105 protein-coding genes, 1 tRNA gene and 1 pseudogene (2 of these 107 cut by a window edge) are annotated in these 115,343 nt (G+C 59.6%); 73 read left to right on the plus strand and 34 right to left on the minus strand.

Annotated features, from left to right (window positions below; genetic code table 11):
- Both pdxA and rsmA read left to right on the plus strand, forming a co-directional pair.
- Positions 1-442 carry the end of a 4-hydroxythreonine-4-phosphate dehydrogenase PdxA gene (pdxA, locus tag K0F85_RS06430; RefSeq protein ID WP_219115123.1) on the plus strand. 608 nt of this gene lie to the left of the window's left edge, so only the last 442 of its 1,050 coding nucleotides appear in the window; the start codon falls outside the window, past its left edge; its stop codon occupies positions 440-442.
- A 51-nt stretch (positions 443-493) separates the two neighbouring features.
- Positions 494-1,273 (plus strand): 16S rRNA (adenine(1518)-N(6)/adenine(1519)-N(6))-dimethyltransferase RsmA, encoded by a 780-nt coding sequence (gene rsmA / locus K0F85_RS06435; protein WP_219115124.1) that lies wholly within the window; start codon positions 494-496, stop codon positions 1,271-1,273.
- 92 nt (positions 1,274-1,365) lie between these two features.
- Here rsmA and K0F85_RS06440 read toward each other — a convergent pair whose 3' ends face one another.
- Positions 1,366-2,283, minus strand: a complete 918-nt coding sequence (locus tag K0F85_RS06440) for a LysR family transcriptional regulator (RefSeq protein ID WP_034778821.1) — start codon at positions 2,281-2,283, stop codon at positions 1,366-1,368.
- Between the two features lie 226 nt (positions 2,284-2,509).
- On the opposite strand from K0F85_RS06440, the gene K0F85_RS06445 reads away from it, so the two are divergent.
- The 7 genes from K0F85_RS06445 to K0F85_RS06475 are packed head-to-tail and all read left to right on the plus strand — an operon-like array spanning position 2,510 to position 9,465.
- Positions 2,510-3,625 carry a porin gene (locus tag K0F85_RS06445; protein WP_257572577.1) on the plus strand — a complete coding sequence of 372 codons (1,116 nt, stop codon included), beginning with the start codon at positions 2,510-2,512 and terminating at the stop codon, positions 3,623-3,625.
- A 57-nt stretch (positions 3,626-3,682) separates the two neighbouring features.
- Positions 3,683-4,705, plus strand: a complete 1,023-nt coding sequence (locus K0F85_RS06450) for an ABC transporter substrate-binding protein (protein ID WP_257572578.1) — start codon at positions 3,683-3,685, stop codon at positions 4,703-4,705.
- Positions 4,706-4,726: 21 nt separating this feature from the next.
- Positions 4,727-5,566, plus strand: a complete 840-nt coding sequence (locus K0F85_RS06455) for an ABC transporter permease (RefSeq protein WP_099389214.1) — start codon at positions 4,727-4,729, stop codon at positions 5,564-5,566.
- Complete coding sequence (locus K0F85_RS06460; RefSeq protein WP_035822719.1) at positions 5,563-6,342, plus strand: ABC transporter permease; 780 nt, start codon at positions 5,563-5,565, stop codon at positions 6,340-6,342. The genes K0F85_RS06455 and K0F85_RS06460 overlap by 4 nt, the downstream gene beginning before the upstream one ends.
- A 13-nt stretch (positions 6,343-6,355) precedes the next feature.
- A complete protein-coding gene (locus tag K0F85_RS06465) occupies positions 6,356-7,387 on the plus strand; it encodes an ABC transporter ATP-binding protein (RefSeq protein ID WP_219115126.1) in 1,032 nt (343 codons plus the stop codon).
- A 52-nt stretch (positions 7,388-7,439) separates the two neighbouring features.
- Entirely contained in the window at positions 7,440-8,384 is a 945-nt protein-coding gene (locus tag K0F85_RS06470) for a nucleoside hydrolase (protein WP_257572579.1), read from the plus strand.
- 25 nt (positions 8,385-8,409) lie between these two features.
- Positions 8,410-9,465 (plus strand): adenosine deaminase, encoded by a 1,056-nt coding sequence (locus K0F85_RS06475; RefSeq protein WP_219115128.1) that lies wholly within the window; start codon positions 8,410-8,412, stop codon positions 9,463-9,465.
- Between the two features lies 1 nt (position 9,466).
- Here the strand turns inward: K0F85_RS06475 and K0F85_RS06480 are convergent, their stop codons facing one another.
- Positions 9,467-10,849, minus strand: coding sequence for a short-chain fatty acyl-CoA regulator family protein (locus K0F85_RS06480; RefSeq protein ID WP_219115129.1), 1,383 nt, complete (start codon positions 10,847-10,849; stop codon positions 9,467-9,469).
- 157 nt (positions 10,850-11,006) lie between these two features.
- Here K0F85_RS06480 and K0F85_RS06485 point away from each other — a divergent pair, with 157 nt between their 5' ends.
- From K0F85_RS06485 to mmsB, 5 genes are read left to right on the plus strand one after another with little or no spacing between them, the layout of a single operon-like run.
- Entirely contained in the window at positions 11,007-12,527 is a 1,521-nt protein-coding gene (locus K0F85_RS06485; protein WP_219115130.1) for a CoA-acylating methylmalonate-semialdehyde dehydrogenase, read from the plus strand.
- 9 nt (positions 12,528-12,536) lie between these two features.
- The gene (locus tag K0F85_RS06490) at positions 12,537-13,697 is read left to right on the plus strand and encodes an acyl-CoA dehydrogenase family protein (protein WP_219115131.1); all 1,161 of its coding nucleotides are present in this window, start codon (positions 12,537-12,539) and stop codon (positions 13,695-13,697) included.
- Complete coding sequence (locus K0F85_RS06495) at positions 13,694-14,479, plus strand: enoyl-CoA hydratase (protein ID WP_219115133.1); 786 nt, start codon at positions 13,694-13,696, stop codon at positions 14,477-14,479. The genes K0F85_RS06490 and K0F85_RS06495 overlap by 4 nt, the downstream gene beginning before the upstream one ends.
- A complete protein-coding gene (locus K0F85_RS06500) occupies positions 14,472-15,587 on the plus strand; it encodes an enoyl-CoA hydratase/isomerase family protein (protein WP_219115134.1) in 1,116 nt (371 codons plus the stop codon). The genes K0F85_RS06495 and K0F85_RS06500 overlap by 8 nt, the downstream gene beginning before the upstream one ends.
- A gap of 23 nt (positions 15,588-15,610) precedes the next feature.
- Positions 15,611-16,513, plus strand: a complete 903-nt coding sequence (mmsB, locus tag K0F85_RS06505) for a 3-hydroxyisobutyrate dehydrogenase (protein WP_219115136.1) — start codon at positions 15,611-15,613, stop codon at positions 16,511-16,513.
- 187 nt (positions 16,514-16,700) lie between these two features.
- On the opposite strand, the gene K0F85_RS06510 is transcribed toward mmsB, so the two are convergent.
- The gene (locus K0F85_RS06510) at positions 16,701-17,291 is read right to left on the minus strand and encodes a hypothetical protein (RefSeq protein WP_219115137.1); all 591 of its coding nucleotides are present in this window, start codon (positions 17,289-17,291) and stop codon (positions 16,701-16,703) included.
- Between the two features lie 35 nt (positions 17,292-17,326).
- Complete coding sequence (locus K0F85_RS06515; RefSeq protein ID WP_219115139.1) at positions 17,327-17,926, minus strand: hypothetical protein; 600 nt, start codon at positions 17,924-17,926, stop codon at positions 17,327-17,329.
- 245 nt (positions 17,927-18,171) lie between these two features.
- On the opposite strand from K0F85_RS06515, the gene K0F85_RS06520 reads away from it, so the two are divergent.
- Together K0F85_RS06520 and hrcA are read left to right on the plus strand one after the other, a co-directional pair.
- Positions 18,172-18,897, plus strand: a complete 726-nt coding sequence (locus K0F85_RS06520) for an HAD family hydrolase (protein ID WP_219115141.1) — start codon at positions 18,172-18,174, stop codon at positions 18,895-18,897.
- A gap of 124 nt (positions 18,898-19,021) precedes the next feature.
- Positions 19,022-20,038: a heat-inducible transcriptional repressor HrcA gene (gene hrcA, locus K0F85_RS06525; protein WP_219115143.1), complete on the plus strand. Its 1,017-nt coding sequence runs from the start codon at positions 19,022-19,024 to the stop codon at positions 20,036-20,038.
- Between the two features lie 48 nt (positions 20,039-20,086).
- Here hrcA and fur read toward each other — a convergent pair whose 3' ends face one another.
- Positions 20,087-20,518 (minus strand): ferric iron uptake transcriptional regulator, encoded by a 432-nt coding sequence (fur, locus tag K0F85_RS06530; protein WP_099761922.1) that lies wholly within the window; start codon positions 20,516-20,518, stop codon positions 20,087-20,089.
- A 64-nt stretch (positions 20,519-20,582) separates the two neighbouring features.
- Here fur and K0F85_RS06535 point away from each other — a divergent pair, with 64 nt between their 5' ends.
- Genes K0F85_RS06535 through K0F85_RS06545 form a run of 3 tightly spaced genes read left to right on the plus strand, consistent with a single transcriptional unit; the run spans position 20,583 to position 22,508 of the window.
- On the plus strand, positions 20,583-21,344 hold the full coding sequence (locus K0F85_RS06535) for an outer membrane protein assembly factor BamE (RefSeq protein WP_374198642.1): 762 nt from the start codon (positions 20,583-20,585) through the stop codon (positions 21,342-21,344).
- 19 nt (positions 21,345-21,363) lie between these two features.
- Complete coding sequence (gene dapB, locus K0F85_RS06540; protein ID WP_219115145.1) at positions 21,364-22,173, plus strand: 4-hydroxy-tetrahydrodipicolinate reductase; 810 nt, start codon at positions 21,364-21,366, stop codon at positions 22,171-22,173.
- Positions 22,174-22,181: 8 nt separating this feature from the next.
- Complete coding sequence (locus K0F85_RS06545; RefSeq protein ID WP_219115147.1) at positions 22,182-22,508, plus strand: barstar family protein; 327 nt, start codon at positions 22,182-22,184, stop codon at positions 22,506-22,508.
- A 41-nt stretch (positions 22,509-22,549) separates the two neighbouring features.
- Here K0F85_RS06545 and K0F85_RS06550 read toward each other — a convergent pair whose 3' ends face one another.
- Together K0F85_RS06550 and K0F85_RS06555 are read right to left on the minus strand one after the other, a co-directional pair.
- The gene (locus K0F85_RS06550) at positions 22,550-23,800 is read right to left on the minus strand and encodes a CaiB/BaiF CoA-transferase family protein (protein WP_257572580.1); all 1,251 of its coding nucleotides are present in this window, start codon (positions 23,798-23,800) and stop codon (positions 22,550-22,552) included.
- Positions 23,801-23,808: 8 nt separating this feature from the next.
- Positions 23,809-24,987 (minus strand): acyl-CoA dehydrogenase, encoded by a 1,179-nt coding sequence (locus K0F85_RS06555; protein ID WP_035822683.1) that lies wholly within the window; start codon positions 24,985-24,987, stop codon positions 23,809-23,811.
- Positions 24,988-25,148: 161 nt separating this feature from the next.
- On the opposite strand from K0F85_RS06555, the gene K0F85_RS06560 reads away from it, so the two are divergent.
- The gene (locus K0F85_RS06560; RefSeq protein WP_219115151.1) at positions 25,149-26,054 is read left to right on the plus strand and encodes a LysR substrate-binding domain-containing protein; all 906 of its coding nucleotides are present in this window, start codon (positions 25,149-25,151) and stop codon (positions 26,052-26,054) included.
- Between the two features lie 171 nt (positions 26,055-26,225).
- On the opposite strand, the gene K0F85_RS06565 is transcribed toward K0F85_RS06560, so the two are convergent.
- Positions 26,226-26,591 carry a VOC family protein gene (locus tag K0F85_RS06565; protein ID WP_219115153.1) on the minus strand — a complete coding sequence of 122 codons (366 nt, stop codon included), beginning with the start codon at positions 26,589-26,591 and terminating at the stop codon, positions 26,226-26,228.
- A gap of 76 nt (positions 26,592-26,667) precedes the next feature.
- Positions 26,668-27,456, minus strand: coding sequence for a helix-turn-helix domain-containing protein (locus tag K0F85_RS06570; RefSeq protein ID WP_257572581.1), 789 nt, complete (start codon positions 27,454-27,456; stop codon positions 26,668-26,670).
- Between the two features lie 132 nt (positions 27,457-27,588).
- Here K0F85_RS06570 and leuS point away from each other — a divergent pair, with 132 nt between their 5' ends.
- The 27 genes from leuS (at position 27,589) to K0F85_RS06705 (ending at position 63,462) form a co-directional block, all read left to right on the plus strand.
- Complete coding sequence (gene leuS / locus K0F85_RS06575; RefSeq protein WP_219115158.1) at positions 27,589-30,228, plus strand: leucine--tRNA ligase; 2,640 nt, start codon at positions 27,589-27,591, stop codon at positions 30,226-30,228.
- Positions 30,229-30,230: 2 nt separating this feature from the next.
- Positions 30,231-30,821 (plus strand): LPS assembly lipoprotein LptE, encoded by a 591-nt coding sequence (lptE, locus tag K0F85_RS06580; RefSeq protein ID WP_219115159.1) that lies wholly within the window; start codon positions 30,231-30,233, stop codon positions 30,819-30,821.
- 10 nt (positions 30,822-30,831) lie between these two features.
- Complete coding sequence (holA, locus tag K0F85_RS06585; protein ID WP_219115160.1) at positions 30,832-31,848, plus strand: DNA polymerase III subunit delta; 1,017 nt, start codon at positions 30,832-30,834, stop codon at positions 31,846-31,848.
- Positions 31,849-31,871: 23 nt separating this feature from the next.
- On the plus strand, positions 31,872-33,143 hold the full coding sequence (locus K0F85_RS06590) for a glutamate-5-semialdehyde dehydrogenase (RefSeq protein WP_219115161.1): 1,272 nt from the start codon (positions 31,872-31,874) through the stop codon (positions 33,141-33,143).
- A 71-nt stretch (positions 33,144-33,214) separates the two neighbouring features.
- Positions 33,215-33,652 carry a CopD family protein gene (locus K0F85_RS06595; protein ID WP_219115163.1) on the plus strand — a complete coding sequence of 146 codons (438 nt, stop codon included), beginning with the start codon at positions 33,215-33,217 and terminating at the stop codon, positions 33,650-33,652.
- A gap of 10 nt (positions 33,653-33,662) precedes the next feature.
- On the plus strand, positions 33,663-34,280 hold the full coding sequence (locus tag K0F85_RS06600; RefSeq protein WP_219115164.1) for a 2-hydroxychromene-2-carboxylate isomerase: 618 nt from the start codon (positions 33,663-33,665) through the stop codon (positions 34,278-34,280).
- A gap of 105 nt (positions 34,281-34,385) precedes the next feature.
- Positions 34,386-35,591: a class I SAM-dependent RNA methyltransferase gene (locus K0F85_RS06605; RefSeq protein ID WP_371933489.1), complete on the plus strand. Its 1,206-nt coding sequence runs from the start codon at positions 34,386-34,388 to the stop codon at positions 35,589-35,591.
- Positions 35,592-35,665: 74 nt separating this feature from the next.
- Entirely contained in the window at positions 35,666-36,946 is a 1,281-nt protein-coding gene (locus tag K0F85_RS06610; protein ID WP_219115165.1) for a multidrug effflux MFS transporter, read from the plus strand.
- A gap of 202 nt (positions 36,947-37,148) precedes the next feature.
- The gene (locus tag K0F85_RS06615) at positions 37,149-39,302 is read left to right on the plus strand and encodes an HDOD domain-containing protein (RefSeq protein ID WP_257572582.1); all 2,154 of its coding nucleotides are present in this window, start codon (positions 37,149-37,151) and stop codon (positions 39,300-39,302) included.
- Between the two features lie 5 nt (positions 39,303-39,307).
- Positions 39,308-41,512 carry an EAL domain-containing protein gene (locus tag K0F85_RS06620; protein WP_219115169.1) on the plus strand — a complete coding sequence of 735 codons (2,205 nt, stop codon included), beginning with the start codon at positions 39,308-39,310 and terminating at the stop codon, positions 41,510-41,512.
- A gap of 83 nt (positions 41,513-41,595) precedes the next feature.
- Complete coding sequence (locus K0F85_RS06625; RefSeq protein WP_374198654.1) at positions 41,596-43,119, plus strand: SEL1-like repeat protein; 1,524 nt, start codon at positions 41,596-41,598, stop codon at positions 43,117-43,119.
- Positions 43,120-43,299: 180 nt separating this feature from the next.
- The gene (locus K0F85_RS06630; RefSeq protein WP_219115171.1) at positions 43,300-44,004 is read left to right on the plus strand and encodes a DUF4197 domain-containing protein; all 705 of its coding nucleotides are present in this window, start codon (positions 43,300-43,302) and stop codon (positions 44,002-44,004) included.
- A 424-nt stretch (positions 44,005-44,428) separates the two neighbouring features.
- Positions 44,429-47,299, plus strand: coding sequence for a YjbH domain-containing protein (locus tag K0F85_RS06635; protein ID WP_219115172.1), 2,871 nt, complete (start codon positions 44,429-44,431; stop codon positions 47,297-47,299).
- 314 nt (positions 47,300-47,613) lie between these two features.
- A complete protein-coding gene (locus K0F85_RS06640; RefSeq protein ID WP_219115173.1) occupies positions 47,614-49,233 on the plus strand; it encodes an SLBB domain-containing protein in 1,620 nt (539 codons plus the stop codon).
- Positions 49,234-49,314: 81 nt separating this feature from the next.
- Entirely contained in the window at positions 49,315-50,535 is a 1,221-nt protein-coding gene (locus K0F85_RS06645) for a Wzz/FepE/Etk N-terminal domain-containing protein (protein ID WP_219115174.1), read from the plus strand.
- A gap of 59 nt (positions 50,536-50,594) precedes the next feature.
- Positions 50,595-51,713: a GDP-mannose 4,6-dehydratase gene (gene gmd / locus K0F85_RS06650; protein ID WP_219115175.1), complete on the plus strand. Its 1,119-nt coding sequence runs from the start codon at positions 50,595-50,597 to the stop codon at positions 51,711-51,713.
- A 15-nt stretch (positions 51,714-51,728) separates the two neighbouring features.
- Positions 51,729-52,682: a GDP-L-fucose synthase gene (locus K0F85_RS06655; protein WP_219115177.1), complete on the plus strand. Its 954-nt coding sequence runs from the start codon at positions 51,729-51,731 to the stop codon at positions 52,680-52,682.
- A 96-nt stretch (positions 52,683-52,778) separates the two neighbouring features.
- A complete protein-coding gene (rfbF, locus tag K0F85_RS06660; protein ID WP_219115179.1) occupies positions 52,779-53,546 on the plus strand; it encodes a glucose-1-phosphate cytidylyltransferase in 768 nt (255 codons plus the stop codon).
- 8 nt (positions 53,547-53,554) lie between these two features.
- A complete protein-coding gene (gene rfbG, locus K0F85_RS06665) occupies positions 53,555-54,622 on the plus strand; it encodes a CDP-glucose 4,6-dehydratase (RefSeq protein ID WP_219115600.1) in 1,068 nt (355 codons plus the stop codon).
- Between the two features lie 24 nt (positions 54,623-54,646).
- Positions 54,647-55,960, plus strand: coding sequence for a lipopolysaccharide biosynthesis protein RfbH (rfbH, locus tag K0F85_RS06670; RefSeq protein ID WP_219115180.1), 1,314 nt, complete (start codon positions 54,647-54,649; stop codon positions 55,958-55,960).
- Positions 55,961-55,962: 2 nt separating this feature from the next.
- The gene (locus K0F85_RS06675) at positions 55,963-56,835 is read left to right on the plus strand and encodes an NAD(P)-dependent oxidoreductase (RefSeq protein ID WP_219115182.1); all 873 of its coding nucleotides are present in this window, start codon (positions 55,963-55,965) and stop codon (positions 56,833-56,835) included.
- The gene (locus K0F85_RS06680; protein WP_219115183.1) at positions 56,832-57,857 is read left to right on the plus strand and encodes a GDP-mannose 4,6-dehydratase; all 1,026 of its coding nucleotides are present in this window, start codon (positions 56,832-56,834) and stop codon (positions 57,855-57,857) included. The genes K0F85_RS06675 and K0F85_RS06680 overlap by 4 nt, the downstream gene beginning before the upstream one ends.
- Complete coding sequence (locus tag K0F85_RS06685) at positions 57,850-59,184, plus strand: lipopolysaccharide biosynthesis protein (protein WP_219115185.1); 1,335 nt, start codon at positions 57,850-57,852, stop codon at positions 59,182-59,184. Before K0F85_RS06680 ends, K0F85_RS06685 begins: the two co-directional genes overlap by 8 nt.
- 93 nt (positions 59,185-59,277) lie before the next feature.
- The gene (locus K0F85_RS06690) at positions 59,278-60,252 is read left to right on the plus strand and encodes a glycosyltransferase family 2 protein (protein ID WP_219115187.1); all 975 of its coding nucleotides are present in this window, start codon (positions 59,278-59,280) and stop codon (positions 60,250-60,252) included.
- Positions 60,253-60,338: 86 nt separating this feature from the next.
- Positions 60,339-61,193: a glycosyltransferase gene (locus tag K0F85_RS06695; protein WP_219115189.1), complete on the plus strand. Its 855-nt coding sequence runs from the start codon at positions 60,339-60,341 to the stop codon at positions 61,191-61,193.
- 59 nt (positions 61,194-61,252) lie between these two features.
- Positions 61,253-62,506, plus strand: coding sequence for a hypothetical protein (locus tag K0F85_RS06700; protein WP_219115190.1), 1,254 nt, complete (start codon positions 61,253-61,255; stop codon positions 62,504-62,506).
- Positions 62,507-62,511: 5 nt separating this feature from the next.
- Positions 62,512-63,462 carry a glycosyltransferase gene (locus K0F85_RS06705; RefSeq protein WP_219115192.1) on the plus strand — a complete coding sequence of 317 codons (951 nt, stop codon included), beginning with the start codon at positions 62,512-62,514 and terminating at the stop codon, positions 63,460-63,462.
- Between the two features lie 145 nt (positions 63,463-63,607).
- Here the strand turns inward: K0F85_RS06705 and K0F85_RS28620 are convergent, their stop codons facing one another.
- Complete coding sequence (locus K0F85_RS28620) at positions 63,608-63,766, minus strand: helix-turn-helix domain-containing protein (RefSeq protein ID WP_257572617.1); 159 nt, start codon at positions 63,764-63,766, stop codon at positions 63,608-63,610.
- Positions 63,767-63,859: 93 nt separating this feature from the next.
- On the opposite strand from K0F85_RS28620, the gene K0F85_RS06715 reads away from it, so the two are divergent.
- The gene (locus K0F85_RS06715) at positions 63,860-64,855 is read left to right on the plus strand and encodes an IS481 family transposase (RefSeq protein ID WP_219115193.1); all 996 of its coding nucleotides are present in this window, start codon (positions 63,860-63,862) and stop codon (positions 64,853-64,855) included.
- A 79-nt stretch (positions 64,856-64,934) separates the two neighbouring features.
- Here K0F85_RS06715 and rfbD read toward each other — a convergent pair.
- From rfbD to K0F85_RS06755, 8 genes and pseudogenes are all read right to left on the minus strand, one after another.
- Positions 64,935-65,815: pseudogene (rfbD, locus tag K0F85_RS06720) on the minus strand (dTDP-4-dehydrorhamnose reductase).
- 40 nt (positions 65,816-65,855) lie between these two features.
- Positions 65,856-66,401, minus strand: a complete 546-nt coding sequence (rfbC, locus tag K0F85_RS06725; protein WP_219115196.1) for a dTDP-4-dehydrorhamnose 3,5-epimerase — start codon at positions 66,399-66,401, stop codon at positions 65,856-65,858.
- A 23-nt stretch (positions 66,402-66,424) separates the two neighbouring features.
- Positions 66,425-67,318, minus strand: a complete 894-nt coding sequence (gene rfbA / locus K0F85_RS06730; RefSeq protein WP_219115601.1) for a glucose-1-phosphate thymidylyltransferase RfbA — start codon at positions 67,316-67,318, stop codon at positions 66,425-66,427.
- On the minus strand, positions 67,318-68,397 hold the full coding sequence (gene rfbB / locus K0F85_RS06735) for a dTDP-glucose 4,6-dehydratase (RefSeq protein WP_219115198.1): 1,080 nt from the start codon (positions 68,395-68,397) through the stop codon (positions 67,318-67,320). The genes rfbA and rfbB overlap by 1 nt, the downstream gene beginning before the upstream one ends.
- A gap of 51 nt (positions 68,398-68,448) precedes the next feature.
- Complete coding sequence (wbaP, locus tag K0F85_RS06740) at positions 68,449-69,912, minus strand: undecaprenyl-phosphate galactose phosphotransferase WbaP (RefSeq protein WP_219115200.1); 1,464 nt, start codon at positions 69,910-69,912, stop codon at positions 68,449-68,451.
- Between the two features lie 77 nt (positions 69,913-69,989).
- A complete protein-coding gene (locus K0F85_RS06745; RefSeq protein ID WP_219115201.1) occupies positions 69,990-71,408 on the minus strand; it encodes a mannose-1-phosphate guanylyltransferase/mannose-6-phosphate isomerase in 1,419 nt (472 codons plus the stop codon).
- Between the two features lie 280 nt (positions 71,409-71,688).
- On the minus strand, positions 71,689-72,039 hold the full coding sequence (locus K0F85_RS06750; protein ID WP_219115203.1) for a diacylglycerol kinase: 351 nt from the start codon (positions 72,037-72,039) through the stop codon (positions 71,689-71,691).
- A 297-nt stretch (positions 72,040-72,336) separates the two neighbouring features.
- Positions 72,337-72,726 (minus strand): hypothetical protein, encoded by a 390-nt coding sequence (locus tag K0F85_RS06755; protein WP_219115205.1) that lies wholly within the window; start codon positions 72,724-72,726, stop codon positions 72,337-72,339.
- 177 nt (positions 72,727-72,903) lie between these two features.
- Here K0F85_RS06755 and K0F85_RS06760 point away from each other — a divergent pair.
- The 3 genes from K0F85_RS06760 (at position 72,904) to galE (ending at position 74,923) form a co-directional block, all read left to right on the plus strand.
- Positions 72,904-72,977: transfer RNA gene (locus tag K0F85_RS06760), tRNA-Gly, on the plus strand.
- 92 nt (positions 72,978-73,069) lie between these two features.
- The gene (gene trmB / locus K0F85_RS06765; RefSeq protein WP_219115602.1) at positions 73,070-73,750 is read left to right on the plus strand and encodes a tRNA (guanosine(46)-N7)-methyltransferase TrmB; all 681 of its coding nucleotides are present in this window, start codon (positions 73,070-73,072) and stop codon (positions 73,748-73,750) included.
- A gap of 153 nt (positions 73,751-73,903) precedes the next feature.
- Positions 73,904-74,923, plus strand: a complete 1,020-nt coding sequence (gene galE / locus K0F85_RS06770; RefSeq protein ID WP_219115207.1) for a UDP-glucose 4-epimerase GalE — start codon at positions 73,904-73,906, stop codon at positions 74,921-74,923.
- A 142-nt stretch (positions 74,924-75,065) separates the two neighbouring features.
- Here galE and K0F85_RS06775 read toward each other — a convergent pair whose 3' ends face one another.
- The 7 genes from K0F85_RS06775 to K0F85_RS06805 all read right to left on the minus strand — a co-directional run bounded on the left by K0F85_RS06775 (position 75,066) and on the right by K0F85_RS06805 (position 82,789).
- Entirely contained in the window at positions 75,066-76,352 is a 1,287-nt protein-coding gene (locus K0F85_RS06775) for a Glu/Leu/Phe/Val dehydrogenase (RefSeq protein ID WP_219115208.1), read from the minus strand.
- 147 nt (positions 76,353-76,499) lie between these two features.
- On the minus strand, positions 76,500-77,480 hold the full coding sequence (locus K0F85_RS06780; RefSeq protein WP_219115210.1) for a LysR family transcriptional regulator: 981 nt from the start codon (positions 77,478-77,480) through the stop codon (positions 76,500-76,502).
- A 44-nt stretch (positions 77,481-77,524) separates the two neighbouring features.
- Complete coding sequence (locus K0F85_RS06785) at positions 77,525-78,007, minus strand: hypothetical protein (protein ID WP_219115216.1); 483 nt, start codon at positions 78,005-78,007, stop codon at positions 77,525-77,527.
- A complete protein-coding gene (gene recQ / locus K0F85_RS06790; protein WP_219115218.1) occupies positions 78,007-79,830 on the minus strand; it encodes a DNA helicase RecQ in 1,824 nt (607 codons plus the stop codon). The genes K0F85_RS06785 and recQ overlap by 1 nt, the downstream gene beginning before the upstream one ends.
- Before the next feature lie 6 nt (positions 79,831-79,836).
- Entirely contained in the window at positions 79,837-80,682 is an 846-nt protein-coding gene (locus K0F85_RS06795) for an undecaprenyl-diphosphate phosphatase (protein WP_219115220.1), read from the minus strand.
- Between the two features lie 155 nt (positions 80,683-80,837).
- Positions 80,838-81,986, minus strand: coding sequence for an MFS transporter (locus K0F85_RS06800; RefSeq protein WP_219115222.1), 1,149 nt, complete (start codon positions 81,984-81,986; stop codon positions 80,838-80,840).
- A gap of 32 nt (positions 81,987-82,018) precedes the next feature.
- On the minus strand, positions 82,019-82,789 hold the full coding sequence (locus K0F85_RS06805) for a DeoR/GlpR family DNA-binding transcription regulator (RefSeq protein ID WP_219115224.1): 771 nt from the start codon (positions 82,787-82,789) through the stop codon (positions 82,019-82,021).
- A 142-nt stretch (positions 82,790-82,931) separates the two neighbouring features.
- On the opposite strand from K0F85_RS06805, the gene K0F85_RS06810 reads away from it, so the two are divergent.
- Positions 82,932-83,180: a hypothetical protein gene (locus K0F85_RS06810; RefSeq protein WP_219115226.1), complete on the plus strand. Its 249-nt coding sequence runs from the start codon at positions 82,932-82,934 to the stop codon at positions 83,178-83,180.
- Positions 83,181-83,194: 14 nt separating this feature from the next.
- Here K0F85_RS06810 and K0F85_RS06815 read toward each other — a convergent pair whose 3' ends face one another.
- Together K0F85_RS06815 and K0F85_RS06820 are read right to left on the minus strand one after the other, a co-directional pair.
- Complete coding sequence (locus K0F85_RS06815) at positions 83,195-83,467, minus strand: YkgJ family cysteine cluster protein (RefSeq protein ID WP_219115228.1); 273 nt, start codon at positions 83,465-83,467, stop codon at positions 83,195-83,197.
- 71 nt (positions 83,468-83,538) lie between these two features.
- Positions 83,539-84,408 carry a head GIN domain-containing protein gene (locus K0F85_RS06820; protein ID WP_219115229.1) on the minus strand — a complete coding sequence of 290 codons (870 nt, stop codon included), beginning with the start codon at positions 84,406-84,408 and terminating at the stop codon, positions 83,539-83,541.
- A 324-nt stretch (positions 84,409-84,732) separates the two neighbouring features.
- On the opposite strand from K0F85_RS06820, the gene K0F85_RS06825 reads away from it, so the two are divergent.
- The 4 genes from K0F85_RS06825 (at position 84,733) to K0F85_RS06840 (ending at position 88,023) form a co-directional block, all read left to right on the plus strand.
- Positions 84,733-85,383 (plus strand): TetR/AcrR family transcriptional regulator, encoded by a 651-nt coding sequence (locus K0F85_RS06825; protein ID WP_219115231.1) that lies wholly within the window; start codon positions 84,733-84,735, stop codon positions 85,381-85,383.
- Between the two features lie 170 nt (positions 85,384-85,553).
- Positions 85,554-86,204 carry a protein-L-isoaspartate O-methyltransferase gene (locus K0F85_RS06830; protein ID WP_219115232.1) on the plus strand — a complete coding sequence of 217 codons (651 nt, stop codon included), beginning with the start codon at positions 85,554-85,556 and terminating at the stop codon, positions 86,202-86,204.
- Positions 86,205-86,217: 13 nt separating this feature from the next.
- The gene (locus K0F85_RS06835; protein WP_219115234.1) at positions 86,218-86,541 is read left to right on the plus strand and encodes a rhodanese-like domain-containing protein; all 324 of its coding nucleotides are present in this window, start codon (positions 86,218-86,220) and stop codon (positions 86,539-86,541) included.
- A gap of 141 nt (positions 86,542-86,682) precedes the next feature.
- Positions 86,683-88,023, plus strand: coding sequence for a TolC family outer membrane protein (locus K0F85_RS06840; protein WP_219115235.1), 1,341 nt, complete (start codon positions 86,683-86,685; stop codon positions 88,021-88,023).
- 70 nt (positions 88,024-88,093) lie between these two features.
- Here K0F85_RS06840 and K0F85_RS06845 read toward each other — a convergent pair whose 3' ends face one another.
- On the minus strand, positions 88,094-88,561 hold the full coding sequence (locus K0F85_RS06845; protein ID WP_257572583.1) for a DMT family transporter: 468 nt from the start codon (positions 88,559-88,561) through the stop codon (positions 88,094-88,096).
- Positions 88,562-88,652: 91 nt separating this feature from the next.
- On the opposite strand from K0F85_RS06845, the gene K0F85_RS06850 reads away from it, so the two are divergent.
- Positions 88,653-89,558: a LysR family transcriptional regulator gene (locus K0F85_RS06850; protein ID WP_219115239.1), complete on the plus strand. Its 906-nt coding sequence runs from the start codon at positions 88,653-88,655 to the stop codon at positions 89,556-89,558.
- A 4-nt stretch (positions 89,559-89,562) separates the two neighbouring features.
- Here K0F85_RS06850 and gloA read toward each other — a convergent pair whose 3' ends face one another.
- The 4 genes from gloA to K0F85_RS06870 all read right to left on the minus strand — a co-directional run bounded on the left by gloA (position 89,563) and on the right by K0F85_RS06870 (position 92,242).
- A complete protein-coding gene (gene gloA / locus K0F85_RS06855; RefSeq protein WP_219115241.1) occupies positions 89,563-89,970 on the minus strand; it encodes a lactoylglutathione lyase in 408 nt (135 codons plus the stop codon).
- A gap of 114 nt (positions 89,971-90,084) precedes the next feature.
- Positions 90,085-90,507: an OsmC family protein gene (locus tag K0F85_RS06860; protein WP_219115242.1), complete on the minus strand. Its 423-nt coding sequence runs from the start codon at positions 90,505-90,507 to the stop codon at positions 90,085-90,087.
- 118 nt (positions 90,508-90,625) lie between these two features.
- Positions 90,626-91,936 (minus strand): sorbosone dehydrogenase family protein, encoded by a 1,311-nt coding sequence (locus tag K0F85_RS06865; RefSeq protein ID WP_219115244.1) that lies wholly within the window; start codon positions 91,934-91,936, stop codon positions 90,626-90,628.
- 39 nt (positions 91,937-91,975) lie between these two features.
- On the minus strand, positions 91,976-92,242 hold the full coding sequence (locus K0F85_RS06870; protein WP_219115245.1) for a hypothetical protein: 267 nt from the start codon (positions 92,240-92,242) through the stop codon (positions 91,976-91,978).
- Positions 92,243-92,504: 262 nt separating this feature from the next.
- On the opposite strand from K0F85_RS06870, the gene K0F85_RS06875 reads away from it, so the two are divergent.
- The 7 genes from K0F85_RS06875 to can all read left to right on the plus strand — a co-directional run bounded on the left by K0F85_RS06875 (position 92,505) and on the right by can (position 101,443).
- Positions 92,505-93,476, plus strand: a complete 972-nt coding sequence (locus K0F85_RS06875) for an NAD kinase (RefSeq protein WP_257572584.1) — start codon at positions 92,505-92,507, stop codon at positions 93,474-93,476.
- Between the two features lie 47 nt (positions 93,477-93,523).
- Positions 93,524-95,191: a DNA repair protein RecN gene (gene recN, locus K0F85_RS06880; RefSeq protein ID WP_219115246.1), complete on the plus strand. Its 1,668-nt coding sequence runs from the start codon at positions 93,524-93,526 to the stop codon at positions 95,189-95,191.
- Positions 95,192-95,329: 138 nt separating this feature from the next.
- Complete coding sequence (gene hemH, locus K0F85_RS06885) at positions 95,330-96,439, plus strand: ferrochelatase (protein WP_219115248.1); 1,110 nt, start codon at positions 95,330-95,332, stop codon at positions 96,437-96,439.
- A gap of 344 nt (positions 96,440-96,783) precedes the next feature.
- A complete protein-coding gene (grpE, locus tag K0F85_RS06890) occupies positions 96,784-97,305 on the plus strand; it encodes a nucleotide exchange factor GrpE (RefSeq protein WP_219115250.1) in 522 nt (173 codons plus the stop codon).
- Positions 97,306-97,395: 90 nt separating this feature from the next.
- Positions 97,396-99,339 (plus strand): molecular chaperone DnaK, encoded by a 1,944-nt coding sequence (dnaK, locus tag K0F85_RS06895; protein WP_034745982.1) that lies wholly within the window; start codon positions 97,396-97,398, stop codon positions 99,337-99,339.
- Positions 99,340-99,499: 160 nt separating this feature from the next.
- Positions 99,500-100,633, plus strand: a complete 1,134-nt coding sequence (gene dnaJ / locus K0F85_RS06900; protein ID WP_219115251.1) for a molecular chaperone DnaJ — start codon at positions 99,500-99,502, stop codon at positions 100,631-100,633.
- 138 nt (positions 100,634-100,771) lie between these two features.
- Positions 100,772-101,443: a carbonate dehydratase gene (can, locus tag K0F85_RS06905; RefSeq protein WP_077408716.1), complete on the plus strand. Its 672-nt coding sequence runs from the start codon at positions 100,772-100,774 to the stop codon at positions 101,441-101,443.
- Positions 101,444-101,608: 165 nt separating this feature from the next.
- Here the strand turns inward: can and K0F85_RS06910 are convergent, their stop codons facing one another.
- Positions 101,609-102,502 (minus strand): HTH-type transcriptional regulator ArgP, encoded by an 894-nt coding sequence (locus K0F85_RS06910; RefSeq protein WP_219115253.1) that lies wholly within the window; start codon positions 102,500-102,502, stop codon positions 101,609-101,611.
- A gap of 138 nt (positions 102,503-102,640) precedes the next feature.
- On the opposite strand from K0F85_RS06910, the gene K0F85_RS06915 reads away from it, so the two are divergent.
- The 5 genes from K0F85_RS06915 to K0F85_RS06935 all read left to right on the plus strand — a co-directional run bounded on the left by K0F85_RS06915 (position 102,641) and on the right by K0F85_RS06935 (position 109,046).
- Entirely contained in the window at positions 102,641-105,070 is a 2,430-nt protein-coding gene (locus tag K0F85_RS06915) for a penicillin-binding protein 1A (protein ID WP_219115255.1), read from the plus strand.
- 4 nt (positions 105,071-105,074) lie between these two features.
- Positions 105,075-105,698, plus strand: coding sequence for a trimeric intracellular cation channel family protein (locus tag K0F85_RS06920; protein ID WP_070254674.1), 624 nt, complete (start codon positions 105,075-105,077; stop codon positions 105,696-105,698).
- Between the two features lie 96 nt (positions 105,699-105,794).
- The gene (locus K0F85_RS06925; protein WP_219115262.1) at positions 105,795-107,684 is read left to right on the plus strand and encodes a beta-propeller domain-containing protein; all 1,890 of its coding nucleotides are present in this window, start codon (positions 105,795-105,797) and stop codon (positions 107,682-107,684) included.
- A 49-nt stretch (positions 107,685-107,733) separates the two neighbouring features.
- Positions 107,734-108,300 (plus strand): sigma-70 family RNA polymerase sigma factor, encoded by a 567-nt coding sequence (locus tag K0F85_RS06930; RefSeq protein WP_257572585.1) that lies wholly within the window; start codon positions 107,734-107,736, stop codon positions 108,298-108,300.
- Positions 108,297-109,046, plus strand: a complete 750-nt coding sequence (locus K0F85_RS06935; RefSeq protein ID WP_219115263.1) for a hypothetical protein — start codon at positions 108,297-108,299, stop codon at positions 109,044-109,046. The genes K0F85_RS06930 and K0F85_RS06935 overlap by 4 nt, the downstream gene beginning before the upstream one ends.
- A 4-nt stretch (positions 109,047-109,050) precedes the next feature.
- On the opposite strand, the gene K0F85_RS06940 is transcribed toward K0F85_RS06935, so the two are convergent.
- Positions 109,051-110,196: an MFS transporter gene (locus tag K0F85_RS06940; RefSeq protein ID WP_219115265.1), complete on the minus strand. Its 1,146-nt coding sequence runs from the start codon at positions 110,194-110,196 to the stop codon at positions 109,051-109,053.
- A 273-nt stretch (positions 110,197-110,469) separates the two neighbouring features.
- On the opposite strand from K0F85_RS06940, the gene K0F85_RS06945 reads away from it, so the two are divergent.
- The 4 genes from K0F85_RS06945 to K0F85_RS06960 form a co-directional block, all read left to right on the plus strand.
- A complete protein-coding gene (locus tag K0F85_RS06945) occupies positions 110,470-111,237 on the plus strand; it encodes a gamma-glutamyl-gamma-aminobutyrate hydrolase family protein (protein WP_219115272.1) in 768 nt (255 codons plus the stop codon).
- Positions 111,238-111,314: 77 nt separating this feature from the next.
- Positions 111,315-112,685, plus strand: a complete 1,371-nt coding sequence (locus K0F85_RS06950; RefSeq protein ID WP_219115273.1) for a glutamine synthetase family protein — start codon at positions 111,315-111,317, stop codon at positions 112,683-112,685.
- Positions 112,686-112,697: 12 nt separating this feature from the next.
- Complete coding sequence (locus tag K0F85_RS06955) at positions 112,698-114,158, plus strand: aspartate aminotransferase family protein (protein WP_219115275.1); 1,461 nt, start codon at positions 112,698-112,700, stop codon at positions 114,156-114,158.
- Between the two features lie 136 nt (positions 114,159-114,294).
- Positions 114,295-115,343: the 5' portion of an ABC transporter ATP-binding protein gene (locus K0F85_RS06960; protein WP_219115278.1), read on the plus strand. The gene runs 100 nt beyond the window's last position; 1,049 of the gene's 1,149 nt are visible here — the first part of the coding sequence; it begins with the start codon at positions 114,295-114,297; its stop codon lies off the right edge, out of view.

Raw genomic sequence — 115,343 nt, forward strand, 5'->3', positions numbered from 1 at the left:
TCTCCAGCGAGATTTGCAACAGAAATTCGGCATCGCCGCGCCGCGCATCCTCGTGACTGGCCTGAACCCGCACGCGGGCGAGGGCGGCTACCTGGGACGCGAGGAAATCGATGTCATCGCCCCGGCGATTGCGGCGGCGCAAGCGCGCGGCATCGATGCGCGCGGCCCGTACCCAGCCGACACCTTGTTCCAGCACAAGTATCTGGCCGATGCCGACTGCGTGCTGGCGATGTACCACGACCAGGGCTTGCCCGTGCTGAAATACGCGACCTTCGGGCGCGGCATCAATATCACCCTGGGCTTGCCGCTGATCCGCACCTCGGTCGACCACGGCACGGCGCTGGACCTGGCCGCGCAAGGGCTGGGCCTGGCCGATTGCCACAGCATGGAGCAGGCGCTGCAAACGGCGCTCGGCATGCTGCGCGCCAGCACGCGCGCCTGATACCCACCGGTTTTACCCCGCTACACCGCCCCTAGAATAGAAAAACAGAATATGAAACACGTTGCCCGCAAACGCTTTGGCCAGAACTTCCTGCATGACCGCTTCGTCCTGGACGACATCACGGCCGCCATCGCGCCGCAGGCGGACGATGCCATGGTCGAGATCGGCCCCGGCCTGGGCGCCATGACGGAGCAGTTGCTGCGCCACCTGAAGCAGATGCATGTGGTTGAACTGGATCGCGACCTGATCGTGCGCCTGGAAAAGACCTTCAACCCTGCCAAGCTGACGATACACTCGGGCGACGCGCTGAAATTCGATTTTGCGCAAATTCCCGTGCCGGCCGGCCAGAAGCTGCGCATCGTGGGCAACTTGCCGTACAACATTTCCAGCCCGCTGCTGTTCCACCTGGCAGACTTCGCGCCGTTGGTGAAAGACCAGCATTTCATGCTGCAAAAGGAAGTCGTCGAGCGCATGGTGGCCGAACCGGGCAGCAAGGCGTATGGCCGCCTGTCCGTGATGCTGCAATGGCGCTATACCATGTCGCTGCTGTTCATCGTGCCGCCGACGGCCTTCGATCCGCCGCCGAAAGTGGAATCGGCCATCGTGCGCATGATCCCCGTGGCCGAGCGCCTGGCGTGCGACCAGGCGACCCTGGAAGCGGTGGTCATGAAAGCCTTCTCGCAGCGCCGCAAGGTGATCCGCAACTGCCTGGCAGGGATGTTTACGGAAGAGCAGATCAAGGCGGCCGGCATCGACCCGACCAAGCGGCCGGAAACCGTGGGGCTGGAGCAATACGTGGCGCTGGCGAATCTGCTCAAAGCACCGCAGTAATCGCAAGGGCTGGGGGCAGACCCTCTCCACCAGCAGCGTCTGAGCAGGCGTCGACGCGAACGGGGGGCTGACCCCCGCATTGCTGGTTTGACTTAAAACCACTGGTCGACCTGCTGCAGATCCTGCCTCAGGGCGGAAAAGCAGTCGTCCACATGGTGGTTGCGGCTGATTTCATTGCGCCGCATCAGGGCGATCTTGCGCTTGCAGGTGGGCTGGCGCAGGGGCGCCACGTGCAGGTCTTCGTCGTTGAGGAAAGTCGTGTACAGGCTGGGCATGATGCCCACGGCGATGCCGGCGCGCACCACGCCATACAGCGACTCGCTGTGTATCATCTGGTACAGGCTCGACGGGCTCAAGCCATGCTGGCGCAGTGCGCTGGAAGCAAATTCCCAGATGCTGCCCTTGGTAAACACGACGATTTCCTGCCCCGCCAGCTGCTCCCAGCGCACTTCCTTGAGCGGCGCCAGCGCATGGCGTCCCGCCGTCACCAGCACCAACTCGTCCTCGAACAGTCCCACGCTTTCCAGCGACACGGAACCGGGCACCTCGATACCCACGCAAAAGTCCAGCTGGCCCGAATGCAGGGCGTGCAGCAAGCCATCGTTGGGCATGTCCGACAGGACGATTTCCACTTCATCGCCATGCTGCTCGCAGTAGCGCGCCACCACCACGGCCGTCATCGCCATGGCCGAGGGGATGGCGCCGATGCGGATGCGGTGCCTGCCGCTGCCGATGGCGCGCTGGATATCGGCAAAGGTATTGCTCGCCGTATTCAATAAATGCGTGGCGTAATCGAGCGCCAGCTTGCCTTCGCGTGTCAGTTCTAGCTGGTGGGTTGTGCGGTTAAACAACTTTTTTCCCAGCTGATTTTCCAGCAGCTTGATCGATGCGCTGAGGGCCGGCTGAGTCACGCACAATTCCTGTGCAGCCTTGCTGAAGCTGTTTACCCGGGCCAGGGTGGCAAACGCTTGTAAATGTCGTAAGGAAATCTTCTTGCTGAGTTCATGCATGGGCTTTGCTTATTAGAAAAAGTAATGGATTTATAAAAATAAACAAATTTTCTTATCCCGCAATTTACCATATTCTGGACTGGTCTTTACTTGCATTGAAGGCAACAATCTTCAAGAGAAGAGCCTGGAATGCGGTGCTGCTACTCGCGGCGGCGCGCCAGGCAAGGGACACATCAATAAAATAATTCCAAAAAAACTCAGGGTTTACTCTTTTAGGGCGGCGGCGATGAATAAATGGATGACTGGAACGATGATGGTGGGTGGCTTGCTGGCGGCGCAGGGCGCGGCGCAGGCGCAAAGCAGCGTGCAAGTGTATGGCTTGCTGTCGGCCGGTTTCGGCTATGTGTCGGATGAGGGTAACGGCAGCCGCACGCATGCGTTGAGCGGCACGAACCAGAATCCGCGCATCGGTTTTCGCGGCCAGGAAGACCTGGGCAACGGCACCAAGGCGATCTTCGTGCTGGAAAACGGTTTTAACGTGATGACGGGCACGGCCTCGCAAAGCGGCCGTCTGTTCGGCCGCCAGTCGTATGTGGGTTTATCCAGCAACGACAAGGGCACCCTGACCCTGGGGCGCCAGTATGAAGCCGTCAAGGACCTGCTGGGCCCGGTGGTCATCGCCAGTAACGGCGTGCACATCGGCGACAACGACAATGGCTATAACAACTTGCGCGTGCAAAACGCCGTCAAGTATGTCAGCCCGAGCATCAGCAATCTGTCGTTCACGGGCTTGTATGGCTTCAGCGAAAATCCGCAAGACGCCAACCGCAACCGCGTCTACAGCATGGGTGCAGGCTATAAAGTCGATGCCTTCAGCTGGGCCGTCGCCTATACCAAGATGGACCACCCGAATAGCCCCGATGCGCCGAATGGCGCCATCGGCAACGACTATGGCAGCTCCCTGTTGCTCTTCAACAAGAGCGCCGTCAGCGGCGCCGGCGTGAACAGCCAGGCCATCGCCGGCACGGGAGGCTTTTATAATGTGGGCAAGACCAAGTTTGGCGCGCTGTACACCAACGTGCGCTACCACTACTTGGATCAAAGCAGTCTGACCTTGCAAAACGTGGATCTGAACGTGAACCACAAGCTGACGGAAGCGTTGAACCTGGGCGCCTCGTATTTCTTTACCACCGGCAAATATGACGTGATCAACAAGACGCCGAAATGGCATCAGGTCAACTTCCAGGCCGATTACTTCCTGTCCAAGCGCACCGACGTCGCCATCACCTGGAGCTACCAGAAAGCGGCCGGTGATGCGACGTTCGCCCGCGTGTTCGGTTTTGGTGCCTCGGGCGGCAAGACGCAAAGCGTCCTGATCGTCGGCATGCGACATTATTTCTGAGTCTGATTCATCTTTACAGGCGCTGTTTTGCAGCGCCGTTCCCTGAAAGGAAGCATCTTGAAAAAGCACCTCATGTTGGCGTTGAGCCTAGGCTTGCTGGCTAACGCCGCCCACGCGGAAAAACGCGAGCTGGTCATTTCGGCCTATCCGATTGCCCAGCCCTTGTTCATGAAGTATGTGTATGAGCCGTTCAAGGCCAAATGCGGATGCGATATCAAGGTGGAAACGGGGAATAACGCGGACCGCATCGCCAAGCTGGTGGTGCACAGCAAGAACCCGGTGATCGACCTGGTGCTGCTGTCCGATTCCGGCATGCTGGAAGCGGCGCAAAAGGGCGTCATCCAGCCCATGGATTACTCCAAGCTGAGCAATTACAAAGCCCTGTATGACGTGGCGAAAAACCCCATCGGCGGCAACTACGCCGTCGGCTACACCCTGTACTCGGTGGGCCTGGTATACCGCAGCGACAAGATCGCCCCGCTGACGTCGTGGAAAGACCTGTGGCGCCCTGAACTGAAGGGCCGCGTCGCCTTCCCCGACGTGAGCACCACGCAGGGCCCCTTGATGCTGCGCATGGCCGATGCGGCCTGGGGCGGCAAGACGGATGACTACGCCGCCGGCTTTGCCAAGATCGTCGGCATGAAGGGCAACGTCGTCACGTTCTCGAAGAACAGCGCGCAGCTGGCAGCCCTGTTCGCGCAAGATGAAATCTGGGCCGCGCCCGTGGCGCGTTTCACCTGGTCGCAAATGCTCAAGACGGGTCTGCCCCTGAAATGGAGCATCCCGGCCGAAGGCCAGGCGGCCGGCATGAACGTGATGGGCATCGTTGCAGGTTCGAAGAATGCTGACCTGGCGTATCAGTTGATGGATTTCTGGCTGTCCAAGGAAGTGCAGACGCAGCTGGCGACCAATCTGGTCGACTCGCCCGTCAACAAGGACGTGCGCCTGTCGGTCGCCGCCGCGCAATTCAATACCTATGGTGCCGACCAGATCAGCTCGCTGAAATTCGTCAAGCCGGAAACCATCATCAAGCAGCGCAGCAACTGGATGACGCAGTGGAACAAGGCCATGAGCAAATAGCGGTGACGAGGAGAGAACACCATGTTTGCTGATCCAAAAAAGCGCCTGGGACTGCTGCTGGTCCTGCCGGCGCTGATCTTTATCGTCGTCTGCTTCCTGCTGCCCGTGCTGGCCTTGCTGGTCGACGCCTTCCGCGTCGGCGACGGCATGCAGTGGGGCTTTGACCGCTTCATTGAATTCTTCTCGCAGGAATTCAACCGCACCATCTTCTGGCGCACCCTGCGTATCGCCGCGCTGGTGACGCTGGCGTCGATCATCCTCGGCTACCCGGCCGCGCAAGCCGTGGCGCGCGTGTCGCCGAAGTGGCGCGGCCTGGTGGTGGGCATGATGATCTTGCCGCTGATGGTCTCGCCGATTGCGCGCACCTATGCCTGGATCGTGCTGCTGGGTCGCAATGGCGCCGTCAACGCGGCGCTGGTCAACATGGGCTTGACGGAAGAGCCGCTGCGTTTGCTGTTCAGCGAGTTCGCCGTGTTTGTGGGCCTGCTGCAATTGCTGCTGCCGCTGATGCTGATGTCGCTGGCGGGGGCGCTGGAAAACCTGCCGCGCGACGTGGAACCGGCTGCCGCCACCCTGGGCGCCAACCCCTGGCAAGTGTTTTGCAAGGTCACCCTGCCGCTGACGCAGGAAGGCCTGGTGGTCGGCGGCACGCTCGTATTTACGGGCTGCGTGACGGCCTATGTCACGCCGGCCCTGTTGGGCGGCACCAAGGTGCTGATGCTGGAAACCCTGCTGTACCAGAAGGTCAGCGTGGAGAGCGATTTCGGCGCAGCGAATGTGATCGCCGTCATCCTCGTCTGCATGACTCTGCTGGTCAATGCCGGCCTTAAACGTATTTCCTCGAGCCGGAGTTCCGTATGAAAGAAAGCTTGTTCTCGCGCGCCGTCCTGTGGCTGGTGTTTTTGTTCCTGCTTGGGCCTTTTGCCATCGTCGTGCTGGCCGGCTTTAGCGGCGGTGAAACGCTGGCCTTCCCGCCCGAATCGTACTCGCTGCGCTGGATACTCGAAGTGTGGTCTGCGCCCGAGTTCCGCCGCGCCTTCCAGACCAGCCTGGAGATCGGCCTGATCGCCACCGTCATCGCGCTGTTGCTGGGCATTCCCGTCGCCTATGCATTTTCGCGCATGCCGCCGCCTGGCATCGGCGCCATCCGCCAGATCCTGACGTCGCCGCTGATCATCCCCGCCATCCTGGTGGGTTTGGGCTTGCTGCATCACCTGGTCCTGACCATCAACGCGCCCGTCTACGTGGGCCTGTTGATCGGCCATATCGCGCTCTTGATCCCGTATTCGGTGCGCGTGGTGTACGCCAGCCTGGTGAACCTGCGCGTGGATATCGAGGATGCCGCCATCACCCTGGGCGCGTCGCGCCTGCGCGCGTTCTTCATGATCGTGCTGCCGAATATCCGCAACGCCGTGATCGCCGCTTTCTTCCTGGCCTTCGTCACCTCGTTCAACCAGGTGCCCGTCTCGCTGTTCCTGACGGGCCCTGGCATCAGCACCTTGCCGATCGAGATGCTGGGACATATGGAAAACAGTTTCGATCCATCGATCGCTGCCCTGTCGACCTTGCTGGTCTTGTTCACCATGGCCTTCGTGATGGTGACCGAGAAGGTGCTGGGCATTTCTAAATACATGTAAGAGGCAACACACCATGAGTTATCTGGAACTGCACAAGCTGAATCTCGGCTACGCCAAGAATACGACGTCCGTGAAAGACCTGGACTTGCACGTCGAGCAGGGTGAACTGATTTCCCTGCTTGGCCCCAGCGGCTGCGGCAAGACCACCACCATGCGCGCCATCGCCGGCCTGATGCCGCTGCAGTCGGGCCGCATCGTTTTGGATGGCCGCGAAATCGGCAAGCTGGCGCCGAACAAGCGCAATATCGGCATGGTGTTCCAGTCGTACGCGCTGTTCCCGCACTTGAATGTGTACGACAACATCGCCTTCGGCCTGCGCCTGCGCAAGGTCGCGCCGGCCCTGCTGAAAACGAAGGTGGAAGCCGTGATCGCCGCCGTCGGGCTGACGGGTTTCGAGACGCGTTTGCCGGCACAGATGTCGGGTGGCCAGCAACAGCGCGTGGCGCTGGCGCGCGCCATCGTCGTCGAGCCGGCCCTGCTGCTGCTCGATGAACCGCTGTCGAACCTGGACGCCAAGCTGCGCGTGCAGATGCGCGCCGAGCTGCGCCGCATCCAGCGCGAACTGGGCATCACCATGCTGTACGTGACGCATGACCAGGAGGAGGCGCTGGCTTTGTCCGACCGCATCGTCGTCATGAACAGCGGCCGCATCGAGCAACTGGCCGCGCCGGAAGCCGTCTTCAATACGCCGTCAACGCGTTTTGTGGCCAACTTCATGGGCTTTGAAAATCTGTTCGACTACCGCGACGGCGCCTTGCACCACGCGGGCGCCAGCTTGCCGTACACGGCGCCGGTGGCTTCCGGCACGACGGTGCTGGGCTGGCGTCCGGACAAGGTGCGTGTCTGCGCGCAGGATGACGCAGCAGGCCAATACCCGGGCAGCGTGCTGGCACGGGGCTTCCTGGGTGACACCGTCGAGTACCTGCTGCAAACGCCGCTGGGCCAGGTCAAGGGCATCTGCGCGGCCGGTGGCGCCGCCTGGCGCGAAGGCACGGCCGTGTCCTTCGTGCTGCCATCCGACAGCGCCCTGTGTTTGGCTGCTTAGTGGCTGCTTAATGGCTGCTTAGTGGCTGCCTGACTTTCTATTGGAGAGCATCATGACCCTGGCCTTGAAAAAAATCTGGCTCGATACCGATCCCGGCTTCGACGACTGGCTGACGATGCTGCTCTTGGGCAGCAATCCCGATATCGAGTGGCTGGGCGTGAGCGTGGTGGCGGGCAACGCGCCCGTCGATATCACCTACGACAATGCCTTGCGCATCAAGGCGCATGATGGCTTGAAGGTGCCGATCTACCGCGGCTGCGACGCGCCGCTGGCGGGCGTCATCGAGACGGCGCAGCGCATCCTCGGCGACAGTGGCATGCCGACCACGGGCGAGGTACTGCCGCCAGGCGCCGCCGTTGACGCGGCCGGCCACGCCGTCGATGCACTGATCGCCGCCGTGCGCGCCCATCCCGGCCAGATCACCATCATGGCGATTGCGCCGATGACGAATCTGGCCACGGCCTTGGCTCGTGCGCCCGATATCGCCGAAAAAATCGTCGAGATCATCCTGATGGGCGGCTCGACCGACCAGGGCAACCACACGGCGGCGGCCGAATTCAATATCTACGCCGACCCGGAAGCGGCCGCCCAGGTCTTCAAGTCCGGCATCCCGCTGCGCATGTTCGGCTTGAACCTGTGCCGCCAGCTGCTTGTGACGAACGTCGAAGTGCAGCAGTTGCGCGCCATCGGCACGCCGCGCGCGCAGCGGCTGGCCGGCTACCTGGAAGCGTACGTGCGCATCCGCAGTGCCGACGGTTCCGTGCCCATGCCCATGTATGACCCGGTGGTGGCGCTGTACCTGGAAGCGCCGCAGCTGTTCCAGTTTCAGCCGGCCCACGTGGCCATCGAATTGACGGGCGAACTGACGCGCGGCATGACGGTGTGCGAGTTCCGCGTGCCGCGTCGCGCGCCGATCAACACTCAGGTGGCGATGCTGGCCGATGGCCCGGCCGCCATCGAGCGCCTGATGCGCCGCCTGGCCGGCATTCTCGTCTGACCCACTACACTACGAAACGAGTTTCATGTCAAATTCACCGCTGAGCATCGAACAGTTTTTACGCGCCATGCCGAAAGTGGAGCTGCATTGCCACTTGTTTGGCACGGTGCGCCAGGCTACTTTCCGGGCGCTGGCCGCCAAGACGGGCAATGTCGTCACTGCCGAAGAAATCGACGCGTTCTATACGCGCGGCGACAAGCCTGTCGGCGTGCTGCGCGTGCTGCGCGCGCTCGACGCGCACCTGATCGTCACGCCCACGGACCTGTATTGCCTGACGTATGAATACCTGGAAGACGTGCATGGCCATGGCGTGCGCTATGCGGAGTTCTTCTGGAACCCGACTGGCACGGTGCGCGTGTCTGGCATCCGCTATGACTCCGCGCAGGACGCCATCGTGGCCGCCATCCGCGACGCGCAGCGCGATTTCGGCGTGATCGGCCGCTTGATCCCCAGCATCGACCGCGAAGCGAGTCCCGCCGAAGCCGTGCAGATGGTGGAATGGATGAAGGCCTACCGCGCGCCGGAAGTCATCGGCATCGGCATCGACTACCGCGAAAACGACCGTCCGCCGGAACTGTTCATCGAAGCCTACCGCGCCGCGCGCGAGGCAGGCTTCAAATGCACGGCGCATGCGGGAGAATTCGGCATGCCGTGGATGAATGTGGCGACGGCGATAGACGTCTTGCAGGTCGACCGCGTCGATCATGGCTACACCATCGTCGACAATCCGGAACTGGCGCAGCGCTGCGTGGAGCGGGGCCTGGTGTTTACCGTGGTGCCGACCAATTCCTACTATCTGCGCACCCTGGCGCCCGAACGCTGGGCGCTCGACCACCCGATCCGCGCCATGGCCAAGCTGGGATTGAAACTGCATCCGAACACGGACGACCCGACCCTGCACCACGTGACGCCGACGGGCGCCTGGATGATGATGCGCGAATTCGGTTTCGGCTTCGATGACATGCGCGGCTTCATGTTGAATGGTCTCGATGCGGCCTGGATAGCCGAGTCCACGCGGCGCGACTGGCGCGCGCAATTTACGCGCACATTCGACGCGCTGCGCGCAAGAGTCGTCGAGTAAATCAGGCGGACGCTGGTGGCGGCGCCAGCAGCGAAGGAAATGCCCGCTGCGGGCAAGCCTGGCGCTCGCACACCTTGCAGCCCGTGCCGATCGGCGTGGCGCTGGAGGGATCGTGCAAATCGAGTCCCTTCGAATAAATCAGCCGGTGCGCCTGCGAAATATCGCAGCCCAGCGCCACGGCAAAGGTCTTGCCGGGCGCCCGGAAACCCGGCGAGGCCGTGCTGACCTGGCGCGCGATCCACAGATACGTGCAGCCGTCCGGCATGCTGGCCACTTGCGTGAGCACCTGGCCCGGATGGCTGAAGGCGTCGTAGACGATCCACAGCGGACACGTGCCGCCCACCCTTGAAAAGTGAAAGTCCGTGGCCGACTGGCGCTTCGACACATTGCCGGCCCGGTCCACGCGTACAAAGAAAAACGGCAAACCCGCCGCCTCGGGGCGCTGCATGGTGCTCAGGCGGTGGCACACGGCTTCGAACCCCACGCCGAACTGGTGCGCCAGGCGTTCGATATCGTAGGCGCGCGTTTCCGCCGCCTGCAAGAAGCGCTGATACGGCATCAACAGGGCGCCGGCAAAATAATTGGAAAATGCCAGGCGCGCGCCCGTTTGCGCGGCCGCGCCGGAGAGTCCCGCCGCCAGCACCAGGGCGTCGATCAGGTCGCTGTGTTCGAGCAGGCTGATTTGCGCCGCCATCTGGAAGGCGCGCTGGCCGCCTGTCAGGGTGTCGGGCAGCCACAGTATCTGTTGCTGGGCATCGTAGCGGTGTTTGCGCACCATGCCCGCGTCGCCATCGGACAAGCGCACCTGGATGCCGTGGCGCTCAAGCAGGCGCCCCTGCAAGGCTTCGAGCGTGCGCAGTTGCGGGTCAAGTTCGCCCGCCACCAGCTCTGCTGCTCTATCCAGCTCATCGATGTAGTTTTGCCGCCGGTTCAGGTATTCGCGCACTTCCTCGTCCGTGGAAGGGGCCGCCGAACTGGCGCCGCGACTGCCGTCATCGAGGCGCGCGGCCAGGGTATCGGCCCGCTCAGCCATCACCCGGTAGCGCCGCTGCAGCAGCAGGATCGAGCGGGCCAGTTCCGGCATGTTTGCCACCAGCATTTTGAGTTCGGCCATCGAGGTGGGCGGCGCGTCGGGCAATTCGCCGAACACGTCGCGCACGTCGGCTACCAGGCTGGCGCTGTCGTGTTCGGAAAAGATTTGCGGGTCCACCCCCAGCACCGTGCCGATGCGCAACAGAATCGGTACCGTCAGCGGGCGCTGGTTGCGCTCCATCTGGTTCAGGTAGCTGGGCGAAATGCCCAGGGACTTGGCCAGCGCCACCTGCGTCATGCGCCGTTCTTCGCGCAGGCGTTGCAGGCGCACGCCCATGAAAACCTTTGCCATCGCGTTTCCTCTTCCCGGTTTGTGGAATCTGCAAATTTACAATATTTGCAGATTAACAGAATCGTCTTTGCATTATCTCGCATTTTTACGCCTTGTTTGCGGCGGCTATTGTGCGAATAATGCAAACAGACCTATACCCCCAACGAGGAGACACCGAGTGACCACGCAAAACGCCGCTGCCATTAATATTCCGACTGTTCCACTGCTGATCAACGGTGAATGGGTCGAATCCCAGACCACCGTCTGGCGCGACGTCGTCAACCCTGCCACGCAGGAAGTACTGGCCCGTGTGCCGTTCGCCACGCCGGACGAAGTCAACGCGGCCATCGCCTCGGCCCAGCGCGCCTTCAAGACCTGGCGCAAGACGCCGATCGGCGCCCGCGCGCGTATTTTCTTGAAACTGCAGCAGTTGATCCGCGAAAACATGGCCGACCTGGCCGCGACCTTGACCATGGAACAGGGCAAGACCCTGCTCGACGCGGAAGGGGACGTCTTCCGCGGCCTGGAAGTGGTGGAACATGCTGCCAATATCGGCACCCTGCAAATGGGCGAATACGCGCAAAACGTGGCCGGTGGCGTCGATACCTACAGCGTGATGCAGCCCTTGGGCGTGTGCGCCGGCATTACCCCGTTCAACTTCCCCGCCATGATCCCCCTGTGGATGTTCCCGATGGCGATTGCCTGCGGCAATACCTTTGTGCTGAAACCATCGGAGCAAGATCCGCTGGTGACGGAAAAACTCGTGCGCCTGGCCTTGCAGGCGGGCATCCCGGCTGGCGTGCTGAACGTCATCCACGGCGGCGAAGACGTGGTCAACGCCCTGTGCGACCACCCGGACATCAAGGCGATCTCGTTCGTGGGATCGAGCAAAGTGGGCACGCATGTGTACCAGCGCGCCAGCCTGAACGGCAAGCGCGCGCAATGCATGATGGGCGCCAAGAACCACGCCGTCGTCTTGCCGGACGCGAATAAGGAACAGACCCTGAACCAGTTGCTGGGCGCCGGCTTCGGCGCGGCCGGCCAGCGCTGCATGGCGGCGTCCGTCGCCGTGCTGGTAGGCGCAGCGCGCGAATGGCTGCCGGAACTGTCCGCCAAGGCGCAAACCTTGACGGTGGGCGCGGGCAAGGACAATCCGGACCTGGGCCCCGTCATCTCGTGTGCGGCGAAAGAGCGCGTCTTCAGCCTGGTTGCCAAGGGCATCGAGCAGGGCGCCGTCCTGACCCTCGATGGCCGCGACGTGAAGGTCGATGGCTATCCGAATGGCAACTTCGTCGGCCCTACCATCCTTTCTGGCGTGAAACCGGGCATGGTCGTGTATGACCAGGAAATCTTTGGCCCCGTCCTGATCGTCGTCGAAGTCGATACCCTGGACGAAGCCATCGCCCTGGTCAACGCGAATCCGAACGGCAACGGCACGGCGCTGTTCACGCAAAGCGGCGCCGCCGCGCGTTATTTCCAGGAAGAAATCGACGTGGGCCAGGTGGGCATCAACGTGCCCATCCCCGTGCCCGTTCCCCTGTTCAGCTTTACGGGTTCGCGCGGCTCCAAGCTGGGCGACCTGGGCCCGTTCGGCAAGCAAGTCGTGCTGTTCTACACGCAGACGCAGACGATTACCCAGCGCTGGTTCACGGATGCGGCCTCGGTGGGCAAGGTCAATACCACCATCAGCCTCAAGTAAGGAGTTGCCATGGACTTTGAACTGAGCGACGAGCAGCGCGAGTTCCAGCAGGCGGCGCGCGCGTTTGCCGAAGGCGAACTGGCGCCGCATGCGGCGCATTGGGATGCGGAATCGATCTTTCCGGTGGAAACCATCGCCAAGGCGGGCGAGATGGGCTTTTGCGGCTTGTACACGCCGCAGCGCTGGGGCGGCCTGGGCCTGTCGCGCCAGGATGCTGCCATCGTCTTCGAGGAGCTGGCGGGCGGTTGCACCTCGACCACGGCCTATATCACGATACACAACATGGCCACCTGGATGCTGTCGCGCTGGGGCCAGGAAGCCCTGTGCGATGAGTGGGTACCGGCCCTGGCTGCCGGCCAGAAGCTGGCCAGCTATTGCCTGACGGAACCGCAGTCGGGTTCCGACGCGGCATCGCTGCGCACGAAAGCCGTCAGGGATGGCGACTTTTACGTGCTGGACGGCACGAAAGCGTTTATCTCGGGCGCGGGCCAGACGGACATGCTGATCGTCATGGCCCGCACGGGCGGCGAGGGCGCTGCCGGAATTTCCGCGTTTGCCGTGCCGGCGAATTTGCCCGGCATCGTATATGGCAAGAAAGAAGAAAAGATGGGCTGGAATAGCCAGCCCACGCGCATCATCAGCTTCGACCAGGTGAAAGTGCCTGTTGGTAATTTGCTGGGTGCGGAAGGCGAAGGTTTTGCCATCGCCATGAAGGGCATCGATGGCGGGCGCATCAATATCGCCGTGTGCTCGGTGGGCACGGCGCAGGCAGCCCTCACCCGCGCGCAAGCGTACATGAAGGAGCGCACGCAGTTCGGCCGCGAGCTGGCGCAATTCCAGGCTTTACAATTCAAGCTGGCCGACATGCTGACGGAGCTGGTGGCGGCGCGCCAGATGGTGCGCCTGGCAGCGTGGAAACTGGATCAGGAAAGCCCGGATGCCACGGCGTATTGCGCCATGGCCAAACGTTTCGCCACGGATGTGGGCTTCAATGTGGCCAACGATGCGCTGCAGCTGCATGGTGGCTACGGCTACATCCGCGAGTATCCGCTCGAGCGCCACGTGCGCGACACGCGGGTGCACCAGATACTGGAAGGGACGAATGAAATCATGCGCCTGATCGTCGCGCGAGCGATTTTGAAAGATGGCGCCACGGAGAATTTGCGATGACAAAAGTGTATACCAATTTGCTGCTGGAACGCCGTGGCCATACGGCCCTGGTGACCCTCGACAACCCGCCGGCCCACACGTGGACCCTGGCCAGCCTGAACGCGCTGACACAGCTGGTGGCCGACCTGAATGTGGACCCGGACGTGTACGCGCTGGTGATCACGGGCGGCGGCGCCAAGTTCTTTTCGGCCGGTGCCGATCTGAAAGTATTTGCCGACGGCAACAAGGACACGGCGTTCGCCATGGCTGCCGCCTTCGGCGAGGCCTTCGAAGCGTTGTCTGCGTTTCGCGGTGTCAGTATCGCCGCCATCAATGGCTATGCCATGGGCGGCGGGCTCGAATGCGCGCTGGCCTGCGATATCCGCATTGCCGAGGAACACGCGCAGATGGCCTTGCCGGAAGCGTCCGTCGGCTTGCTGCCGTGCGCGGGCGGCACGCAGCACTTGCCGTGGCTGGTAGGCGAAGGCTGGGCCAAGCGCATGATTTTATGCGGCGAGCGCGTCGATGCAGCCAAGGCCCTGGCCATCGGCCTGGTCGAGGAAGTCGTGCCAACCGGCAAGGCTGCCGCCACGGCGTTGGCGCTGGCCGCCAAGGTGGCGCGCCAGAGCCCTGGCAGCGTGACGGCGTGCAAGACCTTGATCCAGGGCGCGCGCAGCCATCCTCTCGTCAATTCCTTGCCCGATGAGCGCACCCTGTTCCTCGGCTTGTTCGATACGCAAGACCAGAAAGAGGGCGTGCAAGCGTTCCTGGAAAAACGTCCGGCGGAGTGGAAGAATGGTTGAGACAGTCAATATAGAAGAACGCGACTGTCCCGGCGGCATGAAGCTGGGCGTCATCACCCTTGACGCGCCGAAGTCCTTGCACGCCTTGACCCTGGAAATGATACGCGCCATCGATGGCGCCCTCGTGCGCTGGGCCAGTGACGCGGCCTTCGCCTGCGTGGTACTGCAATCGTCGACCGACAAGGCTTTTTGTGCCGGCGGCGATGTGCGCAGCCTGCGTTCGGCCGTCGCCGAGCAGCCAGGTGTCGTGCCCAACCCGCAGGCGCTGGCTTTCTTTGCCGAGGAATACCGGCTCGACCATCGCATTCATACGTATGTGAAACCGCTGCTGGTATGGGGCGGCGGCATCGTCATGGGTGGCGGTCTGGGCTTGATGGCGGGCGCCAGCCATCGGGTCGTGACGGAAAGCACGCGCATCGCCATGCCGGAAATCACGATTGGCCTGTTCCCGGACGTGGGTGGCAGCTGGTTCCTGGGCCGCATGCCGGGGCGCAGCGGTCTGTTTCTGGGCTTGACGGGTGCGCCCTTGAATGCGGCCGATGCCCTGTTCGCGGGCCTCGGTGACTATTTCCTGCGCCAGGAAGAGCGCGCCATGCTGCTTGATGCATTGTCGCTGGCGCAATGGCAAGCCAGCCCGCTGGCCAACCACGAGCAACTGGACCGCCTGTTGCTCGGCTTCTCGGCGCCCACGTCCATGCTGCCCGTGTCCGAAGTGCGCGCCAACTTCGACGCCATCGCCGCGCTGACGCAAGCGCCCACCTTGCCCGAAGTGGTGGCCGCTATTGCCGCGTATGACGGCGACTCGGCCTGGCTGCAAAAGGCGGCCCATGTTCTGGACAAGGGCGCGCCCAGCTCGGCCGCGCTGGTATGGGCCATGCGCGAACGCACGCGACATCTGAGCCTGGCGCAAGTGTTCCAGCTGGAACTCATCGTCGCCGTGCAATGTTGCGCCCATGGGGATTTCAGCGAAGGCGTGCGCGCCTTGCTGATCGACAAGGACAACGCGCCGCGCTGGCAACCAGCCAGCCTGGCAGACGTCAGCGCAGCGTATCTGGACGAGTATTTTGCCGCGCCGTGGACACAGCATCCACTGGCCGATTTACATTAAAAGAACAACAGGAGATTTTTACCATGCAACATATCGCTTTTATCGGCCTGGGCAACATGGGCGCGCCGATGGCCCGCAACCTGGTGGCCGCCGGCTTCCACGTCTCCGTGTTCGACCTGGCGCCGGCGGCAGTGGCATCGCTGGTCGAGGCGGGCGCCACGGCAGCTGCGTCCGCCAGCGCGGCCGTGCAGACGGCAGATGCCGTCATCACCATGTTGCCTGCCAACAAGCATGTGCAGGAACTGTACCTGGCCGCAGGCGGCGTGCTCGATTCGGCCAAGCCCGGTGCCCTGTTCATCGATTGCAGCACGATTGCCGCCGATGTGGCGCGGCAAGTGGCACAGGCGGCGAGTGAGCGCGGCTTTGCCATGATCGATGCGCCCGTCTCGGGCGGCACGGCGGGCGCGGCGGCCGGCACCCTGACCTTCATCGTCGGTGGTAGCGTAGCGGCCTTGCAGCAGGCGCGTCCCCTGTTGGAGAAAATGGGCAAGAACATTTTCCATGCGGGCGAGGCCGGTGCAGGGCAGGTGGCGAAGATTTGCAACAACATGCTGCTGGGCATCTTGATGGCCGGTACGGCCGAGGCGCTGAACCTGGGCGTGGCGCATGGCCTGGACCCGAAAGTGTTGTCCGACATCATGGCCAAGAGTTCGGGCCGCAACTGGACCCTGGAAGTGTACAACCCGTGGCCCGGTGTCATGGAGGGCACGCCCGCCTCGCGCAACTACAGCGGCGGCTTCGGCACGGCGCTGATGCTGAAAGACCTGGGCCTGGCGCAGCAGTCGGCCTTGTCGGCGAACGCGCCCACGCCCTTGGGCGGTCTGGTGCGTCAGATGTACCAGATGCATGCGCAAGCCGGTTATGCGCAGCAGGATTTCTCCAGCATCGTGCAGATGCTGCAGCCGGGCTTGAACAAGACTGCGTGAGGATTTTTGGGCAAAAAAAAGCCCGCTGGTAAAAGCGGGCTAAATCCAATTCTTGGAAGAGTTGGAGGAGACAGATGCATTATGCTGCATCGCCACATATAACTCCAATTTATCTTTGAAATATCAACTATAGATTTCTGTGATATCTATCCCTGGCAGCCGCCGTGCGGCTGCCAGGACGACTTGCTTAGCTAGCAGGGGCTGGATTGCAAGCGATCTGCACGGTGGTGATGTTGGCGCTGCCCATGGTACCTGTGCCTGTGCCAGGCTGTACGACGCACAGCAGGCCCTTCGGCTGGCTGGAGACGCTGACGTTGTAGGTGGCGCCATCGGCGACAGCGCCGGCCATGACGAAGGTCTTGGCATCCTTGGCCACCGTGGTGGTTGCACTGCCGTTAATCAGCACCAAGCCTTCTACCGACAGGCCGGAAATCGTGCCGCCCACAGTATACGTGTTTTGCGAACAAGAAACGGCTGCGCTGATGTTGATGTAATGACCTGCCGAACCGGAACCACCGCTGATGCCGCAAGTCATGTGGGCAGGCTGGCTTTGCACGGTAATGTTGTAGTCGGTGCCATAGTCGATGCGCTTTTTAAAGGTAAACGTGGTCTGGCCCGCTTCAACCGGCAGGTTCTCCCCGCCATTGGCCAGGACCAGGCCATTGTTGTTCAAGTTGCTGACGGTGCCGCTGACATCATACGAGGCCTTGCCGCCGCAAGCGGCCAGTCCCAGGGTCAGCAGCAGCGCGGTGAGTGGGCGCAGGCAGGATAACTTCATGTATTTCTCCAAAAATAGGTGACGGATCGCAAGGATTACTGCGGCGTGCAGTCAAGTGTGGCCGCGCTCGTGGCGGCAGAGCCCATCGTGCCGACCGTATCGCTGCCGTCGGCACTGGCTGAACCCTGAAAGCGGCACTTCAGGCCCGTTGGCTGAGTCAGTACGGAAATACTGTATGGGCTGCCGTCAGGTACCGCATCGAACTTGTAGGAGGTGGTGCCAGCCAGTGGGCTGGTCCCGTTAGGGCCCATCACCAGGTACAAGCCGCCAGCGGTCAGGCCCGTGATCGTGCCGCTCAGCGGGTAGGTATTGGTTGTGCAGACAACATATGCTGTGCTCACGGAATAGCTCGTTGCCTTGCCGCTGCCGTTGGTAATACTGCATACGGCGCCCTTGGGCTGTTGCGCGATAGTGATGTTGTAGCGGTCATCGGTTTTGATCAGCTTGGTGAAAACAAAGCTGCTCTGGCCCGCAGGAACCGTCAAGTTTTCCCCATCATTCAAGAGAATCAGGCCGTCTTTTGCCAGGCCGGTGACTGTGCCTTGCAGATACAGGTTGCCGCCGCTGCCGCCGCAGGCTGCCAGTGTGACGGCGCAAGCCGCCGCCAGCATCGAGCGCAGGTACAAATTTTTCATACATTCTCCAAAACGAATTAGGTGGGGTAGCGCAACGCGGACGCTGGCGCCGCATTGGAATGGCGCCTATTTTAGTCTATCTGGCAAGCTGAATGATCTTGCCTTGTATCACCCTGTAACAATTTTTCGCCGGGAAGCGCGGGCCCGGCCCCATTTCACCGGGGCGCAGCCATGCCGGCTGCGGCGTTCGGTGCGACAATAGCGCTACCCTGCGCACCGTGACGCAGCATCCCATTGTGAGCCCCATGTCCCTTGCTACTGTAAAACCCGCCGTGCCGCCCAAGGCCATCCTGTTTGACCTCGACGATACCTTGTGGCCCATCGCGCCCGTGATTGCCGCCGCAGAAACCCTGCTGCACGACTGGCTGGCCACGCATGCACCCAAGGTGGCGCAGCAGTTTTCCATCGAGGTGCTGCGCCAGCACCGCCTGGCCATGCTCAAGGAACAACCGCATTTCCATGGCAATTTGATCGAGTTGCGCCGCGCGGGCCTGCTGGTCGCCTTCGAAGCCGCTGGCGAGGATGCCGCCCTGGTCGACGGTGCCATCGCGCAGTTTCTGGCCGCGCGCCATCGCGTCCAGCCGTATGACGACGTCTTGCCGGGCCTGGCCTGGATGGGGCAGCGCATGCTGGTCGGCTCCATCTCGAATGGCAATGCGGACCTTGACATTATCGGCCTGGCCCAGCATTTCAAGGTATCGATAGCCGCCAGCGAGTTTGGCGTGGCCAAGCCGGACGCCAGCATCTTTCTGGCTGCTTGCGCCGCGCTGGGCGTGGCCCCGCATGAGGCCGTGTATGTGGGGGACGACCTGTATTTCGACGTGACGGGAGCACAAGGGGCGGGCATGCGTGCCGTCTGGATGAACCGCCAGGGCAGCGACGCGCATCTGGCCGCCGGCGTGCAGCCCGACGCCATCTGCGCCAACTTTGACGAGTTGCTGCTATGGCTGCAGCAGCAACTGGAAGATTGATCGCCGCCTGGCGGGCGAACGTGCATAATAGGAACTATCGGACGTCGTGGCGCGCGTCTGGCTGAGCTTCGCGTTACTTGGATTGCTACTTTATTAATAGAAAATTTGTCTAACTAATTACACCATGCAACTCGATACACGTGCCCAAACACTGCTGAAAGCCCTGGTCGAGCGATATATCGCCGACGGCCTGCCGGTCGGTTCGCGCGCCTTGTCGAAAATTTCCGGTCTGGACCTGTCGCCGGCCACGATCCGCAACATCATGGCCGACCTGGAAGAACTCGGTTATGTGTCCAGTCCGCACACCTCGGCCGGACGCATACCCACTCCGCGCGGCTACCGCATCTTTGTCGATACCTTGCTGACCGTCCGGCATCTGGACGAGCACCTGGTGGAATCGCGCATGCGCCTGCAGACGCAGCAACCGCAAAAAACCATCGCCAACGCGGCGCAGATGCTGTCGTCGCTGTCGCAGTTTGCCGGCGTCGTGCTCAGTCCGCGCCGCGAATCCGTGTTCCAGCAAATTGAATTCCTGCGCCTGTCGGAAAAACGCATCCTGCTCGTCATCGTCGCCCCCAGCGGCGACGTGCAGAACCGTTTATTGCTGACGGAGGCTGATTACACGCCGGCGCAACTGGTGCAATCGGCCAATTACATCAACCAGAATTATGGCGGCCTGTCATTCGACGCCGTGCGCGTGCGCCTGCTGGGTGAATTGCGCCAGTTGCGCGATGACATGGGCAGCCTGATGCAGGCGGCCGTGGAAGCGGGCAGCGAAGCGATGGCCGACCATAGCGATGACATGATCATTTCCGGCGAGCGCAACTTGCTCAGCGTGAGCGATCTGTCATCGAATATGCATTCCCTGCGCCAGATGTTCGACATGTTCGAGCAAAAAACCGGCTTGATGCAGTTGCTCGACGTGTCGAGCAAGGCGACGGGCGTGCAGATCTTCATCGGCGGCGAGTCGAAGCTGGTGCCGATGGATGAAATGAGCGTGGTGACGGCGCCGTATGAAGTCAACGGCAAGATCGTGGGAACGTTGGGAGTGATCGGACCGACGCGCATGGCTTACGAGCGCGTCATCCCTATCGTCGATATTACGGCTAAATTATTGTCAAGCGCGCTCAGCCATCATTGATGCTGCGCAATGTTGCGCCAGCCGCCCCTTGGGAGCGGCCGGCAAGCGTCAGGCTGTTTTATGCGGGCAGGCCGTCTTGATGCAGTTGCCGTAGATGGCCAAGGCGTGTTCGGCGATCTTGAAGCCGCGCTCTTCAGCCACTTTTTGCTGGCGGATTTCGATTTCTTCGTCGAAGAATTCTTCGACCCGGCCACAGTCGAGGCACACCAGGTGATCGTGGTGGGAACCTTCGTTGAGCTCGAAAATCGCCTTTCCGGTTTCAAAATGGTTGCGGTTGAGCAAGCCTGCCTGTTCGAATTGCGTCAGGACGCGGTAGACAGTTGCCAAGCCGACATCCATATTGTCGGCCAGCAGAATCTTGTAGACGTCTTCTGCTGTCAGGTGGCGTACCGGGCTACTCTGGAAGATATCGAGTATCTTCAGCCGTGGCAGGGTGGCTTTCAGGCCGCTTGCCTTGAGATCACTAGGATTGTTACTCATGTTTGTTGCTCGTATGTGGGTCAGGTGCTTTATCATATAGCGTTTTGTCGGGGAGTGCCAAAATATGCTTTTTTTTGGCGGGCCGGTCACTCCTGGCGTTTTGTTCATCCAATTGAGGTCATTTATGCGCGTAACACCGGCTGTATTGCCATCTCTCTGGCACCGTATTTCCTTTCGAGCACCAGTCGTGGCAGGCCTGGTCTGTGTCGCGCTGGCCATGTCCGGCTGCGCCAGCCGTGGCATCCTTGGCGAAAAGCCGGCGGCAAGCCAAAAAGAAGGCAAGGAACTGGTTCCCGAACAGGGCGCACAAACGACCACCATTACACCGCTGCAAAAATTCATGTGGTTTTTCTCGCCGTATCGTCCTGACATTCAACAAGGCAACTTCGTCTCCGAAGAGATGCTGGCCCAGTTGAAAGTGGGCATGACGCGCGACCAGGTGCGTTTCGTCCTCGGCACCTCCCTGCTGACCGATATCTTCCATGCCGACCGCTGGGATTACCCATTCCGCCTGGCGCGGGGCAGTGGTGAAACCACCAGCAGCCGCGTGGTCGTGTACTTCGGCAAGGATGGCAAAGTTGAACGTTTCGAAGGCGGCAACTTGCCAACGGAGAAAGAATACATCGACCGTATCGCCGGTCCGTCGCGGTTCGCCAAGGTCGCCAAGGCTGACCTGCCCGTCGCCGCCGTGCCGTCGCCCGTGGCACCGAGCGCCGTGCCGGTAGCGATCGATGCCGCGCCAGCCATTCCTGTGAGCAAGCCTGAAGTTGCACCTGCACCTGCACCTGCCGCCGAGCCTGCACCCACTGCCGCGCCCACTAAATAAGTTGTTGTAAGAGAATAAAATGACTGAACTGAAAATTGCCATCGCTGGCGCCAGCGGCCGCATGGGCCATATCTTGATCGAAGCGGTCAGCAATGCGCCCGACGCCGTGCTGGCCGGTGCGCTCGACCGTGTGGGTTCGCCGTCCGTTGGTCAGGACGCCGCCGCTTTTCTTGGCAAACCTGCCGGCGTGCTGATCGAGTCCGATCTGGTCACCGGCCTGGCCGGTGCCGATTACCTGATCGACTTCACGCGCCCCGAAGGCACTTTGCAGCACCTGGCGTATTGCGCCGAGCACGGCATCAAGATGATCATCGGCACCACCGGTTTCGATGACGCGGGCAAGGCCGCGATTGCCGCAGCCGCCGAAAAGACGGCCATCATGTTCGCGCCGAACATGAGCGTGGGCGTGAATGTCACCATGAAACTGCTGGAACTGGCCGCGAAAAGCCTGTCCGAAGGCTACGATATTGAAATCATCGAAGCCCATCACCGCCACAAGGTCGATGCGCCATCGGGCACCGCCCTGCAAATGGGTGAAGTGGTGGCCGGCGCCCTGGGCCGTGACCTGAAGGAATGCGCCGTGTACGGCCGCGAAGGCGTGACGGGCGAACGCGACCCGTCGACCATCGGCTTTGCCACCATCCGCGGCGGCGATATCGTGGGCGACCATACGGTGCTGTTTGCCGGCATTGGCGAGCGCATCGAGATCAGCCACAAGTCGAGCAGCCGTGTCACCTACGCCCACGGCGCCCTGCGCGCCGCGCGTTTCCTGGCCGACAAGCCGACCGGCCTGTTCGACATGCAGGATGTGTTGTCGCTGAAGAATTGAGGAACACCATGGCCACTGCCATCCTGAATGGAAAAGACATCACCGACGCAGCGAGCTTCCATGCGCAATGCGTGCCAGCCTTCGGTTTCCCCGAGTTCTACGGCAATAGCATGGATGCGTGGGTCGATTGCCTCAGCTATCTGCGCGACGATGAAAACATGACACAGTTCCGTCTGAAGCCGAACGAAGTGCTGGAGATCGTCGTGCACGATGCGGAAACAATGAAGGCGCAGGCGCCGGACTTGCTGGAAGAAATCACGTTTTGCATCGCCGGCATCAATGAACGCTATGAAGACTATGGCGAGAAGCCGGCGCTGAAACTGGTGCTGAAATAATAAAAAACGCGGGACAGTTTTTTGACTGTGCCGCGTTTTTTTTAGACGACCTTGCGTTCGCGCAAGCCGTCGATCTGGCCGCCATCCAACCCTAGCCACTGCTGCAGCACCTCCCGCGTATGCTGCCCCAGCAATGGCGGCGGCAAGCGGTATTGCACCGGCGAACCGGACAGGCGTACGGGATTGGCCACCAGCGCCACCGTGCCCGCCGTCGGATGTGGCATCTCCACTTTCAAGCCGCGCGCCACCACTTGCGGGTCGGCAAAGACCTGGTCGATGCGGTTGACGGGGCCGCATGGCACGGCCTGCGCCTCGAACGCGCTGATCCACTCGGCCGTCGTGCGCATGACCGTGGTCTGGCGCATCAAGGGGATCAAGATTGCCCGGTGCGCCACGCGCTGCGGATTGCTCATGAAACGCTCGTCCTGCGCCCATTCCGGATGGCCGGCGACGGCGCAAAAGCGCGAGAACTGCCCATCGTTGCCGATCGCCAGAATCATGTCGCCATCGGCCGTGGGAAAGTCCTGGTAGGGCACGATGTTCGGATGGGCATTGCCCATGCGCTGGGGCACCTTGCCGCCGCACAGGTAATTGGCTGCCTGATTGCCCAGCGCCGCCACTTGCACGTCGAGCAAGGCCAGGTCGATATGCTGGCCCAGCCCCGAGCGTTCGCGTTCGGCCAGCGCCGCTTGCACGGCGATGGTGGCGTACAGGCCCGTCATGATGTCCGTCTGCGCCACGCCCACTTTTTGCGGCCCTGCGCCCGGCTGGCCATCGGGCACGCCCGTGATGCTCATCAGCCCGCCCATGCCCTGGATCAAGAAGTCATAGCCGGCGCGCGCCGCATACGGCCCATCCTGGCCAAAGCCAGTAATGGAGCAATACACGAGGCGCGGGTTGAGCGCCAGCAAGCTGGCCGCGTCCAAACCATATTGCTTCAAGCCGCCCAATTTGAAATTTTCCAGCAAGACATCTGCTGTGGCCGCCAGCTGGCGCACCAGGGCCTGGCCTTCGATTGCTGCCAGGTCGATGCACAGGGAGCGCTTGTTGCGGTTGGCGCACTGGAAGTAGGCAGCCTCGGCCGTATCGCGGCCGTCTTCATCTTTCAGGTAGGGCGGTCCCCATGAGCGCGTGTCGTCGCCACGGCCCGGTTGTTCAACCTTGACGACGTCGGCACCGAGGTCGGCCAGCATTTGCCCGGCCCACGGGCCGGCCAGCACGCGCGACAGATCGAGCACGCGCAAGCCTTCCAGCGGCGCGGGCCGCAGGGTGGAGGCGAAGGTGGAAGCCAAGGCGCCCATTAGTTGAAGGCGGCGATGCCAGTGATGGCGCGGCCGATGATCAGCGCGTGCACATCGTGCGTGCCTTCATAGGTGTTGACCACTTCCAGGTTGACCAGGTGGCGGATGACGCCGAACTCGTCGGAAATGCCATTGCCGCCCATCATGTCGCGCGCTACGCGGGCAATATCGAGTGCCTTGCCGCAGCTGTTGCGTTTCATGATAGAGGTGATTTCCACGGCCGGCGAACCTTCATCCTTCATGCGACCCAGGCGCAAGCAGCCTTGCAAGCCCATGGTGATTTCCGTCAGCATGTCGGCCAGTTTCTTTTGCACCAGCTGGTTCGCAGCCAATGGGCGGCCGAATTGCTGGCGGTCCATCGTGTACTGGCGGGCTTTCAGATAGCAGTCTTCGGCCGCGCCCAGCGCGCCCCACGCGATGCCGTAGCGGGCACTGTTCAGGCAAGTGAACGGGCCTTTCAAGCCGCGCACGTCGGGGAAGGCGTTTTCTTCCGGGCAAAATACTTCATCCATGACGATTTCACCGGTGATGCTGGTGCGCAAGCCGACCTTGCCGTGGATCTCGGGCGCCGACAAGCCTTTCCAGCCTTTTTCCAGCACGAAGCCGCGGATCGCGCCTTCATCGTCCTTGGCCCAGACAACGAACACGTCGGCGATGGGGCTGTTGGTAATCCACATCTTGGCGCCGGACAGGCTATAGCCGCCCGGCACCTTGCGCGCGCGCGTGACCATGCTGCCTGGATCGGAGCCGTGGTTCGGTTCCGTCAGGCCGAAGCAGCCGATGAATTCGCCCGTCGCCAGCTTCGGCAGGTATTTCTGTTTCGTTTCTTCGTTGCCAAAGGCGTTGATCGGCACCATTACCAGTGACGATTGCACGCTCATCATCGAGCGGTAGCCCGAATCGACGCGCTCGACTTCGCGCGCGGCCAGGCCGTAGCACACGTAGTTCAGGCCGGCGCCGCCGTATTCTTCTGGTATCGTCGTGCCCAGCAAGCCCAGTTCGCCCATTTCGCGGAAGATGGCCGCGTCCGTGCGGCCATGGCGGAACGATTCGAGCACGCGCGGCACCAGGCTGCCCTGGCAATAGTCGCGGGCCGCTTCCAGCACGGCGCGTTCGTCGCCCGTCAGTTGTTCTTCCAGCAGCAGGGGGGAATTCCAGTCGAATACGGTTTTGCTCATCACAGGCCTCGCAGGTGAGCGCCGGTGATCGGCGCAAGATTGAATATGGCTCATGGTAGGTTTTTGCCTAGCCTTGCGCAAACGATTTTTTCGCACCCAGACATGCGTGTTGCGCATATCTTGCGGCATACTGGCGACTTCCTCCTCGTCATCGCTCCCTCATGTCCAGAAAAATTCCCATGCTGCAAGCCCTGAACTGCTTCGAGGCGGCCGCGCGCCACCAGAGCTACACGCACGCGGCGCGCGAACTGTCGCTGACGCAAAGCGCCGTGTCGCGACAGATTTCGTCCTTGGAAAGTTTTCTTGGCGTACAACTGTTCCAGCGCACGCGCCATGGCGTGTTGCTGACCAGCGCCGGCGCCGCGTATGCGCGCCAGATCGCGGCGCGCCTCGATGGTCTCGAACGCGACACGCTCGACACCATGGCGCGCCAGGGCGGCGGCGGGGCATTGCAGATCGCCTCCGTGCCCACGTTTGCCACGCGCTGGCTGATGCCGCGGCTGTCATCGCTGGCGGGCTTGCACCCCGACATCGTGGTGCATATCGATGCCTATACCAAGCCATTCATGTTTGCCGATACGGAATACGACGGCGCCCTGTATGCGGGCACGCCCGAGCAGCTGGCGCGCTGGCCCGGCACGCGCGCCACCTTGCTCATGCATGAAGAAATCGTACCTGTCGCCAGCCCCCGCCTGCTGGCGGCGCGCAGCGACTGGCAACCGCAGGATTTGCTGGAACTGACCTTGCTGCAGCAAAGTACGCGTCCGGGTGCATGGCGCCAATGGTTTGACGCCATGCAGGTCGAGGGAGAAGGGCGCGATGGAGCGCATTACGGCGCCCGCTATGAACTGTTTTCCATGCTGGCCATGGCGGCTGTGCAAGGGCAAGGCGTGGTCTTGCTGCCACGCATGCTGGTCGAAGCGGAACTGGCGCGTGGCGAACTGCGCATCGTATGCGAGCGCCCACTGCGCGGGCAGCGGGCGTATTACCTGATCACGCCCGAAACGGCGCATGAAAAAACGGCCTTGCAGCAGTTGCGCGCCTGGCTGCAGGACGAAGCGGCTTAGAGCCTATCCCAGTAGATGAATACCTCCCCTGCTGGCGCCCCTCAGACGCAGGGACTGGCCGTCATGCATGACTTGCCTCGTCGTCGCGTGGCTCGCCACGCGTCCTCCTCACGCCTTGTCCGCGCTCCTGATGAACTGCCAGCAGAAGACGCTCCCTACTGGGATAGGCTCTTAAACGACTTTGCCGGCGTCGAAATGGGGATTGTCGATGAGCCCGATCTGGTTGCCGAACGGGTCGAGCAATTCCACCGTGCGGATGCCGTCGCCCACGTCCGTGATCGGGTGGTGCAGGCTGCCGCCCAGCGCAACGATGCGCTCGACTTCCTGTTCGATGCCGTCCACGCCCCAGTACGTCACGCTGCCCTGCGTGCCTGGGTCGCCGCCTGGCAGCAGCCCGAGTTCGAAGCCGCCGATGGCAAAACCGACATAAAACGGCTGGTCGAAATATGGCGTGGTACCAAATACCTGGCTGTACCAGGCCTTGGCCTTGTCCAGGTCGGGGACGGGATAGGTGACGGTGCGCAAGCCCTTGATCATGTTCTGCTCCTGATGAATAAAGAATGACGCCATCATGCCACTGGTGCGCGCGTGGCGATTGTAAAAATGGAAGGTATTAATGGCGGCGCCGTATTAACCAGGCCTCGGGCGAACTGCGGGCGAAATCCTGGAAATCGTGGATCAGGTGTGACTGGTCGAAATAACCGAATTGCAAGGCCACTTGCGCCCAGTCCGGCTGTCCCGCCAGGCTTGTCAGCCCCTGGCTGGCGGCGCGAAAACGGCAGATGCGGGCAAACAGCTTCGGGCTGATGCCGACTTGCTGGCGAAATTGCAGCGCCAGATGCTGGCGCGACACGCCCAGTTGCCGCGCCAGGCCATCCACGCGCAGCTGGCCGCGTGCTGCCTCGATGGCCGCGACGGCATGGTCAGCCGCGCCGGCCTGGCGCCGTGGCGGCGCGGTGCGCAGGCGCAGCAGCAGATAATCCTGCAAGATGGCGAGGCGTTGCAGGCTGGACAAGGGCTCGCTCCACAGGGCGTCGCCCAGGCGCGCCGCCAGTTCGCGGCCCCACAGTTGCTGCAATCCCGTGCGACCATCGCTGAGCTCGCACAAGGGCAGCTGGAAGAAGCGGGCCGCCGCGCCCGGCTTGAAGCGGGCCGCCACCGTCTGCACCAGCCCCTGGCTGACGACGGCAAGCGGCGCCGTCATCATGCCCACGGCAAAGCTGGCATCTTGCTGGTCCTGGCACAGGATGTCGATGCAATTGTCCGGCAAGACCTGGTGCGTCAGGGGCCTGTCGCCCGTTTGCACGCGGCAGGTCCAGACGCAGTCCAGCCAGGGCCGCAGGGCGGGGATGGGCAGATATTCCTGGTAGACGAGCATGGCCGGCTTTGATGTAAAGAACAAGATTGTGTATATATTACACAGCCTAATTGCGCGCCGGCCAAAATTTGCCAGCCCGGGCCGCCAGCGCGCCGCGCTATCGGGCGGCGACAACCAGTATAATGCTCGGTTCATATCCACTATTGGCCGCACATCATGCAAGATAAATATAGTCCCGCCGACGTCGAACAAGCCGCCCAATCGCACTGGAAGGCGATCGACGCCTACAAAGCCGTCGAACACGACCCGCGTTTCCCAAAAGGCAAGTATTTTGCCTGCTCGATGCTGCCTTACCCTTCGGGCAAGCTGCACATGGGTCACGTGCGCAACTATACGATCAATGACGTGATGTACCGCTACCTGCGCATGAACGGCTACAACGTACTCATGCCGATGGGCTGGGATGCGTTCGGCATGCCGGCGGAAAACGCGGCCATGGCCAACAACGTGCCGCCCGCGCAATGGACGTATTCGAATATCGCCCACATGAAGCAGCAGATGGAATCGATGGGCCTGGCCATCGACTGGTCGCGCGAAATGACGGCATGCAAGCCCGAATACTACAAATGGAACCAGTGGATGTTCCTCAAGATGCTGGAAAAAGGCATCATCTACAAGAAGACCGGTACCGTGAACTGGGACCCGATCGACCAGACCGTGCTGGCCAACGAGCAAGTCGTCGATGGCCGTGGCTGGCGTTCGGGCGCGCTGATCGAAAAGCGCGAAATCCCCATGTACTACGCGCGCATCACCGATTACGCGGAAGAATTGCTGGCTTATGTAGATGACAAGCTGCCGGGCTGGCCCGAGCGCGTGCGCATCATGCAGACCAACTGGATCGGCAAGTCGACGGGCGTGCGCTTCGCTTTCCCGCATGCCATCAAGGATGCTAGCGGCAGCCTGATCGGCGACGGCAAGCTGTATGTGTTTACCACCCGTGCTGACACCGTGATGGGCGTGACCTTCTGCGCCGTGGCTGCCGAGCACCCGCTGGCCATCCACGCCGCGCAAAGCAATCCCGCGCTGGCCGCTTTCAACGCCGAGTGCAAACTCGGTTCCGTGATCGAAGCGGACATGGCGACGATGGAGAAGAAGGGCATGCCGACCGGCCTGTTCGTCACGCATCCGTTGACGGGCGCGCAAGTGGAAGTGTGGGTCGGCAACTACGTCCTGATCACCTACGGCGATGGCGCCGTGATGGGCGTTCCGGCGCACGACGAACGCGATTTCGGCTTTGCCAAGAAATACAATCTGCCGATCAAGCAAGTGATCGAAGTCAAGGGCCAGCAATTCTCGACCGAGGCCTGGCAGGAATCGTATGGCAGCAAGGATGGCGTTTGTGTCGCCTCCGGCAAATATGACGGCCTGCATTTCGCTTCCGCCGTCGATGCGGTGGCCGCCGATCTGGCTGAACTGGGCCTGGGCGAGAAGAAAACCACGTTCCGCCTGCGCGACTGGGGCATTTCGCGCCAGCGCTACTGGGGCACGCCGATCCCGATGATCCATTGCCTTGAGTGCGGCGTGGTGCCGGTGCCGGAAAAAGACTTGCCGGTGGTGCTGCCGGAAGACTGCGTGCCGGATGGCACGGGCAATCCGCTGAACAAATATGAAGCCTTTTTGCAGTGCGACTGCCCGCAGTGCGGCAAGCCGGCGCGCCGCGAGACGGACACCATGGATACTTTTGTGGATTCGTCGTGGTACTACATGCGCTATACCTCGCCAGGCTCGAACGACGCCATGGTCGACGCGCGCAACGATTACTGGATGCCGATGGACCAGTACATCGGCGGCATCGAACACGCCGTCATGCACTTGCTGTACGCCCGCTTCTGGACCAAGATCATGCGCGACTTCGGCCTGGTCAAGTTCGACGAGCCTTTTGTGAACCTGCTGACGCAAGGCATGGTGCTCAACGAAACCTACTTCCGCAAGGACGCAGTGGGCAAGACCACCTGGTTCAACCCGGACGACGTGCGCCTGTCCCTCGATGACAAGGGCCGTCCGCAAAGCGCCGTCCTGGTGGCCGACGGCGAGCCGGTGGAAATCGGCGGCACGGAAAAAATGTCGAAGTCGAAGAACAACGGCATCGACCCGCAAGCGCAGATCGAACAGTACGGCGCCGACACGGCCCGCTTGTTTACGATGTTCGCGTCGCCGCCGGAACAGACGCTGGAATGGTCGGGCAGCGGCGTCGAAGGCGCGAACCGCTTCCTGCGCCGCGTGTGGAACTTCGGCTACGCCCAGTCGGCCACGATTCAAGCCGCGCTGGCTGGCGGCGCTGCACCGGCCACGGGCGACGCGCAGAAAAACCTGCGCCGCGAATTGCACAAGCTGCTGCAGCAAGCCGATTACGACTTGAAGCGCATCCAGTACAACACCGTGGTGTCGGCCTGCATGAAGATGCTCAACACCCTGGAATCGGCCAAGCTGGACGATAGCGCGCAGTCGAAGGCCCTGATCGCCGAAGGTTTTTCCATCTTCCTGCGCCTGCTCAATCCTGTAGCGCCGCACATCACTCACGTGCTGTGGCAGGAACTGGGTTACGCTGGCGTGCACGGCGACTTGCTCAACGCGCCATGGCCGCAAGTCGACCCGCAAGCATTGGAACAGTCCGAGATCGAGATGATGATCCAGGTGAACGGCAAGCTGCGCGGCTCGATCACGGTGTCCAAGGATGCGGACAAGGCCAGCATCGAAGCGGCCGCGCTGGCGTGCGAAAGTGTGCAGAAGTACGTCGAGACCACGCCGAAGAAGATCATCGTCGTGCCAGGCAAGTTAATCAGCATCGTGGTGTAATCATGACGATTTCCTCTCAAGTATCGCTGTTGGGCCGGCGTGCCGTGCTGGCGTTGGGCTTGACCGTCCTGCTGTCGGCCTGCGGCTTTCATTTGCGCGGTTCGAACGGCAGTTTCATGCTGCCGTTCGCGACGATGTACATCGGCTTGCCCGACACGTCGCCGCTGGCGATCGGCCTGAAGCGCTATATCCGTGCCATTGGCAGCACGGAGGTGGTCAACACCAGAGAGGGCGCCGACGCCGTGCTTGAAGTGCTCACCGATCCTGAGAAGAATCGCAGCAAGACCATTTTGTCGCTGAACAAAAATGGCCGTGTGCAAGAGTACCAGCTCGGCTATTCGATCAATTTCCGCGTGCTGGACAAGGCTGGCAACCAGTTGCTGGCACCGACCACCATCAGCCTGGTGCGTCCGATCACCTTCGACGAATCGCAGGTACTGGCCAAGGAAACCGAGGAAGCGGCGCTGTACCGCGACATGCGTAACGACCTGGTGCAGCAAATCATGCGCCGCCTGGCCGCCATCAAGCCGGTGCTGCCGGCCATGTCGGTGGCGCCAGTGACGCCGGTCGCGCCGGCAGCCCCGCAGCAGTAACGGGGACGCCATGCAATTGCGGATAGACGCGCTCGACGGGCATGTGGCCAAGCCGCTGGCGCAGCTGTATGTGATCACCAGCGACGAACACTTGCTGGCGCTGGAAGCGGCCGACAAGATCCGCCGCGCGGCGCGCGCACAGGGGTACTCCGAGCGCGATGTGCTGACGGTGGAGCGCAGCTTCAAGTGGGGTGAACTGCTGGCGGCGAACCAGGAGCTGTCGCTGTTCGGGGACAGGAAATTGATCGAACTGCGCATCCCCACCGGCAAGCCGGGCAAGGATGGCGGCGCGGCGCTGCAAAGCTACGCGAAAAACCTCAGCCCCGACAACCTGACCCTGATCACCCTGCCCAAGCTGGACTGGGCGACGCAGAAGGCGGCCTGGGTCGCCAGCCTGCAGCAGGCGGCCGTGTATATCGAGATTCCGAATGTGGAGCGGGCGCAGTTGCCTGCCTGGATATCCCAGCGCCTGGCCGCGCAGGGGCAAAGCGCGGAGCGCGCCAGTATCGACTTCATCGCTGAACGGGTGGAGGGCAATTTGCTGGCGGCGCACCAGGAAATCCAGAAACTGGGCTTGCTGCATGCCGCCGGCAAGCTGACATACGAGCAAGTGCAGGACGCGGTATTGAACGTGGCCCGCTACGATGTCTTCAAGCTGTCCGAAGCCATGCTGGCAGGCGACCCGGCGCGCCTGGTGCGCATGCTGGAAGGCTTGAAAGGCGAGGGCGAGGCGCTGCCGCTGGTCTTGTGGGCAGTCTCCGAAGAAATCCGCACGCTGTTAAAATTGAAGGCCGGCATGGCGCAAGGGCGTCCATTGGGCGCGCTGCTGAAGGAATACCGCATCTGGGGTCCGCGCGAGCGGATGATGGAGCCGGCCCTGCGGCGCATTTCGCTACCCGTGCTGGAAGCGGCGCTGCAGCAGGCGGCGCAGGTTGACAAGATGATCAAGGGCTTGCGCGCCAAGGGCTACGCGGGCGATGCCTGGGATGCCATGTTGCAGCTGGGCCTGAAGATCGCCCGAGGCTAGTTTTTTACACTATGGATACGAGCATGGACATCACAGAATATATGCAGGACGTGGGTATGCGCGCGCGCGCCGCCTCGCGCGCCATGGCGCGTGCCGACAGCGCCACGCGCAACCGCGCCTTGAGCCTGATCGCCGCCGCCATCGTGCGCGATGCCGATCTGCTGCGCGCGGCCAATCAGCGCGACCTCGAGGCGGCGGCTGCTGCCGGCCTGGCGCCGGCCATGCTCGATCGCCTGACCCTGTCCGACGCCGCCATTGCCACCATGGTCGAAGGCTTGACGCAGATTGTGTCGCTGGCCGATCCGATCGGTGAGATATCGAACATGAAATTTCGCCCGACGGGCATCCAGGTGGGACAGATGCGCGTGCCGCTGGGCGTCATCGGCATCATCTATGAGGCGCGTCCGAACGTGACGGTGGACGCGGCCGGCCTGTGCATCAAGAGCGGCAACGCGACGATTTTGCGCGGCGGTTCGGAAGCCATCCATTGCAACCGTGCACTGGCCAGGCTGGTGGCAGAGGGCTTGCTGGGAGCCGGCCTTCCGGCCGACGCCGTGCAGGTCATCGACACCACCGACCGTGCCGCCGTCGGCGCCCTGATCACCATGCCGCAATACGTGGACGTCATCGTGCCGCGCGGCGGCAAGGGACTGATCGCGCGCCTGATGGCCGAGGCTACCGTGCCGATGATCAAGCACCTCGATGGCATCTGCCACGTCTACATCGACGCCAAGGCCGATATCAGGAAGGCGATCGATATCGGCTTCAACGCGAAGTGCCACCGCTACGGCACCTGCAACACCATGGAAACCCTGCTGGTGTCGCGCGCCGTCGCCGCTACCGTGCTGCCGCAGCTGGCCGAACTGTACCTGACCAAGCAGGTGGAACTGCGCGCCGATCCGGAAAGCCATGCGATCCTGGCCGCCGCCGCCTATCCGCACCTGGTACCCGCCACCGAGGAAGACTGGCGCACCGAATACCTGGCGGCGATCCTGTCGATCAGGATCGTCGACGGCATCGACGAAGCGATGGACCACATCAACCAGTATTCGTCGAAGCATACGGAATCCATCATCACGGAAGACTACAGCGATGCGCTGCGCTTCCTGCGCGAAGTCGATTCCGCCTCGGTGATGGTGAATGCGTCGACGCGTTTTGCCGATGGCTTCGAGTATGGACTGGGCGCCGAGATCGGCATTTCGAACGATAAGCTGCATGCGCGCGGCCCCGTGGGACTGGAAGGCCTGACCTCGCTCAAGTACGTGGTCTTTGGTCACGGTGAAGTACGCAAGTAGTCTTTCTCTGCGGGCGGCTCACGAGGCGGCCCGTGCTCTCCTTTTTCGATACCTCTGACACTGGGAATCCCATGCTCTTTCTCTGGACCAAAGCCTTCCACATCATCTTCGTCATGTCCTGGTTCGCCGGCCTGTTTTATTTGCCGCGCATCTTCGTGAACCTGGCGATGGAGACGGAAACGGTGGCTACCGAGCGTTTGCTGCTGATGGCGCGCAAGCTGTACCGCTTCATGTCCCTGCTGGCGCTGCCGGCCATGGTGCTGGGACTGGCGTTGATGTGGATGCTGTACGGTGGGGGCGAAGGCCGCATGAAGATGCCGGGCTGGATGCACGCCAAGCTGACGCTCGTGGTATTGCTGCTCGGCTATCACCACGCCTGCGGCGCCATCCTGCGCAAGTTTGAAAAAGGTCTCAACAAGCGTAGCCACACCTGGTTCCGCTGGTTTAATGAAGTGCCGGTGGTGATGCTGCTGGTTGTCGTCGTGCTGGTCGTGGTCAAGCCTTTCTAAGGGAATCGAGATGAGTGCAAGCCAGAGCAAAGTCGTGCAGTATTTCTTCGCACCCCACTCGCCATGGACCTACCTGGGTCACGCGCGCCTGATGGCCATCGCCGCAAAGACGGGCGCCCAGATCGACGTGCGCCCCTTCGACCTGGGCAAGGTCTTCAGCGTTTCGGGCGGCCTGCCGCTGGCCAAGCGCGCACCGCAGCGCCAGGCATATCGCCTGGCCGAACTGGCGCGCTGGTCGGCCTTTTTGCAAGTGCCCTTGACCTTGCAGCCGAAGTTCTTCCCCGTGTCGCCGGAAGCCTCGGCCAAGCTGATCATCGCCACGCGCCTGGCGCATGGCGTGGAGGCATCGCTGAACCTGGCGCACGCCATCATGCGTGGCCTGTGGGCCGAAGAGCGCAACATCGGCGACGAGGAAACCCTGGTGCAGATCGCGCTGGATGCCGGCTTCGATGGCCGCCAGTTGCTGAAAACGTCGGAAACGGCCAGCGTGCAGGCCGAATACGATGCCAACACGGAGGCCGCTACTGCCGCCAGCATCTTCGGCTCGCCGTGGTACATCGTCGATGGCGAAGGGTACTGGGGCCAGGACCGCCTCGATTTTGTCGAGCGCGCGCTGTCAGTAAAGTAATTAGTACCGGGGTCAGACCCGTCGGAACTCGGCGTCCCCGTCTGACCCCAGATTTCATTTGCTTTTAAGTAAAATTGTTTTTAACGGATAAAAGGTATCCTTATTATGGCTTCATATTTTTGCCCATGCCCGCGCGGCATGGAAGCGGCGCTGGCCGAGGAACTGGGCGAGATCGCCCAGGATAGTTCGACCATGAAGGTCCACAACCAGGTGCCGGGCGGCGTACACTGCTCGGGCGACCTGCTGGACTCTTACCGCATCAACCTGCATTCGCGCATCGCTTCGCGCGTGCTGATGCGCATGGCCCATTCGGGCTACAAGACGGAAAACGATATCTATGACCTGACCCTCGCGCAATCCTGGGAAGACTGGTTCGGCGTGCATCACACGATCCGCGTCGACGTCACGGCCGTGAAATCGCCGTTGCGCAGCCTGGAATTCACGACCTTGAAAATCAAGGATGCCATCTGCGACCGCTTCCGCGACCAGTTCAACGAACGTCCATCGGTCAACACCAAGACGCCGGACATGCGCATCGTCGGTTTCCTCGACGCACACACGTTCACCGTCTACCTCGATACTTCGGGCGAAGCCCTGTTCAAGCGCGGCTGGCGCGAAGAAACGGGCGACGCGCCGCTGCGCGAAAACCTGGCGGCCGGCCTGCTGCGCGTGTCGGGCTGGAAGCCCGGCATGGTACTGTTCGACCCGATGTGCGGTTCCGGCACCATCCTGGCCGAAGCGGCGCAAATGCTGCAGGGGATTCCGCCGGGCGCTTCGCGCCAGTTCGCGTTTGAAAACTTCCACGACTTCGATCCTGCGCCGTGGAATGCCATGAAAAACGCCATCAAGGTCAATCCCTTGCCGGCCGAACCAACTATTTTCGGCAGCGATATTTCGGGCGACATGGTCGCCATGACGCGCCATAACCTGCGCTGCGCCGGCGTGCGCTTCGACGTGCCCTTGAAACAGATCGAGGCGCAGGAAGTCAAGCCGCCAAGCGAGGTGCCGGGCATCATGCTGACCAACCCGCCGTACGGCGAGCGTATCGGCGTGCGTGGCGACAGCACCATCCCGGAAGATGAACTGTCGACCTCCTTCTATTCGGCCATGGGCACGACCCTGAAGCAGCGCTTTGCCGGCTGGACGGTGTTCCTGTTTACGGCCGACCTGGGCTTGCCCAAGTTGTTGCGCCTGAAGGAAGCGCGCAAGACGCCATTCTTCAACGGCGCGCTGGAATGCCGTTTGTTCCGCTTCGATATGGTCGCAGGCTACAACCGCCGTGAAGAAGCCAAACCGAAACCACAGCAGTAAGCGTTCACCGTAATACACCCGCAGTAACCCCGCGCGCGGATCGGAATCGGTCCGCGCGCCACTTTGGATGTGCCATGTTTCCCACCCCTCCGGCCGATGTGCCGCCCGACCCGGTCACGCCCGTTCCACCTCCCACACCGAGCCACATGGCGCCGCTGAGCCGCGGTGCGCTGGCCATGATGCTGGCCGGGCTGTCGATGCTGGGCCCCCTGTCAATCGATACCTATCTGCCGGCGTTTGGCGCGATCCAGGGTTCGCTGCAAGCCTCGCCGCTGGAAGTGCAGCAGTCGCTGACGTTCTACATGCTGGCCTTTGCCGGCATGGTGCTGTGGCATGGCGCGATCTCCGATACCTTCGGCCGGCGCAACGTCATCCTCGTGTCACTGCTGATGTTTGCCATCGGCTCGCTCGGCTGCGCTTCGGCGCACACGGTGCACTATCTGTGGTTCTTCCGCATCATGCAGGGTGTCTCGGCCGGCGCCGGCGTGGTGATCAGCCGCGCCATCATCCGTGACCTGTATGCCGATGCGGCAGCGGCGCGGCTGCTGTCGCTGGTGACGATGATCTTTTCCATCGCCCCTGCCGTGGCGCCGATACTCGGCGGCTGGATCGTCATCTGGTTCGACTGGCGCTCGATCTTCCTGTTCCTCGCCTTTTACACGGTGGTGCTGCTGGCGTTCTGCTACTGGCGCCTCCCTGAAACCTTGCCGATGGAAAAACGCCAGCCGTTCAATCCACGCTTCCTGGCGTCGAGTTATGGGCAGATCCTGCGCTCGCCCCTGTTTCACATCAAGGCGGGCATCGTCGCCCTCAATTTCGCGGGCCTGTTCCTGTTCATCACGGCTGCACCGGAAATGCTGCCCAAGCAGCTGGGCCTGGGACCATCGCAATTCGCCTGGCTGTTCATTCCCTGCGTGAGTGGCATCTTCATGGGGGCCGCAGCGGCCAACCGCATCGCCGGCAAGGTCACGTTCGCGCGCCAGATCGGCATCGGCTTCGCCTTCCTGCTGTGCGCTGCCAGCGTCAATGTCGTGTATCACCTGTTCCTGCCGCCATCCTTGCCCTGGTCGGTGCTGCCCCTGTTTTTCTACACCTTCGGCATGTCGCTGGTGGGACCGGGCGCGACCCTGCTGGCGCTGGATCTGTTCCCGCATATCCGCGGCACTGTGGCCTCGTGCCAGTCGTTTGCCAGCACTTTGCTGGGCGCCGTGGTGGCGGGCGTGATCTCGCCCCTGCTGTCCGGTTCCGTGCTGTGGCTGGCCTCGGGTCAGCTGGCGTTTACGGGCCTTGCGCTGGCCCTGTGGCTGATATCGCGGCGCTTCCGCCACCGTTTGCTGGGTTCCTTCAGGGCATAAGTTTCCATGGAAGAACGCTGGATTTATTTCAACTTAATTTTCTATATTGCAAGTAATATTCGGCGCTTATGATAAGATGAGCTCTTTTCCCGGCATCCTCTCAGGCAACATTTTTTTGCTTACAGGAGTAGAGGATTTCTCTGACGTGGCCGCGCTTCGCTGCTGAGCGCTCTTCCTTTTCGAACCGGCAATGCCTGATACGATGCATCAATCTGATCAAGATATTCGCAATCGCCTGCTGATTGCCCGCCTGCCGGCCATGCCGCAGATCCTCATCAAGCTGATCGCCCACCTGCAGGCCGACGATGCCGGCATGCCGGAACTGGCCGCGCTCATCGCCAAGGATGCGGGCATGACCAGCAAGATCCTCGGCGTGGCCAGCAGCTCGGCCTACCATCGCCAGGGCAAGGTCGTCAGCCTGGAGCAATCGCTCGTGTCGCTGGGTACGGACATGATCAAGACCCTGGTCATCAGCGAATCCGTCTTCCAGACCTTCAACAGCTTTCCCCATTCCGGCAGCACGGATTTGCGCGCCTTCTGGAAAAGTTCGCTATCGGCTGCCGTCATGGCGCGCGCACTGGCCAAGGCCATGGCCTATCCGCACGTCGAGGAAGCGTATCTGGCAGGATTGCTGCACAACGTGGGCCGCCTGGCCTTGCTGGCCACGGCGCCGAAAGAGTATGCGTTCAATTTCACGGCGCGCGACGATGCCGCCCTGTGCGCGGTGGAGCAGCGCACCTTGCAGATCACGCATGCCGAAGCGGGTGCCTGGCTGATCGAGCGCTGGCATCTCGATTCCTTCCTGGCCGATAGCGTGCTGTATCACCACGAACCGCTGGCGCGCCTGGAAGCGAGCCATCCTTTGATCCGCATCGTGCGCCTGGCGCACCTGCTGTGCTGTCATGCCGACGATGCGGACTCGATCACGCAGGCGGCAAGCCTGTGTGCGCTGGACGTCGAGGTACTGGAAGACCTGGCCGGCAGCGTGGCGCGCCAGGTGGCGCAGGCCGCGCAGCACCTGGGCATCGACCTGGCAGGCGCCGACGATATCGCCACGCCGCCCGCGTATGCGCCGCCACCGGTCGATCCGGTGCAGCAGCGCCTGTCCGACGAAGTGCGCAACATGGTGCTGGTGTCCGAAGTGGGGCAGACCTTCGCCCGGCAGCAGGGCGAAACCAGCCTGCTCGAAGCCATCACGCGCTCGGCGCGCATCCTGTTCGACTTCGACACCGCCGTCATCCTGCTGCAAAACCCCACCGGCCATGCACTGGTCGGCGTGGCAGCGGGAGAACATCAGCAGCGCCTGGCCGGCTTCTCGATCCCGCTCGCCAAGGGCGGGCCCTTGGCCGCCTCGGCGCTGGAGTGTCAGTTGGCGTTCCTGAAACGCGACATGCCGGCGCTGGGCATCGTTGAGGAGCAGCTGTTCCGCATTCTCGGTACCGATAGCCTGGTCTGCGTGCCTTTGGCGTCTGGCCAGCGCAGCCTGGGCGTGCTCATTGGCGGCGTGGCGGCGTGGCAGATTCCCGCTTGCCAGAAGCGCGAGGGTTTCTTGCGCGCCTATGCCAACCAGGCCGCCATGGCGCTGGAAACGGCCGTCAGTGCGCGCGGCCTGGCACGGCGCCAGCTCGATCACGTGGCCGAGGAATACCGCGCCGCATCGCGCCGCGTCGTGCATGAGGTGAATAACCCGCTGTCCATCATCAAGAATTACCTCAGCGTGCTCGATCACAAGCTGGAGAAGCAGGAGCCGGTGAGCGGCGAGATGGCTATCCTGAACGAGGAAATTGACCGCGTCGGCCAGTTGATCGGTGGCCTGGCCGATCTGCAGCCGGTAGTGACCAGTGGCGTGACCGATTGCGCGCGCGTGGTCGACGATGTGCTGCGCCTGTTCCGCGCCACCGATTTCCTGCCACCGAAGATCGAGGTGGTCACGCGCATGCAGGACGCGCCATGCGAGGTGGAGGCCGATGCCGACATGCTCAAGCAAATCCTGCTCAACCTGCTGAAAAACGCCGTCGAAGCCTTGCCCGAGGGCGGGCGCATCGAAGTGGCGAACCGTGGCCACGTCAACCGGGACCGTCGCCTGTATCTGGAATTGTGCGTCAGCGATAATGGTGCTGGCCTGGCGCCGGAAGTGCTGGCCAATCTGTTTTCCCCTGTGCGCAGCAGCAAGGAAGGGGCGCATCACGGCCTGGGCTTATCTATCGTGCATGACCTGGTCACGCGCCTGCATGGCGTGATCGGCTGCCGCAGCAGCAAGTCCGGCACCTCGTTTGAAATCTTGCTGCCGATTCCCTTGCCGGTGAGCGCTGCGGCCGCGCTGCCCGCGCCCGGCAATATCGCCATGTCTTCGTAACGTTCATGAACTCCTCCGCCATTTCATCTGACCTGGAAAACAGCCCGCGCATCCTGCTGGTCGACGACGAGCCGCGCCTGCTCGCTTCCCTCCACGAATTGCTGAAGGACCGCGGCTACCAGCTGTATACGGCGACCTGCGGCAGCGAGGCGCTGGCGCAGTTGTCGAAACTGCGCTTCGACCTGATCCTGCTCGATTTGCGCCTGCCTGACATGAGCGGCCATGAAATTATGGACCACATCAACCGCCGCGGCATCGAGGGCGACGTGATCGTCATGAGCGGTGACGTCGGCATCGAGGCGGCCATCGGCGCCCTGAAACGTGGCGCCTACGATTATCTGCGCAAGCCCTACAGCCGCGAGGAACTGCTCAAGACGGTGGAGAACGCGCTGCAAAAGCGCAAGCTGGCGCTGGAAAACGAGCGCATCGCGCTGCAGCTGGAAAACTCGGAAAAGATGTACCGCTACCTGGTCGACAGCTCGCCCGACATCATCTACACCTTGAATCACGAAGGCCGCATCACCTTCATCAACGACAGGGTGCACCAGTTGCTGGGCTTTAGCCGCGAAGAGCTGATTGGCAGCCATTATTCGATCCTCGTGCACGATGAAGACCAGGAGCGGGCGCGCTATGCGTTCAATGAGCGCCGCCTCGACGAGCGCGCCTCGCGCAATGTGGAACTGCGTCTGAAATGCCATAGCGGCAGCGGCAGCGACCGCACTTTCAGCAACACGCTGATGACGATCCCGCTCAATTCGATCGGCATGCATAGCCTCGATCACGAAGCCAGGAAGCAGGAGTACTTCGGCACCTATGGCGTGGCGCGCGACATCACCGACCGCAAGCGGGCCGAGGAAGTCATTTCTTACCAGGCTTACCATGACATCCTGACGGACCTGCCGAACCGCATGCTGTTCAAGGACCGCCTGGGACTGGCCGTGATCCAGGCGCGGCGCAAGCTGACGGAACTGGCCGTGATGTTCATCGACCTGGACCGCTTCAAACTGGTCAACGATACCTTGGGCCACGTGAAGGGTGACGAGTTGCTGCAGCAGGTGGCGCTGCGTCTGAAGGATTGTCTGCGCCGCGGCGATACCCTGGCGCGCCAGGGCGGCGATGAATTCACCATCGTGCTGCCGGAATTGCGCGACCGCCAGGATGCGCGCCTGATCGCCGACAAATTCCTCGAATGCCTGCACCAGCCCTTCGACCTCGATGGCAACCAGGTGCATATTTCGGCCTCCATCGGCATCGCCATCTATCCGGGCGATGGCGAGACCATCGACGAGCTGTTGCGCCACGCCGACATCGCCATGTACCAGGTCAAGGCGCTGGGCAAGAACGGCCACAGTTTTTATCACGAGTCGATGCTCGACGTGTCGCACCAGAAGATCGCGCTCGAGCAGAGCCTGCGCAAGGCGCTGGAATTGAACCAGCTGGAGATGTATTATCAGCCGCAGGTGGACGTGATGACGGGCCGCATCGTTGGCGCCGAAGGCCTGATGCGCTGGAACCACCCGCAACGGGGCTTGCTGACGGCCGGCGAATTTTTGCCGTTTGCCGAGGAAAACGGCTTGATGCTGCCGATCTCGGACTGGATGCTGGGCGCCTTGTGCCGCGACCTGGTGCAGTGGAACGCGGCCGGCGGCGAAGCCGTGCGCCTGTCACTCAATTTGTCGCCGCAATACCTGGACCGGGGCGACTTTTTCGAGAAGATGCGCGGCGCCCTGACGCGCTATGGCATCGCGCCGGAAAAGATCGAAGTGGAAATCACGGAAAACATCTGCATCCGCAACCCGCAGTATGCGATCGAGCAGTTGAACAAGCTGTGCCAGTTGGGCGTGTCGGTGGCCATCGACGATTTTGGCACCGGTTATTCTTCGCTGTCGTACCTGCACCGCTTCCCCATCCACACCATCAAGATCGACCAGTCGTTTGTGAAGGAAATCCACGATGAGCACGGACACTATCCCGTCATCCTGGCCATCATCTCGATTGCGCGCGGCCTGGGCTTGCACCTGATCGCCGAGGGCGTGGAAACGGAGGGCCAGGCGCGCTATCTGCAGGACAAGGGCTGTACCACGATGCAGGGCTATCTGTACCACCGGCCCATTTCGCTGGGCAGTTTCATCGGCGTGCTGCAGGAGCAGAATCGCCTGATTGCCGATGCCGCACCGGGTGCGCCGCAGCCGCTGGCCATCGAGGCTTGAACGTGCCGCTTGCCGCTCCCCGCTACACGGCCGCGCATTCCACGGCTGCTCATTACACAGCTGCTCATTACACAGCTGATTACCTGCGCCTGAAAGGACTGGCCGAGAAGGGCAATGCGAACGCCCAGCACAGCCTGGGTTTCATGTATTTCAATGGCCAGGGGATCGAGCAAAGCTATGCGCAGGCGCTGCACTGGTATGGCCTGGCTGCCGCGCAGGGACTCGAGCACGCGCAATACAACCTGGGCGTGATGTGCCAGAAGGGACAGGGCGTACCCCAGGATTTTGCGCAAGCGGCGCACTGGTACCAGCAGGCAGCCGAGCAGGGTTACGCAGCGGCGCAATACAACCTGGGCTGGCTGTATGCCAAGGGCCAGGGGCTCGCACAAGATAGCGGGCGGGCCATGCTGTGGTTCAGCCGCGCGGCGGAACAGGGCGACGCCGGTGCGCAAAACAATCTGGGCATGATGTATGACAATGGCAAGGGCGTGCCGCAGGACTTCGTGCAAGCCATTGCCTGGTACCGCAAGGCGGCCGAACAGGGCTATGCACGGGCGCAGTTCAACCTGGGCCTGCGCTACGACAATGGCCAGGGCGTGCGCCAGGACCGCCAGCAGGCGACGGCCTGGATGCGCAAGGCCGCTGAACAGGGCTATGCACCGGCCCAGTTCAACCTGGCGCTGCGCTATGAAAATGGCGACGTGCTGCCGCAGGACAGCGGGCAGGCGATCACCTGGTACCGGCGCGCGGCCGAGCAGGGCCACGCCAGTTCGCAGTTCAATCTGGGCCTGATCTACGACAATGGTCAGGGCGTGCCCTGCGATAAACAGGCGGCGCTCGAGTGGTACGTGAAGGCAGCGGGGCAGGGGCATGCGGCGGCCCAGCACAATCTGGGTCTGCATCATGAACATGGCGCGCAGGACTATACCCGGGCGCAGGTGTTCTACCGCCAGGCGGCAGGGCAGGGCTTTCCCGCCGCGCAGTATCAGCTGGGACTTTTGCATGAGCATGGGCAGGGCATGCCTGCCGATGCGCAGGAAGCCATCGTCTGGTACCGCAAGGCGGCCGATCAGGGACATGTGCGGGCGCAGTTCGACCTGGGCCTGCGATATGAGCATGGTCAGGGCGTGCTGCAGGATTTATCGCTGGCGCTGGAGTGGTACCGCCGCGCCGCCGAGCAGGATTACGCGCCGGCGCAATACATGCAGGGCGTGCTGCACGACCGCGACGATGGTCCAGCGCCCGACAGCCAGCTGGCCTGCGCCTGTTACTGCCGCGCCGCCGCGCAGGGCCACAGCCTGGCCCAGTTTGCGCTGGGCCTGCGGCATGACAATGGCCAGGATGTGCCGCAGGATTATGCCGCCGCCCGGGACTGGTATGCGCTGGCCGCGCGCCAGGGCCATGCGCGGGCACAAATGAATCTGGGCTTGATGGCGGCCAGCGGCCAGGGTGGACCGCTCGATTTGCAGCAGGCGTATTTCTGGCTGTCGATGGCCGCAGCGGCGGGCGTGGCCGGTGCGGAAAAAACCTTGCGCCAGACAGCAGCGCGCATGCGCGAGACAGATCTGGCGCGGGTGCGCGAGCAACTGGCGGCGATAGCCGGCTAAGCCATGCCATCCGCGTTAGCGTGCGCGGATACAACAGCTGCTGCTGTATAGTCCTCTCCCGCCGCCATCTGCGGCCCCCTTGTTTCCCCCTGACGCAAAAAAATGCTGCAGTATTTGCAGTTTCGATGTGCTAAGGTTCCAGAAGAAGGTGGTCTGTCTATTCTTTAGAAAAGGAAAACCATGCGCCTGAACCCTTGCACTGGCCGTTCGGCCGCCATCCTGTGTGCGCTGCTGTTGCTGTCGTCCGGCGCAGGCGCCGCCAGTCCACTGGATGCCCTCAGCAACCAGGATGCCAGCAATGGCTTGAAGGCGGCGCTGGAAGCCGGATCGGCCGCCGCCGTTGCCAAGTTGGGCATCGAAAATGGTTTCCTGAACAATGACAAGGTCAAAATCAAGTTGCCCGGCATCCTGGAGCAAGCCAAGCCCTTGCTGAAAATGACGGGCCGTGGCCAGCAACTGGACGATCTGGTAGTGGCGATGAACCGTGCCGCCGAGTCGGCAGTGCCCATGGCCAAGCCCTTGCTGCTCAACGCGGTCAAGTCGATGAGCGTGAGCGATGCGAAAAATATCCTGTCCGGTGGCGATACCTCCGTCACGGATTTCTTCCGCCAGAAGACCTCGGCACCTCTGGCCGTCAAATTCCTGCCCATCGTGAAATCCGTCACCGACCGTTCCGGCCTGGCCAGCCAGTACAACAGCACCATGAGCCAGATCGGCAAGACGGGCCTGGTGCCGCAGCAGCAATCGACGGTGGAAGGCTACGTCACGGACCGGGCGCTTGACGGCCTGTACCTGATGATCGGCGAGGAAGAAAAAGCCATCCGCAGCAATCCGCTCGCCTATGGCAGCAAGATTATCGGCAAAGTGTTTGGCAGTTTGAAATGACTGTGGCAGCGTCCCGCCGGGCCGCAGGCGGCGCTTGCGCCGCGTGGACAGGTGTGGCGCAGGGGAAACAAGTTAAGCATTTGCTACAAGAAAACAATGTTAAAATTCTGCGACATACATTCTTGGGCATGGTTAAGCAACGATCTGCTGCCCGGAAGTGCCGAGTTTTAGTGGCGAACTGATGCGTGGCATTGAAAAATGCCCGTCGGTTGGCCTTTTTTCGTTTCATTCACGTTTCCCCACGCTCATTGATTTTCTGAATATATTCTCAGGAATTCCAGGTGCAGGATATTTTAGGTAGCCGGATTTGTTAAGCGTACTCAGAAAATCAATCAAATATACCTGGTGTGGCTGTCTGGTGCTTGGCGCACCGTCGGTGACGGCGGCAACACCGAATCATGGTGGCCAATCCGGCTATATCAATATGCCCAGCGCCGTGGTGGAAACGGACGGCACCTTCAGCGTCGGCTATAGTTACGACAGCCCGTACGGCCAGACTTGGGTCACGTCGAGTATTTTGCCCTTCCTGCAAGTGACGGGGCGTTATGTGTCGATCACGGGCATACCTGGTTTTACCAATGTGCCCGGCGAATATGGCAGTGGCTATGGCCGCTACAAGGATAAAGTCGTCGACGGTAAATTGCGCCTGTGGACGGAAACGGACTGGATGCCGTCTGTCGCCGTCGGCATGACGGATTTGTTCGGTACCGAGTTGTTCAAGGGCCAATACGTGGTTGCCACCAAGACTTTTGGCGCGAGCAAGAATATCGAAGCAAGCCTGGGCTATGCGCATAAACGCCCGGACGGCGTGTTTGCCGGCGCGCGCTGGACGCCGACCGCACTGCCGCGCTGGTCGGTGGTGGCTGAGTACGATACAACCGATTATCTGCGCGACTTCCGCGCCAGCGAAACGAATGCCGGCAAGCGCCGCAAGGGCGCTTCCGTGGGCCTGGAATACCGCTGGGGCTGGCTTGCCCTGCAAGCGGCACGCAGCCGCGACCAGTTCAGCGTGAACGCCTTTGTCAGCATTCCGTTTGGCGAGCGCGAGTACGTCCCCAAGGTGTATGAACCAGCGTATTTCGTGGACGACAAGAATCCGCCACCGCTGCCGAGCAAGGATGAATGGCACCGCAATCCGGGGTATGGCGCCGACCTGGTCAATGCGCTGGTGAAGCAGGACTACAAGAATATCCGTGTCGAGCAGGAAGGCAATGTCCTCAGCCTGAGCCTGACCAACAGCCGTATTTCGAACATGGGCCGCGCCGTTGGCCGTGCCGCGCGTACCGCCGTCGCCTTCACGCCGAAGGGCGTGACGACCATGCGCATCACGTACACCAAGCTGGACCAGCCGATCGCCACCTACGAATTCTTTGATTTGCCAAAACTGAACGACTATTTGGCAGGCAAGATCGACCGCAAGGCCTTCCTCGACGTCGTGCTGCTGCGTTATCCTGAAAAAAGCGATGTCATCCGGGACGATCAGCAAGGCTGGCTGCAGGAGTTCCTCGACAAGCCGGCGCCTGTGGTTGCCGCTGCATCAGCACCTGCTCTCGCACCTGCGCCCGCGCCGGTACTTGCCGCGGCTCCCGTGACTGCAGTTGCGCCGGCTTCCACCAAGGCTGCTGATGTCATCAAGGATGACGGCAAGCTGGCCGTCGGTGTCGGCGTCGATGGCGACGTGGTGCAGATCAAGTCATTGGACCGGGAAGCGAACCGTTTCAAGATCGCTCCCAAGGTGGGCTTCTTCTTTAATGACCCGAGCGGCGCCTTCCGTTACTCGATCTTGGCGGTAGCGAATTACGACCGCCGTCTGGGCGACGGCCTGTACCTGAATAGCGCCGCCAGTCTGCAGTTGCTGGAAACGGTATCGGGCGTCAAGCAGCCATCGAACAGTAACTTGCCGCATGTGCGCTCGGATGTGGCGGAATATTTGCGCGGCGGACGTTTCTCGCTGAGCCGCGTCTTGCTGAACAAATATAACAATCCCGCCGAGCGCGTGTACACCCGTATGTCGGCAGGCCTGTATGAAGACATGTTTCGCGGCGTGGGCGGCCAGGCGCTGTACCTGCCGAAGGATAGTCGCTGGGCGGCCGACGTGGCCGTCGATGCCTTGCAGCAGCGTGGATTCAAGGGCTTGCTCGATTCGCGCGACTACAAGACGGTGACGGCGATCGGCTCCCTGCATTACCGCTTGCCGCACGATATTACCGTGACGGCGCGCGCGGGCCGCTTCCTGGCCAAAGACACGGGCGTGCGCGTGGAATTCAAGCGCCGCTTCCAGTCCGGTATCGAAGTCGGCGCCTGGTATACGCATACGAATGGCAACGATATCACCACCCCAGGTACGCCATCGAAGCCATACCAGGACCGTGGCATCTTCCTGTCCCTGCCCTTGAACATCATGTTGCCGGCGGACACGCAATCGACGGCTGGCTTTGCCATTGCCCCATGGACGCGCGACGTGGGGCAGATGGTGGCCTCACCGGGCGACTTGTACGACATGTTCGAGCGCCCGCGCGCCGACATGCACAGCTACGATGGCCTGGGCAACTTTGCCGAGCGCGCGGACGAGCAGCACCTGCCTGCCGTCAATCCGCCGGATCGGCCGTTTGTCAGCCCATGGCCCGCCATGCGCGCGCGCCTGGAGCAATCCGCATCGGCTACGCCTAGCGCCCCTGAATGGCTCAAGGCGACGGCGGTGGTCGGTGGCGTGGTGCTGGCATCGGCCCTCAGCGACAAGCCCGTCGACCGTTTCGTCAAGAAGCACGAGGATTCCAAGGTTTACCGCAACTGGGACAAGCTGGGCAAGGCCATGCCATACGCAGCAGTGGGAGCGGCGGCGGCCGCCTTCGCCCTTGGCGATGAGCGTATGCAAAATACGGGACTCATCTCGTTGCAATCGGTTGCCGCGGCAACGGGCGTGGCGGTGGTCGGCAAATATGCGATTGGCCGCGCTCGTCCGGAGGAAGACCTCGGAGCGTGGAGCCGTGTCGGCAGCGGCAGTTCCCGTTCGAATTCCTCCTTCCCTTCCGCGCATGCCGCCATCGGCTTTGCTGCCGTGACGCCATTTGCCAAGGAATACGATGCGCCCTGGCTGTACAGCGTGGCCGCCGTTGGGTCTGCCGGCCGCGTGTTTGGCCGCAAGCACTGGGTGTCTGACACGGTCGCCGGCGGCATTGTCGGCTACGCCATGGGCAGCTGGCTGTGGCACGCGCAGCGCGACCAGAGCAAATCGGGTTTGTCGATCAATCCGGGACCGAAAGAAATCAGCGTGACCTGGCAGGGCAAGTATTAAGCGCGCATGGCGCTCCCTTTACTCATACAACATTCATCCAGACAAAGACCAGCATGAAAAAGCAATTTCGTACTTCCTCGCCGTTCGTGAAACACATGATTTTCTCGGCTTGCCTGATGGGAATGGGTTCTGCCGTTGCTCAAGACCTTGGGGCAGGTGACACTCCCAAAATGCAATCGATGGAGACTGGCAGCGGCCTCCCGGCCATACGCAGTGGCCGCAGTGAACAACGGCAGGCGCAGAACCCGCCCGCCAGCCGTCCGGCCAAACGCGCCGTTGCCGAAGCAGGGGCTTTTGAGGTCTATGCGGAAGGCGTGACCGGACAAAAATTGAACCTGTTCGGCAAGGATTTATTCAGCGACGTGCCATCCACCTTCGCGCCTTTCGATGGCGCGCAAGTGAACCAGGATTATGTCATCGGCACGGGCGATGAGTTGCAGGTGCGTGGCTGGGGCATGGTTGATATCGACGTCAGCGCCACGGTCGACCGCAGCGGCGCGATCTTCATTCCCCGCGTCGGCTCCGTCAAGGTCAGCGGCGTGCAGTACAAGGATCTGCAGGGCTACCTTAAGAAAGCAGTCGGCAAGATTTACACCAACTTTGAATTGACGGCCAGCATTGCCCAGACGCGCGCCGTGCAAGTGTATGTGGTCGGCCACGCCGTGCGTCCCGGCACCTATACCCTGAGCGCCATGAGCACGCTGCTAAACGCCCTGTTCACCTCGGGTGGCCCGGACGCCACGGGTAGCATGCGCAACATCCAGTTGAAGCGTGGCGCACAAACCGTCAGCACCTTCGACTTGTACGACATGCTGGCCAAAGGCGACAAGAGCAGCGACATGACCCTGCGCGACGGCGACGTGATTTACATTCCAGAAGTCGGTCCCCTGGTGGCCTTGACGGGTAATGTGAAGCAGCCCGCCATTTTCGAATTGAAAGGCAATGCCAGCCTGGCCGATGTATTGAGCTGGGCCGGCGGTTTTGATTCGGCAGCGGAAACGAAGCAAGTGATCGTTGAAAAGAACGTCGACAATCAATACAAGACGGTGGTGGAACTGATCGCCGACAAAACCGTCACCAGCAGCCAGCTGGCAAGTATCCCGGTAAAACCGACCGATGTACTGCGTGTGTTTGCACCAGGCGCCGTGCCGGTGCAGGCACAAATCCAGAACGAGTACGTCCGCGTCGCCGGTGAAGCCAAGCAAAGCGGCATCTTTCTGCTGAAAAAAGGCGAAACCCTGCGCGAGTTGGTCGCCCGCGTGGGAGGTGCGAACGAAAACGGTTATCTGTACGCCACCCAGTTGAACCGCGAATCGGTACGGCGTGCCCAGCAAGCCAAGTTGAATGAAGTGGCGGACCGTTTTGAACGCGACCTGGAGTCGAATGCCACCCAGCGTATGGCTGCCACTCGCGACAAGGAAAATGCGGCTAAAACCGCCGCCGAAGTGGAGCAGCAGCGCCGCATCGTCCAGAAACTGCGCACCATCAAGGCCGAGGGCCGCATCGTGCTCGATTTGCCTGGCGTCGACACGCAAATCAAGAACTTACCCGACTTGCCCTTGCAGGATGGCGATACCATTCTGATCCCGCGCCGCCCAGGCACTGTTGATGTGCTTGGCTCGGTATTCCAGCAAAACGCCTTTGTCTACCGCCCACAGCGAACGGTGAACGATTATGTCCAGCAAGCTGGCGGCATCACCGTCACGGCGGATAAATCCGAAATGTACGTAATACGCGCGGATGGTACGGCGCAGAGTGGCCAAAGTACAGGCTGGTTCAGCGGCATTGGCGGTACGGCACTGAATCCGGGCGATACCGTGGTGGTACCGGAGAAAATTGACCGCAGCACGTTTATGCAGAGTTTGAAGGAATGGACATCGATCTTTTATCAGTTTGGTTTGGGGGCGGCTGGTTTGAAGGTCCTGCAGAATTGATACCACAGAATGACAATACGGGGTGGCGCATGGGTGTCGACCTTGTTTAGAGTTTAACCCACCTTGACGCAGAGAAAATTAATGTCAGAAAAAAATACTCAAACGGATGGTCGCGTTGTTGATCATGGCGATGATGAAATAAAGTTGTTCGACGTGCTCTTGGTTCTATTAGAAAACAAAGGAAAAATTGCTGCGGCGACACTGCTGACAGCTTTGCTAGCCGCTGGCGCGACGGCATTGCTGCCCGATAAATTTCAAGCTGAGGTACTTTTATTACCGCCAAAGCAAGCGCAGAATACATCCGCATTATTAATGGGGCAATTGAGTTCGCTTGGTGGTTCAGTCGGCGGTGCGTTGGGACCCAGCCCCAATGATATGTATATTGGCATGCTGCAAAGCAGGACGATTGCAGACGCATTGATACGCCGCTTCAATCTGGCCAGTGACTATCGAACTAAGGATGCCAGCGAAACGCGCATGGAACTCGCAAAAGCGAGTACGTTCATAAACGAAAAAAGCGGCATGATTACCTTGCAGGTTCTAGATAAAGATAAGCTGCAGGCCGCTGCTCTTGCGAATGGTTACATCGAGGAATTGCAAAAGCTGGTCCAAGTATTCGCTGTAACCGAGGCAGCCCAGCGTCGTCAATTCTATGAGAAGCAATTGGCAGGTGCGAAACGCCAACTTAGTGACGCCGAAGTAGCTTTGAAAAAAGTACAGCAAAAGACCGGCCTGATTCAGATGAATGCGCAGGCTGAGGCGCTGATCCAAGGAGCCGCTGCAGTTCAGGCGCAGGTCGCCGCCCATGAGATTAGGCTAACCGCGATGCAAACCTTTGCGACTCCTCTCAATCCTGACTACGTGCGAGTTCAACAAGAGTTGATAGGGTTGCGCGCTCAACTAAGTAACATGGAAACGGGTGTCAATCGTGGCAATGGAGATTTATCCATCTCAGCAAGCAAGGCGCCAGAAGATGGGTTGGAATATGTGCGCAAGTTGCGCGATGTTAAATATTATGAAACCATTTTTGACTTGATGGCTAAGCAATTTGAAATTGCAAAGATCGATGAAGCGAAAGAAAGTGCTTTCATTCAGGTTTTGGACCCAGCGATTCCACCCGATAATAATGCACAACCCCGTCGGGTCCGAATTGTTGTCATCGCTGCGCTGATGGCGGCATTTTTTTCTATGTGTTGGGCATTTGCCAGCGAGGCGTTAAAGAGCGCACGCAGGGATATTAAGAAATTGGATAAGATGAAATTGCTTAAAAGAAGTTTATTGTCGAAGTCGATGGCTGAGTGAGTGCTGTTGCGAAATAACATTGGTATTAACTGAGTAATTAATTAATGGAAGAGTTTTTTATGACTAAAGTCGCACTTATCACGGGTATAACCGGACAAGATGGCTCGTATTTGGCTGAGTTTCTTTTGGCGAAAGGTTATCAAGTTCATGGAATCAAGCGTCGCGCATCACTGTTTAATACCGATAGGATCGACCCGATATATCAAGACCCGCATGTTCCTAATCCAAAGCTGTTTCTCCATTATGGTGATTTGACGGATTCGTCCAATTTGATTCGTATCCTGCAGCAGGTTCAACCGGATGAGGTATATAACCTAGGTGCAATGAGCCACGTTGCAGTATCGTTCGAGTCGCCGGAATACACGGCAGACGTCGATGGTATGGGTACGCTTCGTTTGCTCGAAGCGATACGTTTGCTGGGGCTGGAAAAGAAGACGCGCTTTTATCAAGCTTCAACATCAGAATTGTATGGGTTGGTCCAGGAAATTCCGCAAAAGGAGACAACTCCCTTTTATCCTCGTAGTCCATACGCGGTTGCGAAGTTGTATGCTTATTGGATCACGGTAAATTACCGTGAAGCCTATGGTATGTATGCCTGCAACGGGATTTTGTTTAATCACGAGTCACCGCGCCGTGGAGAAACGTTTGTAACGCGAAAAATCACCCGGGCCTTGGCTAATATATCTCAGGGACTAGAGTCACTGCTCTATCTCGGCAATATGGATGCTTTGCGTGACTGGGGCCACGCGCGCGACTATGTCGAGATGCAATGGTTGATGCTGCAGCAGGAGCAACCGGAAGATTTTGTCATTGCCACCGGGGTACAGTATTCCGTACGCCAATTCGTTGAAGTCGCAGCTTCTGAATTAGGTATTAGTATCGAATGGCAAGGCTCGGGTATTGATGAGAAGGGAATTGTTGCCTCCGTTACCGGGGAAAAGGCTCCTGGCATTGTGGTTGGTCAAACGATTGTCAGTATTGATCCTAAATATTTCCGTCCAACGGAGGTGGAAACTCTACTAGGTGATCCTACTAATGCCCGCGTTAAACTTGGTTGGGTTCCAACGACGACATTTGTCGAAATGGTGCAAGAAATGATGGCGTTTGATTTCGATGCAGCGAAACGTCACGTATTGTTAAATAATCATGGCTACAAAGTCGCGATTTCAATCGAGTAGTAAGGATTATTAAATATGACTACAAAGAAGCGAATTTATGTCGCCGGCCATCGCGGGATGGTAGGCGCAGCAATCGTGCGCCTGTTAGTTGCGCGTGGAGATAGCGAGATAGTTACGAAAAGTAGCAATGAGCTTGATCTCACTGACCAAGCCCAGGTTCGGTCATTTTTTGCTGTCCAGAAAATCGATGAGGTATATATCGCAGCGGCAAAAGTTGGCGGAATTCACGCTAACAATACTTTTCCTGCCGAATTCATTTATCGAAATCTGATGATTGAGAGCAATGTGATTCACGAAGCGTGGAGTTCAGGTGTTCAGAAATTACTCTTTCTAGGCTCGTCATGTATCTATCCTAGAATGGCTGAACAGCCGATCAAGGAAGAGTATCTGCTTACTGGAAAACTTGAGCCGACCAATGAAGCTTATGCAATTGCAAAAATAGCGGGTATTAAGCTCTGCGAAAGTTATAACCGACAATATGGAGTCGATTACCGCAGTATAATGCCGACCAATTTATATGGTCCTGGTGATAACTACCATTCAGAGAATAGCCATGTGATTCCAGCATTGATCCGCCGGTTTCATGAAGCAAAATTAGCCGCTGCTCCTGAAATTGTAATTTGGGGGACCGGAACGCCACGCCGCGAGTTTCTCTACGTCGATGACATGGCTGGAGCCAGCATTCACGTAATGGAACTGCCGCGTGAAGTTTACGAAGCCACTACTCAGCCGATGAGTTCTCACATCAATGTGGGAACAGGATCCGATATAACGATCGCGCTATTGGCAGAAACGATAGGGAAAATTGTAGGGTATTCTGGAAATATTAGGTTTGATGTTACCAAGCCGGATGGAACTCCGCGTAAATGGCTGGATATATCACGTCTGCTTAGTTTGGGGTGGAAGCCAAGCGTAGAACTAGAGAGCGGTCTGCAGCATGCATACCAAGCATTTCAGCGCGGAACCTGACTTTTTATTTTGGTTGGTACGTCGTGATTTATAAAAAAATCGCTTCAGCGCTAAATAAGTATTGGTATATTTTTATTATTTATAATTGGGTATGAAATGAAAGCAGTCATTCTTGCAGGTGGACTAGGCACGCGCATTAGCGAAGAGACATCCACTAAGCCGAAACCGATGGTGGAAATAGGAGGTAAACCCATATTATGGCATATCATGAAAAGTTATTCAGCTCATGGTGTGAATGATTTTGTAATTTGCTGCGGCTATAAGGGGTATGTTATTAAGGAATACTTCGCAAATTATTTTCTTCATATGTCGGATGTTACATTTGATATGAAAAATAATAAAATGGAAGTTCATGCTCGGAACGCTGAGCCATGGAAAGTTACATTGGTGGATACCGGTGATGACACGCTTACGGGCGGACGTTTAAAACGTGTCAAGCAGTATGTCGCTGACGAGGAAGAATTCTGCTTTACCTATGGCGATGGCGTCAGCGATGTTAATATCACAGAATTAATAAAATTTCATCGGAAAAATGGGAAACTTGCTACGCTGACAGCGACCCAGCCACCTGGTCGTTTTGGTGCTTTGAATTTGGATGGGCACGTTGTAAATAGTTTTCAAGAAAAACCGCAAGGTGATGGAGCATGGATCAATGGTGGTTATTTTGTATTGTCGCCAAAAGTAATTGATTATGTTGATGATGACGCTATCATGTGGGAAAAGCAGCCGATGGAACGATTGGCGGAAGATGGCCAACTGAATGCCTATTTTCATAAGGGATTCTGGCAGCCAATGGATACGCTGCGTGACAAGGTACATCTGGAAGAGCTGTGGCAGTCTGGTAAAGCTCCTTGGAAGGCATAAGCATGAGCATGAATCTCTCATTTTGGAGGGGGAAGCGGATCTTTTTAACCGGGCACACTGGGTTTAAAGGCGGCTGGCTGAGCCTATGGTTACAACAACTCGGTGCTGAAGTTACCGGCTATGCCCTATTGGCACCAACCGAACCAAGCTTATACGAGGTGGCTGATGTTGCGCGCGGCATGCGTTCAATTATCGGAGACGTGCGCGATGCTGCCGCGCTCAAGCGTGCAATGGTCGAGGCCTGTCCGGAAATCGTGATTCACATGGCTGCCCAGCCGCTCGTACGTTACTCTTACGACCACCCAGTGGAAACGTATTCGACTAACGTGATGGGCCTAGTCAACCTGTTGGAAGCCGTGCGCGGCTTACCAGGCGTCCGTTCAGTCGTCAACGTTACCAGCGACAAATGCTATGAAAACAGGGAATGGCCTTGGGGCTATCGTGAGAACGAAGCCATGGGGGGGTACGACCCCTACAGCAACAGTAAAGGCTGCGCTGAACTCATTACTTCTGCCTATCGCAATTCGTACTTCAATCAAACAAAATACTCCACGCACGGTATCGCTCTGGGCAGTGGCCGAGCTGGTAACGTGATCGGCGGCGGAGATTGGGCCTTGGATCGGCTGATTCCGGACATGCTGCGCGCAATCGGCGCGGGCGAGGCCGTCAAAATTCGTAACCCGGATGCGATTCGGCCATGGCAACATGTATTGGAGCCACTGAGCGGTTACCTGACCTTGGCGGAAAAACTCTACACGGACGGTGCTACCTACGCCGAAGGCTGGAATTTTGGTCCGCATGACATTGACGCCAAGCCGGTTGGTTGGATCATCGAACGTATTACCCAGGTTTGGGGCGACGGCGCAGCCTGGCAACTGGAAGGCGTGCCGCAACCGCACGAAGCCACGTACCTGAAGCTGGATTGTTCCAAGGCGCGCGCAGCCCTCGGCTGGCATCCGCGTTGGAACATTGGGCAGACCATCGAAAAAATCGTCGAGTGGCACAAGGCCTGCGACCAGGGCGCCGATATGCGCGCACTGACGCTGGGGCAAATCACGGCCTATCAAAACACTTAAAATATATACATTCAAGGAATTAGCATGAACAAAGAGCAAATCAGAGAACAAATCCGCGCACTGGTTGGCGAATACGGCGCATTGGCCAGCGCCCCAAGAGCTTTTGAACCGGGTGTGACCGTTATTCCTCCAGCCGGCAAAGTTGTGGGCGCACCGGAAATGGAACTGATGGTCGATGCCTCGCTGGATGCCTGGCTGACGACCGGCCGCTTTAACGACCAATTCGAAGCGCGTTTGGCTAAGTTCCTTGGTGTAAATTTCTTGATCACCGTGAACTCGGGCTCATCAGCCAATCTGGTCGCGTTTAACACGCTGACCTCGCCAAAACTCGGAGCGCGTGCCATTCAGCCGGGTGACGAAGTGATTGGTGTAGCCGCCGGTTTCCCTACAACCGTCAACCCTATCCTGCAGTTCGGTGCCGTACCTGTGTTCGTCGACGTGGAACTGGGTACCTACAACGTTGATGCGACTTTAATCGAGGCTGCCATTACGCCGAAGACCAAGGCCATCATGTTGGCGCATACGCTGGGTAATCCATTCAATTTGGAACTCATCGTTGCTCTGTGCAAAAAATACAACCTGTGGCTGATCGAAGATTGCTGCGATGCGCTGGGTGCGACCTACAATGGCCAACTGGTTGGCACGTTTGGTGACATCGGCACCATGAGTTTTTATCCAGCACACCACATCACCATGGGTGAAGGCGGTGCCGTGTTTACGAACAGCCCGGAATTGAAAGCAATTGCGGAATCGTTCCGCGACTGGGGCCGCGACTGTTACTGCGCTCCCGGCAAAGACAACACCTGCGGTCAGCGCTTCTGCTGCAAACTTGGTACGCTGCCCGAAGGCTACGACCATAAATACACCTACTCTCACCTAGGCTACAACCTGAAGATCACCGACATGCAGGCCGCCTGTGGTGTGGCTCAACTCGACCGGATCGATGGGTTTGTCGCTGCACGTAAAGCTAACTTCGCTTACCTGACGGAACGCCTGCAAAGCTGTACAGAATTCCTGCTGCTGCCAGAGGCGACGCCAAATTCGGACCCATCGTGGTTCGGCTATCCGATTACCCTTAAACCGGAAGCTAACGTCAATCGCGTTGACCTGCTGACCTATCTGGATCAACACAAAATTGGTACGCGGCTGCTTTTTGCTGGTAATTTGACACGTCAACCTTATATGTTGGGCCGAAATTACCGTGTTGTTGGCAAGTTGGACAACACGGACCGCATTATGCACGACACGTTCTGGATTGGTGTGTTTCCAGGCCTGACAAATGAGATGCTTGATTTCACGATTGGCAAAATCGAAGCGTTCTTTGGCGTAAACTTCTAACTATGCGCTTGTTATTAACCGGTGCGACGGGCTTTTTGGGCGAGTCCTTGGTACGTCGCTTCTTGGCCGATGGTCATCAGATTGTGATATTGAAAAGGCGCACTTCGGTATTGCCCAGCCTGATCGCTAGCAATGCTGCCATCGTCTGCCATGATGTGGAGGACGGCTTGGCTGCAGCCTTTGTGGTAACAAAGCCTGATGCCGTTATTCATTTGGCGACGTGTTATGGCCGCAGTGGCGAAGACATGATGACCGTTTTCGAGACCAATACGGCTTTTTCACTGCACCTGCTGCAGGCCGCCCGGGCGGCCGAAGTCGCACTGTTCATCAATACCGATACGGCGCTTGAGAAATTGACGAACGCTTATTCACTGTCGAAAAGACAATTCGCTGAGTGGGGCCAATGGCTGGCGCAGCGCAATGAATTTACGTTCATTAACGTGCGGCTGGAGCATATGTTTGGCCCTGGAGATGCTGCGTCCAAATTTACGGCCCACGTTATCGGTACATTGTTGGAAAATCGTCTCGAAATTAATCTGACCAAGGGCGAACAGTTGCGTGACTTCATTTATATCGACGATGTGCTTTCTGGCTATCAGACCTTACTGGCCCATTACGCCCACAATACTGTCAATGGTTATATAGAATGTGATTTGGGCAGCGGGGAGGCGATTACCATCAAGGATTTTGTCGAATTGGTTCACACCCTGACTAAGTCGCGAACCAAACTTAACTTCGGTGCATTGCCGTACCGTCCCGGAGAGGTCATGCGGACACAAGCCGATACAAGTTATCTGAAAAAACTTGGCTGGCGTGTGCAAACCAGCTTGGCTGACGGCATACAAAAAATTATAGCGAGTGAAAAAATACTATGAAATTACTAATTACAGGTGGCTGTGGATTTTTGGGCAGTAATTTATCAGTCGACGCTTTGGCGCGTGGCGATGACTTAATGATTTTCGATAATCTATATCGCAACGGTTCGCGTGAGAACCTTATATGGCTGCAGCAGCAAGGAAAGTTCAAGTTTGAGCATGGCGATATTCGTAATCATAACGACGTCACGAGAGTAATACAGTCGTTTCAACCAGACGTAATTTTTCACTTGGCAGGGCAGGTTGCCATGACCACGTCGATCGCTAATCCACGTATGGATTTTGAGGTTAATGTGGCAGGTACTCACAGTCTGCTCGAAGCAGTGCGCTTGTATGCTCCACAAGCGACTGTGGTCTACTCGTCAACCAACAAGGTTTACGGCGATCTCGAACAATATCAGTACGTTGAAACGGAGATGCGCTATAAGTGTAGTGACCGCCCGGAGGGATTCAGCGAGGAAACCCCACTTGAATTTCACTCGCCATATGGCTGCTCAAAGGGCGCGGCTGACCAATATATGCTTGATTATGCACGTATTTTCGGGTTAAAAACGGTGGTGTTCCGTCATTCATCAATGTATGGCGGCCGCCAGTTTGCCACCTATGACCAAGGATGGGTCGGTTGGTTTTGCCAAAAGGCGATTGAGGCGAAAAATGGGCAGGTTGTGGAGCCGTTTACTATTTCAGGGACAGGGAAGCAGGTACGGGACGTGCTGCATGCCGACGACATGAAACGGCTGTACTTTGCCGCCGTCACCAATATTGAAGCGGCAAAGGGCCAAGCGTTCAACGTGGGTGGCGGCCTTCAAAATAGCCTGTCATTGTTGGAGTTGTTTTCACTGCTGGAAGAATTTTCAGGGGCCAAATTGAATTACGTTAAACTGCCGGTACGCTCTAGCGATCAGCGTGTGTTCGTTGCGGACATTGCCAAGGCTCAAAAAATCTTGCAATGGCAACCAATTGTGACGGCTAGGGAAGGTGTCGCAAGCATGGTCAACTGGGTAGATCAGTACTATGCTTGATGCCGCAGTATCGCAGCAGCGGACGAAGAATTACCTGACGCAAATCAAGTGGGCAGTGGTCTGCAAGGGGGGGGCAATGCTCGCCTCGTTTCTGGCCATTCCCTTGATGATACGTTATCTCGGGCAGGAGCAATTTGGCGTGTGGTCGACATTGCTAACTGTGATGTCGTGGATCGTCTTTTTCGATCTTGGCTTAGGCAACGGTTTACGCAATAAAGTCGCAGAGGCATTGTCAAAAAATCAGGCGGTGCTGGCAGCCGCCTATATTGGTTCTGGATACAGCCTGATTGCTGTGCTCGGGATATTGGTGTGGTCAATTGTGATTGGCATGTCCTTTTTCGTTTCTTGGCAAAGCATATTCAACACCACGGTGATTTCCGAGCCTACGTTGCGCATGACCGTGAATATCGCTGTAACATTCATCGTCTTGAACTTTTGGATGGGTCTGATTAACGCCTTGCTTGGTGCAGTCCAAAGGACCTCACTAATAGCGTTTGGACAGCTAATTTCAAATGGACTGGCTTTGTTGCTAGTCTATTTAATCAGTATGTCTGCAAGAGCGACGATCGTCAATCTTGCACTAATATACGGAGGGACAGTAACAGTTTCCAATGTTCTTTTGAGTTTCTGGTTCTACCGAGCATTTCCTGCTTTACGTCCACGCCTAAAAATGGACCGGCAGCATGTCCAACCGCTACTATCAGTGGGAATTCAGTTTTTTGTCATTCAACTCGCTGTTTTGTTAATTTTTACAACAGATAAAATCCTAATCACCCAATTGTTTGGTCCTGCTTATGTTGCACAGTACGAAGTGGTGTTCAAGCTGATGAGTATATTTACATTCGCTCATTCAATGGTCACTACACCGTTATGGTCGGCCTATACCGATGCCTATCATCGCGGTGATCTAGCATGGATCCGAAAAATATTGAACAAGCAACTCGTGATTTTTGGTGCAATGGTGGTTGGAGTGGTTATTCTCGCGATGCTGGCCAGGCCGCTGATTAGAATTTGGGTCGGGCCTGGGATCGCTATCGACCGAGGACTGGTACTATCGATGGCTATATTGGTACTGGTCACTATTTGGTCAAATATCTATGCCTATTTTTTAAATGGAGTTCAGAAAATTCAGTTGTCTTGGATTGTAGCAGTTGCTGCAATGTGCATTAATATTCCACTAAGTATTATACTTGCAAAATATACCAATTTAGGCACCTCTTCAGTGGTCATCGGTACCAGTTGTGCGCTTTTGCTACCGTCTTTCTTTGGTTGTGTGCAGACATTTAAGATAGTTGGTGGCCAGGCTGATGGTATATGGGGGCGCTAGTATGAAATCCATCTGGTATTGTTGAAGGTCTCATTGCAATTTAGCCTAAAATCGCTACTTAATTAAAAAAACAAATAATTGATTTATAAAACTATGACACTTCCTCTCGTCAGTATCTTGATCCCGGTTTTTAACCGGGAGCAGATCATAGCTCAAACGCTAGATTCTGCATTGTCGCAAACCTATATCGATTTTGAGATTGTCGTGGTGGATAACTTTAGTAACGATGGGACGTGGGGTATTCTTCAAGAATATGCTGAAAAACATGACCGCGTTCGGGTGTTTCGTAATGCAGAGAATATCGGGCCTGTTAGGAATTGGCTTGCTTGTGTATCAAAAGCACGTGGAATTTTCTCTAAAATATTATGGTCGGACGACCTGATTCATGCGGATTTTTTATGGAAAGTGATGCCCTATATGGCGGATTCTGATGTGGGATTTGTATACTCAGCCACCAAAATTTTTACAGGCAATAATAAAAATTCAGGAAATACTGTTTTTTCCTCATTGCGAAGTGGCTGTTATGCGAGCGCCCTGTTCCAAGAAGGCGCTTTGCTAAATGGAGATTTCCCTGTCTCCCCAGGCTGTGCGGTATTCAGAACTGCGGATTTGCAGAAAAACTTGTTATTGCATGTCCCCAATTCAGTTGATAGCGATTTTAGTATGCACGCAATTGGTAACGATCTATTAATTTTCTTGCTTACTGCAAAAAACTATAAAAAATTCGCTGTCGTTGCCGAGCCTCTTTCATATTTTCGATCCCATACAGGATCTATCACTATCTCATCAGCATCTGGAAAAATACCGCTGCATTACGACTTGGCAAAAGGATTTTTCTTGGAGCAATCTGGAGCGGATGAAAAGCTTTTGATGAAAGTTTCTGCAATGTTTCGTTTTCATATGTTGCGATATGACGCAAGGAAATTCGGTATAGTAAAACTGGCTGATTTTTTTCCTAGCCAGCGAGAAGTACATGTATCACTGTCTTTAGTTATTAAAATTGCTTTCAGGATGTATATACAAAAATTACGTGGTTTATTTTTGAAAAAATTATCACGAGCAAGTTGATCTCTCCTAATCGCAATAATGTCGCAGCAGCAGCCCCCCCACGCGGTATCGTATATCTTAATTTCGTATAGAAAAGTGTCAAAATAATGCATGTAGAGTTCGATTTACCCCATTCCCAGAATTCCATAAAACAACAGGCCAAGAAAGAAGGAGGTCGCCGTTTAAAAGAACAGAACGCGGATGATGCAGATCACCCTCTAATTACAATCATTACGGCTGCTTTTAATGTTGAAGAGTTGATCTGGAAAACAGCTGAGTCAATCCGGAATCAATCCTGCAAGACCGCTGAATGGATCATCATCGATGGCGGATCTCACGACGGAACTATCGACTTACTGCAGAAAAATACAGATGTCATCGACTATTGGATAAGTGAGCATGACGGTGGTATTTACGATGCGCTTAACAAGGGAATTTTCTTGGCGCAGGGTAGATATTATCTTGTCTTGGGGGCTGGCGATACATTGGCGCCTGACGCTATCGAAAAATTTAGTCAAATAATTCGGGCAGATCAGCCGGACCTGATTACAGCATGGGTAAAGGATGGTGATCGTATTATTCCGCCAGCAAGACTACGAAATCGTCGGTACCTGTGGTTGGGTCACAATTTTTTTTGTTCATCCCACAGTGTCGGGACTTGCATTAAATTGGATTTACATGCACGGTATGGCCTGTATTCACATTGGTATCCATTGTTGGCTGATGGAAAGTTCATTGGCGACGCCTTGCGTAGCAAAGATGTCAAATATTCGCATGCAGAGTTTCTTTCAGGTGAATTTTTGGGTGGAGGTGCAACCCATCAACGACGTTACCGTTCTGCGTGTGAACATTTTATGATTCAAATGGAAAGTGGCGCCCATGTAGTACCACAGATGGCGTTGCTATTTTTACGGCTGATAAAAGCATCCATTGACAGCACTCGTTCAAAATTTGTGGCTTAATTTTTAGGTGTTGCCGCAAGGTTACTACAACTTTAGGCTGTCTATGAAAGGTAGATAAATTGTTCGATCCGATATATGTCACGTTGTGTGTGTCATTGGTGATCTATTTTTTTTCCAGAAAATTAGTCTTCAATATTTTGGATCCGGTCATTGCTGGCTTGGCTACCATTGCCATGAGTGCCTCTTTGGTTTATTCGTTGTATGGCCGCGAGACGCTCACAACTCCGGTTGTTCAGATTTTTGCAATAAGCGTTTTGGGTTATCTTGTTGGTATATACAGTATTGCTAGAAGCTTTTCTTTACAGCGCTTGCGGCACGCATTGTCCGAAACTGTAGATAGATTTGATGAGCGCGAAATTATTGGAGCCTGTATCGTTGCGCTCGTATTGACTTTGCTGCTAGCTGGTCTTGCTGTGATCATGGGCGGTGCCGGCGATGCGCGACAAGATTTTGCAAAGACTTTACGCCCACTCGCAATATTGCAAGGTGGAGTAATTTTACCCGTCTATGTGCTTTTACTAAGCAAAAAAATCCGCTTTTTGCGTCGATTGTTGGTGGTATTTATGTTGGTTTTGCTATCAATTCCATTCTCCGGGAAAAGTGTTTTCTTTCCCATGCTAGCATGGATCGGTATGGTCATGTATTTGGATAATAGGAAAGTCAGCGTCAAGCTCTTATTCTTGCTGGGACTAGCAACCATCTTGCCTATTTATCTTGTAGCAGTGATCGGCTATGGATCAAGCGGATTGTCGGACGTAGTTTCATTGCTGATGATTCGCTTTTTGCTGTCGGGCGATGTTTACATTTTCGCTTATCAAAATGGTGGTTTGGATATTATTCGTAGTTACTATAAACCAGGATTTCTCTCATACATCCTTCACCCGATAACTGCTTTGATCGGTTTTCGCGCATATGACAAGCCGTTAGGCTCAATGATTGCATCGCAATTCACGGGGCGTGATTTGATAACCGGGCCAAATCCACAGCTTCCGGTTCTTTTTGATTTTTTCTTTCCTCATAGCCGAGTTATTAGTTTTTTTCTTTCTTTTTTTGTTGGCTTGGCAACATATTCGACTCGATTGTGGCTAATTCGTTCTACGCATTTATCGCGCAGATATTTGCAATTGGGGATAGCTGCGATGGCGATATTTTTGCCCGGAATGGCTTTTGCTGACGTTTCCCTTTTTATAATGGGTTTGATTGGAATCACGGCCGGTGTATTTTTTCTTGCTGGTGCGAATGTCATATTCGGTACACTGCGCTATATTATTTTTTTAGCCATAACTGAAATAGCTATAAAAAATAGAGGATAATTGGTTTGAATTTTATAAATGAAATAAATTCCGGCTTTCGGCCACGAGTGTTAGTTTTAATGGCGACTTATAATGGCGCTGCTTGGCTGGTAGAGCAAATAAAATCAGTGCTGGCTCAGCAGGACGTTGATGTTCATATTCTTATCGGTGATGATTGTTCGAAGGATAAGACACGTGATTTTGTCGAGATAAATTTTTCCGGTAACAGTGCAGTAAAGTTAATGGCTTGGGAAAGTTCCAGTGGGACTGCGGGAGCTAATTTTCGGCGTTTATATCTAGCCGCTGATGTGGGAAACTATGATTTTATAGCGCTTGCTGATCAAGATGATATATGGTTGCCTCTTAAATTGATTACCGGCATTCGCTGTTTAAATGAGACAGGCTTCCATGGCTATTCGGGAGCTGTGGAGGCTTTTTGGCCGGATGGCCGCAAAAAAATATTGGCTCAAGTACCTGTAATAAAACCTGCTGATTTCCTTTTCGAAGGTGCCGGGCAGGGATGCACTTTTGTTGTCCGCGCCGAACTTTTTCTACGTATTCAACAGTTTTGTCGTGCCCATCCCACTGCTGTTGATGCTCTACATTACCACGATTGGCTGATATATCTTTTGGCGAGGGCCTGGAACAAAGAGTGGTATTTTGATCCGTTGCCATTCATGCTTTACAGGCAACACGGTGGAAATGAAATCGGATCTCGGGATGGTATTGCCGCAGTCAAAAAACGCTTGAATTTGATCCGAAGCGGCTGGTATCGCGGGCAAGTACGGGCAGCATTTGCAATTTATCAACAAGCTAATGGTAACGATAGTATCGCACTAAATATTGGGCAATTAGTTATCCAACGTCCCGTGTTGATGAGGGGTGGCCGTCTATTCTTCATACTGCTTCGGCACGGGCGGCGGCGCTTCGTCGACCGGCTGGTGCTAGCGTTGGCTGCGGTAATCGCTTGGTTGTGACGGAAGCGTCCCCTAACGGTAGTTTATCGAATTTGGATGCTTGTTGAAATAGGATTGCACTAGAAAAACTGGGGCGCGATGTCCACTGGGAAGGCAAGTGCCGATTTCTGAAGCTTTTTTACGATTTTCTGTCCGTCGTGCAGAATTATTCCACGTCCGACAAACTACCGTTAGTGCGTTGGAGCTCACGACAAATTGTGCTGGCGGAACGGCAAAGGCGTTTAGCAATGGACCGGATAGAGCACAGGTCATCTCGCAGGATCATGACGACGGCACGCTCCTGCCTGGTTAAGTAGTTAGATATGGGTGATCATATTCCAATTCGTAGCCTGCCATTTTTCAGGGCCAGGTTGCTTTTGAGTACACTGTTGAATCCTGTCACCCAACTACCAGCGCCATGAGCCAAGCCCTTCACAGCCAAGCCCGCACCACTCATCTGATCCGGGACGAAATCCGCAACTCGACGCTCTCTCAACGGGAACTGGCTGAGCGCTACAATGTCAGTCGTCTGACGATCCGCAAGTGGCAGAACCGCGACAGCGCCGAGGATCTTTCGCACCGGCCAGGTATCATGCACACCACGCTCACGCCGGCGCAGGAATTGATCGTCGTGGAGCTGCGCACCACGCTGCTGCTGCCCACCGACGACCTGCTGGCGGTGGCCCGCGAGTTCGTCAATCCAGCGCTTTCGCGCGCCGCCCTGGGTCGCTGCCTGCGCCGTCATGGTGTCTCCAGCCTGCTTGAACTGGCCGCCCGGGAAACCGATAAGCCCGTCACCAAAAAGTCGTTCAAGGACTACGAGCCCGGCTTTTTATATATGGATATCAAGTACTTGCCGCAGATGCCTGACGAAACCGAACGTCGTTACCTGTTCGTCGCCATCGACCGCGCCACGCGCTGGGTTTTCATGGAGATCTATGCCGACCAGTCCGACATTAGTAGCACCGACTTCCTGATCAAGCTCAACAATGCCTGTCCGATCGCCATCGTCAAGCTCCTCACTGACAATGGCAGTCAGTTCACCGACCGCTTTAGCAGCAAGAAAAAAGACCCGGAAACGGGCGACCGGATTCCCAGCGGCAAGCACGCGTTTGACGTGCTATGCAAGCAACTGGCGATCGAACATCGCCTGATCCCGCCACGTCATCCTCAGACCAACGGCATGGTGGAACGCTTCAACGACCGCATCAGCGAGGTCGTCAATCAGACCCGTTTCGCGTCCAGGGCCGAGCTCGAATCAACACTGCGCAATTATCTGAAAATCTATAACCACAACATCCCACAGCGTGCCCTCAACAACGAAACACCGATTCAGGCAATGAAGAAATGGCAGGCGAAAAAGCCGGAATTATTCGTTAAACGTGTCTATAACCAGGTGGGTCTTGACAGTTAAGTCCGTGTAGGTTTCTGACATGGCAACACCTTACAGGATGATGGTGTTGCACTTGGTTCTGGAGAACGCCGGGTCATATTTAACTTTGACACAACCTTAATGCGTCATGCCAATTCGGAATGCGACAAAAAGTATCCATCAAGCGTTGTGACGTTGTGATGATAGTAATGAATTGATCGGACGCTTCGCCGGTACAGGATAGTCTTGGGCTAATATCGGTTTTAATCTTGGCTTTTTCGTCATTGAAGGATGGGCCATGATCGCTTCGGTAAAGCCGAACCAGCTGGTCCTTCCTTGCGCCGTCAAATGATATAAGCCGGCGCGTGCCTGCCACCATGTTTGCTGGTCGCTTGTCGCCAGGCTTTGTGCCACGATATGCGCCGTGGTATCGGCGATGGTACGGCTCCATGTCGGTGCGCCGAACTGATCGGATACGATATTTAGTTCTTCGCGCTCCTTTGCCAGGCGCAGCATGGTCAACAGAAAATTCTTGCCATGCGTGCTATAGACCCAACTGGTGCGCAAGATCAGGTGTGGGATGCCGGTGGCCTGGATCGCCTGTTCGCCGGCCAGCTTGCTGCTACCGTACACATTGATCGGGCTGGTTGGATCGGTTTCGACGTAGGGGCCATCTTTCGAGCCATCAAATACGTAGTCGGTGCTGTAATGGATCATCGCGGCGCCCAGTTTTTTGGCTTCTTCCGCCATCAAGCCCGGTGCTTCGCCGTTGATGCGCAGTGCCAGTTCAGGCTCGCTCTCGGCCTTGTCAACAGCGGTGTAGGCCGCCGGATTAACGATCAGCGTCGGCTTGATGCGGCGAATTACATCGCGTACCTGGTCCAGGTCGGCCAGGTCCATCTGGCTGCGGTCTAGCGCGATGATCTCTCCCAGACCTTGCAGGCTACGTTCCAGTTCGTAACCGACCTGGCCGTTTTTTCCTGTAATTAAGATACGGCTCATAATTGTTTCCATGAAGGGTGGAGCGGTAGTGTTGCAGTGCTCAGGCGAAGACGTCGGCATTGGCCAGCAATGTGCCGACTTTGTCCTTGCCAGACAGTAACGGTTCGCCGTCCAGCGGCCAGTCGATGCCGATCGCCGGGTCATTCCACAGGATGCTGCGTTCGAATTCCGGCGCCCAATAGTCGGTGGTCTTGTACAGGAACTCTGCGCTCTCGCTGGTCACCACGAAGCCGTGGGCGAAACCTTCAGGTATCCACAACTGGCATTTGTTGGCGGCCGACAGGACTACGCCAACCCAGTGGCCGAAGGTTGGCGAGCTTTTGCGCAGGTCGACGGCAACGTCGAAGACTTCGCCGGCCGTCACACGCACCAGCTTGCCTTGCGGCTGCTGGATCTGATAATGCAGGCCGCGCAACACGCCCTTGGCGGACTTGGAGTGGTTGTCCTGCACGAAGTCGCGCGTAATTCCAGTCAGTTCGGTAAAGCGTTTCTGGTTAAAACTCTCATAGAAAAAGCCGCGATCATCGCCAAAGACAGTAGGCTCGATGATCAGCACGTCCGGAATTGCTGTGGTTTGAATTTGCATGGTATGGATGAGCCGTTCAGGTCTTAATATATTTTTTCTTCGAGCAGGCGCAGCAGGTATTGGCCATACGCGTTTTTCTTCAATGGCTGGGCTAGTTGTTCCAGTTTGGCGGCATCGATATACCCTTTACGGTAGGCGATTTCTTCCGGGCAGGCGACTTTCAATCCCTGGCGATTTTCGATGGTGGCGATGAATTGGCCTGCTTCAAGCAAGGATTCATGTGTGCCGGTATCGAGCCAGGCCATGCCGCGCCCCATCAGCTCAACGTTCAACTGACCGCGTTCCAGATAAACCCGATTGACGTCGGTGATTTCCAGTTCGCCGCGAGGTGATGGTGCGATGCCGGCGGCGATGTCGCATACCTGGCGATCGTAGAAATACAGGCCGGTGACGGCGTAGTTCGATTTTGGTTTGAGCGGTTTTTCTTCGATGCTGACGGCGCGCCGCTGTGCGTCGAAGTCGACCACGCCATAACGTTCCGGATCGGTCACATGGTAAGCGAACACGGTCGAGCCGCTGGTGCGTGCCGAGGCTTCGCGTAACTGCGATTCAAAGTCGTGCCCATAATAGATGTTGTCACCCAAAATCAGCGCCGATGGCGCATCGCCGACAAACTCTTTGCCAATGATGAAGGCCTGTGCCAGGCCATCCGGGCTCGGCTGCACTGCATAGGTCAGGCTGATACCCCACTGGCTGCCGTCACCCAGCAACTCCTGGAAGCGAGGCGTATCTTGTGGCGTGGAAATGATCAGGATATCGCGTATGCCGGCCAGCATCAGGGTGGTCAGCGGATAGTAAATCATCGGCTTGTCATACACGGGCAGCAATTGCTTCGATACTGCCATGGTGACCGGGTACAGCCGCGTGCCTGAACCACCGGCCAGGATGATGCCTTTGCGTTCGATCGGTGCGCTCATCATGCCGATTCCTTTGCCGCATCGCGTGCCGCGTAGTTTTTCTCTACCCACTTCAGATAATCGCCCGACTGCACGTCGCGTACCCAGGCCTGGTTGTCCAGGTACCACTGGACCGTCTTGCGTATGCCCGTGGCGAAGGTTTCTGCCGGCTTCCAGCCCAGTTCGCGCTCGATCTTGCGCGCATCGATGGCATAGCGGCGGTCGTGGCCAGGGCGATCCTGTACATAGGTGATTTGTTCGCGATAGCTGCCAGAAGCCTTCGGGTCCAGCGTATCGAGGATGTCGCACAGGGTATGCACGACTTCCAGATTGGCCATTTCATTCCAGCCGCCCACGTTGTAGACCTCGCCCAGACGTCCCGCTTCCAGCACGCGACGAATCGCCGAGCAATGGTCGCCTACATACAGCCAGTCGCGCACTTGCATGCCGTCGCCATAGATAGGCAATGGCTTGCCGGCACGGGCGTTGCTGATGATGAGGGGAATCAGTTTTTCCGGGAAATGGAAAGAGCCATAGTTGTTTGAGCAGTTTGTCGTCAGCACCGGCATGCCATACGTATGGAAATAGGCGCGTACCAGATGGTCGGAGGCTGCTTTCGATGCCGAATAGGGGCTGTTCGGCGCATACGGCGTCGTTTCCGTGAATGGGGGATCTTGCGGACCCAGGGTGCCATAGACTTCATCGGTCGAGACGTGCAGGAAACGGAAACCATCCTTGGCCTCGCCCGTCAGGCCGGACCAATAGGCACGCGCGGCTTCGAGCAAGCTGAAAGTGCCATTGACGTTGGTCGAAATGAATTCACCTGGGCTATGAATCGAGCGGTCGACATGGCTTTCCGCCGCAAAATGCACGACGGCGCGCGGCTTATGTTCTGCCAACAGGCGGGAGACGTGATCGGTATCGCAAATATCGCCGCGTACAAAGATATGCCGCGGGTCTTGCTCCAGGCTGGCCAGATTACTGAGATTGCCTGCGTAAGTCAGTTTATCGAAGTTGATGACGGGCTCATCATTGAGCGCCAGCCAATCGCGTACAAAATTTGACCCGATGAAGCCGGCGCCGCCAGTAACTAAAATCATGCTCTTATCCTTTTTTCTTGTAAATTATCAAATTTTACACTGTATATTTTGTTAATACGCGCCATCTTTCTTGAAGATGACTTTGACCGTTTTCAGCAAAATGACGATGTCATTGAACAGAGACCAATTCTTGACATACCAGGCGTCGAGGTAGACGCGCGTATCGTAGCTGACATCGTTCCTGCCGCTGACTTGCCATAGACCCGTGACACCGGGTCTAGCTTCCAGGTAATAGTCAACTTGGGTGCCATAACGCTCCAGTTCCGCATCGACCACGGGACGCGGCCCGACCAGGCTCATTTCGCCTTTCAGTACGTTCCATAGCTGTGGCAATTCATCGAGGCTAGTCCGGCGCAGGAAATGACCTATCGAGGTAATGCGTGGATCGTTTTTCAGTTTGAAATCACGGTCCCATTCGGCACGGGCGACCGGGTCGCGTTCCAGTAACTCTTTCAACAACACATCGGCATTCACAGCCATGGTGCGAAATTTATAGCAGAGGAAATGCTTGCCATGCTGGCCCACGCGCTTGTGGCCGTAGAAAATGGGGCGGCCTGAAGCCATGACCTTGGCGGCGATCCACAGCAGGATGGGCGCGCCGACGATCATCACGGCGATCGACATCGTCAGGTCAAAGCAGCGCTTGATCAGTTGCAAACCTGGTCGCGCCAGGTTGTTGCGCATGGTCAGCAGGAGTACCTCGTGCGTAAAGAAATGGTTGACCTCCATGCCATACAGCGGCAGGCCGCGTACGGCTGGTACCACTTGCATATTGGCAACGCAACGGCTGACTTGTTGAATCATGCCTTGATAGGCATCAATACCACCTTGCTCCAGCGCCACGACCGCATGCGGATCGCCCAGCATCTTGAGTGTTTTTTCTGGATCATCGCCGAGTGAAATACATGGGACGGCCTGTTTGTTGCGGTTGAGGTAGTGATGCTCGAAGCGCTCCTGGCCTTCTGGTATCAGGAAGGCGATCAGGCGATAACCCATCAATGCTTCCTCATCGAAGGCGCGCGCTGTTTGCAAGGCATTGTCTCCCCATCCGATGATGACCATGGGACGTATCCAGCCGCCAGCTTTCATCAGCAGGTATTTGACCATGGCGCGCAGGAGCAATACCGCGCACGGCACCAGCAGCCAGGTGGCCAACAGTGCCTCGCGCGAGGAATCGCGCTTGCCCAGGAAGAGCAGGGCCGCATCGATCAAGCCCATGACCATGGCGACCTTCAGGAGTTCCTTGATTTCATTCGAGTACGGACGGCGTTTGGCATGGTGACCCTTCAGCTTGAACATAGCCACAGTGACCAGGGATAGCAGGCTGTAGCTGAACAGACGCGAGCTATCCAGCCCAAAGCTGTTCAGGTCGCTGGAATCGAGGGTCCATTTGCCAGCGAACCAGAATGCGATGAACATGGCAAGTGCATCGGCAAAGGTGAGGAAATATTTTTCCGCCCTGCTGCTGCAATACCATTTCACTTCTTGTACAAATATACCTTCGATTGGTTTCATGATGACTTGCTTAACCTTATATACTTCAGTGTGGATGACTTGATGTATCGCAGTGGATATCTCTGCGATCGGCCCGGTTAAACTCGGCCGTAGCGGTCTTCAAAGCGGACAATATCGTCTTCCCCAAGGTAGCTACCCGATTGAATTTCAATCAATTCCAGCGGTAGCTTGCCCGGATTGGCCAGAGAATGGACGACGCCGAGGGGGATATAGGTGGACTGATTTTCGGTCAGTAAATATTCCTTGTCGCCGTTGGTGATCTGAGCGGTGCCGGATACCACGATCCAGTGCTCTGCGCGGTGGTGATGCATTTGCAATGACAGTTTGGCACCCGGCTTGACGGTGATGCGCTTGACCTGGAAGCGCTCGCCGTTGCCGATGGAATCGTAGGATCCCCACGGTCGGAACACTTCGCGGTGCATGGTGGCTTCAGCACGGTCCTGGGCAATTAGCTGCGCCACCAGGGTCTTGGTATGTTGCGCCTGATCCGCATCCATGACCAATACGGCGTCGGCCGTTTCTACGATGACGGTATTGCGCATGCCGATGGCGGTCACCAGGCGACTATTGCCATGCACCAGGCAATCATTGCAATCCTGCATCAACACATCGCCTTGGGCGCTATTGTTGTTGGCGTCTTTTTTTGCCACGTCGAAGACGGCGGCCCATGAGCCGATATCGTTCCAGCCGGCATCGAGCGCAATGGTCGCCGCATGGCTGGTGCGTTCCATGACGGCATAGTCGACGGCGATATCGGGACTGGCGGCGTAGGCATCATGATCCAGGCGGATGAAATCGAGGTCGCTTTTCGCCTTGGCCAGCGCTTCCCGGCACGCCGCGACGACGGCAGGCTGAAAGCGTTCAAGTTCTTCCAGGTAACGGCTGGCGCGAAATACAAACATTCCGCTGTTCCAGAAATAATCGCCGCTGGCAATATATTGTTCAGCCAGCGCCAGGGCAGGCTTCTCGACAAATTCGACAATACGCTGGACCTGGCCAGCTGCGCCACCCTCGGCGCGGATATAGCCGTAGCCTGTCTCCGGTCCGCTAGGGGTAATGCCGAAGGTGAGCAGGTTGCCTTGTTCTGCAGCATCGCGCGCCAGGTTGATGGCGCGGTGGAACGCTGGGGTATCCAGGATGACATGGTCGGAAGGCAAAACGAGCAGGATGGGGTCGTCGCCGTTTTCCATGGCTTGCAGGGCCGCTGTGGCAATGGCCGGCGCCGTATTGCGGCGCATCGGTTCGAGTACCATGCGGGCATTGTCCAGGCCTATTTCACGCAACTGTTCCGCAACAATGAAACGCGACGATTCATTGCATACCAGCAAAGCCGGCGCCAAGGCCTCAATACCAGCCAGCCGTTGCAGCGTCTGCTGCAACATGCTGGTCTCGCCGGACAAACGCAAAAACTGTTTAGGGTAGCCTTCGCGCGACAGAGGCCACAAGCGTGTGCCGGAACCACCGCAAAGAATCACTGGTACAAGGGGAGTATTCATTTACGCATCAATTCAAAGTTAAAACAGCGTCGCCAAATGGGGAACTGAGTCGTTAGTCGCTCGAAAAAAGCGATGATTGTTTACGCAATTGCCATGCATGTATGCACAAGGCGTGCAGAAAATTATTATTGGTAAAGATTAAATATTTCAAAAGGGTATTATTTTAATGAATTATAAGAATCCATGTGTTTTTTCTCATCGTCTCGAATATTGACGTGGGCAGGAGGTGCCTTGGCGATCCATGTATTGTAATTTGCCTGGCAGCTATATCTACTCAGCTTCAAAGCGTTTCGAACAGAAAAGCAACAAAAATGCAGACGGCACTCATGCTGAGAATGAGTACAGCCCCTGCCGCACAGTCCTTGGCGATCTTGATGCTGGGGTGCAGGCCCGGATGCAGATGGTCAATCAAGTGCTCAAGCGCCGTATTAAACAGTTCAGCAGCCAGCACCAGGCCACAGTTGAGTAACAGCAGTGCCCACCAGAGCATCGCCGGCTTGCTACAGGCGAGCACGATCACGACCATCAGGGTGGCAAGGCATTGCAAGCGAAAGCTCGATTCCATACGGAAAGCCACGGCAATGCCGTTCAAGGCGAATCCCATGCGCTTGAAAAAAGGCTGGTTCTTCATGGATAGTGGCGATTAGATAGGGTGTTTCACGAACACGGCAAAGGGATTTCTTAATGGATACTTGACCATCGCGTTGATACGAGTGCAATATTGCGTCACCCATTAGAATAAAAAAGCTGACATCAGCGTCTTTGGCGCTTGTTAAAAAGTAAAAAGCCCATTTTCAAGAGAAATGAAAAGGGCTTTTTATGATTGCAGTGCCATGTCGCTCAACATACCAACTTCCTCCATGAAGCTGTCTGTTAGACAGCCAACTAAAGTGAGGAATCTAGCTGTCGCTGCTGGCGCAGCCAGGTGTTACTTATGGGCAGTAGCTGCGTGGTGCGTGGTGGTCGAATCTGAGCTTGCTGCGCCGGCTACGACGGCAACTGCTGCGCCGATGGCGATCATGGCGCTCGTGCTCAGGCCGGCAGCAGCGCCCACGCCGGCAGCAGTGCCGCCGCCGGTAGCGCCAGCAGCGCCAGCTGCTGGTGGCTGTGCTGGTACAACAGGTGGCGTCGTTTGAGCCATGGCTTGTGCGGAAGCGAAGCACAGGATTGCCGAAGCGATCAGAATTTTCTTCATGGGATATCCTTTTAGGTTGAACAGCGGGAATGATAAACTGTCACGCGATTGTAGCAACATTTCTCTTGCTAGTCTGCGCTGCACAGTCCATGGCGACAATAATTTATTGTATTTTAGCTGCATATCAGGCTGTTCACCTTGCCTGGCTACCCGTGATGTTGTTCATTATCAACAAAATACGTGACCGTGCCGATGCGGTTCCCTCTGTTTTTTGCTCAATGTCGCGGGAATTCCGGATGAATGCGAAAGCGCCGCACAAGTTTGCCAAGTCCTTGCCATCCCGCGTAAAATGCAGGCTTCGCGGGTGTAGCTCAATGGTAGAGCAGAAGCTTCCCAAGCTTACGACGAGGGTTCGATTCCCTTCACCCGCTCCATTTTTCGCTGGCGCCTGGCTTGATGCGGCGCGGCCACTTATTTCTCCATTCCCATGTCTTCTGATACCCCAGCAAACGGCCCGGCGCGGCCGATGATGTACGATCCGACCGAACACCGCATCCGCAGCTTCGTGACCCGCGCGGGGCGGCTGTCTGTCGCGCAGGCGCGCGCGCTTGAGACTTTGGGGCCGCAGTTTCTGGTGCCTTTCGCCAAAGAACCGATGGACTTCGAGCAGGTGTTCGGCCGCAAGGCACCGGTCATCCTGGAAATCGGTTTTGGCATGGGGGCGACGACTGCGCATATCGCCAAAGCCATGCCGGAGAAGGATTTCATTGGCGTCGAAGTGCATACGCCCGGTGTCGGCAGCCTGTTGAAGCTGATCGGCGAAGAGTCGCTGACGAATCTGCGTCTGCTGCAGCACGATGCGGTGGAAGTGCTGACGCACATGATTCCCGCCAATTCCCTGGCCGGCATCCACGTTTTCTTCCCCGATCCATGGCACAAGGCGCGCCATAACAAGCGCCGCCTGATCCAGTCGCCGTTCGTCAAGCAATTGACCGATCGCCTGGCGCCGGGCGGCTATCTGCACTGCGCCACCGATTGGGAAGATTACGCGGTGCAAATGCTGGAGGTGCTGGGCGCCGAGCCGCAGTTGCGCAATAGCGCCGATGCTTATGCGCCACAGCCCGCGTATCGTCCGCTGACCAAGTTTGAAAACCGCGGCTTGAAGCTGGGCCATGGCGTGTGGGATCTGGTGTTCATCAAGAAATAAACTCTCTTTATCGATTCACCCGTCTGTGCCGTCTGCGCAAGATCAAGCCTGCCGCGGCGACGCCGCAGGCTTTTTTAATGCGCGCTAGCGTGCGCTGGCTAGGCAAGGCGAGGGAATTACGGTAGTCTTATCTTTTTTGCATTGATTGATATTATGTCCAAGAAAATACTCGTGACCGGCGCATCCGGTTTCATCGGCTCGCATACCTGTGTCGAATTGCTGGCGGCCGGCTTTGATGTCGTTGCGGTGGATAATCTGTGCAATAGCGCGCGCGAAGCGATGGCGCGTGTGGAGCGCATTTCCGGCAAAAGCGTACCGTTCTACGAGGCCGACGTGCGCGACCGCACGGCCATGGCCGCTGTGTTGCGCGAACATGCCATCGATGCGGTGATCCATTTCGCAGGCTTGAAGGCTGTGGGGGAATCCGTGGCCCAGCCGTTGATGTATATGGATAACAATGTGACGGGCACCGTGGCCCTGCTGGAAGTGCTGGCGGCGGCGAATGTGAAGCGTTTTGTCTTCAGTTCGTCGGCTACCGTGTATGGCGATCCGGAAGCCTTGCCGATCCTGGAATCGTCGCGCCTGTCCGTGACCAATCCATATGGCCGCTCGAAGCTGATGGTCGAGCAGATACTGGCCGATCTCGTGCATGCCGATGCGCAATGGCAAGTCGGCGTATTGCGCTATTTCAATCCGGTCGGCGCGCATGCCAGCGGCTTGATCGGCGAAGATCCGGCCGGCATCCCGAATAACCTGATGCCTTTCATCGCCCAGGTGGCCGTGGGCCGCCGCGAGCGCCTGGCCGTCTTTGGCAATGATTACGCTACGCCGGATGGCACCGGCGTGCGCGACTACATCCACGTGGTCGATCTGGCGCTGGGCCATGTGGCCGCGTTGAATCGCCTGTTTTCCACCGAGGGAGGCTTTACCGTCAACCTGGGCACGGGCCATGGCTATAGCGTGCTCGACACCGTGCGCGCCTTCGAGGCCGCCAGCGGTCGCAAGGTACCGTACGACATCGTGCCGCGCCGCCCCGGTGACATCGCCAGCTGCTACGCCTCGGCCGACAAGGCGAAGGAACTGCTGGGCTGGCAGGCGCAGAAAAACATCGACGACATGTGCCGCGACCACTGGCGCTGGCAGCACCAGAATCCGCAAGGTTATTCAGTCTGACGCAAATCCGGCGCCCATAAAAAATCCCGCTCACACGCAAGTGTGGCGGGATTTTTTTAGAGCGCCAGCAAACCAATGGCGCCTGAAAAATGTCTGGGGCCAGGCGAAGCAACAGCGCCCCAGGCATTTTCTCAGGCAGCCATTATGGGTACAGACCGCGTACTTCGCGAGCTTGCAACACGCGCGTGCACGCCAGGATGAAGGTGGCGGTACGCATCGACACTTTCTTCTCTTGCGACACTTGCCATACCGCGTCGAACGCTTCGCGCATGATGCGGGTCAGGCGGCTGTTGATTTCTTCTTCGGTCCAGAAGAAGCTCGAGAAGTTCTGTGCCCACTCGAAGTAGCTGACGGTCACGCCGCCGGCGTTGGCCAGCACGTCCGGCACGATCAGTACGCCACGGTCGGTCAGGATGTCGTCCGCTGCCGGCAAGGTCGGGCCATTGGCGCCTTCCAGGATGATCTTGGCACGGATGATCTGTGCGCGTTCGGCGGTGATTTGCTGTTCCAGTGCCGCCGGGATCAGGATGTCGCAATCGATGCCCCAGAAATCTTCGCGCGGCACGAATGCCTCGGCGCCAGGGAAGCCTTCGACGCTGCCCACTTCGGCCACGTGTGCCAGCAATTGCGGGATGTTCAAGCCGCCGCTATGCACGACGGTGGTCTTGTGGTCTTGTACCGCGACCACTTTCGAGCCGGCTTCAGCGAACATGCGTGCAGCGACGCCGCCCACGTTGCCGAAACCTTGCACGATGACTTTCGCGCCTTCGAGCGACATGCCGATCTTGGCGGCCGCATCGCAACCGACGACGAATACGCCGCGGCCCGTCGCATCGCGGCGGCCCAGGCTGCCGCCCAGCGAGATAGGCTTACCCGTCACCACGCCGGTCGACATATTGCCGCCGATCATGGCGTAGCTGTCCATCATCCACGCCATGACCTGTTCATTCGTGTTGACGTCCGGCGCCGGGATATCCTTGTTTGGTCCGATGATCATGCTGATCTCGCTCGTGTAGCGGCGGGTCAGGCGCTGCAGTTCGTTGCGCGACAGGGTCTTCGGATCGACGCGGATACCGCCCTTGGCGCCGCCGTATGGCACGTTGACGGCGGCATTCTTGACCGTCATCCAGGCCGACAGGGCCATCACTTCCGACAACGTCACGTCCTGGTGGAAGCGCACGCCGCCCTTGCCCGGGCCGCGCGACAGGTTGTGCTGCACGCGGTAGCCTTCGTAGTGGGCAATGCTGCCGTCATCGCGCTCGATAGGCACGTCGACCGTCAGGATGCGCTTTGGACGCTTCAGCGTTTCCACCCAGCGCGACAGGTTGCCCAGGTATGGCGTAACGCGGTCGATCTGCTCGAGGTAGACGCCCCATGGGCCCAGGTCTTCAGGATTGAGGTAGGAAGGAAGTGCGTGCTTGCTGGTCATGCTTGAAAGCTCCTGACAATACGAATACGTTAGAGGCACAGCCGAGATGCAGCTGCGCGCAGCGGAACCGCATCGTAGGCGATAGCCTCATGCCCGGGCCAATGCTTTGTACGCATCCGGTTATGCATTTATTGCATAGATAGGAGGTCAGGATGGAGTTGCGGTGACGGCAGCGCGCCGGCGTTTTTTTCCGCCGCGTGCGGCGCTTTCCTGCGCCTGCACCAGGTATTGCCACAAGCTTTCGACGGTCTGCTTGCCGGGCCGCTGGCTAGACGGGCGCTCGCGGTATAAACGGATTTCCAGCTCGATTTCCCAGCCTGGCGCGCCGCCGTCGGCGCGCGCCAGGTGCTTGTATTTGACGTCGCGCATGACGGCCGATTCGGGCAGGAAGGCGATGCCGCGCCCTTCCAGCGCCATCATTTTCAATCCTTCGGCCATGTCCGTTTCGTAGCAGGTTTCCAGGAACAGGGGCGCCTTGGCGTCGGCCACCAGCAGTTCCACCATGCGTCCCAGGTAGGCGTTGCTGGTGTAGGAGAGGAAGGGCAGCGGCTCCTTGGCGCTACCCGGCAGGACGAAGTCCGGCACTTTGTCCTGGCCGCAGCGCGCATACGCGCGCAAGGTTTCGCGGCCCATCACCAGCATGTCGTAGCGGCCCGGGTCCAACTGCACCGGCTGGCGCGGATGGTGGTAGCACAGCAGCAGGTCGCAGCCGCCATCGACCAGCTGCAGCACGGCGTCGTGCACGTTCAGGGCCATCAAACGGCTGTTGATCGGCGCAAAACCCTCTTCCAGCGCTGTCAGCCATTTCGGCATGAAGGTCAGCGACAAGGTGTGCGGCACGGCGAAATCGACGCTCGTTTGCGTGGCCGCCCGCTTGCCGCGCAACAGGGCGCGCACGCCGTTGATCTGCCCCAGCATTTCCAGCGCCTGCTCATAAAATACGGCGCCGGCCGGTGTCAGCCGCGTCGGGTAGGAGGTGCGGTCAACCAGGTCGATGCCGAGCCAGTTTTCCAGCGACTGGATGCGACGCGAAAAGGCCGGCTGGGTCACGTGGCGCAGGGCCGCGGAACGGCTGAAATTATGCGTTTCAGCGAGCGAGATGAAGTCTTCCAGCCATTTGGTTTCCATCGCGGCAGCGTTCTCTTATCAAGGGCAGAGGCAAGGTGAAGTGGTCAGGGTGTATCGGGTGATGCCGACGGCTGGTACAGCGCGGCGGGCAGGCCGAAGAAGGACGGCGGGCCCAGGGTCGTGCCGTCGAGCGAGCTACCCGCGTTCAGGCCCTTGTTGATGGCCGTCAGCAGAGAGCTGCGCTCAGCCAGGTTCTGTATCAGCGCGCGCGGGCCGTTGTGGAAGGTGTGCTGGGCGATGTCCAGGGCGACGACGAAGATCGGTTCGCGGCGCATGGGCAATTCCAGCCATTCGCCGTCCTCGTCCTGTGCACAGAAAGTGGTGGGCAGGGTCATGTTTTCTGCGCCGGGAAGGTGCGACGCCAGCACCAGGCCGAAGGCTTCCGGCACCACGTCGGCCAGGCGGCGCACGGTGAGTTCGTCGCCGACCAGGGCACGTACTTGCGCTTCCACCGCGTCGTCGGCATCGGGCTGGGCGCCAAGGATTTCCACGGCCCGATAGATCAGGTCGGACGAGAGTGCTTCCATTAAATCATCTCCAGGATCATGGCGACGATTTCGTCGCCGTACGAGGCCAGTTTTTTCTCGCCCACGCCGCTCACGCCGCGCATCTGCTCCAGCGAGGTGGGCTTGGCCTTGGCGATTTCGCGCAATGTAGCGTCGACAAAAATCACGTAAGCGGGCACGTTGTGCGTGCGCGCCGTCTCCACGCGCCACCAGCGCAGCTTGTCGAAGATGGCCTGCTCGCTGGTGGACAGGTCCGTTTCCACATAGCCTTTCGCCACGCTGGTGCTGCGCTTGCTGGTTTTCACCGGTTTCTGGTATTGGCGCAGCTGCACCTTCTGGCCGCCCTTGAGCACGGGGCGCGAGGCATCCGTCAGTTTCAGCGAGCTGTATTGTTCATGGTCGACCGAGACGAGGCCCAGCGCGATGGCCTGGCGCAGTATCGCTTTCCACTCCGCTTCGCCCAGGTCCGAGCCGATGCCGAAGACGGAGAGCGAATCGTGGTGCCAGGTCTTGATGCGTTCCGATTCCACGCCGCGCAGCACGTCGATCACATGGCCGCCGGCGAAGCGCTGGTCGACGCGGTAGATGGCCGACAGCAGTTTTTGCACGGGCACCGTGCCGTCGAAGGACACGGGCGGCACCAGGCAGGTATCGCAATTGCCGCATGGGGACGCCGGTTCGCCGAAGTATTCGAGCAATCGCATGCGGCGGCAGCTGAGCGTTTCGCACAGGCCCAGCATGGCGTCGAGTTTGACACCCAGCACGCGCTTGAAAGTGTCCTCCGCTTCCGACTCATCGATCATGCGCCGCTGCAGCACCACGTCCTGCAAGCCGTACGCCATCCAGGCGTTGGCGGCCATGCCGTCGCGGCCCGCGCGCCCCGTTTCCTGGTAATAGCCCTCGATGCTTTTCGGTAGATCCAGATGCGCGACGAAGCGCACGTCGGGCTTGTCGATGCCCATGCCGAAGGCGATGGTGGCGACCATGACGATGTTTTCTTCGCGCAGGAAGCGCGCCTGGTTGGCGCTGCGCTTGGCGTACTCCATGCCGGCGTGATACGGCAGGGCGCGGATGCCGCTCTGGTTCAGGAATTCCGCCGTCTCTTCGACCTTTTTGCGCGACAGGCAGTAGACGATGCCGCAGTCGCCCGCATGTTCGGTGTTGATGAAGTCGAGCAGCTGCTTGCGGCCATTCGCTTTTTCCACGATCTGGTAGCGGATGTTCGGCCGGTCGAAGGACGAGACGAACTGGCGCGCATCTTCCAGCTGCAAACGCAGGGCGATTTCGGCGCGCGTCTGCGGGTCGGCCGTGGCCGTGAGCGCGATGCGCGGCACGTCCGGGAATTGCTCGTGCAGCACCGACAGCTTGATGTATTCGGGACGGAAGTCGTGGCCCCATTGAGCCACGCAGTGCGCCTCGTCGATGGCGAACAGGGAGATCTTCGAGGCCTGGAACAGGTCCAGGCAACGCTGCGTCATCAGGCGCTCGGGCGCCACGTAGACGACGTCGATGCCGCCCGTGCGTACCAGGCGCTCGATGCGGCTGGCTTCTTCGTAGGTTTGCGTGGAATTGAGGAAGGCGGCGCGCACGCCGACTTCCTCCAGCGCGTCGACCTGGTCCTGCATCAGCGCGATCAATGGCGAGACGACGACGCCGACGCCGTCGCGCAGCAGGGCCGGAATCTGATAGCACAAGGACTTGCCGCCGCCCGTGGGCATCAGCACCAGCGCGTCGCCGCCATGGCTGACATGGTCGACGATATCGGCTTGCTGGCCGCGGAAGGCCGGGTAGCCGAAAACGGTTTGCAGCAGGTGTAGCGCGCGCTGGTTAAGATCTTGATTCATAGTGCCTTATTCTGCCCAAACAACCCAGCCGTAGTGGGCGCTGGCCAACACCAGCAGGCCAAACACGATGCGGTACCAGGCAAAAAACGTGAAGTCGTGCGAGCTGATGTAGCGCAGCAGCCAGCGCACGCACAGGAAGGCGGAGATGAAGGCGGCCACGGTGCCCACGCCGAACAGGGGCACGTCGGTGGCCGACAGGATGTCGCGCGCTTTATACAGCGAGTAGAACGTAGCCGCCAGCAGGGTGGGGATGGCCAGGAAGAACGAGAATTCGGTGGCCGTCTTGCGTGACAGGCCCAGCAGCATGCCGCCGATGATGGTCGAGCCGGAACGGCTGGTGCCAGGAATCAGTGCGAACGCCTGGGCGCAGCCCACTTTCAAGGCGTCGAACGGCGTCATTTCATCGACCGAGTTGACGCGCACGGTGACGGGGTTGGTGCGCGCGCGGCGCTCCACCAGCAAGATGATGATGCCGCCGATGATGAAGGCCGTGGCCACGGGTACGGGCTTGAACAGCGCATGCTTGATCATCTTGCCGATAGCCAGGCCGATCACGGCCAGGGGCATGAAGGCGATGGCCACGTTTAGCACGAACTTGCGCGATTTGACCTCGGTGCTGAAGGTGGACAGCACGCTGCCGATGCGCTGGCGGTATTCCCAGCACACGGCCAGGATGGCGCCGGCCTGGATGGCGATCTCGAAGACATCCATGACTTCTTTCGAGACATCCTTGGTAAAGTCGAGCAGGCTGCCGGCCAGGATCAAATGTCCCGTGGATGAAATCGGCAAGAATTCGGTAAAACCTTCGACCAGCCCCATGATGATGGCTTTTAACGCAAGAATGAGATCCATAGATATATAAACGGGTATAAGTGACAGGATGGGGGGAGCGCGTGGCGCCCGCAATGTGCGCGGGGTCGAAGCTTACCACGACAGAGGCTTGCCGACCCTATTTGGGCACTGGCGGGCGGCGCTTTTTTAGCGCCAGCCGCCAGGCAGGGGGCGGATCAGGAGAGCTGTTTTGCCGGCGCCACCAGGCGCGCGCTGGCCGCCACCAGCAGCAGGGCGGCGCCCAGCATGGCGAAGGCGATATTCAGGCTGGTGGCGTGGGCGATGAAGCCGATCACGGCCGGACCAGCCAGGATGCCCGCGTAGCCGATGGTGGTGATGGCCGCCACCGCCAGGCTGGCCGGCATGGCATGTTGCTGGCCGGCGGCCGTGAAGAGGATGGGCACGATGTTCGCTGCGCCCAGGCCGATCAGCACGAAACCAAGCATTGCCAGGCTGGCGTGCGGCGCCAGCACGGCCAGGAAGAAGCCTGCTGCAGCAAACAGGCCGCCAAAAGTGAGTACCCGCTTGCCACCAAAACGACTGACCACCTTGTCACCGGTGAAACGGCCCAGCGTCATGGCGATGGCGAAGGCGGCGTAGCCGAGGCCACCCTTGGCTTCTTCCACGCCGCGCGTGGTGGTGAGGAACAGGGCGCTCCAGTCGAGAATCGCGCCTTCGGCCAGGAAAACGATAAAGCACAGCAGGCCGATGAGGATCACGGCGCCATGCGGCATGACGAACAGCGGCGTCTTTTCTCCGGAGGCGGACGCTGTCGGCAGCAGATGGCCTTGCGCCGCACCCAGCACGCCACACAGCAGCAGCATCACTACCACGCAGGACCAGGCTGGTGTCAGTCCCAGCCACAGTAGCATGGCCATGCAGGCGGCGCCCGCAAAGCCGCCCACGCTGAACAGCGCATGAAAGCCCGACATCATGGCGCCGCCATTGGCTTTTTCGATGATCACGGCCTGGATATTGATGGCCACGTCGAAGGTGCCCATGGCCGCGCCGAACACCAGCAGCACCAGTCCCAGTTGCAGCGGCGTGGCGGCCAGCGCCAGGCCGGGCAGGATGGCAGTCAGGAGCAGGCCGGCGCCGACGATGACCTTGCGGCAGCCGAAGCGTGCCGCAAGCATGCCCGTAAACGGCATCGCGCACAGCGAGCCGGCGCCCAGGCACAGCAGCAAAATGCCCAGAGTCGCTTCATCGAGGCCCAGGCGCGACTTGGCGTAGGGCACCAGCGGCGCCCAGGCCGCCATGCCGAGGCCGGCAGCGAAGAAGACCAGGCGCGTGGCGCGTTGTTGCAGGGTGCCGGTGAGATGCATGGGGGAGCTTTTCAAGAGTTGGGGTGGATAATTCAGGCGCGGGCGCGCAGCACTTGCACACCCAGCCGTTCAAAGGCGGTCACGTGGGTGACATCGGCATCGGCTTCGAGCACCAGGTGCTGTAGCAAGCCGGTGGCCAGCACGCCGAAGGGCGCGGCCGTGCCCAGCTTGTCGCTGGTGGCAGCGACGACGACGGCCTTGCTGGCGCCGGCGATGCTGCGCTTGAACTCGGCCTCGTCGTAGTTGAACGCTGTCACGCCTGCGTCCGCATCGGCGCCGCAGGCGCCCAGGAAGCACAGGTCGGGATGCATGCGCTCGACCGTGCGCAAGGCCTGCGGCCCCAGGCTGGCGCCCGCGCGGCGGTCGACCCTGCCGCCAGCCATGATCAGCTCGATTTCCGGGCGCTCCATGAGTGCCATGGCAATCGAAGGCGCATTCGTGATGACAGTGAGCGACAACTCCGGCAAGGCGCTGGCGATGGCCAGGTTGGTCGAGCCCGCATCGAGAAACAGCACCTGGCCCGCGCGCACCAGGGAGACGGCGGCCTGCGCCAGGCGCGCCTTGCGTTCCGGCGCTTCCTGCTTGCGTTGCGTCAGGCTACCGCCGTCTGGCGCCAGCGGCAGGGCGCCGCCATACACGCGCTGGCACAGGCCGGCCGCCGCCATCTCGCGCAGGTCGCGCCGTATCGTATCTTCGGAAACATCGAGCTGGCGCGCCAGGTCCAGCGCCAGTACCCTGCCGTCGGCATGCAATTGTTGCTGGATCAGCGCGTGGCGCTGTTTGAGAAGCAGGGTGGCAGACATGTTGAGCTTATAAACGTGCAGGAATGTGCATGAATATACGCAAACGTGCAAATCGAGTCAAGGTTACTGTTATGCGCGTGCTGGTATTGCCGTAGGGATATGAAGTGCTACAGTGAGGAAATGGAACAAATTAAAGGAAACCATGCTCTCCAGTAAATTGTTAATGGCAACCTTGCTGGGTCGCGTCATGCGCCGCAGTGGGTGGGGTGCACTAGGCATGCTGATTGTTTTCAATGCGCTGCATTGGAAGCGCCACGGCACGTTGGACTGGAGCGATGCGCGCTCTTCCCTCCTCGCGCTGCTGGCCTATCTGGTGATCTTTCTGCTGATGGAATACAAGCGCCTGCGTGACGAAGAGCGGGCCTCGGTGCGGACAAACGCCGCAGACTAAAGCACAGCTGGCGTTCAGGGCGCCGTCAGCCGTTCCAGCTCTGCCAGCCAGCCGATCGCGTGTTCGCGGCTGCCGCCGCACATCTCTGCGGAAGGCTGCAAGCCGCCGCAAAAGGCGGGCCGTTCCGGTCGGCCAAAGATCTTGCAGCGGTTGTCGTCGGCCAGTTGGATGCAGCGCACGCCCGCCGGTTTGCCATCCGGCATGCCGGGAATCGGGCTGGTGATGGACGGTGCAGTGCAGCAGGCGCCGCACGAGGGGCGGCATGCCAGGGGGGCAGATGGTGACATGGGATTTCAGACGGGCGGGTGAGGAGCCGACAGTATAGCAAGCCGGCTCCCATGCGTTGCCAGGGACGCGTTTAACGCACGATGCTGACGCGCTTGCCCGACAGGGTGCGGCGGACCGGATCGCCATGCACGGTGATGCGGCCGGAACCGCTGGCGCGGGCGTTGACTTCATTCTGGACGGCGACATCGATGTCGCCGGAACCATTGCTCGCCAGATAGGCAACGTCGCTGCGCAGGGCGGCCAGGTTGATATCGCCCGAGCCATTCACGTTGGCGTCGAGGCGCTGCACGGCGCCGCTGGCGCTGATGCTGCCCGAGCCATTGACGGCCACGTTGATGCGCTCGCCGCGCACGCTGCCCAGCTGGATGTGACCGGAAGCGTTCTGCACCGCGTCCGTATTGCCGCTGGCGAGGGCCGCCGCGTTGATGCTGCCCGAGCCATTGTTGGCCACGTCGAAGCGTCCCACCGTGCCCGACAGTTCGCTCTTCATCGAACCGCGCTGCTCCAGGCTGAAATCTTCGCCTGTGAAACCGCTGACCACCAGGCGGCCAGAGCCGGAGATATTGATCTTCTTCAATTGCGGTGTCGTATAAATGACGTGGATGCCATTGCTGCTGCGAATGTTCGCATCGCTCCAGATACGCAGGGTATTGCCGCTCACTTCGCTATGGATGCGCGGCTGCAGATTGCTGTCCGCTTCGATCACCAGCGAGGTTGCCGGGCCGACGCGCACGTCGATCTTCATGCCGATGCGCTTCATGCTGTCGATGTCGAGCGTGTGGATGGTGCTGACCTGGCGCACGTCGCGGCTCAGTTGCTCGTTGCCCTGGACGGCATTGCCACCCGCATCGGCATAGCGCACTTCGCCATCGTTGGGGTTGATGACGATGGCGCAACCGCCAAGGGCAACGGCACAGCACAGGGCCAGCAAGGTACGCATGGTGTTTCCTTTATGATTGTTGTAGTTCGGAACAAGCAAAAAGCCGGCTGCCGCGTTGCGGCTGCCGTGCTGTCGATGGCAAGATAGCAAAGTGCCTATCTTTGCTGAACGCAAATGCGATGAACTGCGCGAAATGGCGACTGAACTGCATTTTGGCCTGCCCGAAACTGCAGGCCGCATGGGGCGGTGCAGGCACGGAGGGTACAATGTCTGTGCTTTGTTGCAAGGTGAGGCGTCCTTTGTTGCGCTGGTGGCCTGCGCTTGACCTTGCCGGTAGACAGGTCTACCATTAATGACTCAAAAGTAAGTTACTTGGAAAGATACATGCAAGCCCCGATTGATACCAAGCCCCGCTGGGAGCGGCGCAAGGATGCCCGCCCGCAGGAATTGCTCGCTGCTGCCCTCGACCTGTTTGTCGAACGGGGATTCGCATCGACGCGTCTGGAGGATGTGGCCAAGCGGGCCGGCGTGTCGAAAGGCACCCTGTACCTGTACTTTGAGAATAAACAGGAGCTGTTCAAGGCCGTGGTGCGCGACAATATCGTGCAGTCGATCGGGGAGGCGGAAGACAGCATGGCCGCTTCGGACCGCAGCAGTGCCGAATTGTTGCGCAAGGTGTTGATGCAGTGGTGGGAAGAATTCGGCGCTACCAAACTGGCTGGTTTGACCAAGCTGATGCTGGCCGAAGCGAACAATTTCCCGGAACTGGCGCAGTTTTACAACGAAGAAGTCGTCACGCGCGGCAATGGGCTGATCGTCAGCCTGCTGGAACGGGGCATGCAGCGCGGCGAATTCCGCCAGGTCGATCCGGTACTGGTCAGCACCATCCTCAGCGCGCCCGTCACCATGCTCATGATGTGGACGCACTCCTTCTTGCCGTGCGAGGTCAAGAATATCGATCCCGTCGCCTATATGGATGCCTTTATCGACATGAGCTTGCGCAGCTTGCAGGCGGAGGCGCCCGGGAAAAGTTGATGCGCCGCGCCTGCTTTCTACCGTTCAGTTGCCCCTTTTCCAAGGTTCGCCCCCTCAAATCTGCAGATCGTCGCAAATTTCCTCCATTCCCCGCCTTTATGGTTAACATGTGCTTTCAGCCAGTTCAACGATAAAATGGCGGATTATTACTTCACTTACCGAGTCCAAAGATGAATATCGAACAAGCCCGCTTCAATATGATCGAACAGCAGATCCGTCCATGGGACGTACTGGATATCGACGTGCTGGAGCTGTTGAACGTGGTCAAGCGTGAAGATTTCGTGCCGGCCGCCTATAAAAACCTGGCCTTCGTCGATACGGAAATTCCACTGGGCGGCGGCGAATGTATGCTCACGCCGAAGCTGGAAGCGCGCATTTTGCAAGACGTAGCCGTCAAAAAGCATGAGAATGTGCTGGAGATCGGCAGCGGCAGCGGCTACATGGCGGCTTTGCTGGCGCACAAGGCGCGTCATGTGACGAGCGTGGAAATCGTTCCCCAATTGAAAACCCTGGCCGAGCAAAACCTGGCCGCCAATGGCGTGACGAACGTGACTGTGGAACTGGGCGACGGCGCCCAGGGCTGGAGCAAGGGCGCACCCTACGATGTGATCGTCGTCTCGGGCTCCCTGGCCGTGTTGCCGGAAGCGTTGCTGCAACAAGTGAAAGTCGGCGGCCGCATCCTGGCCATCATCGGCGAAGCGCCTATCATGTCGGCGCACCTGATCACGCGCAGCTCGGACAAGGCTTATGACACGCGCAAGCTGTTTGAAACCAATGTCACACCGCTGCAAGCCGTGGCACCGTCGCATTTCCAGTTCTGAGGCGACCGATTCGATGGAGCATTTGAGTGCACCGCAGCTGGCCGCCTGGCTGGCTGACGCTTCCCGCCCGCGCCCGTTGTTGCTGGACGTACGGGAACAGTGGGAGTTCGACCTGTGCCACCTCGACGGTGCCACCTTGATGCAGATGAACTCGATTCCTGCGCGCATCGATGACCTCGATGAAGATGCCGAGATCGTCTGCATCTGTCATCACGGCATGCGCAGCATGCAAGTGGCGGCCTTCCTGGAGCGCAATGGTTTTGGCAAGATCAGTAATTTGACGGGCGGCGTGCATGCCTGGGCGCTGCAAGTCGACAGCGCGATGCCTACATACTAATTTATTTTGCAGTAGATGCACTCAGGCATGTTTCCCTGCATGCCTGTGGAGGCCTGTACCCCGCTCACCCGGCGGGCACAAGGTCGGCGGTAGCAGATTTTTGATTCCATCAACTTTTGACGACTCCAACGGAGAAATGCAATGCGGAAACCCCTTATCGCCGTGCTGATGACCAGCGCCTTTGTCTCGATGACATGCTCGCTGCAAGTGCAGGCGGCCGATCTCATCCAGGTGTACCAGCAGGCGCTGGCCAATGACGCGCAGTACGCCAGCGCGCGCGCGGCCCTGTCGGCCGGGATGGAGCGGGTTCCGCAGGGGCTGGCGGGCTTGCTGCCGCAAGTGTCCGCCTCGGGCAGCAATACGCGCGGCAACCAGGAGCAGATACTGCAGAACGCGGGTGGCAACAAGATCACTTCGCCATCCGTGAACGTCCGTACGAACAGCTATAACCTGACGCTGGCGCAGCCGCTGTTCCGTTGGGATCGCTGGGAAACTTACCAGCAAAGCAAGCTGGCTCAGGCGATTGCCGAAGCGCAATTTGCACAGGTACAGCAAGACCTGATCACGCGCGTGGCACAGGCCTATTTTGACGTGCTGAGCGCGCAAGACAACCTGGGCGCCACGCAGGCGCAAAAAGTCGCCACGACGGAGCAACTGGCATCGGCCAAGCGCAACTTCGAGGTCGGCACGCAGACGATTACCGACACGCATGAAGCGCAAGCGGCCTACGACCTGGTGGTGGCGCAGGAGTTTGCCGCCATCAATGACCTGGCCAACAAGCGTAGCGCCCTGCAAACCATCATCGGCGAAGCGCCAACGAACCTGGCGCCGATGCGCTCGGGCATCGTCATCAGCGCGCCGGAACCGGCCGCCATCGAACCATGGGTGAGCTCGGCGGAAGAGCAGAGCTACGGCGTCATCACGGCCCAGTTCAACGTGGAATCGGCCAAGCGCGACATCGGCCGCAACCGCGCCGGCCACTACCCGACCCTGGACCTCATCGCCAACACGGGCCATACCTACACCTCCGGTGGCGGCAGTGGCAACGGCAATAACAACAACGCCATCGGCGTGCAGTGGAGCATCCCCATCTTCAGCGGCTTTGCCGTCACCAGCAAGGTGCGCGAATCGATCGCGCTGGAAAACAAGGCCCGCAACGATCTGGAAACGGCACGCCGCGCGGCATCGCAAGGCGCGCGCCAGGCTTTCCTGGGTGTCAATAGCGGCCTGGCCCAGGTAAAAGCGCTGGAAGCGGCGGAAGTGTCGAGCAAATCGGCGCTCGAGTCGAACCAGCTCGGCTACCAAGTGGGCGTGCGCATCAATATCGACGTCTTGAATGCGCAAAAACAACTGTTCTCGACGCAGAAAGACCTGTCGAAAGCGCGCTACGACACCATCATGAACGGCTTGCGCCTGAAGGCCGCAGCCGGCACCTTGAAGGAAACGGACTTGATGCCGGTGAACGCCTTGCTCGACAGGTAAGCATGGCCTTGTTCTGCATGAAAACCAGCGTCGCTAACGGCGCTGGTTTTTTTTCGTCCCGTGCCCTGCATCACCCGGCGCGGCTGTTGGCGATTTGTGTCAGCACGACACCTGCCACCACCAGGCCCGCGCCGGCCCAGTGCAGTGGTGAAATAGGCTTGACGGCAAAGCCCAGCAAGCCGTAGCGGTCGATGGCCAGCGCGGCCAGCATTTGCCCGCCGATGACGGCCGCCATGAAGGGGCCGGAACCCATGCGCGGCGCCAGCATCAGCGCAGCCGTAATATAGAACACGCCGGCCGCGCCGCCCAGCCAGGACCAGCCCGGTCCGCGCACGGCGAGATGGACATCGGGTGCGGGCACCCGCCAGACCAGCATCACGAGCGATGCCAGCACGGCGCTGACGGCCAGCGAGGCGAGCGTCGCCCACAGCGGGTGGCCCAGGTTGCGGCCCAGCGCGGCATTCGCGCCCGCCTGGAAAGGGACGACGGCGCCGGCCAGCATGGCCAGCGGGGCAAATACGGTGATCCATCCTTGCATAGGAAACTCCCACAGTTGAGTTGATGGGATCATCGTATTATGCTGTCATGATTAAATCCAATTCGTAATTTGTCATTTAACTATGCATGAAATGAATAGTCTGCGCGCCGTCGATTTGAACTTGCTGGTGATCCTGGAAGCGCTGCTCAGCGAGCGTCATTTGTCGCGCGCGGCCGAACGCTTGCACATGAGCCAGCCTGCCGTCAGCCATGCGCTGGCTCGCCTGCGCCATTTGCTCGACGACCCGCTGCTGCTGCGCGGCAAGGGCGGCTTCCAGCCCACGGCACGCGCACTGGCGCTGGCGCGGCCGCTGGCCGACGCCCTGCAAAGCGTGCGTTCCGTGCTGGGCGGCGCCGTCTTCGAGGCGGCCACGGCGCAGCGCGTGTTTCGCCTGGCCATGTCGGATTACGGTGCGGCGTTGATCTTGCCCGCTTTGCTGCGGCGCCTGCGCGTGGAAGCGCCCGGTATCGACCTGGCCGTCAGCTATGCCAGCCGTCCGGCCGTGATCGCTGGCGTGCAGGATGGCGAGATCGACCTGGCGCTGGGCGTGTTCCCGCAACTGCCCGAGCCGTTGCATAGAGAAACCTTGTTCGAGGAAACGTTCGTGTGCGCGCTCGATCCGGCCAGCCTGGAGCCGGGCGAAACGTTGACCCTGGAGACCTATCTGGCGCGTCCGCACGTGCTGGTGGCGTCCAGCGAGGGCGGCATGGCGACCGAAGTCGATGCCGCCTTGGCCCAGCTGGGCCAGACGCGTCGCATCGCCGTGCGTGTGCCGTACTGGACGGTCGCAGCGGATGTCGTGAGGGGGACGGACTTGATCCTGACAGTGGCGCGGCGCACCTTGCAGGAAAGCGCGGTGCAAGGGGTGGCGTTGTATCCTGTGCCGTTTGCCATCGCGCCGTTTGCGTTCGAAACGATACGCCACTGCCGCACGCAGGGCGATGCGGGCATCGCCTGGCTACGCGCGGCCATTGCACAGGCCACCGAGCCAGGCTGAGGTATTACAAGCCGCCGCCCTGGCCGTCGAACTTGCGCTCGATCAATTCGATCTTGTAGCCGTCCGGATCGGTGATGAAGGCGATGACCGTGTTGCCGCCTTTCACGGGGCCGGGTTCGCGCGTGACGTTGCCGCCATTCGCCCGTGCCGCATCGCAAGCGGCGACGATATCGTCGGCCGAGATGGCGATGTGGCCATACGCCGTGCCCAGCTCGTAGCTGGTGCTGCCATAGTTATACGTCAGTTCCAGTTCCGCGTGGTCGGGGTTGGCGCCGTAGCCGACGAAGGCCAGCGTGTACTGGTATTCCGGATTGTCGCTGGTGCGCAGCAATTTCATGCCCAGGACCTTGGTGTAAAAATCGATGGAGCGCTGCAGGTCGCCGACCCGTAACATGGTGTGCAAAATACGCATCGTAAATCCTTGAAGGTGAGAGGGGAATGGCAGGATTTTATGCGTTTTACGGCTTTCTTGCCGAGACCGCCCCTGCCGTCCGGTGATTGGACAGCAGCGGACGGTATGCGGGAATCACTCCAGATGGGCGTCCAGGGTGATTTCCGTGGCCAGCAACTTGGACACCGGGCAGCCGAGCTTGGCGCGCAGGGCCGCATCCTGGAACGCTGCGTCGGTGGCCCCTGGAATGCTGGCAACCAGGGTCAGGTGCACGGCCGTGATGGCATAGCTGCCATCGATTTTTTCCAGGCTCACGTCGGCCGTGGTTTTCAGGGCCGTGGCGCGCAGCCCCGCCTCGCCCAGCTGGCCGGATAGGGCCATGGTGAAGCAGGCGGCATGGGCGGCGCCGATCAGTTCTTCCGGATTGCTGCCGGGACCGTCTTCGAAGCGCGTGTTGAAGCCATAGGCCACATTGTCGAGCGCGCCGCTTTGGGTGGAAATAAACCCTTTGCCATCTTTAAGGCCGCCACTCCAGACGGCCGATCCTGTTTTTTTCATGATGCACTCCTTGCGTGATTCGAGCGTCCATCATGCGCGTGCCACCCTTGCCTTTCCGTTCGTTGCGCCACACAGGAGACGCATGCAGGGCAGCATGCGCGGCGCGCGGCATACGCGCTCACGGCGCCGGCGTCACGCGCCAGACGACATTGCCCACGTCGTCCGCCACCAGCAGCGCGCCCGCCTTGTCGATGGCCACGCCGACGGGGCGCCCCTGTGCCTTGCCGTTCTCGTCCAGAAAACCGCTGAGGACATCCTGTGGCGGGCCGCTGGGCACGCCCTTGGCGAATGGCACATAGATGACTTTATAGCCGCTAAAGGGTTTGCGGTTCCACGAACCGTGCTGGCCGATGAAGGCGCCGCCCTGGTAGCGTTCGGGCAGCAAGCTGCCTTTATAAAACGCTAGTCCCAGCGAGGCCGTGTGCGCGCCCAGCGCATAGTCTGGCGCGATGGCGGTGGCTACCAGTTCGGGGCGCGGCGGCTTGACCCGCGCATCGACATGCTGGCCGAAATAACTGTAGGGCCAGCCATAGAAAGCGCCTTCCTTGACGGACGTCATGTAGTCCGGCACCAGGTCGTTGCCCAGTTCGTCGCGCTCATTGACGGCCGTCCAGAGTGCCCCGCTGTGTGGCTCCCAGGCCATGCCGTTCGGATTGCGCAAGCCCGTCGCATACACGCGCGCCTTGCCCGTCGCCCGCGTGAACTGCCAGATGGCGGCACGGCCGTCTTCGGCCGCCATGCCGTTTTCCCCCACATTGCTGTTGGAACCGACGGAAACATAGAGAAATTTGCCGTCGGCGCTGGCGACGACGTTCTTGGTCCAGTGGTGATTGATGGGGCCGCCCGGCAAATCCATTACCTTGACGCCCGGCGCCGTGATGGCGGTCTGTCCTGTTTCGTACGGGAAGCGCATCAGTGCGTCCGAGTTGGCGATGTACAGCTCGTTGCCCACCAGGGCCATGCCGAATGGCGAGTTCAACCCTTGCAGGAACACGCTGCGCGATTGCGCCACGCCATTCGCGTCAAGGCCGCGCAGCAGGGTGATGCGGTTGGCGCTGGGTGTGGCGGCACCGGCCTTTTTCATTTGCATCTGCATGATGGCACCCTTGATGCCTTTGCTGTCATCCGGTTTCGGCGGGGCATTCGTTTCCGCCACGAGCACGTCGCCATTCGGCAGCACGTAGAGCCAGCGCGGATGGTCTAGGTCGCGCGCATACGCATGGATGGCCAGGCCGGGCGCGACAGCGGGGTGCTGTGCGGCCGTCCAGCGCTGCACCGGGGCCACGTTGACGGTAGGAATGAATTGTCTGTCCGGCGCGGGCAGGGCGGGTTGCGGGCCAAAGCCCACGGGCATGGCGGGTGCCTGGGCGCGGGCGAGCGTGGTGCCGCAGGCTGCGGCCAGCAGGAATGAACACACGTAACGGTGCATGGCGTACTCCATAACATTGACAGTGCGTGACAGTTGGAGTCAGCGCGCCTTCTTTGGTTCCAATTGCGCGTCCGGGCGGGCTTGCTGCGGCGCGGCGGGCTTGACCTTTTCCACGCCGGGCTGGGCGCGTCGATCCGTATCGACCAGGCCGCGTTCCAGATCGCTGGCCGCCTGTTGCATGATTTTGCGTGGGTGCAGGTGTTGTGCATCGGGCGATTCATCGCGCTCATGCGGCAAGCGGTCGACGCCGTCATTCTTGACCTTTTCATCGGTATTGATCTTGCGTTCACTTGGCGGGGTAAGCATATGGCCTCCTGGCATGAGAGATGACGGGAACCCAGTGTCAGGCCACTTCAGGCCGTCTGCAAGCGGATTTGTCCATGTTGGGAGCGCTGGCGCACGCATGGACGATTCTTTTTCTGCGCTACACTGCGTGCAACACCAAGAACGCCCCTTGCAGGCACACGGCAGCCGCACTATACTGTGCATATATACAGTATCATGCGATGGCGGCGTGCGACGCGACAGCCTGGGGCGGCTTGCCAACGCATACACTTCAGAGACTCTTATGCCCGTCGATACACACGCCGAACAGCCAGCCGAACAGCCAACCGCAATTTTGCCAGCCTCGGGCGAGCGCTTCAACCTGGGCGCCAAGACGATTGCCCTGGTCGTGCGCCAGAATACGGATGGCATTGCCGAACCGGTTAAAAGCATCGTGGATTTCCTGCAAGTGCTGGGCCACACGGTGGTCTTTGAGGAGGAGACGGCCACGCACCTGAATTTGGCGTTTCCCGGCGTGCGCGCCATGTCGCCGGCCGCAATCGGCGCCGCCGCCGATTGCGCCATCGTCATGGGCGGTGACGGCACCATGCTGGGCATTGCGCGCCAGATGGCGCCATTCGACGTCCCCTTGATCGGTATCAATCAGGGGCGCTTGGGTTTCATGACGGATATTCCTCTCGAGCGCATGTTGCCTGTATTGGCGCAAATTCTCGGCGGCCGTTTCAAGGCCGAACGCCGCACCTTGCTTGAAGGCAGCGTGCTGCGTGACGGTGAGTCGATCCACGTGGGCATGGCCGTCAACGATGTCGTCGTTTCGCGCGGCGGCGGTGCCGGCATGGCGGAATTGCGCGTTGAAGTCGACGGGCACTTCATGTACAACCAGCGTTCTGACGGCTTGATCATCGCCACGCCCACGGGCTCGACTGCGTATGCGCTGTCGGCCGGCGGCCCCCTGCTGCACCCGACCCTGGGCGGCATCGTGCTCGTGCCGATTGCCCCGCATGCCCTGTCGAACCGCCCCATCGTCTTGCCCGATTCCAGCCAGATCGTCGTGGAAATCGTGCGCGGTCGCGATATCAGCGTCAATTTCGACATGCAGACCTTTGCCAGCCTGGCGCAGCAAGACCGCATCCTCATCCGCCGTTCGCCCCATACGATTACCTTCCTGCATCCGGAAGGGTGGAGTTACTACAACACCCTGCGTGAAAAACTGCACTGGAATGAGTACCCGTCGGGCGAGGGCAAGCTCAGCTAACATTTTCTCCACGCTAACCCGCGGTACGCCGCCTAACCACAGAAGCCATGCTCCATACACTGTCCATTCGCGATTTTGTCATTGTCGATACCATTGAACTGGAATTTTCCGCCGGCTTCAGCGTGCTGACGGGTGAGACGGGCGCCGGCAAGTCCATCCTCATCGATGCGCTGACCCTGGCGCTGGGCGGGCGCGGCGACGCCAGCGTGGTGCGCGAAGGCGCGGCCAAGGCTGACATCACGGCCGATTTCTCCGTCAGCGAGGTGGCGCAAGCCTGGCTGGTGGCGCATGAATTCGCCAACGACGATGGCGGCGCCCTGTTGCGCCGCGTGATCGACAATGCGGGTCGCTCGAAAGCGTACATCAACGGCATCCCGGCCACAGCCGCGCAGTTGCGCGAGCTGGGCGATATGTTGGTCGATATCCACGGCCAGCACGCGCATCAGTCGCTGCTGAAAAGTGACGCGCAGCGCGCCTTGCTCGATGGCCAGGCGACGGCGCGCGAAGCGGGCGCGGAACAGGATGCGCGGCAAGTGGCGGCGCTGCACAAGCGCTGGCGGGCTCTCGTGCGCCAGCGCGAAGAGTTCGAAACGAATGCCGCCAACGTGCTGTACGAACGCGAGCGCCTGGAATGGCAAGTGGGAGAACTGGAAAAGCTGGCTGCCAAGCCCGGCGAGTGGACGGAGATTACGAACGAGCACAGCCGTCTGTCGCACGCGGCCAGCCTGCTGGAAGGGGCGCAGGAAGCCTTGTCCCTCATTTCCGAGTCGGAAGACCATCCGATCGTGTCGCAACTGTCGGCCTTGAACCAGAAGCTGGGCAAGCTTGTCTCTGTCGATGCGGAATTGCAGCCGATTGTCGACCTGATCGAATCGTCGCGCATCCAGCTGCAGGAATCCGTGTATGCCTTGAACAATTACCTGGACCGCGTGGAACTGGACCCGGAGCGTCTGCACCAGCTCGACGCGCGCATGGAAGCCATGCACAGCACGGCCCGCAAATTTCGCGTCACGCCCGAAGAATTGCCGGAGGAGCACGCCAAGCTGTCGGAAAAGCTGCAGCACCTGGCCGACGCTTCCGACATCGAGGGTTTGCTGCGCCAGGAAGCGAAGATCGAAGCCGAGTACCGTGGCGTAGCCGGGCGCCTGTCCGACACGCGCCGCGTCGCCGCCCTGGAACTGGGACTAGCCGTCACGCGCGCCATGCAGGAACTGAGCATGACGGGCGGCAGCTTTGAAATCGCCCTCAATCCATGCGAACCGGCTGCCCACGGCCTCGAGCAAGTGGAATTCCTCGTCGCCGGCCATGCGGGCACGGCGCCCCGCTCGCTGGCCAAGGTGGCGTCCGGCGGCGAACTGGCGCGTATCGCGCTGGCCATCTCCGTCATCACTTCGCACGCCACCACCACGCCGACCCTGATCTTCGACGAGGTCGACAGCGGCATCGGCGGCGCTGTCGCTGAAGTGGTAGGGCGACTGCTGAAACGCCTGGGGCAGGGACGCCAAGTGCTGTGCGTGACCCACTTGCCGCAAGTGGCCAGCCAGGCGAATCAGCATTTTCAGGTGGCGAAAAGTACCCTGGACAATGGCAAGACGGCATCGCGCATCGACATGCTCGATGCCAAGGCCAGGGTGGAAGAAGTGGCGCGCATGCTGGGCGGCCTGGAAATTACGGCCACCACGCGCAAGCACGCGCGCGAATTGCTGGCGATTTGACCACAGGATTAAATCCGGGGTCAGACCCCCGGATACGTTAGCGCTGAGCTTGACGTTAGCGGCATTGAGGGTCTGACCCCAGCAGTTAATGCAACTATAATCACTGGCTAATCCATCCAACGCCTACAAAGAGCCTTCATGTCATTTCAAGCAGAACCTCCGTACACGCATGGCAGTATCGACCGCAGCGCCGTGGTGCTGGTCAACCTGGGCACGCCCGATGCGCCCACCTCGTCGGCCGTGCGGCGCTACCTGAAGCAATTTTTGTCGGACCCGCGTGTCGTGGAAATTCCCCGTCTCGTCTGGTGGTTCATTTTGAACCTGATCATTTTGCCATTCCGCTCAGGCCAGTCGGCCAAGAAATACGCGTCGATCTGGACGCGCGAAGGCTCGCCCCTGAAAGTGCACACGCAAAAGCAGGCCAAGTTGCTGGCTGGCGCCCTGGCCGAACGGGGCCATGACGGCGTCACGGTGGCCATGGCCATGCGCTACGGTTCGCCTTCCTTGCCCGAAGTGCTGGCCAAGCTGAAAAGCGAAGGCTGCGAGCGCATCGCCATCCTGCCTGCCTATCCGCAATACTCGGGCACGACGACGGGTTCCATCTATGACGCCGTGTTTGCCCATTACGCGACGGTGCGCAATGTGCCGGAATTGCGTTTTATTAAGCAATATCACGAGCACGACACGTATATCGACGCCTTGCACGATTCCGTGCTGAACCACTGGGAAGCGCATGGCCGTCCCGAAAAACTGGTGATGAGTTTTCATGGCGTGCCCAAGCGCACCTTGCTGCTGGGCGACCCGTACCATTGCCAATGCCTGAAAACGGCGCGTCTGCTGGCGGAAAAGTTAAAATTAACTAAAGAGCAATACGTGGTGACTTTCCAGTCGCGCTTTGGCAAGGCTGAATGGCTGCAGCCGTACACGGCGCCCACCCTGGTGGCGCTGGCACAGCAGGGTATCCGGCGCGTCGACCTGCTGTGCCCGGGATTTACCAGCGATTGCCTGGAAACGCTGGAAGAGATCGCCATGGAAGCGAAACATGATTTCGAGACGGCCGGTGGCCAGCAGTTTCACTACATCGCCTGCCTGAATGAAACGCCGGCCTGGATCGCCGGCCTGGCGGAAATTGCCGAGCAGCACATGATCGGCTGGCCGACGATGAAGACGGCGGCGCAGCGCGAAGCGGACAAGAAAGCGGGCGAGCAGGCGCGCGCGGCAGCGCTGGCCCTGGGCGCGGCGAATTAAGACGAATGAATGATTGCCAATGAAAAGCCGCGCTTGCGCGGCTTTGTCACGTCTGGCGTGGCCAGGAGACGATCCAGATAGCAACGCTGCCAGTGGCGATGGCGGTGGCGGGGCTGGTAGAATGCCCGCTTTGTCGGGGGCCGCCTGAAAAATCAAGGAGGCGCGCACGGCTCGCAACCAGAAATGGGAAGCACTTTGTAATTAGCTGTAACATGGGTCGATGTAATCGCTGGTTCTGCCAGGAATGCCCCTTGAAACAATAGGATATAGCCCCATCTGCCGGTTAGTGTTGTAAAGATAATTAGACTAACTCATTTAAGTCATTGATTGTAGGAGCTTTCTAGATGCAAGATCAGGAAAACCAAGCTGTACCTAATCCGCAAGCGGACGCCGCTGCTACCGCAGAGCCTACTTTGGAAGAGCAGTTGGCGAGTACCGAAGCGCGTCTTGCAGAGATGCACGATGCCTTCATGCGCGCCAAGGCCGATGGCGAAAATATTCGCCGCCGTGCGCAGGAAGATGTTGCTAAAGCGCATAAATTCGCAGTGGAAAGCTTTGCCGAAGCCATGGTGCCGGTAAAAGACAGCCTGGAAACGGCGCTGACGGTGGAAGCACCGACCATCGAATCGCTGAAAGAAGGCGTCGAGATGACCCTGAAGCAATTGAATGCCGCGTTCGAGCGCAACCGCCTGGTGGAAGTGTTGCCAGTGCAGGGTGAGAAGCTTGATCCGATGAAACACCAGGCCGTTGCCGTGGTGCCAGCGGACCAGGAAGCCAATACCATCGTGTCAGTCCTGCAAAAGGGCTATATGATTGCGGACCGTTTGCTGCGTCCAGCCATTGTAACGACCGCGCAAGCAAAATAATCAGAGGGCGGCATCAAGCAAGCCTTGAAACCATGCCGCTTTGCCACATATAAGAACCATCTGAAATCTAGCAAATAAAAGGAAAATATCATGGGTAGAATTATCGGTATCGATCTGGGAACCACAAATTCCTGCGTTTCCATCATGGAAAACGGTCAGCCAAAGGTAATCGAAAACGCTGAAGGCGCACGCACGACGCCGTCGATTATTGCTTATCAGGAAGATGGCGAAATTCTCGTCGGCGCGCCAGCGAAACGCCAGGCCGTGACCAATCCGAAGAACACGCTGTACGCAGTCAAGCGTCTGATCGGTCGCAAGTTCGACGAAAAAGAAGTACAAAAAGACATCGCGCTGATGCCTTACCAAATCATGAAGGCCGACAACGGCGATGCATGGATCGGCGTACGCGACAAAAAACTGGCGCCGCCGCAAATTTCGGCTGAAGTCCTGCGCAAGATGAAGAAAACGGCAGAAGACTACCTCGGCGAAGAAGTCACCGAAGCCGTCATCACTGTGCCTGCTTATTTCAACGATTCGCAGCGTCAAGCGACCAAGGATGCCGGCCGTATCGCTGGCCTGGACGTCAAGCGCATCATCAACGAGCCAACCGCAGCAGCGCTGGCATTCGGCCTGGACAAGACCGAAAAAGGCGACCGTAAAATCGCCGTGTATGACTTGGGTGGCGGTACGTTCGACGTGTCGATCATCGAAATCGCGGATGTTGATGGGGAAAAACAATTTGAAGTGCTGTCGACCAACGGCGACACCTTCCTGGGCGGCGAAGACTTCGATCAGCGCGTCATCGATTACATCATCGACGAGTTCAAGAAGATCAACGGCATCGACCTGAAAAAAGATCCGATCGCTCTGCAGCGCATCAAGGCTTCGGCCGAGCGCGCGAAGATCGAATTGTCGTCGTCGCAACAAACCGAGATCAATGAGCCATACATCGCCATGGCGAACGGCGCACCGGTCCACTTGAACCTGAAGATGACCCGCGCCAAGCTGGAATCCCTGGTGGAAGAGCTGATCACGGCCACCATGGAGCCATGCCGCATCGCCATCAAAGATGCAGGCGTGAAAGTGTCGGACATCGATGACATCATCCTGGTCGGCGGTATGACCCGTATGCCGAAGGTGCAGGAAAAAGTGAAGGAATTCTTCGGCAAGGATCCACGCAAGGATGTGAACCCGGACGAAGCCGTCGCCGTGGGCGCAGCGATTCAAGGTTCGGTCCTGTCGGGCGAACGCAAGGACTTGCTGTTGCTGGACGTCACCCCTCTGTCCCTGGGTATCGAAACCCTGGGCGGCGTGATGACCAAGATGATTCACAAAAACACGACGATTCCGACCAAGTTCAGCCAGGTATTCTCGACGGCCGACGACAACCAGCCTGCGGTGACCATCAAGGTCTTCCAGGGTGAGCGCGAAATCGCTGCCGGCAACAAGGGTCTGGGCGAATTCAATCTGGAAGGCATCCCGCCAGCATCGCGCGGCACGCCACAGATCGAAGTGACCTTCGACATCGACGCCAACGGCATCTTGCATGTCGGCGCGAAAGACAAGGCCACCGGCAAGGAAAACAAGATCACGATCAAGGCCAATTCCGGCTTGACCGAGGCTGAAATCCAGAAGATGGTCAAAGACGCCGAGTTGAACGCAGAAGAAGACAAGAAGGTCAAAGAATTGGCCGAGTCGCGCAACCAGGCCGATGCTCTGGTACACTCGACCCGGAAATCCTTGACCGAATACGGCGATAAGCTCGATGCGGGCGAGAAAGAGAAGATCGAAGCGGCAATCACCGACCTGGAAGCAAGTATCAAGGCGGGTGACAAGGCTGAGATCGACGCCAAGGTGGAAGCACTGTCGAGCGCATCGCAGAAACTGGGCGAAAAAATGTATGCCGACATGCAAGCGCAGCAAGCTGCCGGCGGCGCGGAAGGTGCACAGCAAGCTGCTGGCGCATCGGACGCAGGCGCCAAGCAAGACGATGTTGTCGATGCTGACTTCAAGGAAGTCAAAGACAGCAAGTAAGGTCTTGCGCTCCCATGAACTGGGGGTAGCCGGGCTGAACGCTACATCGCGGGATTAGCCGCGAAGACCGGCCGAGCCGAGTCGTTGCCCAGTGCAGCACTCGACTCGGCTTTTTCGTGTAATTTTTACATCAGTAGATAGACTGCAAGGTGCCGACAACATGGCAAAGCGAGATTTTTACGAGACACTCGGTGTCGCAAAAAATGCTTCGGAAGAAGAGATCAAAAAGTCTTACCGTAAACTGGCGATGAAATACCATCCGGACCGCAATCCGGATAGCAAGGAATCGGAAGAAAAGTTTAAGGAAGTCAAAGAAGCCTACGAGATGCTGACCAATCCGGAAAAGCGCGATGCGTATGACCGTTATGGTCACGCCGGCGTAGACCCGAACATGGGCGGCGGTGGCGGCTTCGGCGGCGGTGCTGGCGGCTTTGCCGACAGTTTCGGCGATATCTTCGGCGACATCTTTGGCGGTGGCGGTGGACGCAGCCGCAATGCGGGGCCACAGGTGTACCGTGGCGCCGACTTGCGCTACAACCTGGAAATTACACTGGAGCAAGCTGCACACGGCTTCGACACGACCATCCGCGTGCCGAGTTGGGACAAGTGCGACACTTGCCACGGCAGCGGCGCCAAGCCGGGCACCTCGCCGACCACCTGCGGTACCTGTGGTGGCCACGGCCAGGTGCGCATGCAGCAAGGTTTCTTCAGCATCCAGCAAACGTGCCCTAAATGCCATGGCAGCGGCAAGGTCATCACCGACCCGTGCACGCCATGCGGTGGCGCCGGTCGCATCAAGCGCAACAAGACGCTGGAAGTGAAGATACCTGTCGGTATCGACAACGGCATGCGTATCCGCTCGTCCGGCAACGGCGAGCCGGGCACGAATGGCGGTCCGGCGGGCGACCTGTACGTGGAAATCCACATCAAGCCGCACGCCGTATTCCAGCGTGAAGGCGACGACCTGCATTGCGAAATGCCGATCTCGTTCACCAAGGCGGCACTGGGCGGCGAAATCGAAGTGCCGACCCTGAACGGCAAAGTGTCGTTCACCATCCCGGAAGGCACGCAGTCGGGTAAAACCTTCCGCCTGAAGGGCAAGGGCATCAAGGGCGTGCGCTCCGGTTACGCGGGCGACCTGTTCTGCCACGTGGCCATCGAAACACCGGTGAAATTGACGGAAAAACAAAAAGACCTGCTGCGTGACTTTGAAAAGTCGACGACCGAGGGCGGTGCCAAGCACAGTCCGCAAAGCAAGACCTGGAAAGACAAGGTCAAGGATTTTTTTGAGTAAGCACACGTAATACCATGCGCCGGGATGCTTAAACATCCCGGCGTTTTTTTACCCAGCTTGACTCAATATCTGCGCGCATCGCACGCTAACGCACGCGATCGGCGCGCTGTTCAGGCGAACTTACTTCATGGGAGCGATATGACCGAACCGAAAAATGGCCTGGCCCTGGCGGAACTGCTGCAGCGTAACCGCCGCTGGGCCGACTCGATGGTGGCGAAAGACCCGAACTTCTTCAAGAACCTGGAAGCGCAAACTTCACCCGAATACCTGTGGATCGGCTGCTCCGACAGCCGCGTGCCGGCCAACGAACTGCTGGGCATGGCGCCTGGCGACGTGTTTGTGCACCGTAATATTGCCAACGTGGTCGTCCATTCCGACCTCAATTGCCTGTCCGTCCTGCAATTTGCCGTGGACGTGCTGAAAGTCAAACATGTCATCATCGTCGGCCATTACGGCTGTAAAGGCGTGCATGCGGCCATGACGGGGACGCGCATCGGCCTGGTCGACAACTGGCTGCGTCACGTCCAGGACGTGGGCCAGAAACACGAGCGCTACCTGGGCGACGTGCTGACCAGCCGCCAGCGCGGCGACCGCCTGTGCGAATTGAATGTGGTCGAGCAAGTCTTGAACGTGTGCCAGACCACCATCGTGCAAGATGCGTGGGAACGTGGCCAGGAACTCAGCGTCCATGGCTGGGTGTATGGCTTGAAGGATGGCTTGCTGAACGACCTGGAAGTGACCGTCACGGCAGGCCACGAACTGGCGCCGCGCATGGCGACCCGCCTGGCCCGCTACGAAGCGACGGCGTAAGCAACGCTGGCGCCGCGCCTATGGCGCGGCGCCTCTCAGGCGGCCGGGTCTGCCTGCAGTGGACTTCCCCCGGTTGCTCGGCACATTCCCCTGCCGGCCGTCATGAAAGTAGCGAGACTTTCGGTGCGCCGCTCGGCGCGCAAGCGCCGGGACATGCAGCGATAACTATTTCAACATGCTGCGCGCCGCCGCGATGATGTGCCGCGACAGCTGCTCCAGGCGCGGCGATTGCACCTTCCACGTGTGCCAGTACAGGGCCACGTCGGCCGGGGTCTTGGGCGTGAGCATTTCTACCAGTTCACCATCCGTGTTTGCTTTCAGCAGCAGCTCGGGCACCATGCCATAACCGAGACCGTAGCGGATGGCGTTGAAGTGCGAGGTGGCGCCCGGCACGTAATGGCAGGGGTAGGCCCCTTCGGGCAGCCCCAGCGCTTCTTGCAGGAACGACGATTGCAAGGTGTCCTTGCGCGTGTAGGCGACGACGGGCGCCGTGCGGGCCGCCTTGCGCGTCAGGCCATGCGCGAACCACTGCTGGCGAAACGCCGGCGTGGCCACCAGCCAGTAACGCATCACCCCCAGCGGCTCGGCCGTGCAGCCGCGCATTGGCTTGGGCTCGGTGCTGATGCAGCCAATCGCCATGCCCGTCTCCAGCAGGGTATACGTGTGGTCCTGGTCTTCCACGGTCAGGTCCAGCAGCACGCGCTCGCGTATCAGCACCTCGGACAAGGCGGGGAAAAACCAGGTACCCATCGAATCCGCGTTCAGCGCCAGCACCAGGGTCAGCGGGGCATCCTGCTGCACCGCCAGTTCCGCCTGCAAATCGGCTTCCAGCAGCTTGGCGCGCTTCAGGTATTGCATCAGGCGCTGGCCCATGCGCGTGGCGCGCGCGGGACGGCTACGCACGATCAGCGCATTGCCCAGCTGGCTTTCCAGCGCCCGCACCCTCTGCGAAATGGCGGGCGACGTCAGGTGCAGCCGTAGCGCCGCCTGCTCGAAACTGCCCGTTTCGACGACGGCGCGGAACGCTTCCGTGTGCTTGGGATTGAGATCCATGGTCATCGCTTTGCATAAGAAAAATTTATCAATACTAAATAATACTTACTTTTGATAAGGATAGGTGTGTTGCAGTGCACAATGCTTCTTTGATGGAGTGCAGCGTACCCGTATGCGGCCTCCTGGCAGCAAGGAAATACCACCATGGAAGCACAAGCGAACGACACGACCACCCGCAAGCCGCCATCGAAGCTGGCGCGCAATCTGAAATTCGGCCTGGGATTGACCCTGGGCCTGGGCATGGCCGCCGCGCTGGCAGGCGGCTGGTGGCTGCGCCAGGCGTGGCAGGATTTGCCGGCCGTCGAGCACCTGGCGCAGTACAAGCCTGCGCTGCCGCTGCGCATTTTCTCCAGCGAAGGCGAGCTGCTGGCCGAATACGGCGAAGAGCGCCGCGAATTTTTGCCCTTGCAAGACATCCCGCTGCGCATGCGCCAGGCCTTGCTGGCCATCGAGGATGCGCGTTTCTACGAGCATGGCGCCGTCGATTTCTATGGCTTGACGCGCGCCACGCTCGCCAACGTCGTCACGGGCCACCATGCGCAGGGCGCCAGCACCATCACCATGCAGGTGGCGCGCGATTTCTTCCTGTCGCGCGAAAAGACCGTGCAGCGCAAGCTGACGGAGATGCTGCTCGCCTACAAGCTGGAACAGCACTACGGCAAGGACAAGCTGCTGGAACTGTATATGAACCAGATTTACCTGGGCGAGCGTTCCTACGGCTTTTCCGCCGCTTCGAACATTTATTTCGACAAGCCCCTGGCCGACGTCAGCATCGCCGAAGCGGCCATGCTGGCCGGCCTGCCGAAGGCGCCGTCGGCCTATAACCCCGTCGCCAATCCGCAGCGCGCCACCGTGCGCCAGCATTACATCCTGCAGCGCATGCGTGAACTCGGCTACATCACGCCAGCCGAATACGCCGCCGCCGTGGCGGAGAAACTGGCGCTGAACAAGCACCGCAACAGCTCGGTGCACGCGGCCGCGTATGCGGTCGAGGAAGCGCGCCAGCTGATCTTGCAAAGTTATCCCGAAGGTGCCTACAGCATGGGCCTGGACGTGACGACCACCATCCGCATGGCGCCGCAGCGCGCGGCCGACAAGTCGCTGCGCGATGGCTTGCTGAATGCCCAGGCGAGACGCGGCTACCGTGGTCCTGACGCGCGCCTGGCCGCCTCCGAAGACAGCGTGGCGCGCCAGCTGGCCCCCTATCCGGACAGCGGAGAAGTGCAAGCCGCCCTGGTGCGCAAAGTGGATACTTCCGGCAAGCGCCAACTCACGGCGCAGCTGCGCAATGGCGAGGAAATCATCGTGCTTGCATCCGATGCGCGACTGGGCGGCAAGTTGCCGCTCGACGGCAAGCGCGCCATCGTGGAAAACAGCGTCATCCGCGTGGTGCACGACGCGGCGAAAAGCCCTTGGCTGGTGAGCCAGCTGCCCGAGATGGAAGGCGCGCTCATTTCCGTCGAGGCGCACAGCGGCGAAATCGTCGCCATGGCGGGCGGCTTCGATTTTTACCGCAACCACTACAACCACGCCATGCAGGCCTACCGCCAGCCGGGCTCCAGCTTCAAGCCCTTTGTGTATTCGGCGGCGCTGGAAAAGGGGTACTTTCCCGGCACGGCCGTGGATGATACGCAGCGCCTGCTGCTGCCGCAGGAAACGGGCGCCCGGCCCTGGCGTCCGCGCAATTACGGTAACAACTATGAGGGCTTCATCAGTGTGCGGCGCGGCCTCGTGCGCTCGAAAAACCTCGTTGCCGTCAGCCTGATGCAGGCAGCCGGTCCCGGCTACGTGCAGCACTACGCCACGCGCTTCGGCTTCGAGGGCGCGCGCAATCCTGTCTCCCTGCCGCTGGCCTTGGGGGCAGGCGCCGTCACGCCGCTGCAGCTGGCGCAGTCGTATGCCGTATTTGCCAACGGCGGCATGCAAATGCCGCCGAAATTGATCAAGGAAGTGCGCAGCCGCAGCGGTGCGGTGCTGTTCAGCGATGCGACGCCGCGCGCCAAGGGCGAGCCGGCACCAGGCACGCAAGTCATCTCCACCCGTAATGCCTACGTCATGGACAGCATGCTGCGCGACGTCGTCAAGAGCGGCACGGGACGCGGCGCGCTGGCCCTGGGACGCAGCGACGCGGCCGGCAAGACGGGGACGTCGAACAATGCGTATGACGCCTGGTTCGCCGGCTATTCCTCGGGCCTGGTGTCCGTCGTCTGGCTCGGCTACGACCAGCCTAAAAGCCTGGGCAACGCCACGGGCGGCACCCTGGCGCTGCCCGTCTGGCGCGACTACATGCAGGTGGCCGTGCAGGGCCGCCGCGAGCAGGTGCTGGCCGAACCGCCAGGCCTGGCCCTGCTCGATGGCGATTATGTGTATGCCGAATACCTGGCCGGCGACTGTCTGCGAGACAGCCACGCCTTCATCCACAGCAGCGTCAGTTGCGGCAGCGACGGTGCCGATACGCGCATGGCGCACGGTGACGCTGGCGATGGCGGCTCCGGCACGGCCACAAACGAAGCGCGCACCCTGAGCGAAGCGCGCGAACGCGAACAAATTCTCAAATCATTTTCGGAAGAGTAAGAGCATGCTGTTATATACGATTTACCTGGTGGCGATTGTTGCCGAAGCGATGTCCGGCGCCATCATGGGCATGCGACGCGGCATGGATTTGTTCGGCATCTGCATGATCGGCACCGTCACGGCGCTCGGTGGCGGCACCGTGCGCGACGTGCTGCTGGGGCACTATCCGCTGGGCTGGATCGCGCATCCCGAATACCTGCTGTTTACCATCGGCGCGGCCGTCGTCACGGCCTTTGTTGCGCGCTACCTGCATCATCTGCGCGCGATTTTTTTGCTGGTCGATGGACTGGGCCTGGTGGCGTTTTGCGTGATTGGCTGCGACATCGCCATGTCGGCCAAGATGCATCCGGCCATCGTCGTGCTGGCGGGGATGATCACGGGCGTCTTCGGCGGCCTGCTGCGCGATATCCTGTGCAACCAGATTCCCCTGGTGCTGCAGCGCGAAGTGTATGCCACCGTGGCCCTGTTTACGGGCAGCCTGTACGTGGGTCTGCTGTACTTCAAGGTCGACAGCTCCGTGGCGCAGCTGGCTTCCATCGGCGCCGGCTTCCTGTTCCGCTTCCTGGCCCTGCACTTCGAGTGGCGCCTGCCGAATTTCAATGGCGACCGGATTCGCGGTTTTGAGTAAGGCTGTAGTCGCGTGAATATTTTTACGCGCCTTTAACCCCTTTTTCTCCGCCGCTGCGTTTCATGCTTATCACCCCAGCCAAATGGAGCAGAAGCGATGTCCACCGTCCTCAAGATCACCCTGATACTGACTTTGCTGCTGTCGGCGGCCAGCCAGGCCGCTGACACGGCGCCGCGCAAGACCCTGGCGCCGTTCGCCAGCGAGCAGGCCTTGAGCAGCTACCTGCAGCAGTTGCAGGCGCGTCAGGCGGCCCTGCAAAGGGAGCAGCAGCGATTGCAGCGCGCCACGGTTCGATACATGGCGATGACAGCGCCGGCAACGCCCGCCGCTCCCGCGCCGATGGCGGCGAACGTCGTGCCGGCGGCAGCGGCGGAAGCGGCCGAATCCGTCACCAATGTGCAGACGGCAGGCGTGGACGAAGGCGGCATCGTCAAGCTGCATGGCAAGCACCTGGTGATGCTCAGGCGCGGCAAGCTGTTCACCGTGCAGGTGGGGGGCAAGGCCCTGCAGCCCGTCGCGGCGCTCGATGCGTTCGCGCCGGGCAGCGACCCGTCTGGCAGCTGGTATGACGAAATGCTGATCGATGGCGACACGGTGGTGGTGATCGGCTACAGCTACAGCCGTGGCGGCACGGAGATCGGCCTGTTCGACATCGATGCGGACGGCAAGCTGGCGTACCGCTCCACGTATCACTTGCGCTCCAACGATTATTACTCGTCGCGCAATTACGCCAGTCGCCTGGTCGGCAGCAAACTGGTGTTCTATACGCCCCTGTCGCTGAACTTGCACCGGGGCGACCCGTTTGACGGCTTCCCTGCGCTGCGCCGCTGGCGCCCAGACGCCGTGCCGTCCGCCTTCAAGCGCATCGCCCCGGCCACGCGCATCTACCGCACGGATGACGAAGTTGAACCGGGCGCCGGCCTGATCCTGCACACGGTCACCGTGTGCGACCTGGCGCGGCGCGACATGCGCTGCGAAGCGACAGCCGTGATGGGGCCGCAGGGGCGCGTGTTTTATGTGTCGGGCGAATCCGTTTTCGTGTGGACCACCCGCCGGGGCAGCGACTCTGGCGTGTTCCGCCTTCCCCTTGATGGTTCGGCGCCCAGTGCGCTGAAGGTGGCCGGCGCGCCCGTCGACCAGTTCTCGTTCCTGGAAAGCGTTGATGGCCACTTGAACGTTTTGCTGCGCGCCGAAGGCCAGGGCGACGCGATGTGGGATAGCGCGTGGGGGCGCGGCGACCTGGCCTTGCTGCGCGTGCCATTGACGTCGTTTTCCGATGGCCGCGACAGTGCGCCCGCCAGCAGCTACACGCCGTTGCCCGGTGGCGGCGGCGATGGTTTGCAGAACCGCTATGTGGGGTCCTATCTGTTATACGGCAATCCGGGTAATGCAGGACGCCGCAAGGCAGACCAGGCCTGGCCGCGCCAGCCCCTGTATGCCGTGCGCTGGGCTGATGCGGGCACCGTGCAAGCCTTGTCCCTGCCGCATGGCGTGGAGCGCATCGAGGCGTTGGGCAATGACGCCGTGGTGATCGGCGCGCAGGGCAAGGATCTGCACTTCAGCAGCATCCGCCTGGGGAGGCAGGCGGCGATTGCCACGCGTTACATCCGCGCCGATGCGGCGCAGGGCGAGTCGCGCAGCCACGGCTTTTTCTATAAGCCGCAAACGGCCAGCGAGGGCATGATCGGGCTGCCCATCCTGGGCGCGGACGAGCGGCCTGGCCGCAACAGCTCAGCTGCATCCGTTCTCTATCTGCGTAACAGCGGCTTGCAGTTGACGCAACTGGGCGCGCTGGCGGCGCGGCCGGGCCAGGCGCCAGACGACGGCTGCCGCGCTTCCTGCGTGGACTGGTATGGCAATGCGCGGCCCCTGTTCCTGCAGGGCAGGGTCTTCGCCCTGCTTGGCTATGAATTGGTGGAAGGGGCGCTCAAGGAGGGAAAGATCAGCGAAGTGCGCCGTGTCAGTTATGCGCCAGCTGCACGCTGAAGGCGTAGGGAAATTGTCGCTGCCGCGTAGTTCGGCTACACTGGTCCGCATGCCCGACACTTTACTGACCGCGACGGACGAAGATCTGATGCTGCACTACAGCGCCGGCGACCTGCCATCGTTTCGCGAATTGTACCGGCGCCATAGCCAGGGCCTGTACCGCTTCGTGGCCTGGCGTGCGCCGCGCCGCGCGTGGGTGGACGAGATCGTGCAGGATGCGTGGGCCAGCCTGCATGCGGCGCGCACGGGCTACCAGCCGCAGGCGGCCTTCCGCACCTATCTGTATCAGATCGCGCGCAACCGCCTGATCGACCTCCTGCGCCAGCGGGAAGGACAGGCGCACGACGACGCGGGCGAACTGGCGGACGAGGGCGCATCGCCGCAGCAGTCGCTGGAGCAGAAACAGCAGCACGCGCGGCTGCATGCGGCCATTGCGGTGCTGCCGGTGGAACAAAAGGAAGCGCTGGTGCTGCAGCAGTTCAGCGGCATGAGCATCCTCGAGATTGCCGTGGTGACAGGCGCGGAAGCAGAAACCGTCAAGAGCCGGCTGCGCTACGCCATGCAGAAATTGCGCGCGGGCTTGGACAGCGCCGCTGGCGCGGGAGGACAGCCATGAAACCGCACGATACGGATCATCAAGAGCATCACGACGAAGAATTGAATTCACTGCTGGCCAGCCTGCCGCAGCCTGCGCCTTCCAGCGCGCTCGATGCGGCCATTTTGGCGGACGCGGAAAAGGCCTTGCAGCAACCGGTAGCCGCGAACGACAGCGCCGATGGCGTGCTGCGCACCCTGCCGGCGAAGAAGTCGCCCGACTATCTGCAACGCTGGCGCGTACCGCTGGGACTGGCTGCTGCCGTGCTGTTGACGGTCAACCTGATCGGCGTGGACTGGTTGGGCTCGAAGCCGGCGCAATTTCCCGTGGTGGGGGAGCCGCTCATGCAGGAGGTGATGCCCGCTGCGTCGCCCGTGCCGCAAGCTGCCGTCGCCATGGAAAAAATGGCAGCCAAACCGGCGCCGCCGCTCGAACTGGCGCCGCTATCGCCGCCAGCCACGGACATGCATCAGCCAATGCATCAGCCAATGCCGCAGCAAGCCGTCATGCAGGCCGATTCCAGCCTGCAGCACCAGGCACCGGTGCAGCACGCGCTGGGCATGCCCGCTCCCTTCGCGGCCCGCTCCGCGCAGCTGCCGCCGCCGGCCAGGCTCGATGCCGGCGTATGGCTGGTAAAGATCGACGCCTTGTTAACAGCAGGCGAAGGCGCGCTGGCGCGCGAGGAGTGGACGGCGTTCCGACAGGCGTATCCCGACTATCCCGTGGCCGATGAGCTGCGGCAGCGGCTGGAGGAAACGAAGCAGTAGCGCGCTAGACGATACCCTTCCTGCGTTCCCACACGGCGCTGCCGACGAAAATGGCGGCGCAAACCCACATCACGGCCGGCAGGGCGTTCACGCCCACCGACTGCATCAGCACCCCTGTCAGCAGGGGGCCGCCGCCGCTGGTCACGCCCCAGGTAGCGTTGACGATGGCGCTGGCGCTGGTCAGCGACAGGCCCGTGAAGCGCTCGCCGCAGGCCACCAGCGCCAGCATGTAGATGCCGCCCGCCGCCGCGCCCAGCAACAGCAGCAAGGTCCACCACAGCCACGGCGTGCCGACGGCAAACGGCAGCAGCGGCAGCAGCAGGCAGACGGCCACGCCGCAACCGGCGTGCACCCTGGCGCGGCCGAAACGATCGGCCATCCATCCCAGCGCGAATTGCAAACCCGTGTCGCCCACCAGCACCACGCTGGCCGACAGCAGGGCCAGGTCCGTGCCGATGCCGTGCTCCATCGCGTACAGCGGCAGCAAGCTCAATGCCAGGGTATCGAACAGGGCGAAGAAGGCGGCACCGAGCAGTATCATCGGCATGCGCGGCAAGATCAAGGTCCACTTCACGCCGTGTGCTTCAGGTTCGCGTTCCGGGCCGCTGTTCGAGATCAGCATCAATCCCGGTACGGCCAGCAGGAACAGCAGGCCGCAGGCGGCGAAGCTCCAGCTGAGCTTGTCGTTGAAGAGGGCGACGAGGGCAGGGCCGATCAGCTGGAAAAAGGTAAAGCTGGTGGTGTACATGGCCACCACGCGGCCGCGTGAATTGTCGGGCGCCAGGCGGTTGACCCACGCCTCGCCGATGGTAAACAGCACGCCCATGGCAGCGCCGAACAGGAAACGCAGCACGCTCCACGCCAGCAGATGGTCGGTGAACTGCATGGCGATCGTCGCCAGCGAGGCTGCCCATACGGCGCCCAGCATGGTGGCACGCGCGCCGAAACGCCCCACCCAGCGCGAAACGAACGGCGAGGCGGCCAGGATGCCGAGGGCGCTGACGGCCGTGATCATGCCGATGATGTCCGTGCCCACGCCACGCTGGTGCAGCGTCAAGGCGGTGAGCGGCATGGTGGCGCCCAGGCCCAGGCCCACCACGCCGATGCTCACCACAAGGGCGAAGAAGTCGCGCCACGGCATGTGCTTCATGGCTGCCCCCGCAGGGTGAAAAAGGTATTCGGGATGGCTGGAAAACGGTGTGGATGCATGGAAAAGTAAGGGACTTTGCCTGCGGCGCTGGTGTTTGGCGCCGGACGGGCATATGATGATTTTAATAAGGCGATATGGCCAAGCCGTAGTGTAGGCGATGTGTGCCTCCGCTGGCCACGTGTGGCCGTTTTTACTGGCTCTGCTGTACAGTGTAGCGAGCGGCAGCGCTGTCATGGCGCTGTCATTGGATCGTCAAGCCAGTGAGGAAGCCCTATGCGCCGTCCCATCGTTCTCGTTCCTGCCTGCCAGCGCCAGCTTGGCAGCCACGTCTGGCACATGGCGCAGGACAAATACCTGCACGCCGTGCTGCGTGGCGCCGGCTGCATGCCGCTGTTGCTGCCCGCCCTGGGCGCTGACGCCGACCTGGAAGCGGCGCTGCATATCGCCGATGGCGTCATGCTCACCGGTTCGGCCTCGAACGTCGACGCTCGCCTGTATGGCGAAAACATCCTGCAGCCCGACCTGCCGCAAGACCCCGCGCGCGACGCCACCACCTTGCCTTTGATCCGCGCCGCGCTGGCGCAGCAGTTACCCCTGCTCGCCATTTGCCGCGGCTTCCAGGAAGTCAACGTGGCCCTGGGCGGCAGCCTGCACCAGGCCGTGCAGTCGGTGCCGGGCATGCTGGACCACAGGGAGAATGTGCTCGATCCCCTGACGCGCCAGTACGCGCCCGCGCACCGCATCAAGTTGATGCCGGACGGCCTGTTGTCACGCCTGCTGGGGGGCGAGAGCGAAATGATGGTCAATTCTTTGCATGGCCAGGGTATCTCCCGGTTGGCCGATGGCTTGCTGGTGGAAGCCTTGGCCGACGACGGCCTGGTGGAAGCGTATACGGTGGCCAGCGCCGCCGGTTTTGCACTGGCCGTGCAATGGCACCCGGAATGGCAGCTGGAAGACAATCCGCAGTCCATGCGATTGTTCGGCGCCTTTGGCCAGGCTTGCCGCGATTACCAGGAACAGCAGCACAGGAAGAAAGAATGACGACAGGATGACAGCAGAGCAGAAGGGCGCGCCGCCCGCAGCAGGTGGCGCTTGATCAAGACCAACGAGAGGGAAACATGGCAATACGCGAAAATTTCACCTATACGGATATGGATTTGTGGCTCAATGAAAAGCGCGTCACGGAAATCGAGTGCCTGGTACCCGATTTGACGGGCGTGGCGCGCGGGAAGATACTGCCGCGCGGGAAATTCACCCAGGAGCGCGGCATGCGCATCCCGGAAGCAGTACTGGGCATGACGGTGACGGGCAATTACCCGGTCGACGATGGCGGCTACGACCGCGCCATTTCCAGCACCGACCGTGACATGATTTTAAAAGCCGACCCCACCACCATCACCATGGTGCCGTGGGCCACGGACCCCACCGCGCAAGTCATCCACGACTGCTATTTTGCCGACGGCATGCTGGTCGATTTTGCTCCCCGCTCCGTGCTGCGGCGCGTGCTGAAACTGTATGCGGACAAGGGCTGGCAGCCCGTGGTGGCGCCCGAACTGGAGTTCTACCTGACGGCGAAAAACACCGACCCCGATTTGCCCTTGAAGCCGCCCATCGGGCGCAGCGGCCGCGCCGAGACCAGCCGCCAGGTGTACAGCATCGACGCCGTGAACGAGTTCGATCCCCTGTTCGAGGATATCTACGATTACTGCGAACTGATGAACCTGGACGTCGACACCCTGATCCATGAGATTGGCGCGGGGCAGATGGAAATCAATTTCCTGCACGGCGACCCCCTGGGGCTGGCAGACAAGGTGTTCTTCTTCAAGCGCACCCTGCGCGAAGCGGCTTTAAAGCATGATATGTACGCCACCTTCATGGCCAAGCCCATGGCCGGCGAGCCGGGGTCCGCCATGCACGTGCACCAGAGCGTCGTCGATGCGAAGACGGGCCTGAACATCTTCAGCAACGAGGACGGTTCGGCCGCACCCATCTTCAAGCATTACATCGCGGGATTGCAGCGCTACATGCCATCGGCGATGGCCATCGTCGCGCCCTATGTAAACTCTTACCGCCGCATCGTGCGCCACACGGCCGCGCCCATCAACATCCAGTGGGGCCTGGATAACCGCACCGTGGGTTTTCGCGTGCCCGAGTCGGGCGTGCAGGACCGCCGCGTGGAAAACCGCATCATTGGCGCCGACGCCAATCCCTATCTGGCCCTGGCCGTTACCCTGGCCTGCGGCTACCTGGGCATGACGGAGCAGCTGGAAGCGACGCCGATGATGGAGGGCAGCGCCTATGACATGAAATTCGAACTGCCGCAAGGCTTGCCCGAAGCCCTGCAACTGCTGCGCGCGGAAGACAAGCTGCGTACGGTGCTGGGCGAGCGCTTCATCGACGTGTATGCAGCCATCAAGGATCTGGAGCACCAGGAATTCATGACGGTGATCAGCCCTTGGGAACGCGAACATTTACTGTTGCATGTCTAAGAAAGGAACAGCATGAGCACAACAAACAATCCGCTGGCGCCGAGCGCCGCCCTGGTCGCCTCCGTGGCGCAGAAAAACGCGGCGCCGCAGGTGTATGACACGGCCGCCATCCAGCACATGGACTCGGCCCACTACCTGCATCCATTCACCGATTTCCAGGACCTGGCAAGCAAGGGCGCCAGGGTGATGGTGCGCGGCGACGGCGTCTACCTGTGGGATAGCCAGGGCAAGAAAATCGTCGATGGCATGTCGGGCCTGTGGTGTGTGAACGTGGGTTATGGCCGCACCTCGATCTCGCAAGCCGTGTACCGGCAGATGGAGACGCTGCCCTTCTATAACAGCTTCTTTGGCACGACGAACGTGCCGGCCGCGCAACTGGCGGCCAAGCTGGCGCAAATTTCTCCGCCGCAGTTCCAGCATGTGTTCTTCACCGGCTCCGGCTCGGAAGGCAACGACACGAATTTGCGCATGGTGCGCCGCTACTGGGACATCCTCGGTTACAAGGAGCGCCACACCATCATCAGCCGCCATAATGCCTATCACGGCAGCACGGTGGCGGGAGCGTCGCTGGGTGGCATGGACGGCATGCATGCGCAGGGCGGCTTGCCGATACCCGGCATCGCGCATATCGGCCAGCCGAATTACCTGGAGTCGGGCCACGGCTTGACGCCCGAGCAATTCGGCGTAAAGGCGGCTGGCTGGCTGGAAGAAAAAATCCTGGAAATCGGCGCCGACAAGGTGGCCGCCTTCATCGGCGAGCCGGTGCAGGGCGCGGGTGGCGTCATCATCCCTCCATCGACCTACTGGCCCGAAATTCAACGCATCTGCGACAAGTACGGCATTTTGCTCATCGCCGATGAAGTCATCTGCGGCTTCGGCCGCCTGGGGCGCTGGTTCGGCTCCGAACTGTTCGGCATCAAGCCCGACTTGATTACCTTTGCCAAGGGTGTCACTTCGGGCTATGTGCCCCTGGGCGGCGTGCTGGTGGGGGACAGGGTGGCCAAGGTGCTGATCGAGCAGGGCGGCGAATTCACGCACGGTTTCACGTATTCGGGCCACCCCGTGGCCTGCGCTGCGGCGCTGGAAAACATCCGCATCATCGAGGAAGAGCAGCTGGTGGCGAAGGTGGCAGACGACACGGGCCCATACCTGAAACAGTGCTTCGCCAGCCTGGGCGAACATCCGCTGGTCGGTTATGCGGACAGCTGCGGCCTGGTGGCGGGCCTGAACCTGGTGCGCAAGAAGGGCGCCACCGTGCATGACAACGAGTTGTTCGACGAGGGCCAGGGCGTGGGCATGCTCTGTCGCGCCCACATGTTCGACAACGGCGTCATCATGCGCGCCGTGGGCGAACGCATGATCGTCGCCCCGCCGCTGGTCATGACGCGCGCGCAGATCGATGAAATGGTGGGCTTGATACGCCTGTGCCTGGACAAGACGTATGCGGACGTAAAGGCGAAGGGCTGGGTGTAGGTTTTTGTCCCATTTTGCCGCCTGCTGCGCATTTTTGGAGCGCATTGGCGGCAGTTCCGCTAAACTTCCATCTTGGCCGCTCCTGAAGCGGCCAGTTTTTCATTTTGATACCCTCTTACCCTGAAGCTACCCACACATGACGATAGCAACACCCTTTGCTTCGGCCAGCGACGCCCCGGCGCCTTTCTTGCTGATTGATCAACTGGTCAAGGAATTCGATGGCGTACGCGCCGTCAATGATATTTCCGTGACAATCAACAAGGGCGAGATCTTCGCCCTGCTGGGCAGTTCAGGTTGTGGCAAGTCGACCTTGCTGCGCATGCTGGCCGGTTTCGAGACGCCGACGTCGGGACGCATCGCCCTGGCGGGCAACAGCATCGTCGATGTGCCGCCGCATCAGCGGCCCATCAATATGATGTTCCAGTCGTATGCGCTGTTCCCCCATCTGTCCGTGTGGGACAACATCGCCTTCGGCCTGCGCCGCGACGGCTTGCCGAAAGCGGAAGTGGCGGCGCGAGTCGAGCAGATGCTGGCGCTGGTGCAGCTGGGCCAATACGCGAAGCGCAAGCCGCACCAACTGTCGGGCGGGCAGCAGCAGCGCGTGGCGCTGGCGCGTAGCCTGGCCAAGCGGCCGCAATTGCTGCTGCTCGACGAGCCGCTGGGCGCGCTCGACAAGAAACTGCGCGAGCGCACGCAGATGGAACTGGTCAACATCATCGAACAGGTGGGCGTCACCTGCGTGATGGTCACGCACGACCAGGATGAAGCCATGAGCATGGCCACGCGCATCGCCGTCATGAGCGAAGGGCGCATCCTGCAGGTGGGCGCGCCCGGCGAAATCTACGAGACGCCGAACTGTCGTTTCGTGGCTGACTTCATCGGCAGCGTCAACCTGTTCGACGGCCGCATCACGCAGGACGAACCCGATCACGTTGTCATCGCCACGCCCGATGGCGAGCATTATGTCTCGCACGGCATCACGGGCAACCTGGGGATGGATGTCTCGGTGGCCGTGCGGCCCGAAAAAATCGGCATCCAGATCGAGCCGCCCGCTCTGGCAGAGCGCGCGTCGCCTGCGGAAGACGGCTACAACTGCGCCCAGGGCGTAATCGTCGCCATGGCGTATTTTGGCAATGAAACCAGCTACCATGTGCGCCTCGACAGCGGCACGGTGGTGAAAGTATC

This window comes from Janthinobacterium sp. UMAB-56 (genome assembly GCF_900095265.1).
Taxonomy (GTDB): Bacteria; Pseudomonadota; Gammaproteobacteria; order Burkholderiales; family Burkholderiaceae_D; genus Janthinobacterium.

Excerpts from the sequence above, each read along its gene's own strand:
- K0F85_RS06785 (WP_219115216.1), bottom strand. The coding sequence starts at position 78,007 with ATGGAAGCACTCTCGTCCGACCTGATCTATCGGGCCGTGGAAATCCTT.
- K0F85_RS06805 (WP_219115224.1), bottom strand. The coding sequence starts at position 82,789 with ATGTCTGCCACCCTGCTTCTCAAACAGCGCCACGCGCTGATCCAGCAA.
- K0F85_RS06600 (WP_219115164.1), top strand. The coding sequence starts at position 33,663 with ATGAGTGCAAGCCAGAGCAAAGTCGTGCAGTATTTCTTCGCACCCCAC.
- K0F85_RS06520 (WP_219115141.1), top strand. The coding sequence starts at position 18,172 with ATGTCCCTTGCTACTGTAAAACCCGCCGTGCCGCCCAAGGCCATCCTG.
- K0F85_RS06480 (WP_219115129.1), bottom strand. The coding sequence starts at position 10,849 with ATGGCAAAGGTTTTCATGGGCGTGCGCCTGCAACGCCTGCGCGAAGAA.
- K0F85_RS06955 (WP_219115275.1), top strand. The coding sequence starts at position 112,698 with ATGAGCACAACAAACAATCCGCTGGCGCCGAGCGCCGCCCTGGTCGCC.
- K0F85_RS06595 (WP_219115163.1), top strand. The coding sequence starts at position 33,215 with ATGCTCTTTCTCTGGACCAAAGCCTTCCACATCATCTTCGTCATGTCC.
- K0F85_RS06690 (WP_219115187.1), top strand. The coding sequence starts at position 59,278 with ATGACACTTCCTCTCGTCAGTATCTTGATCCCGGTTTTTAACCGGGAG.
- recN (WP_219115246.1), top strand. The coding sequence starts at position 93,524 with ATGCTCCATACACTGTCCATTCGCGATTTTGTCATTGTCGATACCATT.
- K0F85_RS06755 (WP_219115205.1), bottom strand. The coding sequence starts at position 72,726 with ATGCAGCTAAAATACAATAAATTATTGTCGCCATGGACTGTGCAGCGC.
- K0F85_RS06815 (WP_219115228.1), bottom strand. The coding sequence starts at position 83,467 with ATGTCACCATCTGCCCCCCTGGCATGCCGCCCCTCGTGCGGCGCCTGC.
- K0F85_RS06490 (WP_219115131.1), top strand. The coding sequence starts at position 12,537 with ATGGACTTTGAACTGAGCGACGAGCAGCGCGAGTTCCAGCAGGCGGCG.
- K0F85_RS06835 (WP_219115234.1), top strand. The coding sequence starts at position 86,218 with ATGGAGCATTTGAGTGCACCGCAGCTGGCCGCCTGGCTGGCTGACGCT.
- recQ (WP_219115218.1), bottom strand. The coding sequence starts at position 79,830 with ATGAATCAAGATCTTAACCAGCGCGCGCTACACCTGCTGCAAACCGTT.
- K0F85_RS06910 (WP_219115253.1), bottom strand. The coding sequence starts at position 102,502 with ATGACCATGGATCTCAATCCCAAGCACACGGAAGCGTTCCGCGCCGTC.
- K0F85_RS06545 (WP_219115147.1), top strand. The coding sequence starts at position 22,182 with ATGGCCACTGCCATCCTGAATGGAAAAGACATCACCGACGCAGCGAGC.
- K0F85_RS06940 (WP_219115265.1), bottom strand. The coding sequence starts at position 110,196 with ATGAAGCACATGCCGTGGCGCGACTTCTTCGCCCTTGTGGTGAGCATC.
- K0F85_RS06500 (WP_219115134.1), top strand. The coding sequence starts at position 14,472 with ATGGTTGAGACAGTCAATATAGAAGAACGCGACTGTCCCGGCGGCATG.
- K0F85_RS06860 (WP_219115242.1), bottom strand. The coding sequence starts at position 90,507 with ATGAAAAAAACAGGATCGGCCGTCTGGAGTGGCGGCCTTAAAGATGGC.
- wbaP (WP_219115200.1), bottom strand. The coding sequence starts at position 69,912 with ATGAAACCAATCGAAGGTATATTTGTACAAGAAGTGAAATGGTATTGC.
- K0F85_RS06610 (WP_219115165.1), top strand. The coding sequence starts at position 35,666 with ATGTTTCCCACCCCTCCGGCCGATGTGCCGCCCGACCCGGTCACGCCC.
- K0F85_RS06605 (WP_371933489.1), top strand. The coding sequence starts at position 34,386 with ATGGCTTCATATTTTTGCCCATGCCCGCGCGGCATGGAAGCGGCGCTG.
- dapB (WP_219115145.1), top strand. The coding sequence starts at position 21,364 with ATGACTGAACTGAAAATTGCCATCGCTGGCGCCAGCGGCCGCATGGGC.
- K0F85_RS06850 (WP_219115239.1), top strand. The coding sequence starts at position 88,653 with ATGAATAGTCTGCGCGCCGTCGATTTGAACTTGCTGGTGATCCTGGAA.
- rfbH (WP_219115180.1), top strand. The coding sequence starts at position 54,647 with ATGAACAAAGAGCAAATCAGAGAACAAATCCGCGCACTGGTTGGCGAA.
- K0F85_RS06510 (WP_219115137.1), bottom strand. The coding sequence starts at position 17,291 with ATGAAGTTATCCTGCCTGCGCCCACTCACCGCGCTGCTGCTGACCCTG.
- K0F85_RS06865 (WP_219115244.1), bottom strand. The coding sequence starts at position 91,936 with ATGCACCGTTACGTGTGTTCATTCCTGCTGGCCGCAGCCTGCGGCACC.
- K0F85_RS06445 (WP_257572577.1), top strand. The coding sequence starts at position 2,510 with ATGAATAAATGGATGACTGGAACGATGATGGTGGGTGGCTTGCTGGCG.
- K0F85_RS06795 (WP_219115220.1), bottom strand. The coding sequence starts at position 80,682 with ATGGATCTCATTCTTGCGTTAAAAGCCATCATCATGGGGCTGGTCGAA.
- K0F85_RS06920 (WP_070254674.1), top strand. The coding sequence starts at position 105,075 with ATGCTGTTATATACGATTTACCTGGTGGCGATTGTTGCCGAAGCGATG.
- K0F85_RS06455 (WP_099389214.1), top strand. The coding sequence starts at position 4,727 with ATGTTTGCTGATCCAAAAAAGCGCCTGGGACTGCTGCTGGTCCTGCCG.
- K0F85_RS06825 (WP_219115231.1), top strand. The coding sequence starts at position 84,733 with ATGCAAGCCCCGATTGATACCAAGCCCCGCTGGGAGCGGCGCAAGGAT.
- gmd (WP_219115175.1), top strand. The coding sequence starts at position 50,595 with ATGACTAAAGTCGCACTTATCACGGGTATAACCGGACAAGATGGCTCG.
- K0F85_RS06645 (WP_219115174.1), top strand. The coding sequence starts at position 49,315 with ATGTCAGAAAAAAATACTCAAACGGATGGTCGCGTTGTTGATCATGGC.
- K0F85_RS06800 (WP_219115222.1), bottom strand. The coding sequence starts at position 81,986 with ATGCATCTCACCGGCACCCTGCAACAACGCGCCACGCGCCTGGTCTTC.
- K0F85_RS06565 (WP_219115153.1), bottom strand. The coding sequence starts at position 26,591 with ATGATCAAGGGCTTGCGCACCGTCACCTATCCCGTCCCCGACCTGGAC.
- K0F85_RS06615 (WP_257572582.1), top strand. The coding sequence starts at position 37,149 with ATGCATCAATCTGATCAAGATATTCGCAATCGCCTGCTGATTGCCCGC.
- rfbF (WP_219115179.1), top strand. The coding sequence starts at position 52,779 with ATGAAAGCAGTCATTCTTGCAGGTGGACTAGGCACGCGCATTAGCGAA.
- K0F85_RS06935 (WP_219115263.1), top strand. The coding sequence starts at position 108,297 with ATGAAACCGCACGATACGGATCATCAAGAGCATCACGACGAAGAATTG.
- mmsB (WP_219115136.1), top strand. The coding sequence starts at position 15,611 with ATGCAACATATCGCTTTTATCGGCCTGGGCAACATGGGCGCGCCGATG.
- K0F85_RS06495 (WP_219115133.1), top strand. The coding sequence starts at position 13,694 with ATGACAAAAGTGTATACCAATTTGCTGCTGGAACGCCGTGGCCATACG.
- gloA (WP_219115241.1), bottom strand. The coding sequence starts at position 89,970 with ATGCGTATTTTGCACACCATGTTACGGGTCGGCGACCTGCAGCGCTCC.
- K0F85_RS06680 (WP_219115183.1), top strand. The coding sequence starts at position 56,832 with ATGAAATTACTAATTACAGGTGGCTGTGGATTTTTGGGCAGTAATTTA.
- rfbG (WP_219115600.1), top strand. The coding sequence starts at position 53,555 with ATGAATCTCTCATTTTGGAGGGGGAAGCGGATCTTTTTAACCGGGCAC.
- rfbA (WP_219115601.1), bottom strand. The coding sequence starts at position 67,318 with ATGAGCGCACCGATCGAACGCAAAGGCATCATCCTGGCCGGTGGTTCA.
- K0F85_RS06535 (WP_374198642.1), top strand. The coding sequence starts at position 20,583 with ATGCTTTTTTTTGGCGGGCCGGTCACTCCTGGCGTTTTGTTCATCCAA.
- K0F85_RS06460 (WP_035822719.1), top strand. The coding sequence starts at position 5,563 with ATGAAAGAAAGCTTGTTCTCGCGCGCCGTCCTGTGGCTGGTGTTTTTG.
- K0F85_RS06695 (WP_219115189.1), top strand. The coding sequence starts at position 60,339 with ATGCATGTAGAGTTCGATTTACCCCATTCCCAGAATTCCATAAAACAA.
- holA (WP_219115160.1), top strand. The coding sequence starts at position 30,832 with ATGCAATTGCGGATAGACGCGCTCGACGGGCATGTGGCCAAGCCGCTG.
- K0F85_RS06820 (WP_219115229.1), bottom strand. The coding sequence starts at position 84,408 with ATGCGTACCTTGCTGGCCCTGTGCTGTGCCGTTGCCCTTGGCGGTTGC.
- K0F85_RS06515 (WP_219115139.1), bottom strand. The coding sequence starts at position 17,926 with ATGAAAAATTTGTACCTGCGCTCGATGCTGGCGGCGGCTTGCGCCGTC.
- can (WP_077408716.1), top strand. The coding sequence starts at position 100,772 with ATGACCGAACCGAAAAATGGCCTGGCCCTGGCGGAACTGCTGCAGCGT.
- K0F85_RS06750 (WP_219115203.1), bottom strand. The coding sequence starts at position 72,039 with ATGAAGAACCAGCCTTTTTTCAAGCGCATGGGATTCGCCTTGAACGGC.
- K0F85_RS06675 (WP_219115182.1), top strand. The coding sequence starts at position 55,963 with ATGCGCTTGTTATTAACCGGTGCGACGGGCTTTTTGGGCGAGTCCTTG.
- K0F85_RS06715 (WP_219115193.1), top strand. The coding sequence starts at position 63,860 with ATGAGCCAAGCCCTTCACAGCCAAGCCCGCACCACTCATCTGATCCGG.
- K0F85_RS06560 (WP_219115151.1), top strand. The coding sequence starts at position 25,149 with ATGTCCAGAAAAATTCCCATGCTGCAAGCCCTGAACTGCTTCGAGGCG.
- K0F85_RS06870 (WP_219115245.1), bottom strand. The coding sequence starts at position 92,242 with ATGCTTACCCCGCCAAGTGAACGCAAGATCAATACCGATGAAAAGGTC.
- K0F85_RS06775 (WP_219115208.1), bottom strand. The coding sequence starts at position 76,352 with ATGACCAGCAAGCACGCACTTCCTTCCTACCTCAATCCTGAAGACCTG.
- K0F85_RS06655 (WP_219115177.1), top strand. The coding sequence starts at position 51,729 with ATGACTACAAAGAAGCGAATTTATGTCGCCGGCCATCGCGGGATGGTA.
- K0F85_RS06950 (WP_219115273.1), top strand. The coding sequence starts at position 111,315 with ATGGCAATACGCGAAAATTTCACCTATACGGATATGGATTTGTGGCTC.
- K0F85_RS06475 (WP_219115128.1), top strand. The coding sequence starts at position 8,410 with ATGTCAAATTCACCGCTGAGCATCGAACAGTTTTTACGCGCCATGCCG.
- K0F85_RS06465 (WP_219115126.1), top strand. The coding sequence starts at position 6,356 with ATGAGTTATCTGGAACTGCACAAGCTGAATCTCGGCTACGCCAAGAAT.
- K0F85_RS06845 (WP_257572583.1), bottom strand. The coding sequence starts at position 88,561 with ATGCAAGGATGGATCACCGTATTTGCCCCGCTGGCCATGCTGGCCGGC.
- K0F85_RS06630 (WP_219115171.1), top strand. The coding sequence starts at position 43,300 with ATGCGCCTGAACCCTTGCACTGGCCGTTCGGCCGCCATCCTGTGTGCG.
- K0F85_RS06590 (WP_219115161.1), top strand. The coding sequence starts at position 31,872 with ATGGACATCACAGAATATATGCAGGACGTGGGTATGCGCGCGCGCGCC.
- K0F85_RS06555 (WP_035822683.1), bottom strand. The coding sequence starts at position 24,987 with ATGAGCAAAACCGTATTCGACTGGAATTCCCCCCTGCTGCTGGAAGAA.
- K0F85_RS06635 (WP_219115172.1), top strand. The coding sequence starts at position 44,429 with ATGCCCAGCGCCGTGGTGGAAACGGACGGCACCTTCAGCGTCGGCTAT.
- galE (WP_219115207.1), top strand. The coding sequence starts at position 73,904 with ATGTCCAAGAAAATACTCGTGACCGGCGCATCCGGTTTCATCGGCTCG.
- K0F85_RS06930 (WP_257572585.1), top strand. The coding sequence starts at position 107,734 with ATGCCCGACACTTTACTGACCGCGACGGACGAAGATCTGATGCTGCAC.
- lptE (WP_219115159.1), top strand. The coding sequence starts at position 30,231 with ATGACGATTTCCTCTCAAGTATCGCTGTTGGGCCGGCGTGCCGTGCTG.
- K0F85_RS06440 (WP_034778821.1), bottom strand. The coding sequence starts at position 2,283 with ATGCATGAACTCAGCAAGAAGATTTCCTTACGACATTTACAAGCGTTT.
- trmB (WP_219115602.1), top strand. The coding sequence starts at position 73,070 with ATGATGTACGATCCGACCGAACACCGCATCCGCAGCTTCGTGACCCGC.
- rsmA (WP_219115124.1), top strand. The coding sequence starts at position 494 with ATGAAACACGTTGCCCGCAAACGCTTTGGCCAGAACTTCCTGCATGAC.
- K0F85_RS06780 (WP_219115210.1), bottom strand. The coding sequence starts at position 77,480 with ATGGAAACCAAATGGCTGGAAGACTTCATCTCGCTCGCTGAAACGCAT.
- rfbB (WP_219115198.1), bottom strand. The coding sequence starts at position 68,397 with ATGATTTTAGTTACTGGCGGCGCCGGCTTCATCGGGTCAAATTTTGTA.
- K0F85_RS06875 (WP_257572584.1), top strand. The coding sequence starts at position 92,505 with ATGCCCGTCGATACACACGCCGAACAGCCAGCCGAACAGCCAACCGCA.
- K0F85_RS06685 (WP_219115185.1), top strand. The coding sequence starts at position 57,850 with ATGCTTGATGCCGCAGTATCGCAGCAGCGGACGAAGAATTACCTGACG.
- hemH (WP_219115248.1), top strand. The coding sequence starts at position 95,330 with ATGTCATTTCAAGCAGAACCTCCGTACACGCATGGCAGTATCGACCGC.
- K0F85_RS06830 (WP_219115232.1), top strand. The coding sequence starts at position 85,554 with ATGAATATCGAACAAGCCCGCTTCAATATGATCGAACAGCAGATCCGT.
- leuS (WP_219115158.1), top strand. The coding sequence starts at position 27,589 with ATGCAAGATAAATATAGTCCCGCCGACGTCGAACAAGCCGCCCAATCG.
- grpE (WP_219115250.1), top strand. The coding sequence starts at position 96,784 with ATGCAAGATCAGGAAAACCAAGCTGTACCTAATCCGCAAGCGGACGCC.
- K0F85_RS06840 (WP_219115235.1), top strand. The coding sequence starts at position 86,683 with ATGCGGAAACCCCTTATCGCCGTGCTGATGACCAGCGCCTTTGTCTCG.
- K0F85_RS06925 (WP_219115262.1), top strand. The coding sequence starts at position 105,795 with ATGTCCACCGTCCTCAAGATCACCCTGATACTGACTTTGCTGCTGTCG.
- hrcA (WP_219115143.1), top strand. The coding sequence starts at position 19,022 with ATGCAACTCGATACACGTGCCCAAACACTGCTGAAAGCCCTGGTCGAG.
- K0F85_RS06745 (WP_219115201.1), bottom strand. The coding sequence starts at position 71,408 with ATGAATACTCCCCTTGTACCAGTGATTCTTTGCGGTGGTTCCGGCACA.
- rfbC (WP_219115196.1), bottom strand. The coding sequence starts at position 66,401 with ATGCAAATTCAAACCACAGCAATTCCGGACGTGCTGATCATCGAGCCT.
- K0F85_RS06470 (WP_257572579.1), top strand. The coding sequence starts at position 7,440 with ATGACCCTGGCCTTGAAAAAAATCTGGCTCGATACCGATCCCGGCTTC.
- K0F85_RS06620 (WP_219115169.1), top strand. The coding sequence starts at position 39,308 with ATGAACTCCTCCGCCATTTCATCTGACCTGGAAAACAGCCCGCGCATC.
- K0F85_RS06945 (WP_219115272.1), top strand. The coding sequence starts at position 110,470 with ATGCGCCGTCCCATCGTTCTCGTTCCTGCCTGCCAGCGCCAGCTTGGC.
- fur (WP_099761922.1), bottom strand. The coding sequence starts at position 20,518 with ATGAGTAACAATCCTAGTGATCTCAAGGCAAGCGGCCTGAAAGCCACC.
- K0F85_RS06915 (WP_219115255.1), top strand. The coding sequence starts at position 102,641 with ATGGAAGCACAAGCGAACGACACGACCACCCGCAAGCCGCCATCGAAG.
- dnaK (WP_034745982.1), top strand. The coding sequence starts at position 97,396 with ATGGGTAGAATTATCGGTATCGATCTGGGAACCACAAATTCCTGCGTT.
- dnaJ (WP_219115251.1), top strand. The coding sequence starts at position 99,500 with ATGGCAAAGCGAGATTTTTACGAGACACTCGGTGTCGCAAAAAATGCT.
- K0F85_RS06810 (WP_219115226.1), top strand. The coding sequence starts at position 82,932 with ATGCTCTCCAGTAAATTGTTAATGGCAACCTTGCTGGGTCGCGTCATG.